At 68.7% G+C, this 109,268-nt stretch carries 120 protein-coding genes, 3 tRNA genes and 1 pseudogene (1 of these 124 running past the window's edge); 86 read left to right on the forward strand and 38 right to left on the reverse strand.

Features of this window, described 5'->3' with window-relative positions; translation table 11 throughout:
- The first annotated feature begins 278 nt into the window (after positions 1-278).
- The 6 genes from DVH23_RS09835 to DVH23_RS09860 are packed head-to-tail and all read left to right on the forward strand — an operon-like array spanning position 279 to position 4,328.
- The gene (locus DVH23_RS09835; protein WP_198667903.1) at positions 279-1,160 is read left to right on the forward strand and encodes a hypothetical protein; all 882 of its coding nucleotides are present in this window, start codon (positions 279-281) and stop codon (positions 1,158-1,160) included.
- Positions 1,157-1,510, forward strand: a complete 354-nt coding sequence (locus DVH23_RS09840; protein WP_114577263.1) for a hypothetical protein — start codon at positions 1,157-1,159, stop codon at positions 1,508-1,510. Before DVH23_RS09835 ends, DVH23_RS09840 begins: the two co-directional genes overlap by 4 nt.
- Before the next feature lie 30 nt (positions 1,511-1,540).
- Complete coding sequence (locus tag DVH23_RS09845) at positions 1,541-2,350, forward strand: hypothetical protein (protein WP_114577264.1); 810 nt, start codon at positions 1,541-1,543, stop codon at positions 2,348-2,350.
- Between the two features lie 48 nt (positions 2,351-2,398).
- Positions 2,399-3,220 carry a hypothetical protein gene (locus DVH23_RS09850; RefSeq protein ID WP_114577265.1) on the forward strand — a complete coding sequence of 274 codons (822 nt, stop codon included), beginning with the start codon at positions 2,399-2,401 and terminating at the stop codon, positions 3,218-3,220.
- A 50-nt stretch (positions 3,221-3,270) separates the two neighbouring features.
- On the forward strand, positions 3,271-4,041 hold the full coding sequence (locus DVH23_RS09855) for an alpha/beta fold hydrolase (protein WP_114577266.1): 771 nt from the start codon (positions 3,271-3,273) through the stop codon (positions 4,039-4,041).
- 53 nt (positions 4,042-4,094) lie between these two features.
- Positions 4,095-4,328, forward strand: a complete 234-nt coding sequence (locus DVH23_RS09860; protein ID WP_114577267.1) for a DUF5822 domain-containing protein — start codon at positions 4,095-4,097, stop codon at positions 4,326-4,328.
- Here the strand turns inward: DVH23_RS09860 and DVH23_RS09865 are convergent.
- From DVH23_RS09865 to DVH23_RS09875, 3 genes are read right to left on the reverse strand one after another with little or no spacing between them, the layout of a single operon-like run.
- Entirely contained in the window at positions 4,325-4,855 is a 531-nt protein-coding gene (locus tag DVH23_RS09865) for an HAD family hydrolase (RefSeq protein ID WP_114577268.1), read from the reverse strand. The two genes, DVH23_RS09860 and DVH23_RS09865, sit on opposite strands and share 4 nt — an antisense overlap.
- A 43-nt stretch (positions 4,856-4,898) precedes the next feature.
- Entirely contained in the window at positions 4,899-6,023 is a 1,125-nt protein-coding gene (locus DVH23_RS09870; protein WP_114577269.1) for an acyl-CoA dehydrogenase family protein, read from the reverse strand.
- 58 nt (positions 6,024-6,081) lie between these two features.
- On the reverse strand, positions 6,082-6,759 hold the full coding sequence (locus tag DVH23_RS09875) for a helix-turn-helix domain-containing protein (protein WP_114577270.1): 678 nt from the start codon (positions 6,757-6,759) through the stop codon (positions 6,082-6,084).
- A gap of 277 nt (positions 6,760-7,036) precedes the next feature.
- Here DVH23_RS09875 and gfcR point away from each other — a divergent pair, with 277 nt between their 5' ends.
- Positions 7,037-7,672, forward strand: a complete 636-nt coding sequence (gene gfcR / locus DVH23_RS09880) for a transcriptional regulator GfcR (protein WP_114577271.1) — start codon at positions 7,037-7,039, stop codon at positions 7,670-7,672.
- Here gfcR and DVH23_RS09885 read toward each other — a convergent pair whose 3' ends face one another.
- Positions 7,673-7,978: an FUN14 domain-containing protein gene (locus DVH23_RS09885; protein WP_114577272.1), complete on the reverse strand. Its 306-nt coding sequence runs from the start codon at positions 7,976-7,978 to the stop codon at positions 7,673-7,675.
- A 191-nt stretch (positions 7,979-8,169) separates the two neighbouring features.
- Here DVH23_RS09885 and hflX point away from each other — a divergent pair, with 191 nt between their 5' ends.
- The gene (gene hflX / locus DVH23_RS09890) at positions 8,170-9,480 is read left to right on the forward strand and encodes a GTPase HflX (protein WP_114577273.1); all 1,311 of its coding nucleotides are present in this window, start codon (positions 8,170-8,172) and stop codon (positions 9,478-9,480) included.
- A 6-nt stretch (positions 9,481-9,486) separates the two neighbouring features.
- Here hflX and DVH23_RS09895 read toward each other — a convergent pair whose 3' ends face one another.
- The gene (locus tag DVH23_RS09895) at positions 9,487-11,982 is read right to left on the reverse strand and encodes a cation-translocating P-type ATPase (RefSeq protein WP_232833738.1); all 2,496 of its coding nucleotides are present in this window, start codon (positions 11,980-11,982) and stop codon (positions 9,487-9,489) included.
- A 146-nt stretch (positions 11,983-12,128) separates the two neighbouring features.
- Here DVH23_RS09895 and DVH23_RS09900 point away from each other — a divergent pair, with 146 nt between their 5' ends.
- The 4 genes from DVH23_RS09900 to DVH23_RS09915 all read left to right on the forward strand — a co-directional run bounded on the left by DVH23_RS09900 (position 12,129) and on the right by DVH23_RS09915 (position 15,183).
- Positions 12,129-13,286 carry a thiolase family protein gene (locus tag DVH23_RS09900; RefSeq protein WP_114577274.1) on the forward strand — a complete coding sequence of 386 codons (1,158 nt, stop codon included), beginning with the start codon at positions 12,129-12,131 and terminating at the stop codon, positions 13,284-13,286.
- Positions 13,287-13,357: 71 nt separating this feature from the next.
- Positions 13,358-13,708, forward strand: a complete 351-nt coding sequence (locus DVH23_RS09905) for an OB-fold domain-containing protein (RefSeq protein ID WP_198667907.1) — start codon at positions 13,358-13,360, stop codon at positions 13,706-13,708.
- Between the two features lie 71 nt (positions 13,709-13,779).
- On the forward strand, positions 13,780-14,529 hold the full coding sequence (psmB, locus tag DVH23_RS09910; protein ID WP_114577276.1) for an archaeal proteasome endopeptidase complex subunit beta: 750 nt from the start codon (positions 13,780-13,782) through the stop codon (positions 14,527-14,529).
- Positions 14,530-14,823: 294 nt separating this feature from the next.
- A complete protein-coding gene (locus DVH23_RS09915; RefSeq protein WP_114577277.1) occupies positions 14,824-15,183 on the forward strand; it encodes a hypothetical protein in 360 nt (119 codons plus the stop codon).
- Positions 15,184-15,196: 13 nt separating this feature from the next.
- Here the strand turns inward: DVH23_RS09915 and DVH23_RS09920 are convergent, their stop codons facing one another.
- Together DVH23_RS09920 and DVH23_RS09925 are read right to left on the reverse strand one after the other, a co-directional pair.
- Positions 15,197-16,318, reverse strand: a complete 1,122-nt coding sequence (locus DVH23_RS09920) for a Gfo/Idh/MocA family protein (RefSeq protein WP_114577278.1) — start codon at positions 16,316-16,318, stop codon at positions 15,197-15,199.
- A gap of 206 nt (positions 16,319-16,524) precedes the next feature.
- Positions 16,525-17,376, reverse strand: a complete 852-nt coding sequence (locus DVH23_RS09925) for a translation initiation factor eIF-2B (RefSeq protein WP_114577279.1) — start codon at positions 17,374-17,376, stop codon at positions 16,525-16,527.
- 74 nt (positions 17,377-17,450) lie between these two features.
- On the opposite strand from DVH23_RS09925, the gene DVH23_RS09930 reads away from it, so the two are divergent.
- From DVH23_RS09930 to DVH23_RS09965, 8 genes are all read left to right on the forward strand, one after another.
- Positions 17,451-17,753 carry a hypothetical protein gene (locus DVH23_RS09930; RefSeq protein ID WP_114577280.1) on the forward strand — a complete coding sequence of 101 codons (303 nt, stop codon included), beginning with the start codon at positions 17,451-17,453 and terminating at the stop codon, positions 17,751-17,753.
- Between the two features lie 43 nt (positions 17,754-17,796).
- Entirely contained in the window at positions 17,797-18,864 is a 1,068-nt protein-coding gene (locus DVH23_RS09935) for an Mrp/NBP35 family ATP-binding protein (RefSeq protein ID WP_114577281.1), read from the forward strand.
- An 83-nt stretch (positions 18,865-18,947) separates the two neighbouring features.
- Positions 18,948-19,610 carry a DUF4129 domain-containing protein gene (locus tag DVH23_RS09940; protein WP_114577282.1) on the forward strand — a complete coding sequence of 221 codons (663 nt, stop codon included), beginning with the start codon at positions 18,948-18,950 and terminating at the stop codon, positions 19,608-19,610.
- A complete protein-coding gene (locus DVH23_RS09945; protein ID WP_114577283.1) occupies positions 19,607-21,517 on the forward strand; it encodes a DUF58 domain-containing protein in 1,911 nt (636 codons plus the stop codon). The genes DVH23_RS09940 and DVH23_RS09945 overlap by 4 nt, the downstream gene beginning before the upstream one ends.
- Positions 21,514-22,002: a hypothetical protein gene (locus tag DVH23_RS09950; RefSeq protein ID WP_157972383.1), complete on the forward strand. Its 489-nt coding sequence runs from the start codon at positions 21,514-21,516 to the stop codon at positions 22,000-22,002. The genes DVH23_RS09945 and DVH23_RS09950 overlap by 4 nt, the downstream gene beginning before the upstream one ends.
- A gap of 37 nt (positions 22,003-22,039) precedes the next feature.
- Complete coding sequence (locus DVH23_RS09955; protein ID WP_114577285.1) at positions 22,040-22,684, forward strand: uracil-DNA glycosylase family protein; 645 nt, start codon at positions 22,040-22,042, stop codon at positions 22,682-22,684.
- Between the two features lie 193 nt (positions 22,685-22,877).
- A complete protein-coding gene (locus DVH23_RS09960) occupies positions 22,878-23,063 on the forward strand; it encodes an HEWD family protein (RefSeq protein WP_114577286.1) in 186 nt (61 codons plus the stop codon).
- A gap of 209 nt (positions 23,064-23,272) precedes the next feature.
- The gene (locus tag DVH23_RS09965; RefSeq protein WP_114577287.1) at positions 23,273-23,749 is read left to right on the forward strand and encodes a 50S ribosomal protein L11; all 477 of its coding nucleotides are present in this window, start codon (positions 23,273-23,275) and stop codon (positions 23,747-23,749) included.
- 61 nt (positions 23,750-23,810) lie between these two features.
- Here DVH23_RS09965 and DVH23_RS09970 read toward each other — a convergent pair whose 3' ends face one another.
- The 3 genes from DVH23_RS09970 to DVH23_RS09980 are packed head-to-tail and all read right to left on the reverse strand — an operon-like array spanning position 23,811 to position 25,119.
- A complete protein-coding gene (locus DVH23_RS09970) occupies positions 23,811-24,392 on the reverse strand; it encodes a DUF655 domain-containing protein (protein WP_114577288.1) in 582 nt (193 codons plus the stop codon).
- Positions 24,393-24,439: 47 nt separating this feature from the next.
- Positions 24,440-24,796, reverse strand: a complete 357-nt coding sequence (locus DVH23_RS09975; protein ID WP_114577289.1) for an RNA polymerase Rpb4 family protein — start codon at positions 24,794-24,796, stop codon at positions 24,440-24,442.
- Entirely contained in the window at positions 24,793-25,119 is a 327-nt protein-coding gene (locus DVH23_RS09980) for a 50S ribosomal protein L21e (protein WP_114577290.1), read from the reverse strand. The genes DVH23_RS09975 and DVH23_RS09980 overlap by 4 nt, the downstream gene beginning before the upstream one ends.
- A gap of 129 nt (positions 25,120-25,248) precedes the next feature.
- Between DVH23_RS09980 and DVH23_RS09985 the strand changes: the two genes are divergently transcribed.
- Together DVH23_RS09985 and DVH23_RS09990 are read left to right on the forward strand one after the other, a co-directional pair.
- A complete protein-coding gene (locus tag DVH23_RS09985) occupies positions 25,249-25,794 on the forward strand; it encodes a GNAT family N-acetyltransferase (RefSeq protein ID WP_114577291.1) in 546 nt (181 codons plus the stop codon).
- Between the two features lie 31 nt (positions 25,795-25,825).
- Positions 25,826-27,022, forward strand: coding sequence for a cystathionine gamma-synthase (locus DVH23_RS09990; RefSeq protein WP_114577292.1), 1,197 nt, complete (start codon positions 25,826-25,828; stop codon positions 27,020-27,022).
- Between the two features lie 332 nt (positions 27,023-27,354).
- On the opposite strand, the gene DVH23_RS09995 is transcribed toward DVH23_RS09990, so the two are convergent.
- Together DVH23_RS09995 and DVH23_RS10000 are read right to left on the reverse strand one after the other, a co-directional pair.
- On the reverse strand, positions 27,355-27,621 hold the full coding sequence (locus DVH23_RS09995; RefSeq protein WP_114577293.1) for an elongation factor 1-beta: 267 nt from the start codon (positions 27,619-27,621) through the stop codon (positions 27,355-27,357).
- A gap of 2 nt (positions 27,622-27,623) precedes the next feature.
- Positions 27,624-27,803 (reverse strand): HVO_2753 family zinc finger protein, encoded by a 180-nt coding sequence (locus DVH23_RS10000; protein ID WP_114577294.1) that lies wholly within the window; start codon positions 27,801-27,803, stop codon positions 27,624-27,626.
- 118 nt (positions 27,804-27,921) lie between these two features.
- Here DVH23_RS10000 and DVH23_RS10005 point away from each other — a divergent pair, with 118 nt between their 5' ends.
- From DVH23_RS10005 to DVH23_RS10040, 8 genes are all read left to right on the forward strand, one after another.
- A complete protein-coding gene (locus DVH23_RS10005; protein WP_114577295.1) occupies positions 27,922-28,359 on the forward strand; it encodes a DUF5788 family protein in 438 nt (145 codons plus the stop codon).
- The gene (gene polX / locus DVH23_RS10010; protein ID WP_114577296.1) at positions 28,359-30,116 is read left to right on the forward strand and encodes a DNA polymerase/3'-5' exonuclease PolX; all 1,758 of its coding nucleotides are present in this window, start codon (positions 28,359-28,361) and stop codon (positions 30,114-30,116) included. The genes DVH23_RS10005 and polX overlap by 1 nt, the downstream gene beginning before the upstream one ends.
- Before the next feature lie 46 nt (positions 30,117-30,162).
- Positions 30,163-30,879, forward strand: a complete 717-nt coding sequence (locus tag DVH23_RS10015) for an SDR family oxidoreductase (protein ID WP_114577297.1) — start codon at positions 30,163-30,165, stop codon at positions 30,877-30,879.
- Positions 30,880-30,954: 75 nt separating this feature from the next.
- Complete coding sequence (locus tag DVH23_RS10020) at positions 30,955-31,143, forward strand: multidrug transporter (RefSeq protein WP_114577298.1); 189 nt, start codon at positions 30,955-30,957, stop codon at positions 31,141-31,143.
- A gap of 139 nt (positions 31,144-31,282) precedes the next feature.
- The gene (locus tag DVH23_RS10025; RefSeq protein WP_114577299.1) at positions 31,283-32,389 is read left to right on the forward strand and encodes a branched-chain amino acid ABC transporter permease; all 1,107 of its coding nucleotides are present in this window, start codon (positions 31,283-31,285) and stop codon (positions 32,387-32,389) included.
- Positions 32,386-33,684, forward strand: coding sequence for a branched-chain amino acid ABC transporter permease (locus DVH23_RS10030; protein WP_114577300.1), 1,299 nt, complete (start codon positions 32,386-32,388; stop codon positions 33,682-33,684). The genes DVH23_RS10025 and DVH23_RS10030 overlap by 4 nt, the downstream gene beginning before the upstream one ends.
- The gene (locus DVH23_RS10035; protein WP_114577301.1) at positions 33,681-34,493 is read left to right on the forward strand and encodes an ABC transporter ATP-binding protein; all 813 of its coding nucleotides are present in this window, start codon (positions 33,681-33,683) and stop codon (positions 34,491-34,493) included. Before DVH23_RS10030 ends, DVH23_RS10035 begins: the two co-directional genes overlap by 4 nt.
- Positions 34,493-35,197 (forward strand): ABC transporter ATP-binding protein, encoded by a 705-nt coding sequence (locus DVH23_RS10040; RefSeq protein WP_114577302.1) that lies wholly within the window; start codon positions 34,493-34,495, stop codon positions 35,195-35,197. Before DVH23_RS10035 ends, DVH23_RS10040 begins: the two co-directional genes overlap by 1 nt.
- 27 nt (positions 35,198-35,224) lie before the next feature.
- Here DVH23_RS10040 and DVH23_RS10045 read toward each other — a convergent pair whose 3' ends face one another.
- On the reverse strand, positions 35,225-36,697 hold the full coding sequence (locus DVH23_RS10045) for an ABC transporter substrate-binding protein (protein WP_114577303.1): 1,473 nt from the start codon (positions 36,695-36,697) through the stop codon (positions 35,225-35,227).
- Positions 36,698-36,861: 164 nt separating this feature from the next.
- Between DVH23_RS10045 and DVH23_RS10050 the strand changes: the two genes are divergently transcribed.
- Positions 36,862-38,406, forward strand: a complete 1,545-nt coding sequence (locus DVH23_RS10050) for an acyl-CoA carboxylase subunit beta (protein ID WP_114577476.1) — start codon at positions 36,862-36,864, stop codon at positions 38,404-38,406.
- Positions 38,403-38,711, forward strand: coding sequence for a hypothetical protein (locus tag DVH23_RS10055; protein ID WP_114577304.1), 309 nt, complete (start codon positions 38,403-38,405; stop codon positions 38,709-38,711). The genes DVH23_RS10050 and DVH23_RS10055 overlap by 4 nt, the downstream gene beginning before the upstream one ends.
- A 98-nt stretch (positions 38,712-38,809) precedes the next feature.
- On the opposite strand, the gene DVH23_RS10060 is transcribed toward DVH23_RS10055, so the two are convergent.
- Positions 38,810-40,120, reverse strand: a complete 1,311-nt coding sequence (locus DVH23_RS10060) for a S8 family serine peptidase (protein ID WP_114577305.1) — start codon at positions 40,118-40,120, stop codon at positions 38,810-38,812.
- Between the two features lie 248 nt (positions 40,121-40,368).
- On the opposite strand from DVH23_RS10060, the gene DVH23_RS10065 reads away from it, so the two are divergent.
- The 5 genes from DVH23_RS10065 (at position 40,369) to DVH23_RS10085 (ending at position 45,405) form a co-directional block, all read left to right on the forward strand.
- Complete coding sequence (locus DVH23_RS10065; protein WP_114577306.1) at positions 40,369-42,204, forward strand: acetyl-CoA carboxylase biotin carboxylase subunit; 1,836 nt, start codon at positions 40,369-40,371, stop codon at positions 42,202-42,204.
- Positions 42,205-42,315: 111 nt separating this feature from the next.
- Entirely contained in the window at positions 42,316-43,128 is an 813-nt protein-coding gene (dacZ, locus tag DVH23_RS10070; RefSeq protein WP_114577307.1) for a diadenylate cyclase DacZ, read from the forward strand.
- A gap of 2 nt (positions 43,129-43,130) precedes the next feature.
- The gene (locus DVH23_RS10075; RefSeq protein ID WP_114577308.1) at positions 43,131-43,895 is read left to right on the forward strand and encodes a mechanosensitive ion channel domain-containing protein; all 765 of its coding nucleotides are present in this window, start codon (positions 43,131-43,133) and stop codon (positions 43,893-43,895) included.
- 37 nt (positions 43,896-43,932) lie between these two features.
- On the forward strand, positions 43,933-45,054 hold the full coding sequence (locus tag DVH23_RS10080) for a pyridoxal phosphate-dependent aminotransferase (protein WP_114577309.1): 1,122 nt from the start codon (positions 43,933-43,935) through the stop codon (positions 45,052-45,054).
- An 87-nt stretch (positions 45,055-45,141) separates the two neighbouring features.
- Positions 45,142-45,405, forward strand: a complete 264-nt coding sequence (locus tag DVH23_RS10085; RefSeq protein ID WP_157972384.1) for a hypothetical protein — start codon at positions 45,142-45,144, stop codon at positions 45,403-45,405.
- A 92-nt stretch (positions 45,406-45,497) separates the two neighbouring features.
- On the opposite strand, the gene DVH23_RS10090 is transcribed toward DVH23_RS10085, so the two are convergent.
- Positions 45,498-45,794 carry a hypothetical protein gene (locus DVH23_RS10090; protein ID WP_114577311.1) on the reverse strand — a complete coding sequence of 99 codons (297 nt, stop codon included), beginning with the start codon at positions 45,792-45,794 and terminating at the stop codon, positions 45,498-45,500.
- A gap of 91 nt (positions 45,795-45,885) precedes the next feature.
- Between DVH23_RS10090 and DVH23_RS10095 the strand changes: the two genes are divergently transcribed.
- From DVH23_RS10095 to DVH23_RS10105, 3 genes are all read left to right on the forward strand, one after another.
- Positions 45,886-46,746 carry a UbiA family prenyltransferase gene (locus tag DVH23_RS10095; RefSeq protein ID WP_114577312.1) on the forward strand — a complete coding sequence of 287 codons (861 nt, stop codon included), beginning with the start codon at positions 45,886-45,888 and terminating at the stop codon, positions 46,744-46,746.
- 54 nt (positions 46,747-46,800) lie between these two features.
- On the forward strand, positions 46,801-47,613 hold the full coding sequence (locus DVH23_RS10100) for a hypothetical protein (protein WP_114577313.1): 813 nt from the start codon (positions 46,801-46,803) through the stop codon (positions 47,611-47,613).
- A 162-nt stretch (positions 47,614-47,775) separates the two neighbouring features.
- Positions 47,776-48,015 (forward strand): DUF2061 domain-containing protein, encoded by a 240-nt coding sequence (locus DVH23_RS10105; RefSeq protein ID WP_114577314.1) that lies wholly within the window; start codon positions 47,776-47,778, stop codon positions 48,013-48,015.
- 75 nt (positions 48,016-48,090) lie between these two features.
- Here the strand turns inward: DVH23_RS10105 and DVH23_RS10110 are convergent, their stop codons facing one another.
- Positions 48,091-49,611: a (R)-citramalate synthase gene (locus DVH23_RS10110; RefSeq protein ID WP_114577315.1), complete on the reverse strand. Its 1,521-nt coding sequence runs from the start codon at positions 49,609-49,611 to the stop codon at positions 48,091-48,093.
- Positions 49,612-49,731: 120 nt separating this feature from the next.
- On the reverse strand, positions 49,732-50,136 hold the full coding sequence (locus tag DVH23_RS10115; RefSeq protein ID WP_114577316.1) for a DUF192 domain-containing protein: 405 nt from the start codon (positions 50,134-50,136) through the stop codon (positions 49,732-49,734).
- A gap of 80 nt (positions 50,137-50,216) precedes the next feature.
- Between DVH23_RS10115 and DVH23_RS10120 the strand changes: the two genes are divergently transcribed.
- Entirely contained in the window at positions 50,217-50,804 is a 588-nt protein-coding gene (locus DVH23_RS10120; RefSeq protein ID WP_114577477.1) for a hypothetical protein, read from the forward strand.
- Here DVH23_RS10120 and DVH23_RS10125 read toward each other — a convergent pair.
- Positions 50,801-50,998: a DUF5800 family protein gene (locus DVH23_RS10125; protein ID WP_114577317.1), complete on the reverse strand. Its 198-nt coding sequence runs from the start codon at positions 50,996-50,998 to the stop codon at positions 50,801-50,803. The two genes, DVH23_RS10120 and DVH23_RS10125, sit on opposite strands and share 4 nt — an antisense overlap.
- 83 nt (positions 50,999-51,081) lie before the next feature.
- On the opposite strand from DVH23_RS10125, the gene DVH23_RS10130 reads away from it, so the two are divergent.
- The 11 genes from DVH23_RS10130 to DVH23_RS10180 all read left to right on the forward strand — a co-directional run bounded on the left by DVH23_RS10130 (position 51,082) and on the right by DVH23_RS10180 (position 61,534).
- The gene (locus DVH23_RS10130; RefSeq protein ID WP_114577318.1) at positions 51,082-51,984 is read left to right on the forward strand and encodes a polymer-forming cytoskeletal protein; all 903 of its coding nucleotides are present in this window, start codon (positions 51,082-51,084) and stop codon (positions 51,982-51,984) included.
- Positions 51,985-52,083: 99 nt separating this feature from the next.
- Positions 52,084-52,950 carry an electron transfer flavoprotein subunit beta/FixA family protein gene (locus tag DVH23_RS10135; protein WP_114577319.1) on the forward strand — a complete coding sequence of 289 codons (867 nt, stop codon included), beginning with the start codon at positions 52,084-52,086 and terminating at the stop codon, positions 52,948-52,950.
- Positions 52,947-54,512 carry an electron transfer flavoprotein subunit alpha/FixB family protein gene (locus DVH23_RS10140; RefSeq protein WP_114577320.1) on the forward strand — a complete coding sequence of 522 codons (1,566 nt, stop codon included), beginning with the start codon at positions 52,947-52,949 and terminating at the stop codon, positions 54,510-54,512. Before DVH23_RS10135 ends, DVH23_RS10140 begins: the two co-directional genes overlap by 4 nt.
- On the forward strand, positions 54,509-56,203 hold the full coding sequence (locus DVH23_RS10145; RefSeq protein ID WP_114577321.1) for an FAD-dependent oxidoreductase: 1,695 nt from the start codon (positions 54,509-54,511) through the stop codon (positions 56,201-56,203). Before DVH23_RS10140 ends, DVH23_RS10145 begins: the two co-directional genes overlap by 4 nt.
- Positions 56,204-56,207: 4 nt before the next feature.
- Positions 56,208-56,573 (forward strand): hypothetical protein, encoded by a 366-nt coding sequence (locus tag DVH23_RS10150; RefSeq protein WP_114577322.1) that lies wholly within the window; start codon positions 56,208-56,210, stop codon positions 56,571-56,573.
- A gap of 36 nt (positions 56,574-56,609) precedes the next feature.
- Positions 56,610-57,341: a GNAT family N-acetyltransferase gene (locus DVH23_RS10155; RefSeq protein WP_114577323.1), complete on the forward strand. Its 732-nt coding sequence runs from the start codon at positions 56,610-56,612 to the stop codon at positions 57,339-57,341.
- Between the two features lie 93 nt (positions 57,342-57,434).
- Positions 57,435-58,613, forward strand: coding sequence for a redox-regulated ATPase YchF (locus DVH23_RS10160; protein WP_114577324.1), 1,179 nt, complete (start codon positions 57,435-57,437; stop codon positions 58,611-58,613).
- A 251-nt stretch (positions 58,614-58,864) separates the two neighbouring features.
- Positions 58,865-59,974: a glutamate-cysteine ligase family protein gene (locus tag DVH23_RS10165; RefSeq protein WP_114577325.1), complete on the forward strand. Its 1,110-nt coding sequence runs from the start codon at positions 58,865-58,867 to the stop codon at positions 59,972-59,974.
- A gap of 2 nt (positions 59,975-59,976) precedes the next feature.
- Positions 59,977-60,225 (forward strand): hypothetical protein, encoded by a 249-nt coding sequence (locus DVH23_RS10170; RefSeq protein WP_114577326.1) that lies wholly within the window; start codon positions 59,977-59,979, stop codon positions 60,223-60,225.
- Positions 60,226-60,276: 51 nt separating this feature from the next.
- Entirely contained in the window at positions 60,277-60,474 is a 198-nt protein-coding gene (locus DVH23_RS10175; protein WP_114577478.1) for a DUF4177 domain-containing protein, read from the forward strand.
- A 61-nt stretch (positions 60,475-60,535) separates the two neighbouring features.
- Entirely contained in the window at positions 60,536-61,534 is a 999-nt protein-coding gene (locus tag DVH23_RS10180; protein WP_114577327.1) for a hypothetical protein, read from the forward strand.
- 159 nt (positions 61,535-61,693) lie between these two features.
- Here the strand turns inward: DVH23_RS10180 and DVH23_RS10185 are convergent.
- Positions 61,694-61,778: transfer RNA gene (locus DVH23_RS10185), tRNA-Ser, on the reverse strand.
- Positions 61,779-61,902: 124 nt separating this feature from the next.
- On the opposite strand from DVH23_RS10185, the gene DVH23_RS10190 reads away from it, so the two are divergent.
- Positions 61,903-62,853: a MoxR family ATPase gene (locus DVH23_RS10190; protein WP_114577328.1), complete on the forward strand. Its 951-nt coding sequence runs from the start codon at positions 61,903-61,905 to the stop codon at positions 62,851-62,853.
- A gap of 7 nt (positions 62,854-62,860) precedes the next feature.
- Here the strand turns inward: DVH23_RS10190 and DVH23_RS10195 are convergent, their stop codons facing one another.
- The gene (locus tag DVH23_RS10195) at positions 62,861-63,052 is read right to left on the reverse strand and encodes a hypothetical protein (RefSeq protein ID WP_114577329.1); all 192 of its coding nucleotides are present in this window, start codon (positions 63,050-63,052) and stop codon (positions 62,861-62,863) included.
- 7 nt (positions 63,053-63,059) lie between these two features.
- On the reverse strand, positions 63,060-65,750 hold the full coding sequence (ppc, locus tag DVH23_RS10200; RefSeq protein ID WP_114577330.1) for a phosphoenolpyruvate carboxylase: 2,691 nt from the start codon (positions 65,748-65,750) through the stop codon (positions 63,060-63,062).
- Between the two features lie 191 nt (positions 65,751-65,941).
- On the opposite strand from ppc, the gene DVH23_RS10205 reads away from it, so the two are divergent.
- Positions 65,942-66,196, forward strand: a complete 255-nt coding sequence (locus DVH23_RS10205; RefSeq protein WP_114577331.1) for an amphi-Trp domain-containing protein — start codon at positions 65,942-65,944, stop codon at positions 66,194-66,196.
- Between the two features lie 9 nt (positions 66,197-66,205).
- Here the strand turns inward: DVH23_RS10205 and DVH23_RS10210 are convergent, their stop codons facing one another.
- The gene (locus tag DVH23_RS10210) at positions 66,206-66,529 is read right to left on the reverse strand and encodes a transcription factor S (protein WP_114577332.1); all 324 of its coding nucleotides are present in this window, start codon (positions 66,527-66,529) and stop codon (positions 66,206-66,208) included.
- A gap of 84 nt (positions 66,530-66,613) precedes the next feature.
- Between DVH23_RS10210 and DVH23_RS10215 the strand changes: the two genes are divergently transcribed.
- On the forward strand, positions 66,614-67,435 hold the full coding sequence (locus DVH23_RS10215) for a histidine kinase (protein ID WP_232833740.1): 822 nt from the start codon (positions 66,614-66,616) through the stop codon (positions 67,433-67,435).
- 1 nt (position 67,436) lies between these two features.
- Here DVH23_RS10215 and DVH23_RS10220 read toward each other — a convergent pair whose 3' ends face one another.
- The gene (locus tag DVH23_RS10220; protein WP_114577333.1) at positions 67,437-68,408 is read right to left on the reverse strand and encodes a beta-ribofuranosylaminobenzene 5'-phosphate synthase family protein; all 972 of its coding nucleotides are present in this window, start codon (positions 68,406-68,408) and stop codon (positions 67,437-67,439) included.
- An 81-nt stretch (positions 68,409-68,489) separates the two neighbouring features.
- Here DVH23_RS10220 and ilvD point away from each other — a divergent pair, with 81 nt between their 5' ends.
- Positions 68,490-70,259, forward strand: coding sequence for a dihydroxy-acid dehydratase (gene ilvD, locus DVH23_RS10225; protein ID WP_198667904.1), 1,770 nt, complete (start codon positions 68,490-68,492; stop codon positions 70,257-70,259).
- Positions 70,260-70,269: 10 nt separating this feature from the next.
- Positions 70,270-71,013 (forward strand): annotated as a pseudogene (gene radB / locus DVH23_RS10230) (DNA repair and recombination protein RadB); the annotation flags it as partial.
- 9 nt (positions 71,014-71,022) lie between these two features.
- Here the strand turns inward: radB and DVH23_RS10235 are convergent.
- Complete coding sequence (locus DVH23_RS10235) at positions 71,023-72,918, reverse strand: formate/nitrite transporter family protein (RefSeq protein WP_114577336.1); 1,896 nt, start codon at positions 72,916-72,918, stop codon at positions 71,023-71,025.
- Positions 72,919-72,969: 51 nt separating this feature from the next.
- On the reverse strand, positions 72,970-74,127 hold the full coding sequence (locus tag DVH23_RS10240; RefSeq protein WP_114577337.1) for a CBS domain-containing protein: 1,158 nt from the start codon (positions 74,125-74,127) through the stop codon (positions 72,970-72,972).
- Between the two features lie 160 nt (positions 74,128-74,287).
- Between DVH23_RS10240 and DVH23_RS10245 the strand changes: the two genes are divergently transcribed.
- The 4 genes from DVH23_RS10245 to DVH23_RS10260 all read left to right on the forward strand — a co-directional run bounded on the left by DVH23_RS10245 (position 74,288) and on the right by DVH23_RS10260 (position 77,389).
- A complete protein-coding gene (locus DVH23_RS10245) occupies positions 74,288-74,611 on the forward strand; it encodes a lycopene cyclase domain-containing protein (RefSeq protein ID WP_114577338.1) in 324 nt (107 codons plus the stop codon).
- 29 nt (positions 74,612-74,640) lie between these two features.
- On the forward strand, positions 74,641-75,369 hold the full coding sequence (locus DVH23_RS10250) for a CAP domain-containing protein (RefSeq protein ID WP_114577339.1): 729 nt from the start codon (positions 74,641-74,643) through the stop codon (positions 75,367-75,369).
- 72 nt (positions 75,370-75,441) lie between these two features.
- Positions 75,442-76,218: a YihY/virulence factor BrkB family protein gene (locus DVH23_RS10255; protein WP_114577340.1), complete on the forward strand. Its 777-nt coding sequence runs from the start codon at positions 75,442-75,444 to the stop codon at positions 76,216-76,218.
- Between the two features lie 52 nt (positions 76,219-76,270).
- Complete coding sequence (locus DVH23_RS10260) at positions 76,271-77,389, forward strand: inorganic phosphate transporter (protein ID WP_114577341.1); 1,119 nt, start codon at positions 76,271-76,273, stop codon at positions 77,387-77,389.
- 167 nt (positions 77,390-77,556) lie between these two features.
- On the opposite strand, the gene DVH23_RS10265 is transcribed toward DVH23_RS10260, so the two are convergent.
- Positions 77,557-77,631 (reverse strand) — tRNA-Val (locus tag DVH23_RS10265).
- Positions 77,632-77,787: 156 nt separating this feature from the next.
- Here DVH23_RS10265 and trpD point away from each other — a divergent pair.
- From trpD to DVH23_RS10320, 13 genes are all read left to right on the forward strand, one after another.
- Positions 77,788-78,786 carry an anthranilate phosphoribosyltransferase gene (trpD, locus tag DVH23_RS10270; RefSeq protein ID WP_114577342.1) on the forward strand — a complete coding sequence of 333 codons (999 nt, stop codon included), beginning with the start codon at positions 77,788-77,790 and terminating at the stop codon, positions 78,784-78,786.
- Positions 78,783-79,457 (forward strand): phosphoribosylanthranilate isomerase, encoded by a 675-nt coding sequence (locus DVH23_RS10275; protein WP_114577343.1) that lies wholly within the window; start codon positions 78,783-78,785, stop codon positions 79,455-79,457. The genes trpD and DVH23_RS10275 overlap by 4 nt, the downstream gene beginning before the upstream one ends.
- The gene (gene trpE / locus DVH23_RS10280) at positions 79,454-81,133 is read left to right on the forward strand and encodes an anthranilate synthase component I (protein WP_114577344.1); all 1,680 of its coding nucleotides are present in this window, start codon (positions 79,454-79,456) and stop codon (positions 81,131-81,133) included. Before DVH23_RS10275 ends, trpE begins: the two co-directional genes overlap by 4 nt.
- Positions 81,130-81,774 carry an anthranilate synthase component II gene (gene trpG, locus DVH23_RS10285; protein ID WP_114577345.1) on the forward strand — a complete coding sequence of 215 codons (645 nt, stop codon included), beginning with the start codon at positions 81,130-81,132 and terminating at the stop codon, positions 81,772-81,774. Before trpE ends, trpG begins: the two co-directional genes overlap by 4 nt.
- A gap of 361 nt (positions 81,775-82,135) precedes the next feature.
- Complete coding sequence (locus DVH23_RS10290; RefSeq protein ID WP_114577346.1) at positions 82,136-85,273, forward strand: adenosylcobalamin-dependent ribonucleoside-diphosphate reductase; 3,138 nt, start codon at positions 82,136-82,138, stop codon at positions 85,271-85,273.
- Between the two features lie 61 nt (positions 85,274-85,334).
- Entirely contained in the window at positions 85,335-85,646 is a 312-nt protein-coding gene (locus DVH23_RS10295; protein WP_114577347.1) for a carboxypeptidase regulatory-like domain-containing protein, read from the forward strand.
- Positions 85,647-85,699: 53 nt separating this feature from the next.
- Positions 85,700-85,873: an HVO_2523 family zinc finger protein gene (locus DVH23_RS24235; RefSeq protein ID WP_198667905.1), complete on the forward strand. Its 174-nt coding sequence runs from the start codon at positions 85,700-85,702 to the stop codon at positions 85,871-85,873.
- Positions 85,874-85,916: 43 nt separating this feature from the next.
- The gene (locus DVH23_RS10300) at positions 85,917-86,276 is read left to right on the forward strand and encodes a DUF5830 family protein (RefSeq protein ID WP_114577348.1); all 360 of its coding nucleotides are present in this window, start codon (positions 85,917-85,919) and stop codon (positions 86,274-86,276) included.
- Between the two features lie 94 nt (positions 86,277-86,370).
- Positions 86,371-86,512, forward strand: a tRNA-Met gene (locus DVH23_RS23545).
- A 107-nt stretch (positions 86,513-86,619) separates the two neighbouring features.
- On the forward strand, positions 86,620-87,546 hold the full coding sequence (locus DVH23_RS10305) for an SDR family NAD(P)-dependent oxidoreductase (RefSeq protein WP_232833741.1): 927 nt from the start codon (positions 86,620-86,622) through the stop codon (positions 87,544-87,546).
- A 118-nt stretch (positions 87,547-87,664) separates the two neighbouring features.
- Positions 87,665-88,105 carry a DUF302 domain-containing protein gene (locus DVH23_RS10310; RefSeq protein ID WP_114577349.1) on the forward strand — a complete coding sequence of 147 codons (441 nt, stop codon included), beginning with the start codon at positions 87,665-87,667 and terminating at the stop codon, positions 88,103-88,105.
- A 2-nt stretch (positions 88,106-88,107) separates the two neighbouring features.
- Positions 88,108-88,668, forward strand: a complete 561-nt coding sequence (locus DVH23_RS10315) for a class I SAM-dependent methyltransferase (protein WP_114577350.1) — start codon at positions 88,108-88,110, stop codon at positions 88,666-88,668.
- 47 nt (positions 88,669-88,715) lie between these two features.
- A complete protein-coding gene (locus DVH23_RS10320) occupies positions 88,716-89,423 on the forward strand; it encodes an HAD family hydrolase (RefSeq protein ID WP_114577481.1) in 708 nt (235 codons plus the stop codon).
- A 39-nt stretch (positions 89,424-89,462) separates the two neighbouring features.
- On the opposite strand, the gene DVH23_RS10325 is transcribed toward DVH23_RS10320, so the two are convergent.
- On the reverse strand, positions 89,463-90,590 hold the full coding sequence (locus tag DVH23_RS10325) for a polysaccharide deacetylase family protein (RefSeq protein ID WP_232833742.1): 1,128 nt from the start codon (positions 90,588-90,590) through the stop codon (positions 89,463-89,465).
- 262 nt (positions 90,591-90,852) lie between these two features.
- On the opposite strand from DVH23_RS10325, the gene DVH23_RS10330 reads away from it, so the two are divergent.
- From DVH23_RS10330 to DVH23_RS10345, 4 genes are all read left to right on the forward strand, one after another.
- The gene (locus DVH23_RS10330) at positions 90,853-91,818 is read left to right on the forward strand and encodes a transcription initiation factor IIB family protein (RefSeq protein ID WP_114577352.1); all 966 of its coding nucleotides are present in this window, start codon (positions 90,853-90,855) and stop codon (positions 91,816-91,818) included.
- Between the two features lie 75 nt (positions 91,819-91,893).
- On the forward strand, positions 91,894-92,277 hold the full coding sequence (locus DVH23_RS10335; protein WP_114577353.1) for a TRAM domain-containing protein: 384 nt from the start codon (positions 91,894-91,896) through the stop codon (positions 92,275-92,277).
- Entirely contained in the window at positions 92,274-92,987 is a 714-nt protein-coding gene (locus DVH23_RS10340) for a DUF1028 domain-containing protein (RefSeq protein ID WP_114577354.1), read from the forward strand. The genes DVH23_RS10335 and DVH23_RS10340 overlap by 4 nt, the downstream gene beginning before the upstream one ends.
- Positions 92,988-93,075: 88 nt before the next feature.
- On the forward strand, positions 93,076-93,342 hold the full coding sequence (locus DVH23_RS10345) for a hypothetical protein (protein WP_157972385.1): 267 nt from the start codon (positions 93,076-93,078) through the stop codon (positions 93,340-93,342).
- A gap of 40 nt (positions 93,343-93,382) precedes the next feature.
- On the opposite strand, the gene DVH23_RS10350 is transcribed toward DVH23_RS10345, so the two are convergent.
- Positions 93,383-94,780, reverse strand: coding sequence for an NCS2 family permease (locus tag DVH23_RS10350; protein WP_114577356.1), 1,398 nt, complete (start codon positions 94,778-94,780; stop codon positions 93,383-93,385).
- 99 nt (positions 94,781-94,879) lie between these two features.
- Here DVH23_RS10350 and DVH23_RS10355 point away from each other — a divergent pair, with 99 nt between their 5' ends.
- Positions 94,880-95,260 carry a Rid family detoxifying hydrolase gene (locus tag DVH23_RS10355; protein WP_114577357.1) on the forward strand — a complete coding sequence of 127 codons (381 nt, stop codon included), beginning with the start codon at positions 94,880-94,882 and terminating at the stop codon, positions 95,258-95,260.
- 8 nt (positions 95,261-95,268) lie between these two features.
- On the opposite strand, the gene npdG is transcribed toward DVH23_RS10355, so the two are convergent.
- The 7 genes from npdG to DVH23_RS10390 form a co-directional block, all read right to left on the reverse strand.
- Entirely contained in the window at positions 95,269-95,937 is a 669-nt protein-coding gene (gene npdG, locus DVH23_RS10360) for an NADPH-dependent F420 reductase (protein WP_114577358.1), read from the reverse strand.
- A 30-nt stretch (positions 95,938-95,967) separates the two neighbouring features.
- Positions 95,968-97,305 carry a 5'-deoxyadenosine deaminase gene (locus tag DVH23_RS10365; protein WP_114577359.1) on the reverse strand — a complete coding sequence of 446 codons (1,338 nt, stop codon included), beginning with the start codon at positions 97,303-97,305 and terminating at the stop codon, positions 95,968-95,970.
- A gap of 40 nt (positions 97,306-97,345) precedes the next feature.
- Complete coding sequence (locus DVH23_RS10370; protein ID WP_114577360.1) at positions 97,346-98,320, reverse strand: Gfo/Idh/MocA family protein; 975 nt, start codon at positions 98,318-98,320, stop codon at positions 97,346-97,348.
- 38 nt (positions 98,321-98,358) lie between these two features.
- Positions 98,359-99,066 carry a class I SAM-dependent methyltransferase gene (locus DVH23_RS10375; protein WP_114577361.1) on the reverse strand — a complete coding sequence of 236 codons (708 nt, stop codon included), beginning with the start codon at positions 99,064-99,066 and terminating at the stop codon, positions 98,359-98,361.
- On the reverse strand, positions 99,067-99,948 hold the full coding sequence (locus DVH23_RS10380) for an aldo/keto reductase (RefSeq protein WP_114577362.1): 882 nt from the start codon (positions 99,946-99,948) through the stop codon (positions 99,067-99,069). It lies immediately after the preceding gene.
- A 105-nt stretch (positions 99,949-100,053) separates the two neighbouring features.
- Positions 100,054-100,284, reverse strand: coding sequence for a SelT/SelW/SelH family protein (locus tag DVH23_RS10385; protein ID WP_114577363.1), 231 nt, complete (start codon positions 100,282-100,284; stop codon positions 100,054-100,056).
- 69 nt (positions 100,285-100,353) lie between these two features.
- Positions 100,354-101,613, reverse strand: a complete 1,260-nt coding sequence (locus tag DVH23_RS10390; RefSeq protein WP_114577364.1) for a sodium:proton antiporter — start codon at positions 101,611-101,613, stop codon at positions 100,354-100,356.
- 78 nt (positions 101,614-101,691) lie between these two features.
- On the opposite strand from DVH23_RS10390, the gene DVH23_RS10395 reads away from it, so the two are divergent.
- From DVH23_RS10395 to DVH23_RS10410, 4 genes are all read left to right on the forward strand, one after another.
- Positions 101,692-102,276: a hypothetical protein gene (locus DVH23_RS10395; RefSeq protein WP_114577365.1), complete on the forward strand. Its 585-nt coding sequence runs from the start codon at positions 101,692-101,694 to the stop codon at positions 102,274-102,276.
- A gap of 78 nt (positions 102,277-102,354) precedes the next feature.
- Positions 102,355-102,708 (forward strand): winged helix-turn-helix transcriptional regulator, encoded by a 354-nt coding sequence (locus tag DVH23_RS10400; protein WP_114577366.1) that lies wholly within the window; start codon positions 102,355-102,357, stop codon positions 102,706-102,708.
- A 159-nt stretch (positions 102,709-102,867) separates the two neighbouring features.
- Entirely contained in the window at positions 102,868-103,905 is a 1,038-nt protein-coding gene (locus DVH23_RS10405; protein WP_114577367.1) for a potassium channel family protein, read from the forward strand.
- A 43-nt stretch (positions 103,906-103,948) separates the two neighbouring features.
- The gene (locus DVH23_RS10410; RefSeq protein ID WP_114577368.1) at positions 103,949-104,380 is read left to right on the forward strand and encodes a hypothetical protein; all 432 of its coding nucleotides are present in this window, start codon (positions 103,949-103,951) and stop codon (positions 104,378-104,380) included.
- 56 nt (positions 104,381-104,436) lie between these two features.
- On the opposite strand, the gene DVH23_RS10415 is transcribed toward DVH23_RS10410, so the two are convergent.
- Positions 104,437-105,129: an O-methyltransferase gene (locus DVH23_RS10415; protein ID WP_114577369.1), complete on the reverse strand. Its 693-nt coding sequence runs from the start codon at positions 105,127-105,129 to the stop codon at positions 104,437-104,439.
- A 102-nt stretch (positions 105,130-105,231) separates the two neighbouring features.
- On the opposite strand from DVH23_RS10415, the gene DVH23_RS10420 reads away from it, so the two are divergent.
- Positions 105,232-105,657, forward strand: a complete 426-nt coding sequence (locus DVH23_RS10420) for a dCTP deaminase (RefSeq protein WP_114577370.1) — start codon at positions 105,232-105,234, stop codon at positions 105,655-105,657.
- On the opposite strand, the gene DVH23_RS10425 is transcribed toward DVH23_RS10420, so the two are convergent.
- A complete protein-coding gene (locus DVH23_RS10425) occupies positions 105,658-106,458 on the reverse strand; it encodes a BtpA/SgcQ family protein (RefSeq protein ID WP_114577371.1) in 801 nt (266 codons plus the stop codon). It lies immediately after the preceding gene.
- Positions 106,459-106,604: 146 nt separating this feature from the next.
- Between DVH23_RS10425 and DVH23_RS10430 the strand changes: the two genes are divergently transcribed.
- The gene (locus tag DVH23_RS10430) at positions 106,605-107,690 is read left to right on the forward strand and encodes an NADH:flavin oxidoreductase/NADH oxidase (RefSeq protein WP_114577372.1); all 1,086 of its coding nucleotides are present in this window, start codon (positions 106,605-106,607) and stop codon (positions 107,688-107,690) included.
- Positions 107,691-107,711: 21 nt separating this feature from the next.
- Here the strand turns inward: DVH23_RS10430 and DVH23_RS10435 are convergent, their stop codons facing one another.
- A complete protein-coding gene (locus DVH23_RS10435; RefSeq protein WP_114577373.1) occupies positions 107,712-108,875 on the reverse strand; it encodes a mechanosensitive ion channel family protein in 1,164 nt (387 codons plus the stop codon).
- A 125-nt stretch (positions 108,876-109,000) separates the two neighbouring features.
- Here DVH23_RS10435 and DVH23_RS10440 point away from each other — a divergent pair, with 125 nt between their 5' ends.
- Positions 109,001-109,268 carry the 5' portion of an Lrp/AsnC family transcriptional regulator gene (locus tag DVH23_RS10440; protein WP_114577374.1) on the forward strand. 218 nt of this gene lie beyond the right edge of the window, so only the first 268 of its 486 coding nucleotides appear in the window; it begins with the start codon at positions 109,001-109,003; the stop codon falls past the right edge of the window.

Consider the following 109,268-nt stretch of genomic DNA (forward strand, 5'->3'; position numbering starts at 1 on the left):
CGCCTCGGGATTAAATGGTGGAGGTTGTAGATGGGTGTTTTCAGAGACACGGAACCCAAAGCCCATCCCGGCAGCACAAATTTCCGAAGAGATCTATGCATGAACAATCTACCTAGCCGACTTCAGGTTCTATGAGGTCGACCGGATCGAGGAGAGCCCGGAGGGGTACCGGGTCCGCCACGAGCCGTTCGAACCGGACGGTATCGCCGGCTCGAGGCCGTAGCGGCGCACATGCAAGCCAAACTACCACCCTTCGTCCGTCCGTCGTTCGAGTGTCTATGGCCGATCGTACGCGATCCAACGAGACCGACGAGGAGAGAGCACGGGACGTCCTCGAGGCGACCGGCGACGACTCCCGGCGACTGATGACCGACGGCGGCGAAGAAGAAGAGGCCGACGAGGAGGGTGAGGGAGAACCCGAAGCCGACGAGGACGAAGAGGAGAGCGAAGAAGCGGACGGAGAGGAGAGCGAAGACGATGAGAGCGAGGAAAACGAGGACGGAGAGGAGAGCGAAGACGATGAGGGCGAGGGAAGCGAGGACGGAGAGGAGAGCGAAGACGATGAGGGCGAGGGAAGCGAGGACGGAGAGGGCGAGGAGGAAGGAGAGGGCGGCCACGACCAGAGCCCCGAGGACGTCTACGAGGACGAGGACGCGACCGGCGTGCTCCACCTCGACCTGGACGGGCTCTACCTCGATCTGCTGGGCCTCGAGGTCAATCTGGGCGACGTGAACCTGGATCTCTCGGCGCGTCCGGGCGACGGCAACCTGCTCGGCAACCTGCTGTCGGCGGTCGCGGGGCTCGGCGACGGCGGCCTCGGTGACCTCCTCGATGGCGGTCTCGGCGACCTGCTCGGTGGCGGCCTCGGCGGCCTGCTGGGCGGTGGCGAGGACGAGGAGGGCGAAGAGGGTGAGGGACCCCTCTCGGGGGCGGCAAGCTCGGCCCGCGAGAGCGCGGCGAACGTCCTGAGCGAGCTCCCGATCGAGGAGTTCGTCGGCCAGCTCGCCCGCGAACTCGTCAACCAGTTGCTCGGCGACGGGAGCTCCGGGTTGTCCGACGCGGGCCCCCTCGGTGACGACGAGGACGAGGAAAGTGAGGAGAGCAACGAGGAGTCCGACGGAAGCGAAGAGGACGAGGGAAACGAGGAGGACGGCGAATGAGCGAGGAATCGATCACCGACCGGATCGACTACGAGCGCCTCGCCGAGTCGATCGACGTCGCGGAGCTTCTCGAGGGCACCCAGTGGGAGGGCGAACTCGACGACGCCGAGAACACCGGCGCGGCGATCGGCCGCCTGATCGGCGAGTCCCTCGGGCGCGTGATCGGCGAGGCGGTCGGGCGGACCGTCGGCGACAGGCTGGTCGAGGAGTTCCTCGCGGACGACGACGGTGACGAGGCGGAGTCCGACGGGAGCGAGGAGAGCGAGGGCAGCGACGGCGAAAGCGAGGACGGCGAGGAATCGGAAAGCGAGGACGACGAGGAGGGAAGCGATGAGGGGGGCGACGAGTAGCCCTCCCGCCTCTCTCGCGAGGTGGGACCAATGAGCGACGACGAGGGCGACGGCGGCTTCGACCTCGCCGGGATCGTCACCGACGAGGTGACCGAGCAACTGGACGCGAGCGAGCTGCTGGGCGGCGGCTCGATCAAGGACCAGGTCGACGCCGGGGCGCTCGGCGCCTCCGTCGGCCGCGAGTTCGGCGCCCGAGCCGGCCGCGAGTTCGGCGAGGCGATCGGCGGGGAGGTCCACGAGACGATCGACTCCGGGTTAGAGCGGGGCGCGGAGTTCGGAGAGATCGCAGGCGAGGTCAAAACCGCGATCCGCGAGGCGATCGTCGGCGTCGTCTCCCGGCTGGCGAGCCGGGAGGCGATCGCCTCCGCGGCCGAGGCGATCGGCAGCGAGGAGCTCGGAGACGGGGTCCGGGCGGCGATCCCCGAGGAGAGTGCCGGAGACGCCGTCGACGGCGCCATCGAGGAAGCGACCGACGAGGTCGAGGAGGCGACGCCGGATATCGCCAACGAGGAGAGCGACGGTGACGAGGAAGCCCGAGAAGACGAAGAGGGCGAGGAGACGGAGGAAGCCGAGGACGGCGACGAGGAGGGCGACGACGAGAGCGGGGGTCTCACCGAGAAAGCCGACGAGGCCACGCCCGACCTCCTCGCCGAGGGCGACGGGACGCCCGCGCCCGAAGACCTCGAGGGACTCAGACGCGAGACCCTGGAGGACTTCCTCGAGGTGATGTCCTACCGGGACCTCCAGTCGGTCGCCAAGGACGTCGACGTGAAGGCGAACCTGAGCCGCAAGGAGATGACCGAGGAGATCATCGAGACGGTAAGCGAAAGCGAGGAGTAGCGCCGGACGAGCGCCAACCTGATACCCCGTCCCACCCAAACGGATCCAATGAGCGACTCGATCGCCGACCGAGCGAACCGGTTGTTAGAGGAGACCGAGGACGCGATCGACGGGCTCGGGGCGCCCGAGGGAAGCGAGGACCTCCCCGGCGAACTCGACGCGAGCGGCCTCGGCGGGATCGCCGAGGAGGCAAACGAGCTGATCGAGGCCGAGGACGCCGACGCCCTCCTCGAGGCGCTCGGGCTCGACGAGCTCGAGGACGGCACCGAACCCGACTCCCTGCTCGAGGCGATCGCCCAGGGACGCGAGGAGCAGGTCGGCGACCTCCGGGTGCTGGTGAAACTCGCGAAGGTCGCCGAGGCCGACGACGAGGAACTCCCCACGGAGGTCGGGGAGCTCCAGGAGGCAGTCGAGGAACGGATCGGGGCCCTCGGGGAGGACGAGACGGACGGCGAGAGCGAGGAGACCGACGGGGAAGACGAAGCCGAGGAGTCGCTCGCGGAGTCGGCGGCCGAGGCGGTCGGGGACGCCGTCGGCGGTGGAGAGGGCGACGAAGAAGGGTTCGTCGAGGAGGAGCTCGAGTCGGCGATGCGCTCGAAGCTCGAGGGGTTCGGCGACGAACTCGACGAGGCACGGGAACGCCTCGACGAACTCAGGGAGGGCGACGAGACGGACGAGGAGGACACCGACGAGGAAGAGGCAGGCGAGGCCGACGACGGGAGCGAGCAAAAGGAGGGTGAGGACACCCCCCTCGGCTCGGACTCACGGCCCCGTTCCCGGGGAACGATGCACTCGACGATGGCGCCCTCGCCGTCGAGGCGGGCGGACATGGGGGCGTCGACGCGACACTCGACGATGCCCGATCGCTGACGCGGGCGCCGGCATTTATGGCGATTCCCGTCCAGTGTTAGCACGACCGCATGAACACCGCCTCGACCGGGAGCCGCCGGATCGCCTACGTTCACGACGAGAGTGAGGACGGAAAAACGGTGCTCTACGTCCACGGCAGCGGCGGGAGCCACGAGCTCTGGTCGGCCCAGCGCCGCCTCGCCGAGCGGCCGACGGCCGCCCTCGACCTCTCGGGCCACGGCGACTCGGAAGATATCGACGCCGAGCCCGGCTACACGACCCTCTCTGCGTACGCCGACGACGCCCTCGCGGTCGCGGAAGCGACCGACGCGGACGTCCTCGTCGGGAGTTCGCTGGGCGGCGCCGTCGCCCTCCACCTCCTGGTCGAGCGCGCGGACTGGTCCCCCGACGCGGTCGTCCTCGCGGGGACCGGCGCGCGGATGGGCGTGCTCTCGGATCTCCTCGACTGGCTCGAGGAGGACTTCGAGCGCGCGCTCGAGTTCCTCCACGGCCCCGACCGGCTCTTTCACGATCCCGACGAGCGGGCCGTCGAGCGCTCGAAAGCGAAGATGCGAGCCTGTGGGCAGAAGGTCGTCCGCCGGGACTTCCTGACCTGCCACCGGTTCGACGTCCGGGATCGCCTCGGGGAGATCGACGTGCCAGTCCTCGCCGTCTACGGCGAACGCGATCAGCTGACGCCGCCGTGGTACCACGAGTACATCGCCGAGGAGGTCCCCGAGGGGAGCCTCGCGGCGGTTCCGGAGGCGGCCCACCTGGCGATGGTCGAGCGGCCGCGGGCGTTCGCCGACCGCGTCGAGGCCTTTCTCGCCGACGTCGAGTAACGACCCGACCGGGCAACGGCGGGCTTAAGGGCGCTGCGCCGAGAGAAACGCCCGTGCCGACACGCGTCGAGCGGACCGACCCCGAGGGAGTCGACTACGGCTGGGTGATGCAGGTGACGTTCGTGACGACGATCCTGCTCGGCGCGCCGACGGTCGCGGTCCTCTCGACGACGGCAACGTTGCCGACCTGGAACGCCCGCGTCGGCTTCGCGGTCCGGGTCGGCGCGGTGATCTGGATCCTGACGGCGCTTTCGGTCTACGTCTACGCGTATCGCCGAAACCGCTAACCGTCGACGTACTCGAACGCGGTCCCCGCCCGTTCGGCAGTGCGTGCGTCGCGCTCGGAGTCGCCGACGAACAGCGTCCGCCCGGGAGTCGCGCCGATGCGGGAAACCGCCTCCAGCAGCGGCTCGGGGTCGGGCTTGCGGCTCCCAACCGTGTCGCGGCCGACGACCGCGTCGACCGCCTCGAGGAGGTCGTGGGAGTCGAGAGCGATCCGGCAGGCCTCCTCGCAGTTCAGCGAACAGATCCCCGCGGGCACCGAACACGCGAGGAGTTCCTCGGCGAGGGGGAGCCGGGCGGCCCTCCGGGCACCCTCGCGTTCGCGGGCCGCGATCGCCGCCTCGACCTCGGGCGCGAGGTCGTGGTCGGCGGCAGCCGCGAGCAACTCCCAGAGATCGCCGGCCGGCACGTCGACCGCCGCGGCGGCGTACACCTCGCGGACATCGACGGCGGTCGCCTCCCAGTCGACGTCGAGGTCGACGAGGGTGCCGTCGAGGTCGTAGACGACGGCGTCGTAGTCGGCTCCGGACATGCGTTTTTGGTCGGACGACGGCGGTATAGCCGCTTCGGTCGTCTCACTCGAGGAGGTGTCTGGCGATGATCGTCTTCTGGATCTGTGTGGTTCCCTCGTAGATCTCGGTGATCTTCGCGTCGCGATAGAGGCGTTCGACCCCGCCCTCCGTGACGTAGCCGTAGCCGCCGTGGAGCTGGACGGCTTCGCCCGCGACCTCGGTCGCGGTTTCGCTCGCGAAGTACTTCGCCATGCTCGCGGCCATCGCGCCCTCGCCGTCCGCCCGCCGGCGGGCGGCGTAGCGGGTCAGCTGCCGGGCGGCCTCGGTTTCCGTCGCCATCTCGGCGAGCGTGTGCTGGACGCTCTGGATGTCGCCGATCGGGCCGCCGAACTGCTCGCGCTCGCCGGCGTACCCGCGGGCTTCCTCCAGGGCGTGGGACGCGACGCCGACGGCCTGGGCCGCGATGGCGATCCGGCCGTCGGTGAGGACGTGAAACGCCGCCGAGAGCCCGTCGCCGACGGGCGTCAGGCGGTACTCCGCGGGGACCCGGACGCCATCGAAGGTGAGCGAGGTCGTGTCGCTCGCGCGGAGCCCGAGTTTCTCCTCGGGGTCGCCGACCGAGAGCCCGTCGACGTCGCCGGGAATCAAGAACTGGGTGACCCCGTCGTCCCCGTCGACCTTCGCGAAACAGACGATCGCCCCTGCCCGATTGCCGTTCGTGATCCACTGTTTCTCGCCGTCGAGAACGTAGGCGTCGCCCTCTTTTCGGGCCTGGGTGGTCATCTCCGCGGGGTTCGAGCCCGCCCCCGGCTCCGAGAGCGCGAACGCGCCGACGGGACGGCCCTCGGCCATCTCCGGAAGCCACTCCTCGCGGACGCCCTCGCCCGCGAACTCGGCGATGCAGGCGGTCGCCAGACAGTGCACCGAGAGGGCGGTCGCGACGGCGAGCATCCCGCCGGCGACCGCCTCGTTGACGACGGCGTAGGTGACCGGATCGGCGTCGTAGCCGCCGTACTCCTCCGGTACGGTCAATCCCGTGAGATCGAGGTCGGCGAGCCCGTCCCAGACCGTCTCGGGAAACGTCTCCTCGCGGTCGGCCTCGGCGGCCAGCGGGCGGATCTCCTCGCGGGCGAACTCGCGGACGACGTCGCCCACGGCGGCCTGCTCGTCCGTCAAGTCGGAATCCATACCCCGTCTGGGGGAGGGGAGGGCAAAAAGGTGGGTCCGGCGCCAGCGGGAGGAGAGATCAGTGAACGATGCCGTCCTGGCCGGGTTCGCCGATCTGCTCGCTCGCCAGGACCTTGTTCGCCCGGCGGAGGCGTTCGGAGAGCGCCTGGTGGGAGATGTCGAGTTCGGTCGCGAGATCCTCGAGCGAGATCCGGCGCGGGACGTCGTAGTAGCCGCGGTCGTAGGCCTCGCTAATCGCCTCCTCCTGGGGCTCGGTGAGCGCCGCGGTCGCCTCCAGGTCGGCGTTGCGGCCGGCCTCGACCATCCGTTTGACGTCGACGGTGATCCCCTGATCCTCGAGTTCGCCCACGGCTTCCGAGAGGAGGTCCCGCTGGGGAAACAGGAGGCGGAACGTCCAGTTGCTGGCCGAACACTGCGCGTCGAGGATCGTCCCGTCGTTCGAGAAGATCGCCGAACACATGTTGCCGACGCCCGCGGCGTACTCGATGCGGTAGAGCCACTCGGAACCCCCGTCGTCCTCGAGGAGGCGGTCGAACTCCGAAACCGAGGAGTCCGCCTCGAGCGCCTCTTCGATCTCCGCCCGGGGCTCGCCGGCGATCCAGACCAGCGGCATCGTCTGGAGGGGGCCTTCGGCGACGACGCTTTTGATCCGGATCTCGAGGTCGGGCAGGGCCTCGAACGTCTCGGCGAGCGCGACGTCCTCGGAGGTAAGCGCGAGTTCGGTGACGGTCGTCACGCCGTCTCACCCTCCGTTCGACCGGATGACCGATGCGCGAGCGACGGACCTCGACTGTCGACTATATCAGTGTGGATCATGGTTGGAACGGATAGGTTGCCGGGCCGACACCGCGTGGCCACCCGGATCGATCCTGTCTTTCGATACACTACCCGCTCGGTTGCCTTGTGGCCCTGACTGTTCCAGCGGTTTATATAGGGTGAGATAGCGCCCGGCGACGACACGGTCGGCGGTCGGTGACGATACGACTATAAAAACGGCCTCCGAACTCGAAGGCATGAAGGACGTCGACGACCTGATCGAGAGCGCGGCCGATCTCGCCGATCGCGGCCTCTCGAAGGGCGAGATCGCGGACGAACTCAACGTCTCCCGGGAGACGGCGAGCTGGCTCGTCGAGCGAAGCGGCGGCGCGCCGACGGCGAACCGGGAGGAGCCGGCGAGCAGTCCGGGGGACATCCACGTCGACTGGTCCGCGGTCGGCCGGGACAGCAAACGGATGAGCGCGATCGCGACCGCGATGGCGGACATGCTCGCCAAACACGGCGAGGGCGTCGATCTCACCATCGGGATCGAGAAGGCGGGGACGCCGATCGCGACGCTGATCGCCCGCGAACTCGAGACCGACCTGGGGAGCTACACGCCCGCGAAACACCAGTGGGAGGAAGGCGACATCGCCGACCTCGGGGGAACCTTCTCCCGGAACTTCGCGGGCATCCGCGACCGGGAGTGTTACATCGTCGACGACACGATCACCAGCGGGACGACGATGCGCGAGACGATCGAGGCCGTTCGCGCGGAGGACGGCGACCCTCTCGCCTGTATCGTGCTCGCGGACAAACAGGGGATCGACGAGCTCGAGGGCGTCCCGGTCTACTCGCTTTTGCAGGTCATCAGCGTCAGGAAAGACGACTGATCATCCACGGCGGAAGCCGAGTACGAACCCGCCCGTGACGCCGGCGCCGATCGAGAGCGTCGAGACGGCGCCCTCGAGGTAGGCCGGATCGGCGTACGCAGAGAGCGCGGCGATCTCCGACCCCAACGCCTCCCAGTCGACCGCGAGGATCCCCTCGCTCTCGAGGTATCGCAGGCCCGCAAGCTGGAGGCCGACGAGCACGGCGACGAGCTTCGTGGCCTTCTTCGCCACGTAACCCCCGATGAATCCGGCAGTGGCCCCGCCACCGAACTCGAGGCCGATGGTGGCCGGGTCGAGATCGAGCATATGGGCCCGTTCTCGCGGGGGAGTATGATCCTTCCGGTCGTCCCACGAGCGCCACTGGATTGAAGATACTGGGGGACCTACCGGCGGCCATGAGCGTCCCACTCGCGCCGGAGGTGACCGGCCGGCGTCCGTAGCGACTCGGCGTTCGGGTGTCGCGGGCCGTCGGGTCGGGCGCTCACCACCCACCTCACATGAGCCCACCACAGCGCGCGATCGTCGCGAAACGGGTCGATTCCGGGACTGCGGACACCGGCGAGATAATCCACCTCGCGGAGTCCGCCGGCTACGACGTCGTCGGCGAACTCACCCAGACCAGGGAGGCCGATCCCGCCCTCCAGATCGGCGAGGGGAAAGCCGGGGAACTCGCCCGGACGGTCGAGTCCGCCGAGGCGTCGGCGGTGATCTTCGACAACCGGCTGGGTCCCTACCAGATGTACAACCTCGGAGGGAAGCTTCCCGAGGACGTCGAGGTCCTCGATCGCTTCACCCTCATCCTCGAGATCTTCGGCCAGCGCGCTCGAACCAGGACCGCCCAGCTCCAGGTCGAACTCGCCGAACTGCGGTACGAACTCCCGCGGGCGGAGGCGAAGACGAGCCTCGCAAAGCGCGGCGAACACCCCGGGTTCATGGGCCTGGGGGAGTACGACGAGAGCCGCGAACGCGACATCAAAGCGCGGATCAGCCGGATCACCGACGAACTCGAGACGATCGAGCGCACCGAAGAGGACCGCCGGGAACGCCGGCGCGATTCGGGGTTCGACCTCGTCGCGCTCGCGGGCTACACCAACGCCGGAAAATCGACCCTGCTCCGGCGGCTCGCGGCCGACCACTCCGTCGACGAAAACGACGAGCGCCACGAGGACTTGGAGACGACTGCCGAGTCCCAGGACCGGCTGTTTACCACCCTCGGGACGACGACCCGGCGGGCCGACATGGAGCCTCGGGACGTGCTCGTCACCGATACGGTGGGGTTCATCTCCGATCTGCCCCACTGGCTCGTCGAGTCGTTCAAGTCGACGCTGGACTCGGTCTACCGGGCCGACCTCGTGCTTCTGGTGGTGGACGTCAGCGAGCCGATCGACGAGATCCACGAGAAGCTCGTCACCTCCCACGACACCCTCTACGAGCGAAACGAGGCGCCGATCGTCACCGTTCTGAACAAGACCGACCGGGTGAGCGAGGCGGAACTCGAGGAGAAAGGCGAGGCGCTGTCGGCGCTCGCGCCGAACCCGGTCGCGGTCAGCGCCCGCGAGGGGACCGGGCTTGAGGCCTTGAGAGAGCGGATCGACGCCGAACTCCCCGACTGGGAGGACGAACGGCTCGTGCTCCCGATGGCCGAGGAGACGATGAGCCTGGTCTCCTGGCTCCACGACAACGCCCGCGTCGAGGACGTCACCTACGGCGACGAGGACGTTCAGGTCTCGTTTTCGGCCCGCCCCGCGGTGATCTCGCAGGCCCGTTCGCGGGCCGGCGAGTTGCCGACGGCCGCCGAGTCCGCCTGACCCGCCCTACTCGTCGGCCAGATCCCGCAGACAGTTCGCCCCGACGAGCGCCCCGCCCACGACTGCCGCGAACATGGCCGTCAGGGGGTTGAAGACGCCGGCCACGGCGGCGGGGATCGCGATCGCGTTGTACCCCAGCGCGAGCCGGTTGTTCTGCCGGACTCGCCGGCGGGCCGCGCTCGCCAGATCGAACGCCATCTCGACCGACCCGATGTCGTCGTCGGCGATCGCGACGTCGGCCGCGTCGGCCGCCAGGTCGGTCCCGCCGCCCAGCGAGAGCCCGAGGTCGGCCGCGGCCAGCGCCGGCGCGTCGTTGGTGCCGTCACCGACCATCGCGACCCGACCCGCGAGGCGCTCGACCGTCGCGGTCTTTCCCTCGGGCGGGACGCCCGCGAACACGTGCGCGACGTCCTCGTGGCGGGCGAAGAACTCCGTGGCCGCCTCGTCGTCGCCGGTCAGGACCACGACCTCGATCCCCCGCTCCCCGAGACCGGCGATCGTCCCCGCCCACCCCTCGCGGGGCTCGTCGCCGACGACGACGAGGCCCTCGGCGGCGCCGTCCCGGCCGACGACGACCGGAAGGCGGCCGAAGCCGCGGGCCTCGGCGACTCGCGACTCGATACCCTCCTCGATTGCCCACCCCCGATCGGCGAAGAGGTCGAGATCGCCGACCAGGACGGGCGTCCCGTCGACGACCCCCTCGACCCCGGTCGCGTGGGTCGCGAACTCGCTCACTCGGTCGGTCGGGTCGTCCCCGCGCTCGTCGCCCACTCCCCCGTCCGTACGGTCGGAATCGCGGCCGAACGCCGCCACGATCGCCGCCGCGGCGGGATGGGACGCCCGCGCCTCGAGCGCCGCGGCGGCGTCCAGCAGGCCCGGGGGCGCGTCGGCCTCGACGACCTCCATCTCCCCGGTCGTGAGCGTCCCCGTCTTGTCGAAGACGACGGTATCGACGCCCCGGAGCCGCTCGAGGACGGTCTCGTCGAAGACGACGATCCCCCGCCGGAGGGCCTCCTCGATGCCGGTCGCGACCGACAGCGGCGTCGCGAACCCGATGAGCCACGGGGACCCCACGAGCAAGACGGTCAGCGAACGAAGGGCGGCGTTCGTGGCCCCCGACCCGCGCGCAGCCGCCACGAGCCCGGCGAGGACGGCCGCGCTGGCGACGACCGCGACGGCACGGGCTGCCAGCCGATCGGCCCGGCGCTGGACGCCGTGATTCCCGCTCTGGAGGCTCCAGAGGGCGGTCGTGATCCGGTCGATGCTGCTCGTCGCCTCCGGTCCGGCCCGGACGACCGCCGCGCCGTCGGTAACGACCGAGCCGCCGACCGCGTCGTCGCCCTCCTCCTTGCCCACCGGGAGGGACTCGCCGGTCACGATCGCCTCGTCGACCGTACACTCGCTCTCGACGACCCCGTCGACCGGAACTCGCTCGCCGGCACGGACGAGCACGCGATCGCCCGCCTCGAGTTCCTCGACCGGGATCTCCGCTGTCGTCCCGTCGGGTTCGTACAGGCGGGCGGCCTCGACCTGCGAGACGGTGAGGTCGGTGAGTTCCTCGAGGGCGCGTTGCTTGACCGAGGACTCGTAGAACGTCGCGGCCGTCACCGCGGCAGCGACCACCACCGCCAGGTCGTAGAAGACGTCGGTTCGGCCCAGCAACGCGGCGGCCGTGCTGTAGACGAAGGCGGCCGTCACCGTCGTCGCGACGAGCAGGTCCGTGTTGGGCCGGCGCATTCGGAGGCCGACGTAGGCCCCGCGCAACACCGGCAACCCGGTAAAGAGGAGGACGATCCCGGCCAGGACGAGCGAGAGCCGCAGAAACATGAGGCCGCCGGCGCCGTTCAGCCGGAAGGACCGCTCGAACCCCGAGAGCAGGGCCAGCTCCGTAACCGAGGCGAGATGGACCGGATAGAGGACGGCGACGTAGGGGAGCAACAGGAATGCGCCGAAGAGGAGGCCGGCGGCGTACCGAAGCTCGAGCAACCGGTCGTCCCGGCGTTTCCGCATGCCCGTCATCTCCCGGGACCGGCGCGTCGCGCCGGCCGACTCCCCCTCCTCGGTCGCCTCCGACCGGAGATACGCCGTGTACCCGAGCGTGCTCGCCGCGTCCCGGAGTTCAGCGTCCGAGACACGGTCGGGGTCGTGCGTGACCCGCATCGTCTCCGTCACGTAGCTCGCCTCGGCGTCGACGACGCCCTCGCAGCCCTCGGCGACCGACTCGAGGAACGCCTCGCAGGTCGCCGAGTGCATGCCGTCGATCCGGAGGAAGGTGCGGGCGAGGTCCTCCCGCGTGCCCTCGTCCCCGTCGGGATCACCGCTATCGTCAGTGTTCGGTTCCCCGGTCGTCGCAGGGGCCCCGAGCGTCGTCGCCACGTCCAGACAGCCGGTCGAACAGAACGTCCTCTCCCCGTCCTCGACCCCGGAGGAGGGGATCGTGCGGCCACACAGATCACACGTGGCGTCCACGGAGGCGTCCGCGTCCCGATCGGGTCCGGACACGTGCTATCCCCTCCGGGAGACGGCGGCAGGATCCCCGGCTCTCCGTTCCATGGGGCGGCGTTGGCCCCGAAGGAATAAGCAGGTTTTCACCGGCGGCGGCCCGCCCGACCCTCACCTATAAATCGCTGACCCGAGTGCCGTCGAGTATGGAACCAGTCGCAGTGATCGGTGCCTCGATGACCCCCTTCGGGAATCGGGAGGGCGAGTGGATCCTCGACTTGCTCGCCGAGGCCGGGGTCGCCTGTCTCGAGGACGCCGGCGTCGAGCCCGGGGAACTCGAGCACCTCTACGTCTCGAACATGGCCAGCGGCGAGTTCGAGGGCCAGGGCGGGACGATGAACGCCCTTGCACACGATCTGGGCGCGATGCCCGCCTACGCCGCCCGAATCGACCAGACCAGTTCCAGCGGGGGCGCGGGGATCCACGCCGCCTGGCAGTCGATCGCCAGCGGGGCAAGCGAGATGACTCTGCTCGTGGGTGGCGAGAAGATGACCCACAAAACGACCGGCGAGAGCACGGACGTCATCGCCTCGATCACCCATCCCTGCGAGTACAAACACGGACTTACCCTCCCGTCGTTCGCGGGAATGACCGCCAGACACTACCTCGAACGGTTCGACGCACCTCGCGAGAGCCTGGGGAAAGTAGCAGTGAAAAATCACAGAAACGGGGTGGACAACCCCAACGCCCAGTTCCGGAAGGAAGTGGATCTGGAGACCGTCCTCGAGAGCCCGATGGTCGCCGATCCCCTCAGACTCTACGACTTCTGTCCGATCACCGACGGCTCGGCCGCCCTCCTCTTGTGCCCGGAATCCGTGGCCCGGGAGTACACGGACGACTACGCCCTGATCTCGGGCATTTCGGGCGCGACCGACACCCACGTCGTCCACGAACGGCCCGACCCGACGGTGATGGGCGGGGTCGTCGAGAGCGGCCGGGAGGCCTACGAAATGAGCGGCTACGGTCCCGAGGAGATCGACGTCGCCGAACTCCACGACATGTTCACCATCCTCGAATTCCTCCAGATGGAGGGGCTGGGCTTCGCAGAGCAGGGCGAGTCCTGGCAACTCGTCGACGAGGGGTACACCGACCGTGACGGCGAGTTCCCGATCAACACCTCCGGCGGGCTCAAATCGAAGGGCCATCCCCTCGGAGCGAGCGGCGTCGCCCAGGCGGTCGAGGTCTACGAGCAACTGGTCGGCGAGGCCGGCCCGCGCCAGGTCGAGGCGGACGTCGGCCTCTGTTGTAACGTCGGCGGCTTCGGCAACTGCGTCATCACGACGATCATGGAGGCGGGCGCATGAGCGGCGCCGGCGAGAGCGGGGAGGCCGCGGGTGCCGACGGGACGGACGATAGCGAGAACGGCGAGCCGCCGATGGCGGCCGCCCGCTACGCCGATGGCTCGCTCGGCTACCCGCCCCACCCGCTGGGGCCCGACGGCGAGGAGCCCGTCGGCACCGTCGATCTGAGCGAGCACACCGCGCGGGTCGTCACCTGGACGACCTCCCACGCGACGCCGCCGGGCGTCCGCGAACCGAACCACGTCGCGATCGTCGAGTTCACTGTAGAGGGCGAGCCGGTCCGCGCGATCGGCCAACTGACCGAACCGGTCGAGAGCGGGACGGAAGTTCGGCCGGTCTACGCCGAGGAACTTCGCGATCCCGGGGCGGGAATCAAGGAACCCGAGAGCCAGGAGTGGGACGGCTACCGGTTCGAGCCGGTTTAAAAGGGCCGGGGTTCCGGCCCGTCGGAACGGAACGCCGATGATTTATATGCGCCCGAGCGTAATGACTGCCAATGCGAACGCCTACCCACGGTTCCGACCCGACCGACCGGATCGGTCAACTCGACGGCGACACCTCCGGCCAGCGGGCGACGAGCCCCTACGAGCCCGAACTGGGGGAGCTGCCCGAAAACGAGTTCAGCCGGGCGGACCTCGACAACGTCAACAAGACCGGGACGACGACGATCGGGCTGACGACCGAGGAGGGCGTCGTCATCGCGACGGACATGCGCGCGAGCCTCGGCGGCCGGTTCGTCTCGAACAAGAACGTCCAGAAGGTCGAGCAGATCCACCCGACCGCGGCGCTCACCCTCGTCGGCAGCGTCGGCGGCGCCCAGTCGTTCATCAAGAGCCTCCGCGCGGAGGTCAACCTCTATGAAGCCCGCAACGGCGAGAACCTGAGCATCGAGGCGCTGGCGACGCTCGCGGGCAACTTCGCCCGCGGCGGCCCGTTCTTCGCGATCCACCCGATCCTGGGCGGCGTCGACGAGGAGGGCAGCCACGTCTTCAGCATCGACCCCGCGGGCGGCGTGATGGAGGACGACTACACCGTCACCGGCAGCGGGATGCAACTCGCCTACGGCCTGCTCGAACAGGAGTACGAGGAGGGACTCTCGAACGAGGAGGCGATGGAGATCGCCGCCCGCGGGATCAAGTCGGCCGTCGAGCGCGACACCGGCAGCGGCAACGGCGTCTTCCTCTGTGAAATCACCGAGGATGGCGTCGACATCCACGGCCACAGCGACTTCGACGACGTCCTGTAGACGGTCCGGCGTCAGTTCCCGCGGGATCTCGGATGGGTTCGTTTTCGAGGACGGCATCGATGGGTCCGGAAAGCGGTAGTGACGACCTCGGAGACGGCGACGGCGACCGCCGAACCATGGCGAGGCCGCTGCGAGTACCTCAGCCACCCCAAAAATGATGGGGACCGTCCGGGACCATCATACGTGCCAAGACGTACCATCCGGGTCTGTCTCTGTCTACTATTGGTAGTCGGAGCCGGATGTATCGGGAGTCCATACGGGTATCCGGATGATCCTCCGGAAGACGAGGACTGCGTGTACCCGGACGGCGTCGATCCGAACGTCCCGAAATGTTACGTCAGCACCCACCCGGCCGATTTAGAGCTGATCAACGACGGGGGTGAGTCTCAGAACCTCTCGATAGAGGTCGTGTTCGAAGACGCCGAGACCGTATACGCGGATGATCTCTCGCTTGCACCACGAGATACGACGGTGGAGGAGGACGTCTTCGATCGCTCCGGGAAGTATACCATACGGGCGACGCTATCCGGTTCGGAGACGATCGTAGAAACGTGGACGCTCCAAGAACGGTACGTGGGAGAGGGTGGCCCGGGGTGGATCATCGGAATCTCCGAGTCAGGGGAGTGGTCCAGCAATAGAGCCGGCCACATGTGATGGGCGACGGCGATCAGGAGGACTCCCGGCGGATCGTCGGCGCGGCCTCGTGTTCGCGGCGTTCGACCTCGACGGCCCGCCCGGTTTCGCTCGAGCGGTAGATGGCGTCGATCACGCGCTGGACGGTCAGAGCCTCCCCGACCGTGTTCGTCGCTGGCTCGTGGCCGGAGGCGACGCAGGCGAGGAACTCGCGGTCCTGTTGTTTATAGCCCGTGATCGAGGCGTCCCCGGTCAGGTCGGTGTCGGCGTAGTGGTCACAGCCGACGGTGCCGGTCTCGAGGATCGAGAGGTCGGTGCCGCCGATCTCCATGCGTGCGCCCGCTTGCGTTCCCCGGACGTGAAGTTCGGAACTGGGCTCGCGGTTGGTCGCCCACGCGGCTTCGAGACTAATCGTCCGGCCGTCCGCACACCGGATGAACGCGGAGACGGAGTCGTCGACGTCGTAGGTTCCGGAGTCGGCCGACCAGTTCTCCCCGAAGCCGTCCGGGTCGGCATAGCTCTCCTCCCCGCCGAACGTCGAACGGGTCGTGGCGCTGACCTCGACGACCTCCGGGAAGCCGAGGACGTACAGCGAGAGGTCCAACGCGTGGACCCCGATGTCGATCAGTGCACCCCCGCCCGCGAGGTCGGCGTTCGTAAACCACGAGCCGGGACCGGGGATTCCCCGGCGGCGGACGTAGTTCGCCTCGACGTGGGTGAGGGGGCCAAAGCGCCCGCGGGCGTGTTGTTCGGTGAGCATCGTCGTTCCGGCCGTGTGGCGGTTGTGGAAACCGACCATGCACTCGGCGTCGGCCTTTCTCGCGGCCGCTGCGATCCGTTCGGCACTTTCTAAGGTGTGTGCGAGGGGTTTCTCGACCAGGACGTCGCGACCGGCCTCCAGGGCCGCGACGGCGATCGGCTCGTGAAACCGGTTCGGGGTCGTCACGACGACGGCGTCGACGTGTTCGTCGGCGACGAGGTCGTCGTGGTCCTCGTAGGTCGGGACCCCGAACTCGCGTCCGAAGCGCTCGCGCTGGGGCGGGGAGACGTCGGCGCCCGCGACGACGCTCGCGCCGAGATCGTGCATGCTGTTGGCGTGGAGTTGCCCCATCCCCCCCAGGCCGACGACCCCGACGCCGATGTTGTCGAATTTCACGACGAAACCTCCGATTTATTCGGTCGACGGGAGAGCGGAGAGCAGCCAATCGTCAGTTGTGCTGTCGTTCGAGAACTGTGCCGACGCTTCATTGGTAGAACTGGAGGATCCGACCGGAATAAGGGTTGTGACTGATCTTCTGTGAAGATCAGTGACTGTTCGGTTACCGATCCGTTCGGCCCGCGAGTAACCAGTGGTTTCGACGGTCAAAACGAGAGGTAACCGTCGTCGGTGACCACGCCCGAGAGCAGGTCGATCGGCGTCGCGTCGTAGTTGGGGTTCTCGATCGAAAACCCCTCCGTGGGCTCTAACATGACCTCGCTCGGGGGGCGAAACTCGTTTTCGAACGCGAAGCCGTCGGTGATGATCTTCGCGGCCGAGCCGAGCACCGTCACCGGCACCTCGAGTTGGTTCGCGGCGGCGGTGATCGGGAAGGTGCCGATCCGGTTGTAGAGGGTCTCGCCGACGATGCAGTCCATTCCGACGACGACCCGGTCACAGTCCTCGAGGAAGTAGCCGCTCGCGCTGTCGGTGATGAGGGTGACGTCGATGCCGTCGATCGCGGAAAGCTTGCGGGCGGTCTTGCGGCCGACGTAGCGCGGGCGGGCCTCGGTGACGTAGACCTCGAAGCTCTTTCCGTCCGCGGTCGCGCCCGCGAGAGCGGCCTCGACCGTCGAGGAGTAGTCGTGGGTCAACAGGGTCGCGCCGTCGGCAAGGAAGTCGGCAGCGTTTTCGGCGGCGCGTTCCTTCCCGTTCTCGACGCGAGTGACGACGGCGTCGATCCGCTCCCGGGTGAGTTCCTTGGCCTCCTCGACGGAGCCACAGTCGGCGTCGGCGACCGTCTCGACGACCTCGCGGACGGCGTTCTGGAGGGAGGCATGCGAGGGGTTCGACCGGCGCAACACCGCGCCGTTTCGCTCCAGGTCCCTGACGTACTCCTCGACGGTGGCGAACTCCCGCTCTAGGAGTTCCTCGAGCGAGCGCGTCGCCTTTACGGCGACGACCGAGGAGCTGTGGGTCTGCATCTCGCGGAGCTCCTCGACCGTTTCGTCGATCATACGAGGGTCTCCGCGGGGCGAGCAAAAGGTGTTCTGGTGCGAGGGCTTAGGGTCCGTCGACGGGTAGGAGGGGTATGGTTTCGGTCAGCTACACCTGTCCTCACTGCGGGGCCGTGATCGATGTCGAGCGCCCGCCCGAGATCGCCGACCGGTCGGTGACGCTTACGGCCCAGCCGGGGTGGGAGTACGCGACCCTCGACGACCCCCCCGAAGCGCGCGAGGCCGCCGACGGGATCGTCTTCGAGTGCGGGGAGCGAGAACGGACGGAGGGCTGTGGCCGCCCGTTTTACCTCAACTTCGTTCGGTTCGAGAGCGGGGTCGAACTCGAGCCCGATCCCGCCGAGTTCGGCGGACCGCGCTTTGACTTCCGGCCCTGACCCACAGCACAACCCTTTTCGACGGCCGTCGCCCATCCCCGCCATGGACGACGACGCCGTTTTCGACCTGCTTCGGACCGTCGAGGACCCCGATCTCGGCGACGACATCGTCTCGCTAGGGCTCGTAAACGAGGTCACCGTCGACGGCGACGACGTGGCGATCGACCTCGCGCTCGGGGCACCGTACTCCCCGACCGAGACGGCGATTGCCGGCGAGGTCCGGGCGGTCCTCGGCGAGGAGGGGATCGATCCCGAGCTCTCGGCGAGCGTCCCCGACCGCGATTCGGGCGGCGAGGAGGCGGTCCTCCCGAACGTCAAGAACGTGATCGCCGTCTCGAGCGGGAAAGGCGGCGTCGGGAAGTCGACGATCGCGGTCAACATCGCGGCGGGGCTTTCGGATCTGGGTGCTCGCGTCGGCCTGTTCGACGCCGACGTCTACGGCCCAAACGTCCCCCGGATGGTCGACGCCGACGAGCCGCCGATGACGACCGAGTCCGATACCCTGGTTCCCCCGGAGAAACACGGCGTGAAGCTGATGAGCATGGCCTTTCTGGTCGGCGAGGACGACCCCGTCATCTGGCGGGGGCCGATGGTCCACAAGGTGATCACTCAACTGACGGAGGACGTCGAGTGGGGTCACCTCGACTACCTCGTCGTGGACCTCCCGCCCGGAACCGGTGACACCCAGCTGACGATGCTCCAGACGATGCCCGTCACCGGGAGCGTGATCGTCACGACGCCCCAGGACGTCGCCCTGGACGACGCCAGGAAGGGGCTCCAGATGTTCGCACGCCACGACACCGTCGTGCTGGGGATCGCCGAGAACATGGCGACGTTCGTCTGTCCGGACTGCGGGAGCGAACACGACATCTTCGGCGAGGGCGGGGGAAGGGAGTTCGCCGACGAGCACGACCTCCCGTTCCTCGGTTCGATCCCGCTCGATCCGGCGATCCGGAAGGGCGGCGACTCGGGCGAACCCTCGGTACTCGCGGAGGGCGAAACGGGCGACGCGCTTCGGAATCTCACCGAGACCGTCGCGAACAACATCGGAATCGTCCACCGGCGGGCCGCGTCGGCGGCCGTCGCCGAGCGGAGCCCGCCGACCGAGTGAGATCGTTCGAAGACCCCGAGCGCGTTCTCCCGGCAAGATACGTATGGATGGTTATTAATACCGTCCGCTGACACGACCACGCCATGGGCCGCGATAACGCGACGGGAGCCGTTATCGCGCTGGTCTCGCTGGTCGTCCTCGCCGTCGTCGCGTCGTCCCTTCCGGCATACGTCCCGGCCGACGGCCCCGACGTGACCGCCGACGGATCGGACGTCCACCCGGAGGACGACGACTCCCGCCAACCCGTCGGGGCCACCGGACTCGTACCCTGGGAACTCCTCCTCCCCATCGCGTTCCTGTTCGCCGGACTCCTCGCCCTGGCGACCGTCTACCGGATGCTCCGCCGGCCGGCCGATCAGGACGTCTCGGTCGAAGGGAGTCCCGACCCCCTCGACGGATCCGAGGAATCCGACGATCCGGACGACGAGGAACCGCTCGAGACCGTCGCGGAGGCCGCCGGAGCCGCCGCCGACCGTCTCGAAGGCGACGCCGTCGAGAACGACGTCCATCGCGCGTGGCGGGAGATGACGCGGGCGCTCTCGGTGTCGAACCGGCGGGCGAGGACCACCGGGGAGTTCGCCCGAGCGGCGGTCCGGGCCGGGATCGACGAGCGGGACGTGGAGATCCTCACGGAACTCTTCGAGGACGTCCGGTACGGCGGCCGGGAGCCGACCGAGGACGACGAGCGCCGGGCGATCAAGGCGCTCCGCCGGATCGAGGGCGCCGACGAGCGTGATCGGTCGTGAGCCCGCGCCGGTTTTCGGTCGCGGTGGGGATCGCCGCCGCGCTCGGCCTCGCCGGACTCCTCGGGCCTCGCTACGTCGATCCGCCGCTCCCGACGGGGACCGTCCTGATCTTTCTCTTCCTCGCGGTCGGCGTCGGGATCCCTCTCCTGTTCGTCCGGCGGATCGGCAGCGAGACCGAGCGGCCGTCGCTCCCGAAGCCCGAACGCCGGGCCCCGGTCGAGACGCCGGGCGAGCGCGTCGACTCGTTGCTCGCGGACGCCGCCATCGAGCGCGGCCGGACCTCCTACGCGCTGAAGCGCCTCCACGGACGGCTGCGGGAGGTCGCGGTCGAGACCCTCGTCGCCCACGGGCGGCTCACGCCGGCCGAAGCCACGGAGCGCCTCGAGAGCAGGTCGTGGACCGACGAACCCGTCGCGGCCGCCTTCCTCGGCCACGCGTCCGACGACCTGGCCGACGCCAGGGCGATCCGCGACGGCGCGAGCGATGTCCGCGAGGCGGTCGAACGGACGATCGACGAACTCGTCCGGGCGACCGGCCGGATACCCTCGCGGGAGCCGGCGGCGGGGATCGGGCGCCGGCTGCTCGACCGGCTCCGACCGCGGGAGCCGGAGCCGGCGGGGTACACCGTCGAGCCGGCGGAAGCGACGGTCAGGGCGACCGACCGATGGCACGGGGTGAGCGCGCTCGCGCTCGTCGGCCTCGGCGGCGGGGTCGCCGTCGGAGAGCCGGCGCTCGCCCTGGTTGCCGCGGCGGGCGTCGGCTACGCGGCCTACGCCCGCAGCGAGCTTGGGGGCGTCCCGCAGCTCTCGGCGACGCGATCGATCGATCCCGAGGAGCCCGCTGCGGGCGAGGAGCTGACGGTCACCCTCACGGTCCGGAACGAGGGCGAGGCCCCCCTCCCCGACGTGCGGCTGATCGACGGCGTCCCCGAGACTCTGGAGGTCGTCGCGGGCTCGCCCCGCCGGGGCACCCCGCTGCCCGCCGGAGGCGAGACGACGCTCGCGTACACGGTGCGGGCCCGGCGCGGGCGCCACGGGTTCGGCCCGGTCCGGGTGCTCGCCCGCGACGCGGCCGAGACGGTCGAACACGACCTGACCGTGCCGGCCGAGACCGAACTCGTCTGCCGGCCGGAGTCCGCGGCGGCGGCGGCCGACCTCTCGCTCCGGCCGGCGGTGACGCGGTTCGTCGGCGCGCTCCCGACGGAGGCGGGCGGCGACGGCATCGAGTTCCACTCGACCAGGGAGTATCGTCGGGGCGACCCGATGGCCAGAATCGACTGGCGGCGCCTCGCTCGGACGCGAGAACTCTCGACGGTCGCGTTCCGCGAGGAGCGCGCGACCACCGTGGTCGCCGTCGTCGACTGCCGGACTCCGGCGTACGCGGCGCCGAAGGGGGGTGAGCCGGCGTGCGATCGGGGCGTGGCCGCGACGGCCCGGCTCCTCGCGGCGCTGCTCGCCGAGGGCCACGCCGTCGGGCTGGCCGGGCTCTCGCCGACGCCCTGCTGGCTCGCGCCGAGCGCCGCGGGCACCACCGGGCCACGGCTCGAGGCGGCGCTTTCGACCCACCCCGCCTTCGGCCAGCGCCCGCCCGAGGACTACTGTGACACCCGCGAGTGGCTCGAGTCGTTTCGAGCCCGGACCCCCGCCGCCCAGGTCCTGTTCGTCTCGCCGCTCCGGGACGCCGAGGCGGCCCGCCTCGCGCGGTCGCTCGACGCCTACGGCTACCCGGTGACGGTGCTCAGTCCGGATTCCACAGGAAGTTCGACCCCCGGCGGACGGGTCGCCGACCTGGAGCGCCGCGTCCGGCTGTACGACCTCCGGCGCGCGGGGGTTCGGGTCGTCGATTGGGGAGCCGACGACCCCCTGGAGACCGCCCTCCGGCGGGCCACGACCCGGTGGTCGGGATGACCGGGCGGCCGACGCGGGCGAGCGCGGCGATCGCGCTCGGCTCGAGCGCCCTCCTCACGGTTCTGGCGACGACCTGGCACCCGGTGGCGTCTCTGGCGGCTCTCCTTGGAACGGCCTGCGTGGCCGCGGGGCTGTACCGGCGCTCGCGGTCGCTCCCGGGCGTCGGGTTCGGGGCGTTCGTGGTCGCGATCGCCGCCGGGGCGATCGCCGGCGCGCCGACCGAGCCCGTCCTCCTGGGGACCCTCTGTGCGGTCCTCGCGTGGGACGCCGGCAGGCGATCGATCACGCTGGGGGTCCAGCTCGGCCGGGAGGCCGACGCGCTCCGGCTCGAACTCCTCCACGCGGCCGCGAGCGGGGCCGTCGGCGCGTTCAGCGTCGGGATCGCCTACGGCCTTTCTCGATCGCTTTCGGTCGCCCTCCCGGCGTTTGCCGTCCTCTTACTCTGTGGCTGCGTTCTCGCCTTGCTGTTCGCCCGGCGGGCGTGAGCGCGCCGTTTTTGTAGCTCTCGCCCGAACCCAGCCCGTGGACGCGAACCAGGAGACCCGGGAGAACCCCTTCGGGATGGACGAGGAGTGTCCGAACTGCCCCGCGCTCGTCGAGAGCCGGAGCCAGGTCGTCCACGGCTACGGCGACGTCGGCGCGGACTTCCTGTTCGTCGGCGAGCGCCCCGGTCCCGGCGCCGACGAGATCGGCGTGCCCTTCGCGGGCGGCGAGGACGGCGACGAGCGGGGCGAGAAGCTCCAGTCGATCCTCCGACGGCTGGGGCTTCTGGTCACCGACTCCGATCCCGAACGCCCCGAGATCGTAAACGCCTTCGTCACGAACCTGACCCGGTGTCGCCACCCCGACCGGGCGCCGACCGACGAGGAGATTTCGACCTGCGAACCCTACCTCAACGCCGAGATCAGGATGATAAACCCCGAGATCCTGGTTCCGATCGGCGAACGCGCCCTGGCGGAACTCGGCGAGGAGTACACGACGACGCCCGTCTCCGACCTCGATATCGTCGCGGATCACGGGCGGGCGATCCGCGGGCGCGGGTTCGAACTGGTTCCAATGGTCGACCCCGCCGACCAAAGCGACGACCGGACCCAGGAGTGGGTCGAGGAGTTTTCGGCGCTGATGGCCGGCGACTACCGCCAGACCAAGGGGCGTCGGAGCCGGTAACGCTGCCGGAATCGTCGGGAACACGGCGGCTATTAGCGGATGCGTTCCTCCGGCGCCCTTCGGATTGTGCATCCTGTGCATCCAACACGACGAGTGGGTCTCCGGCGATCCCGCCACAACGATCGTGAACGATCGTGGCAGAGATTGCCGCACACGGACACCGTTATGAGGGTGGGGCCGCCTACCTCCACCAATGAGCGTGCGCGTAAACCGGCCTACCGCCCGGGAATGCGAACTCTGTGGTCGCCTCGAGCGCTGGGACGGCGACCTCGGGGCCTGGCAGATCGGTCGAGTCGAGGGGGAACGGCGGGCGGGAAACCCACATTGCATCCACGAGTGGGACATCAACGGATCGTTCAACCCGATCTCGGACAGCTAGCCGCGGGTTCGACCCGAGCCGGTAGGGGCTCTCCGTATTCGTCCGGTATCCGAGAGGACGGCGGGGACGTCTCCACGGCGATCGCGGCGTGAGGAGGAACCCGTCGGCGACAGCGGCCGGCGGGTGATCCGTCGGAGTCGCCGCCACACGAGGCCGTCGAACTGCCCGAAAAAGCAACCCTTAACACGCGCGCGGCGGTTCGTTGGGATATGGCTGGAACCATCGAAGTGCTCGTCCCGGGTGGCCAGGCCAACCCTGGCCCGCCGCTCGGCCCCGAGCTCGGACCGACGCCCGTCGACGTCCAGGCGGTCGTCGGCGAGATCAACGACCAGACCGAAGCGTTCGACGGCACCGAGGTGCCCGTCACCGTCACCTACGAGGACGACGGCTCCTTCGAGATCGAGGTCGGCGTCCCGCCGACGGCGGCGCTGATCAAGGACGAAGCCGGCTTCGAGACCGGCAGCGGCGAGCCCCAAACGGAGTTCGTCGCCGACCTCTCGATCGAGCAGGTGAAGACGATCGCCGAGCAGAAACGGCCCGACCTGCTCGCCTACGACACGAAAAACGCCGCCAAGGAGGTCGTCGGCACCTGTGCCTCGCTGGGCGTCACCATCGAGGGCGAGGACGCCCGCGAGTTCAAAGCGAAAGTGGACGCGGGCGAGTACGACGACCGGCTCGCGGCCTGATCGGCTCCCGTTTTTCCCGGACCCGGCCTCGAGAGTAGCCTCACCGACGGCGCCGCGACCCCTATGCCTCCCGACCGACGAACGTCTTGTACTTCAGGTCCTCGTCGCGCAGTTCCTCGAGGATCCGCTCGACTAACACCTCGGCGGGGTCGTGGAGGCCCGAGACCCGCTCCTCTAACTCCTCGAAGCTCTCGAAGGGCTTGCGCTTTCGTTCGTCGAGGATCGAGTTGCGCAGTTTCTTCCCGATCCCCGGGAGGAGGTTGAGCTGGTGGAGCCGGAGCGTGATCGGCTGGGCGTCGTTGTAGAAGCCGACGAACCGCTCTTCTTCCTCCTCGACCAGGTCGGCGACGACGTACTCGAGTTCGGACTCGGCTCCCGAGGTCAGGTCGTCGTACGTGACCTCCCGGAAATCGACGACCACGTCGCGCTCCTCGGCCGGCTCGACGACGACCCGGGTCCCGATCGTGAGCCGCTCGTCCTCGTCGAAGGCGACCTCGTAGAGCCGGAAGTTCTCGAGGCCGAGGGCGTACCCCGCGGGCGACTTCTGGTACTGGGGACGGCCGTCGTCGGAGAGGCCGTGGGGGAGGTAGTCCAACACGACGGCGTGACGTACGGTCGGCTCGTCGCTCTCGGCGTCGGTCATTGCCCGCGGATACGGCGACCGTCTACTTAAAGAGTCTGCCGGCCCGCCTACGCGTACCGGGTGACGACGTTCAGGATCTCGTCCAGTTCGTCACCCGAGAGGGTGTAGCGCTGCTGGGCGTAGACGGATCGGAGCTCGTCGCGGTCGCGTGGAAGCAGGTTCGCGATCTTGTAGGCCGTCGGCTCGTCGACCTTCTCTATGTCGCGAAGCTCGGAGACGAGTTCGCGGGACTCCTCGGGCGAGAGGACCGAAAACCGGTTGGCGTGTTCGATGGCTCGGGCCAGTTCGTAGGGGAGTTCGCGGTCCTCGTCTACGGAGCGTTCGGCCTCGAGGTCGGCGAGCAGTTCCTTGGTCTCGGGGATGGTGAGGTACTCCTCGCTTCTGATCTCCTTGAAGATCGTCATTCCTGGTCCTGGCTCTGGAGGCTCACCGCGTCGGGATCCTGTCCCCGGAGGTGGGCCGCCGAGACGATCAGGGTCTTCTCCTTGCCGCCGTCGGTGATCGAGACCTTGAACGACTTCCCTTGCTTGCCGAGGACCTCGCCGGTCTGGCCGTCGAAGCGGGGGTGGTAGCGGCCGTCGGGGACGCTGGGATCGATCTTGAGGTGGACCTTCTGGCCGACCTCGTACTCCTGGATCGCGCGCTGTGGCGGCGAGGTCCCCCGGTCGCGGGGGTCGTTCGAGAGCGTTTCCCTGGTTCCTTGGCGGGGTCCGTCGGAGTGGGGCATGGTCGTTGGCCCCCTCTTATCCGGTAACGACTATAAAAGACACGTTCCACGGGCGTCGCGGGCGATGGGCGTGCGGGTCCGTCCCTGACCGGGACCACGCTTATCCCCGGGCCCCGAGTCGGTGTCGACATGCCGGGAGCACGCGCCGCCGTCGGCGACCGGGTCACCCTCCGGACGGTCGAACGCGAGGACAGGGACTTCCTCCAGCGCGGGTCCGCAAACCCCGAGATCAGGTACCCGATGGGCGCCCGTCTCCGGAGTCGCGAGGAGATCGAAGCGTCGCTCGAGGACGAGGCCGACCGGTGTCTGGTCTGTCTCGACGACTCCGACGCCGGTCCCGGCCAGCCTGAAGGGGACACCCGGCCGATCGGCGCGGTCACGGTCGAGGACGCCGGCTGGAAGCGCCCCGAACTGACCTACTGGCTCGTCCCGGAGGTCCACGGCGAGGGCTACGGGAAAGAAGCCGTCTCCCTGGCCGTCGGGTACGCCTTCCGAACGTACGACACCCCCGTGGTGAGCGCGCGGGCGTACGCGTCCAACGACGCCTCCCGCGGGCTGCTGGAGTCGCTCGGCTTCACCCAGGAGGGCGTCCTCCGCGGGTTCATGTACGTCGACGGCGCACACGTCGACTGTGCGGTCTACGGGTTGGGCCGCGAGGAGTGGGAGAAGGGGTAAGGATAACCTACCTCCGCTGCCTCGGCCCGGTATGGACGACCACGACGCCGACCCCGAACGCGACGGCCCCACGGAGCGGTTCCGGATCGAGACCCGATCGGTCCACGCCGGTCAGGCCCCCGACCCCGAGACCGGCGCGCTGATGACGCCGATCTTCGCGAACTCGACGTACGAACAGGACGCCCCCGGCGCCCATCGGGGCTACGAATACTCCCGAACGGGGAACCCGACCCGGACGGATCTGGAGGCGAACCTCGCCGACCTGGAGAACGCCGACTTCGGCCGCGCGTTCGCCAGCGGGATGGCCTCGATCAACACCGTCTGTAACCTCCTCGAGGCGGGCGATCACGTCGTCACCGGCAACGACGTCTACGGCGGCACCCACCGCCTCTTTACGCAGGTCTACGAGGAGTACGACCTCGAGTTCTCGTTCGTCGATATGACCGACCTGGAGGCGATCGAAGGCGCGTTCCGCGAGGAGACCGAACTGCTCTGGCTCGAGACGCCCACCAACCCGCTCATGTCGATCGCCGACATCGAGGGCGCCGCGGAGATCGCCCACGCGAACGACGCGCTCTGTGCGATCGACAACACGTTCGCGACCCCCTATCTGCAGCGGCCGCTCGATCTCGGGGCCGATATCGTCTCGCACTCGCTGACGAAGTACCTCGGGGGCCACTCCGACGTCGTCGGCGGCGCGCTCGTAACGAACGACCCCGACCTCGACGAGCGGTTCGGCTTCTACCAGAACTCCGTGGGCGCGACGCCGGGCCCCTTCGAGTCCTTCCTGGTCCTCCGGGGCACCAAGACCCTCCCGGTCCGGATAGACCGCCACTGCGAGAACGCCCACCGGGTCGCCGAATTCCTCGACTCTCACCCCGACGTCGATCGGGTCCACTACCCCGGCCTGGACTCTCACCCGGGCCACGACCTCGCCGCCGAGCAGATGGACGACTTCGGCGGGATGCTCAGCTTCGAACTCGACGCGACCTTGGAAGAGGCGGGCGAGGTCGTCTCCGCGACCGAGGTGTTCACCCTCGCCGAGAGTCTCGGCGGCGTCGAGAGCCTCATCGAACAGCCCGCGCCGATGACCCACGCCGCGATCCCCCGCGAAGAGCGCCTCGCCGCCGGGCTCAGCGACGCCCTCATCCGCGTCTCGGTCGGGATCGAACACGCCGACGATCTGGTCGCCGACCTCGAGGGCGCGATCGAGTCGGGGCTCGAGTAGAGACGGTCCCAACCGTGAACTAAACGACCAGTAGTCTTTTGTTGGTTAAATATGTTTATTTCCCATGGTATTAGAAGCGCTCCTCAGTACGAGTATTTTCCTCGGGGTGTTGTCACTCGTAGGTGTGGTTGTCGCGTCATACGCTGGAACAACGCTGGCATTGAAACGGTTTTTTGGAGACCGACACGGCAGCGCCCACAGCAGGAGTACTGATAGCCGTCTCCCCTCTACGTAACGAGGGTGTTCGATTCGTTCGCAGAAGCCGATAGCCTCCCCAACGGTACAGAGCGCGATTGTTTACAAAACTGATGGGTGTCCGGATCGAGAACGGCTTAGATTCGGCCGACGTTCTCGACTTCGACGCTCTCGACGTCCTCCAGGCCCGCGAACTCCTCCTCGACGGTTTCGGTGCCGCCGGCGTCGTCGGGGACGATCACGGTGGGGTGAAGCGAGACGAGGCCGAAGGCGACCTCCTCGCGTTCGACGCCGTTGATCTTCGCGCCCTCGGGAAGGGAGGTCTCGAGTCGCTCCTGGAGGGCGTCCAGGTCGACCTCGGGGCTGGTCGGCATCACCTTGAGTTTGGCTGCGACCTTCGCCATGGTCAGGGACCCAGGAAGCCGCAGTCGGGACACTCATAGAGGTTGCTCTGCTTTCGGCACTTCGCACAGCGGTAGATGACGGTGCCACAGTCGGGACATTTGAACCGGGCGGCGTTCGTCCCGGCGACGCTGATCCCACAGGAGACACACGAACGCGTGCCTTGCTCGTCGGTCGTGCTCATACCCTTCCGTTCGTCCGTTCGCTTTTAACGGTTGTCTTTCGGCGCGTCCCGGCGGGCCGGCGCCGCGGTCGGCCCCGGGGGGACGTACATTTTTGGCTCCCCGCCACCCAGTTGGGGTGTGCAAGCGTACGAACGCAAACAGCTCCTCGAGCGCGTCGAGCGCGAGGGCGCGACCGTCGGCGCGGAGATCCCCGACCGGATCGAGATCGCCGGCGAGGAGATAGACCTCCAAGAGTTCGTCTTCGAGATCAAACGCCGAGAGACGGTTCCGGAGGGCGAGCGCGAGCGCGTCGAGCACGCAAAGCGCAACCTCCGCCGGGAGCGCCTGCGCCGGGTCGAGCGCATCGAAGAGGACGACATCGACCGCGCCGAGGGCGAGGAACTCGCGGGCTCGATCATCGGCATCGACCGGGCGCTGAACGCCTTAGAGAGCCTGGGACCGACTGACCTCGAGGCCGAGTCGAAGGCCCAGGAGGCAGCCGACAAGAAGCGCTGGACCTCGTTCCTGAAGAAGGCGCTGGGGAGAGACGACGGCCCGAGCCGGCGGGGGCGGTGATGGCCCGCGCCACCAACGCCGAACTCGCCGCCCGCTTCGAGGAGTTCGCCGACCTGCTGGAGGCACAGGACGTCGAGTACAAGCCCCGAGCCTACCGCCGGGCGGCGGAGGCGGTCGCGGCCCATCCCGCACCGATCGCGGACCTGATCGAGTCGGGCAACGAGGAGGCCGTCGAGGGGATCGAGGGCGTCGGCGACGCCATCTCGGCGAAGATCGAGGAGTACGTCGAGACGGGGGAGATCGAGGAACTCGAGGGCCTCCGCGAGGAGTTGCCCGTGGATATGGCCGCCCTGACCCGCGTCGAGGGCGTCGGCCCGAAGACCGTCGGCACGCTCTACGAGGAACTGGGCGTGCGAAATTTAGACGACCTCGAAGCGGCGGCCGAGGCCGGCGAGATCCGGGAGGTGAAGGGGTTCGGCGAGAAAACCGAACGAAACATCGCGGAGGGTATCGAGTTCGCCCGGACGGTGGGGGAACGTCAGTTGCTTGGGGAGGCACGGCCACTGGCCGACGACGTGCTCGCCTTCCTCGAAGGCGTCGACGCCGTCTCTCGGCTCGACGTCGCGGGCTCGATTCGCCGGTGGCGCGAGACGATCGGCGACGTCGACGTCCTTGTCGCCAGTGAGGACGGCGAGGCGGTCGTCGGCGCGTTCGTCGGCTGGGACTCCGTGGACGACGAGATCGAATCCGGTCCCGAGAAGGCCTCCGTCCGGGTGGGCGAGGTCCGTGTCGATCTCCGGGTGGTGGTCCCCAAGGAGTTCGGCTCCGCGCTGCAGTACTTCACGGGGAGCAAGGACCACAACGTCCGACTCCGAAATTACGCGATTGACCGGGGGCTGAAGGTAAACGAGTACGGCACCTTCGACGTCAACGGGGTCGAGGATCCCGATTCCGGACAACGAGTCGGCGAGCGCGTCGCCGGCGAGACCGAAGAGGGCATGTACGAGGCCCTCGACCTCCCGTGGATCCCGCCCGAACTCCGCGAGGATCGGGGAGAGATCGCCGCCGCCGCTGCAGGCCAGCTTCCCGACCTCCTTACTCGCGAGGACGTCCGGGGTGACCTCCACACCCACACCGACTGGTCGGACGGGACCACCCCGATCGAGGAGATGGTCGAGGCTGCCGCCGATCGGGGGTACGACTACTACGCGATCGCCGACCACGCCGAGGGGCCGGGCGTCGTCGCCGACGTCGGCCTCTCGCCAGCGGAGATCGACGACCAGATCGCCGAGATCCGGGCGGTGGACGCAGAGCGGGAGATCACGGTGTTCGCGGGGATCGAGGCGAACGTCGACGCCGAGGGCGAGGTCGACCTTCCCGAAGAGATCGTCGAGAAACTGGACCTCGTCGTTGCCTCCCCCCACAGCGCCCTCGATCAGGACTCGGGGGCGGCGACCGACCGGCTGCTCGCGGCGATCGAGAACCCCGCGGTCGACATTATCGGCCATCCCAGCGGCCGACTCCTGAACCAGCGCGAGGGGCTTTCGTTCGACGCCTCGGTGTTGGGCGAGGCCGCAGCCGACCACGGGACGGCACTGGAGGTAAACGCCAACCCGAGCCGGCTCGACCTCTGGGGAAGCGCCGTCCAGGCGGCGATCGAGGCGGGGGCAAAAATCGCTATCGACACGGACGCCCACCGGCCGGCGACCCAGGAGTACATGCGCTGGGGCGTCCACACCGCCCGGCGCGGGTGGGCTGAACCCGGCGACGTCATCAACTGCTTCGAGGAACAGGAGCTTCGGGCGTTCCTCGAGTGACTGCCGGAGCCCCCGGTTTGATCCCCTCGCGAGTCGAAGCGTCGGTATGGCCCCGACAGCCAGCTTCGACTTCGAGGGATCGGTCGCAGTCGTGACGGGCGCGAGCGGCGCGCTGGGGAGCGCGGTCGCCGAGCGCTTCGACGCGGCGGGCGCGACGGTGTGTGCGATCGACGTCGTCGCCCCCGACGACGAGGACGCCCTCCTGTCCGCGGAGGGAATCGACTTCCGGGAGGCGGACCTCACCGACGAGGGGGAAGTCGAGAGAGTGGTCGAGGAAATCGCAGACGACCACGGCGGGATCGACCACCTGCTCAACATCGCCGGCACCTGGCGCGGCGGCGACCCCGTAGAGGAGACCGCCCTCGAGACGTTCGACCTCCTCGTCGACGTCAACCTCAAAACGGCGTTTCTCGCCTCGAAACACGCCCTCCCCCACCTCCAGGAGCGAGAGGGGTCGATCGTGAGCGTCAGCGCGAAGTCCTCGCCCTCCGGCGGGGAGGGTGACGGACTCTACCGGGCGACGAAGGCCGGAATCCGGCTGCTGACGGAGACGATCGCCGCCGAGAACGTCGGCTCCGTGCGTGCGAACTGCGTCATGCCGAGCGTGATCGACACGCCGGCGAACCGGGAGATGATGCCCGACGCCGACCACGACGAGTGGGTCGATCCGGGCGAGATCGGCGAGACCATGCTCGCGCTCTGTAGCGATGCGACGGCCGTGACCAGCGGGGCGGCGGTGCCGGTGTACGGCGACGCCTACTGAATGGGGTTGGAACCGGGTTTCCGACGGAGAACATCGTCACACACGCTTTTCACGACGGCGCGCCAACACGACGGTATGGCACTCGGGTACCGCGACCGATCGCCGCTGGTCGCCGCGTTCGGACTCGCCGTCGCCGTCGTCGCGATCGTCGGCACGCAGGTTCTGGGTTGGGAATGGGGTTCCGGGCAGCTCGTCCCGACGCTCGTCGGCGTCGTCGTGGCCGGGATCGCCGTCGTGGCCGTTCTCCGCCGGCTGTCGGGCTGAGGGGTCCGGGGGCCGAAGGCGCGCGCCAGCGGACATCCGACGATACCCGTTCTCGCGGGTTCTGATAGACGTATGATCGGTCTTCGGGCCCTGGAGTGCGTGAACTATATGGCGGCTCCGGCTCACACTCCGCACGAGTATGAGTACAGTCGATCTCGGAGGGGGGATCTCGAGGCTGACGTCCGAGCGGACGGTTCGCGCGCTCGTCGTCGTCGCCGCCGTCGTCCTCGCGCTCGATCTCGTCCGTCGCATCTACACCGGCTCGCTGACGCTCGGAACGCTCGGTTTCTACCTCTGGAACGGGATCGTCGACGGCCTCGTCTTCGGGCTGGCGGGGATCGGGCTCTCGATGACCTACAGCATCCTCCGGTTTGCGAACTTCTCGCACGGAGACCTGCTGACGACGGGGGCGTTCTCGGGGTGGACGGTCGCGTACCTGATCGCCGGTGCGGGGATCGCCGACACGAGCAGCCGGCTCCTGCTTCGGGCCGACGGGGGGGCACCGCCGGGCCAACTCGATCTCCAGATCCTCGGCGAGCCGATCGCGATCCTCGCCGGATTGGTCGTCGCCGCCCTCCTCACGGTCCTGATCGCCCTCGCGATCGACCGGGTGGTCTACCGCCCACTGCGTGACGCCGGCGGGATCCCGCTGCTGATCGCGAGCGTCGGGGTCGCCCTCGCCTTGCGATACTTCATCGCGCTGGTCTACACCTCCCAGAACCGAGCGGTCACCGCCTCCTCGCCCGAGTGGAGCTCGCCCGTCTTCTTCTGGACCGAGGGGGTCAACGTCCACGAACTCACGATGGTCGTCTCCGCGACGGTGTTGATGGTCGGGATCCACCTCCTCCTCCAGTACACGAAACTGGGGACCTCGATGCGGGCGATGGCCGACAACAGGGACCTCGCGCTGATCACCGGGATCCCGACCGAGCGCGTCGTCCGTGCGACCTGGATGATCGGCGCCGGCCTCGCCGGCGTCGCAGGCTACCTGATCGTCCTCGATCGGGGAACGATCACGATCAACCTCGGCTGGTTTCTCCTCCTTCTCATCTTCGCCGCGGTCATCCTCGGCGGGATCGGCTCGATCTACGGCGCGATCGTCGGTGCCCTGATCATCGGGCTCACGATCAACGTCTCGCTGGTCTGGATCCCGAGCGACATGAACGAGATCGCGGCGTTCGGGCTGATGATCCTCGTCTTGCTCGTCCGTCCCCAGGGGCTGTTCGGGGGGGTGGAGACGGCATGAGCGAGCACGGCGATTCGCGGCCCCAGTGGGTGACCGACGCGCTCCTGATCGGCGGCGCCCTGCTCGCGACGTACGCCGTCTTCACCGTCTTCGGGCTGGTCCTCGGCCTCGACGTAAACGGGATCGTGAGCACCCTCCAGCGGGTCACCTTCTTCGCGGCGGTCTACGCCCTGCTCGCGCTCGCGCTCAACCTCCACTGGGGGTATACGGGACTGTTCAACATCGGCGTCGCGGGCTTTATGGCCGTCGGCGTCTACGCGATGGGACTTCTCTCCTCGGCCGAACAGGGGTTCGGGCTCCCGCTGTGGATCGGCGTCGTCGGGGGGATGATCGCGGCCGCCCTCGTCGGACTGCTCGCGGCCCTGCCCGCCCTGCGCCTCCGGGCGGACTACTTCGCGATCGTCACCCTCGGGCTCTCGGAAATCATACGGCGGGCACTGCTCTCCTCGTCGCTCCGGGAGTTCGAAATCGGCGGGCAGAGCCTGGGAACGGGCGGCGGCAGCGGGATCGGGTTTCCCGCGACCGAGGGCGTGGTCGACTACGTCCTCTACGCCGGCGCCGAGCGCGGGGGCGACCCCGCCCTGCTCGGCAGCCTGCTCTTCCCGCTCGCCGAAACCGTCGGGATCCAGCCCTCGGTCGTGCGCTCGAGTGTCTACACCGCCCTGCTGGTCGTCTTCGTGATCGCCTTCTACCTGATCCTCTCGCGGATCGGGGCCTCCCCGTTCGGCCGCGTACTAAAGGGGATCCGCGAGGACGAGGTCGCCGCCCGGTCCCTGGGGAAACACACGAACACGGCGAAGATCAAGGTCTTCATGCTCGGCTGTGCGCTGATGGGCCTGGCGGGGATGCTCTGGCAGGGAAGCCGCGGGACGGTGACGCCGAGCCAGTTCATGCCGATCGTCACCTTCTACGTCTTCGTCGCGCTCATCGTCGGCGGCTCGGGCTCGAACGCCGGCAGCATCGTCGGCGGTCTGGTCTTCGCCGCCGCGCTCTGGGAGGGGCCACCGTTCGTCCGCCGGATCATCCGGGCGAACATGGACGTGAGCACCCCGACGACGATCTACGACGCCCTGCTTCCGCTCGCCGATCTGGACGTGCTCCCGCTCGTGGGCTACCTCGTCGGGAGTTTAGACGAGATCCGCTTCATGATCGTCGGGATCGTCCTCGTCGTCCTCATGCTGTGGCGTCCCGACGGCCTGCTCGGCCACCGCAAGGAGATCGCCGCCGCCACCGACCTCTCGCGGCCCTCCCGGCGGGCCGGACGGGAAGGGGTCGAGGAGGGGGGAGACCCATGAGCGAGACGAGCGAGGCCCCGGCCGAGCAGCGAGATGCCGGCGAGGCGCTGCTCGCGGTCGAGAACCTCCGGAAGACCTTCGGCGGGATCGTCGCCGTCGACGACGCCAGCTTCTCGGTCGAGCGGGGGACGATCACCGGGCTGATCGGACCCAACGGCGCGGGGAAGTCGACCACCTTCGACTGCATTACGGGAGTGTACACGCCCGACGCCGGCACCGTCACCTTCGACGGCGAGGAGATCACCGGCCGGTCACCCCCTGCGATCGCCGACCGCGGGCTCGTCCGCACGTTCCAGATCGCCCGGGAGTTCCCCGAGATGACCGTGTTGGAGAACGTGTTGCTCGCGCCCAAAGACCAGCTCGGCGAGTCGCTGTGGCGCTCGGTCGCCCCGATCGCTCGCCGGGAGGTCGTCGAACAGGAGGAGGAACTCGTCGAACAGGCCTGGGAGACCCTCGAGTTCTTCGAGATCGATCACCTCGCCCGCGAGTACGCCGGCACGCTCTCGGGGGGCCAGCGAAAGCTCCTGGAGCTCGCGCGGGCCCTCCAGACGGAGCCCTCGATGCTCCTACTCGACGAGCCGATGGCCGGCGTCAACCCCTCGCTGGAGAAGAAGCTCTTAGAGCGGGTCCACGACCTCCAGGAGCGGGGATACACCTTCCTCATCGTCGAACACGACATGGACGTCATCATGAACCACTGCGAACGAGTGATCGTCATGCACCAGGGCTCGGTCCTCGCCGAGGGCGAACCCGCCGCGATCAAGGAGGACGAACGGGTGATCGAGGCCTACCTCGGGGGTGAGAACTGATGGCCGCCCTCGAGGTCGCCGATCTGGACGCGGGCTACGGCGAGTTACAGGTCCTGGAGGGCGTCGACATGACGGTCGAAGACGGCGAGTACGTCAGCATCGTCGGCCCGAACGGCGCGGGGAAGTCGACGGTGATGAAGTCGGTCTTCGGGCTGACGACGGTGATGGGCGGGCGGATTACGTTCGACGGCGAGGGAATCACCGGCCGCCGCCCCGAGGAGATCATCACGACCGGGATCGGCTACGTCCCCCAGAACGACAACGTCTTCCCGTCGCTTTCGGTCCGGGAGAACCTGGAGATGGGCGCGTACATCCTCGAGGACGTCCCCGAAGACCGGATCCAGCGGGTGTACGACCGGTTTCCCATCCTCGAGGAGCGGGCCGGCCAGAAGGCGGGGTCGCTCTCGGGGGGCCAACGCCAGATGCTCGCGATGGGACGGGCGCTGATGCTCGATCCCGAACTCCTCATGCTCGACGAGCCGAGCGCCGGGCTGGCCCCCGACCTCGTCTCGGAGATGTTCGACCGGATCGACCGGATCAATGCGGACGGGACCGCCGTCTTGCTGGTCGAACAGAACGCCAAGGAGGCCCTCGCTCGCTGTGACCGGGGGTACGTGCTCGTCCAGGGCCAGAACCGCTACGAGGACAGCGGCGACGCCCTCCTCTCCGACGAGCAGGTCCGCCGGGAGTTCCTGGGCGGCTGACCGAATCAAAAAACGAGGATCCGTGAGTCAGGCTTCGTAGTCGATCTCGTCGACCGTCTCGACGCCGTCCATGCTGAACTCGAAGATCTCGTAGGTAACCGCCTGCATGTCGCCGTTGTCGTCGAAGTCGACGCCGCTCGAGGCGCCCTCGTACTGGACTTCCTCGCCGTCGGCAACCATCGAGACCCCCTGGGCCAGGTTCTCCGGGCCGACGACCTCGCCCTCGGGGTTTGCGACCGCCCGGATGTTGTCCCGGACGGCGGTGCCGTCGTTCTCGCCGGCCGCGACGTTCGCGAGGATCAGGACCGCGGTGGCGTCGTAGGCCTGTGCGGTGAAGACGCCGGGCGAGGAGCCGTACTCCTCCTCGTACATCTCGGTGAACGCCTCGACCTGTGGACCCGCGGCCAGCGGTGCCGTCCCGATCACGTTGGCCATCTCGTTGTCGACGTTGCCCGGAAGGCCGTCGTCCCGGAGCCCGTCGGTGACCATGATCGTCGTCTCGCCGTCGTCGAAGTCGGCGTAGTAGTCCCGGAAGATCTGCTGGCCGCTCGCGGGGTAGCCGATGACGATCATCAGGTCGGGATCGTCGGCCAGCGCGGTCTCCAGCACCGAGGAGTAGGAGGGCTGTTCGGCCTCGAAGGCGACGGTCTGGCTGACCTCCCCCCCGAGTTCCTCGAACGCCGAGACGAACGATTCGGAGAGCTGCTGGCCGTAGTCGTTGTTGAGGTGGAAGGAGGCGGCGGTCTCGAACCCCTCCTCGTCGGCGAGTTCGGCCATCACCTCGCCCTGGAGCGCGTCGCTCGGGCAGGTCCGAAACAGGAAGTCGTCGTCCTCCAAGTCCGTGATCCCCGGGGCCGTACTCGCCGGGGAGATGCCGACGACCTGGTTGGGCGCGAGGACGTCCGTCGCGACCGGGATCGTCGTCGAGGACGCCGCAGCGCCCGTGATCCCCGGGTAGCCCGCGTCGACGAGCGCCTGGGCCGCGCTGAGGCCGGCCTCGGTGTCGGTCTGGGTGTCCTCCTCGCGGATGTCGAGTTCCAGGCCGGTGCCCTCGAGCTGGGCGCCCGGCAGGATCGCGCCGTCCCGGATGGGTCCGCCAAGGTCGCCCAGATCGCCGGTCGTCGGCTGGAGGACGCCGACCATGACCTCGCGGCCGATGTCGATCTCGACGTCCTCGGCGGTCTCGTTGCCGCCGGTTTCGTTGCCCTCCGACTCGTTGTCGTCGGTCCCGTTGTCCTCCGTTTCGTTGCCGTCGGTCTCCTCAGTCCCGTTTTCGGTTTCCGCTTCGGTTTCGGTCCCCTCCGTGTCGTTACCGTTGCCGGTGTCCTCGCCGTTGCCGGCGTCGGCGGCCTCCTCGTCCTCGCCGTTGCCGTTTCCGTTGCCATTGCCATTTCCATTGCCGCCTCCGCCGTCGAGGCAGCCGGCGAGCCCGATCGTTCCGGTCACGCCCGCAGCACCGATCCCACGGAGAACGTCACGTCTGTCTATTTTCCGCGCCATACCCGGTACAGAGAGAGGGATAGCATAAATCAGTTGTGGGGAGTTCGAATTCGTGCGAAGCAAGCACCGGTCCCGGCGTCGTCGTGGAGTCCCAGAACGCTTTTTGTGCCCGTGGCCGTTGGCCCGCCAATGACCGCGAGCCGGGAGGGGCGAGTCGCATGACGATGGAAGACCGGATCGAGGAACTCGAGGCGCTCCGCGAGGAGGCGCTCGTCGGCGGCGGCGAGGCCAGGATCGAGCGCCAACACGAGAAGGGGAAGATGACCGCCCGCGAGCGGATCGACTACTTCCTCGACGACGACACCTTCACCGAGTTCGACCAGCTCCGGACCCACCAGGAGAGCAACTTCGGGATGGAAGAACGCAAGATTCTGGGCGACGGCGTCGTCACCGGCTACGGGAAGGTCGACGGGCGCACCGTCTTCGTCTTCGCCCACGACTTCACCGTCTTCGGAGGGTCGCTGGGCGAGGTGTTCGCCGAGAAGATCACGAAGGTGATGGACCAGGCGATGGAGGTCGGCGCGCCGATCGTCGGGCTCAACGACTCCGCGGGCGCGCGCATCCAGGAGGGCGTCAAGAGCCTGGCGGGCTTTACGGAGATCTTCCAGCGCAACCAGCAGGCAAGCGGCGTAATCCCCCAGATCTCGGGAATCATGGGGCCGTGTGCGGGCGGGGCGGTCTACTCCCCCTCGATCACCGACTTCATCTTCATGGTCAAGGACACGAGCCACATGTACATCACCGGCCCCGGGGTCACCGAGACGGTCACCGGCGAGCAGGTGACCCACGAGGAACTCGGCGGCGCGATGACCCACGCCGATCGGACCGGGGTCGCCCAGTTCGCCTGCGAGGACGAGGAGGAGGCCCTCGACGACATCAGACGGCTGCTCTCCTATCTCCCACAGAATAACGTCGAGGACCCCCCGCGCGTCGAGCCCTGGGACGACCCCGACCGCCGGGACGACGCCCTGAAATCGATCGTTCCGAGCAGTCCCCAGAAACCCTACGACATGACGAACGTGATCGATTCGGTCGTGGACGAGGGCTCCTTTTTCGAGGTCGCGGAGAACTTCGCGAAGAACATCGTCGTCGGCTTCGGCCGCCTCGACGGCCGTTCCGTGGGCCTCGTGGCCAACCAGCCCCGAGTCAACGCCGGCACGCTCACCGTCGACGCCTCGATGAAGGGCTCGCGGTTCGTCCGCTTCTGTGATTCCTTTAACATCCCCATCGTCACCTTCGTGGACGTCCCCGGCTACATGCCCGGCACCGACCAGGAGCACCGGGGAATCATCCGCCACGGTGCCAAACTCCTCTACGCGTACGCGGAGGCGACGGTGCCCCTCCTCACCGTGATCACCCGGAAGGCCTACGGCGGCGCCTACTGCGTGATGGCCTCGAAGAACCTGGGTGCGGACATCAACTACGCCTGGCCCACCGCGGAGATCGCCGTCATGGGCCCCCAGGGCGCCGTCAACATCCTCTACCGGGAAGAACTCGCCGAAGCCGACGAGCCCGACCGACTCCGGGACGAACTCATCGAGGAGTACCGCGAGGAGTTCGCCAACCCCTACACGGCGACCGACAAGGGCTTTCTCGACGACGTCATCCAGCCCACCGAGACCCGCCCGCGGCTGATCGACGACCTCGAGATGCTCGAGACGAAACGCGAGGAGAGCCCCGACAAGAAACACGGGAACATCCCGCTGTGACGGGGGACGACGCCGACTCCGGAGTCGAGGGCGAAACCGAGGGAGAGGACCCCAGATACGATCTCGTCATCCCCGACGACGCCGGCGACGACGAGGCTGCCGCCATCGCCGCCGCCGTCGGTGCCCACCTCCGGGATCGGGAGGCCGCGGCAGCGGCGGCCGCCGCCGACACGGAGGAGACGTGGGACGGGAAGCGGTGGGCCTTTTCGGGGCGGATCCGCGCCCAGCAGCGCCGCCATGCCCGCGTGCCCCGGGAGGCGCCGACCGATCCCTGGGCAGCGGCGGGACGGACCGATCGGTTCTGATTGCGGTCGTCCCCAGGAGGGTCGGTGTGTTCGGGGCGATCGACGACGCTCGTCGGCTCGAGTCGTTCCGAGAAAGAAGCCGGGTCCGTCGCGAGCGATTAGCGGCCGTTTCCGTTGCCGCGGCCGTTCCCGTTTCCGCCGTTCCCGCCGACGCGTTCGACCGTATCGAGGACGTTGATGCGGCCGGCACCGAGTTCCGGACTGGAACGACCCTGAACGAGGTCCGCTCCGTGGGCGATGTTGCTCTCGACTCGCTTGACGTTCATATCGGGCCCGAGTTCACGGATGAGGCCGACGAGGCCGGCGACCTGCGGGGCGGCCATCGACGTGCCGGCCTTCCAGCCGTACCCATCGCCGGGCACGCTTGAGTAGACGAGGTTCGTCGGATACGGATACTCGACGTCCGCCTCGGGATCGACCGTCTTCGCCTGGGTCTCGTAGCCGCCGCCGGGAGCGCCGACCTCGATCTCGTTGGTGCCGTAGTTCGAGTAGAACGCCATTTCGTCGTTGGGTCCCGTCGCGGAGACGGTCATCACGCCCTGGACGGTCCCCGGGACGTAGAAGCGTCCGCCCTGCTGGAGGTTGGTCTCGGCGTTGCCCGAGGAAACCGTCAGGACCGTCCCGCGGCGGGCGACGTCCTGCATCACCTTCTGGGTCGCGACGCGCAGGCCGTCGCTGTTGGCCCGTGGCTCGTAGGGCCCCGCGCCGAGGCTGAAGTTCGCGGCGTCGGCACCGATGTCGGCGGCGTACTCCGCGCCCGCGAGGACGTCCGCGAACGAACTGCTGTCCGGGCCGAGCACCCGCACGGAGACGAGTTCGGCGTCGGGGGCGGTGCCGGTGACGCCGACGCCGCCGGTCGCCGCCGCGGTCCCCGCGACGTGGGTCCCGTGGTCGCCGCTGTCGCCGATGTGTGGTCCCTCCTCGCCGCCGTTGACGAACGAGACGCTCAGCTCCTCGTTGAAGTTGCCCGCGAGGTCCTGATGGGTGCCGTCGACGCCGGTGTCGGCGACGACGATCCGCGTTCCCTCGCCGGTCGCGTGGTGGTGGGCCTCGAACGTGTCGGTAATCTCCTTGTCCCACTGGAGGTCGGTAAACGCCGCGTCGTCCGTGTGGTCCTCCGCGATCGGTTCGGCGAAATCGACCTCGAAGTCCTCCGTCACGCCGCTGACGCCGCCGACGGAGTCGAGTTCGCCCTCGGCGTCTTCGGGTCCCGAGACGATGGTCACCGAGCCGCCCGCGAGTTCGCGGGTGACCGAGAAGCCCGCCGACTCGAGTTTCCGGCGCGAGCCCCCGGTGACGACGTAGGTGGTCGCCGATCCCGCGCTCCCGGTCCCGACGAAGCCGACCGTGAGGCCGGAGGCCGCGATTCCCTGGAGTACTCGCCGACGCGTCGATGTGTGGTCTGACATTGCTCCACACCCACTCCGACGATAGGACAGTTAATATTTATGGATTAACCATATTTAGAGAATTAAACCCAATCTGGTAAGTTGTTCGTACGAAAGACGGTCGGAATTGCTGATAAAAATGTCGTACACTCATGTCCATCGGTGTCTATTCGGAACGGTTCCGACGTTCGTCAACCCGAACGCTCTCCGGGATGACGATACGGGTTGCGAAAAAGTAAGGTGGCCGCCTTGCAACGGAACGAACAGTAATGTTCCGGAAGGTTCTGGTAGCCAACCGTGGCGAGATCGCGGTGCGAGTGATGCGGGCCTGCGAGGAGTTGAACGTCGGAACGGTCGCGATCTACTCGGAGGCCGACTCGGAGTCGGGCCACGTCAGGTACGCGGACGAGGCCTACAACGTCGGGCCCGCGCGGGCGGCGGACTCCTATCTCGACCACGAGGCGGTCATCGAGGCCGCCCGGAAGGCCGACGCCGACGCGATCCACCCCGGTTACGGCTTCCTCGCGGAAAACGCCGAGTTCGCACGAAAGGTCGAGGCCGAGGAAGGGATCACCTGGGTCGGACCCACGGGGGAGTCGATGGAGCAGTTGGGCGAGAAGACCAACGCCCGACGGGTGATGGACGCGGCGAACGTCCCCATCGTCCCGGGGACGACCGAACCCGTTACCGACCCCGAAGAGGTCCGGGCGTTCGGCGCCGAACACGGCTACCCCGTCGCGATCAAGGCCGAAGGCGGCGGCGGCGGCCGCGGGATGAAAGTCGTCGAGGGCGAGGAGGAGGTCGAGGAGTCCCTCGAGAGCGCCCGCCGCGAGGGCGAGGCGTACTTCGACAACGACTCGGTCTACCTCGAGCGCTTCCTCGAGAACCCCCGCCACGTCGAGGTCCAGATCGTCGCCGACGAACACGGCAACGTCCGCCATCTCGGGGAGCGCGACTGCTCGCTCCAGCGCCGCCATCAGAAGGTCATCGAGGAGGGGCCCTCGCCCGCCCTCGATGACGCCCTCCGCGAGCGGATCGGCGAGGCGGCCCGTCGCGGGGTCAGGGAATCGGACTACGTCAACGCCGGCACCGTCGAGTTCCTGGTCGAGGAGGACCCCGAGCGGGAGGGTGGGGAGTTGCTCGGTCCCGACACGAACTTCTACTTCCTCGAGGTCAACACCAGGATCCAGGTCGAACACACCGTCACCGAGGAGATCACGGGGATCGACATCGTGAAGTGGCAGCTCCGGGTCGCCGACGGCGAGGAGCTCGGCTTCGCCCAGGACGAGGTGGGGATCGACGGCCACGCGATGGAGTTCCGGATCAACGCCGAGAACGCGGCGGCGGAGTTCCAGCCGGCGACCGGCGGAAAACTCGTCACCTACGACCCGCCGGGCGGGATCGGCGTCCGCCTCGACGACGCCTTGCGCCAGGGCGACTCGATCGTCACCGACTACGACTCGATGATCGCGAAGCTGATCGTCTACGGAAGCGACCGCGAGGAGTGTATCTCGCGGTCGCTGCGGGCGCTCAGAGAGTACGGGATCGAGGGCGTCGAGACGATCGTTCCGTTCCACCGGCTGATGCTGACCGATCAGGCGTTCGTCGACGGGACCCACACCACGAGGTATCTAGACGAGGAACTCGACCCGGCCCGGATCGAGGAGGCCCAGGCACAGTGGGGGACCGAGCCCGCCGACGGGGGAGACGACGAGGAGGTCGTCGAACGCGAGTTCACCGTCGAGGTCAACGGCAAGCGCTTCGAAGTGAACCTAGAAGAGCGGGGCGCGGGACCGATCGCGGTCGGCGGAGCCGACGCGGGCGGTGGCGGCGGCCGTGCCGACCCGCCCGAACGGGCCGACACCGGCGACGACGACGCGATCGAGGGCGACGGCGAACGCGTCGAAGCCGAGATGCAGGGGACCATCCTCTCCGTCGAGGTCGAGGAGGGCGACGAGGTCGAAGCGGGCGACGTGCTGGTCGTCCTGGAGGCGATGAAGATGGAAAACGACGTCGTCGCCTCCCGCGGAGGAACCGTGACACGGATCGCCGTGAGCGAAGACGAGAGCGTCGACATGGGCGATACGCTCGTCGTTCTCGAGTAGCGCCCCCGCGGGGCGGGCTCCGAGAGGACCCGAAAACTACCCGCCGGCGACGGCCGACGCCCGCCGGACGCTCCACAACGCTTATTCGAGCGCGCCGGGCTTGTACTACCAATGGCCCTGGACGACGTTTTCGGCGACATCTACGCGAACGTCGACGCGGTCGCGCTGTTCTCCCCGAGTGGCTCCTACTACGAGCGGCTGATCGGCGCCGACGAGGAGGTCGACGTGATCGTGTTCGCGACCGAGAACGACGTCGGTGCCGACGCCTTCGTCGAACTCCCCATCGAGTTCGACGAGGTCGAAGAGCGGGTCAAGTTCGGCATCGAGGGCGCCCTAGAACAGGAGCTGATCGACGACGGCGACGTGCTCGCGTGTGCGACGGAGGTCTTCGACGGTAGCATCGACACCGTCTCGCGGGTGCGCGCCGACGAGGACGACCGGCTGGGGATCTACGACCTCTTCGCGAAGTCCCGCGCCGAGCCCGAGGTGATCAAGTCGGTCCTCGAGCTCGTGATCGAACTCGGGAAGAAAGGCCAGAAGGGGAAACCGGTGGGGGCGCTGTTCGTCGTCGGCGACGCCGGGAAGGTGATGAACAAGTCCCGGCCGCTTTCCTACAACCCCTTCGAGAAGTCCCACGTCCACGTCGGCGACCCCATCGTCAACGTGATGCTCAAGGAGTTCTCGCGGCTCGACGGCGCGTTCGTCATCAGCGACGCGGGCAAGATCGTCTCGGCCTACCGATATCTCGAACCCTCCGCTGAGGGGGTGGACATCCCGAAGGGGCTCGGCACCCGCCACATGGCCGGTGGCGCGATCACGCGGGACACGAACGCGATCACGATCGTTCTCTCCGAGAGCGACGGGCTGGTGCGGGCGTTCAAGGGAGGGGAGATCATCATGGAGGTCGACCCGGAGGCGTACTGACGATGGAGTTTCAGGTCCTCATCGAGGAACCCGTGGTGGTAGCAGCCGCGGTGTTGATCCTGGGGGTCGCCGTGGGCTACCTCGTCGGCAAGCTGAACAAGGAGCTGTTGACCGCCGCGGGGCTGGGAGAGGCCGTCGAGGGCACTCCCTTCGAGCGATCGGCCCAGAGCCTGGGGACCTCGACGGTCGAACTCGTCGCCAGGGTGAGCTCGTGGTTCATCTACGGCATCGCTGTCCTGACGGCGATCCACATCGCACAGATCCTCGACACCGACGACTTCTGGATCCGTCTGACCCAGTTCGTCCCCCGGCTGTTCGTCGCCGTCATCGTCCTCATCGGTGGGCTCATCGTCGCCGACAAGGCGGAACTCGTCGTCGGCGAACGCCTCCGGAGCGTCAAGCTCCCCGAGGTATCCCTGATCCCACAGGTCGTCAAGTACTCGATCCTCTACGTCGCCGTCGTCATCGCTCTGGGCCAGGTCGGGGTCAACGTCACCGCGCTCCTGATCCTGCTGGCCGTCTACGCCGCCGGGATCATCGTCGTCGGCACCGTCGCGTTCAGACACTTCCTGGTCTCGAGTGCCGTCGGGATCTACCTCCTTCTCAACCAACCGTACGGCATCGGCGACGAGATCAGAATCGGGGATCAGGTGGGGATCGTCCAGGAGGTCGACCTCTTCGTCACCAAGATCGAGAGCGACGCCGAGGAGTACGTCGTCCCCAACCGGAAGGTCTTCGAGGACGGGATGGCCCGCGTCCGGGACTGACCCAAGAGTTATCCCGGCCCGCTTCCCGCCATACCTCATGACCGAGTTCGCCCGGCGAGTCGAGGCGGTGTCGATCAGCGGGATCCGGGAGGTCTTCGAGGCCGCGGGTGCCGACGCGATCAACCTCGGACTGGGCCAGCCCGACTTCCCGACGCCCGACCACGTCCGGGAGGCCGCCGCCGACGCCATCGCCTCGGGCGCGGTCGACGGCTACACCTCGAACAAGGGGACCCGGGAGCTTCGGGAGGCCATCGCCGCGAAGTACGACCGGGACTACTCCCTTTCAGTGGACCCCGGCGACGCCATCGCGACCTCGGGGGGAAGCGAGGCCTTACATCTCGCCTTGCAGGCCCACGTCGACCCCGGTCAGGACGTGATCTTCCCGGACCCGGGCTTCGTCTCCTACGACGCCCTGACCGAGATCGCAGGCGGGAAACCGGTCCCGGTCGAACTCCGCGAGGACCTCACGATGGACCCCGCCGCCGTTGAGGCGGCGATCACCGACGACACCGCGGTCTTCGTCGTCAACAGCCCCGCGAACCCGACGGGCGCGGTCCAGAGCGAGGCGGACATGCGCGAGTTCGCCCGGATCGCGGACGAACACGACGTCCTCTGTATCAGCGACGAGGTGTACGAACACATCGTCTACGAGGGCGCCCACCGGTCGCCGATGGAGTTCGCCGAGACGGACAACGTGGTGGTCGTAAGCGCCTGCTCGAAGACGTACTCGATGACCGGCTGGCGGCTGGGCTGGGTGATCGCCTCGACCCGACGGATCGAACGGATGCTCCGGGTCCACCAGTACGCCCAGGCGTGTGCGTCGGCACCGGCCCAGTACGCCGCCGAGGCCGCCCTCTCCGGCCCGCAAAAGCGGGTCGGGGAGATGGTCGACGCGTTCGAGAACCGCCGGGACCTCGTCGTCGACGGCCTGACCGACGCCGGCCTGGAGGTGCCGACGCCTCAGGGCGCCTTCTACGCGATGCCCCGAGTGCCCGAGGGCTGGTGTTCTGAGGTGGTCGACCGGGGCGTCGTCGTCGTCCCCGGCGAGGCGTTCGGCGCGGCCGGCGAAGGGTACGCCCGCCTCTCCTACGCCGCCGGGACCGAGGAGCTGAAGGAGGCACTCGAGATCATCGACGGCGCGACGCGGGCGGTCCGGTAGTCCGCGGTCGCTCGTGGTCGGCAGGGATCGCCGATCCGTCCGACAACCCCCTGTTGCACAACAGTTATCGCTCCGGGATCACAAATCGTGTCATATCACCGCATGCAACGGAACGGGATTCACGGTCTCAGCCTGAGAGCGACCGATTCGGCCGTCGCGCTGGTATCCGTGGTACTGCTGGTCTACGTCCTGGTCATGCGACAGTTACTTCTCGGGATGATACTCGTCGGTCTCCTCACGACTGTCTATCTCGGATACACGATCGGAGGCGCGAAGTACGCGGCGGGCGTCTTCGTGGTCGACGTGTCGTTCCTCGTTCTTCTGGTCATCCTCGGCGGGATCATCCTCTGAAAACACGCACGTGATCGATGGCCGAGTTCAGTCGTCGCCGTAACAACCGGTCCCTTGATCGGCCGTGAAATCCCAGCAGGTCGCTCGCCGGCTCACGAGTCGAGGATCTCCCCACAGAGCCGCTTCGCCTCCGCGACGCGTTCGCGTGCCCGCTCGGAATCCACCTCGCCGACCTCGGAGAGCAGTCGGTCGACCTCCCCGACCCGCTCGCGGGCGACCGTCGTCTCCAACTCGTTCATCGCGGCGTCGCGGGCGACCGCCTCGGCCTCGCCGAGCCAGCGGTTGGCCTCCCGGTCGATCGGCAGTTCGCTCGTGGCCTCGAGGGCGGCGTACAGTTCGTTGAGCCGGAGCTCTATGGGGTCGCCACCGTCGTCGTGATCGGGGACCATGGTCGGCGTTCGGCGTCAAGACCCGTTACGGTTGGGCCGGAAGGTGCGAAGTAGGCCGCGGTATTATACGCCCGACCGTGGAACGAGGGGTATGGCACTCGCGACCGGCGGGTCCGGGAAGGGGGCGGTCCTGCGGGCGTACGCCTCGCAGGTCCACCCCGTCTTCATGACGCCCCCGATCGCCGCCTCCCTGTTCGGCGCGATCCTCGCCGACGCGATCGATCCCCTCGCGGCGGCCGTCCACGCCGTCGCGATCTTTGCGGCGGTCTACACCGCCCACGTGAAGGACGGCTACGTCGACTTCTACGGCCGCGGCGAGGACGAGAGCCATCCCCTCACCGCACGGGGCTGTCGGGTCGGCCTCGTCGGCTCGACCGTCCTCTTCGGGACCTGCTCGCTGGCGCTGTGGGTCCTCGCGACCCCGCTCGCGGTCGCGCTCACCCTCCCGACGTGGGCGATCGGCTACCTCCACGCGCCCCAACTCGATACGAACCCCCTGACGACGACGACGGGCTACCCCCTCGGGATCGCGCTCTCCGTTCTGGGGGGGTTCGCCACCCAGGCCGGCACCCTCTCTCCGCTCGCCGTCGCCTTCGCCGTCGTCTTCCTCGTGCTCCTCTCGGGGATCAAGGTGGTCGACGACGCCCAGGACTACGACTACGACCGTTCGATCCGGAAACGAACCGTCGCGGTCGCCGTCGGCCCCTCGCGGGCCTATACCGTCGCCTACGGGCTGATGGCCGGGGCGCTGCTCGCCGTCGTCGCGGGCGCCGCACTCGAGGTGTTCCCGCCGACGGCGGCCCTGGCCGCGGCTGCCTTCGGGAGCGTCGCCGCCGTCGCCCGCCGGGCCGACCCCGAGATCGCGACGATGCTGTTGGTGCGGGGGTCGTACGTCTTCCTCGCCGTCCTCGTCGCCGCGGTCCGGTTCGAACCCCTCGCCGCGCTCGGGTGACCGGCGGCGGTCGCGCCGACAGGGTAATACGTCGGGATTGCACAGGGAGGAGCGGTGAGCGATCCCCGCGTCCGACCGTTCCTCCGGGCCCGCCTCCGCCCCGGAGACCTCGCCGTCCACGCCGCCGTCGCCGCCCTTCTGGTCGGGGTCTACCTCGCGCCGGTCCCCTACACCGAGTTCCTGTTCCGGCCCGCCACGAGTGGACCCCGTGAGGCCTACCTCTCCCTGCTGGGCCACGCCAACGCCGTCCACCTCGCGGGCAACGTCGCCGGCTACCTCCTCGTCTCGCTGCTCGCGCTCTGCCTGCTCGCGCCCCGCCGGCGGCTCTACTACGCCTTCGTCGCCGCCCTCTTTCTGATCGTCCCGCCGATCGCGGCGGTCGTCATGGAACCGCTGCTCGCCCGGACCGCCCCGGCAGCGATCGGCAGCTATCGCGGCGCGGGCTTTTCCCTGCTGACCGCCGCGCTCGTGGGGCTGCTCACCGTCGCGGTCGCCGTCCACCAGGCCGACCGTCTGGCGGGACCGCTCCCGCCGGAACTGGCGGCCCCGGCACTGTTCTCCGTCGCGCTCGCGGTTCCCGCACTCCGGTACGACGCCCCACGGATGGCCACCGCTGTCGCCGCCCTCTTTGGCTTGGCGGGACTCGCCTACGGTACGGGGGTCCTCGCCCGGTCGTACCGACGCCGGCCCGTCCTCGAGGTCGCCCTCTCGATGACCGCCCTCGCGACCTTCCTGGGCGCGGCGAGCGACCTCTTCCCGCCACGACCGGGCGTGGTCGGGATCGAACCCCACTTCGTCGGTCTGCTCGCGGGCTTCGCGCTCTCCTGGCTCGTCTGGATCGCCTGGCGGGGGCTGGCCACTCAGTAGCCCTCGAGAACCCCCGGAGCTTCGCCCGCTCGCAGGGAGCTGGGAGCGGTGACAGCCCTCGATCGGAACCCTCACCGTCCGACGTCTCCGGGAGTCCGGATAGTCGTCTCCCCACGAGTGGGGGAATACGTTTACGTTCGTCGCCGAACGTAGCCAGTATCGATGTCGCTTCGAGAGCTCGTCACGTGGCGACCGTTCCAGCGGCGTCGCCGGGCGGTCGTGAAGACCCTCTGTTACCGGCTGTTCATGGTCCTTATCACGGTCGGCGTCGCCTTCTTCGTCACCGGGAACACGGCCGACGCGATCAGCATCGGCCTCGTCACGAACGTCGCCAAGACGTTCACCTACTACGGCTACGAGCGCGTCTGGGACCACATCGCCTGGGGAGTGGCCTCCGACTGAGAGCGGAGTGGCCCCGTGTCATAGGGTCGGAGACGACGATTTACCGTTCGGTCGCGACGACGTACTCCGACCCTATCAGTCGTCGGCGACCGCCGGAGTCTCCCCTTCGGTCTCGAGGAGTCGGTCCAGCGCGTCGACCATCGCGACGACGCTCGCGCGGGTGATGTCGGCCTCGCTTCTGGCGACGCTCACCGAGCGGTCGTCCCGGCCCATGGTGACCTCGACGGTGACGACGGCGTCGGTACCGCCGGTGACGGCGTCGACGTGGTAGGACTCGAGTTCGGCGTCGCCCGCCGGACCCAGCGCCTCCCTGACGGCGGCGACGGCGGCGTCTACGGGGCCCGAGCCGGTGCCGCTTGCGACTCGCTCCTCGCCGGCGACGTCCAGACGGACGCTCGCGGTCGGGACGGGGCCGCCGCTGGTCGCCGAGAGGTCGAGCAGTTCGACGGTGCGCTCGCGGTCGCCGCCGGTGACGTCCTCGGCGACCGCCAGCAGGTCCGCGTCGGTGACCCGCCGGCCACGGTCGCCCAGTTCCGTCACGCGATCGGCGATCTCGCCGACCTCCCCGTCGCTCGCGGCGACGTCGTGTTCGTCTAGCGCCGCCCGAACGCCGGCCCGTCCGGCGTGTTTCCCGAGCGCGAGCCGGCGCTCCCGGCCGACGGTTTCGGGCGGGTAGGGCTCGTACATCGCCTCGTCCTTCAGCGTGCCGTCGGTGTGGATCCCGCTCTCGTGGGTGAAGGCGTTCTCGCCGACGACGGCCTTGTTCGGGGGCAGCGGGACCCCCGTGGTTCGGGAGACCAGCTGTGCGAGGTCGTACAGCCGCTCGAGCTCGACCGTCTCGATCCCGTAGACGTGCGAGAGCGCGATCGCGACCTCCTCCAGGGCGACGTTGCCCGCGCGCTCGCCGACCCCGTTTACGGTGCAGTGGACGAGGTCCGCCCCCGCCGCGATCGCCGCGAGCGCGTTCGTGACCCCCAGCCCGAGGTCGTCGTGGGTGTGGGCACTCACGGGCCCCAACTCCGACAGCCGGGAAACGGCCTCGTGGGTGCGTTCGGGACCGGTGTGGCCGACGGTGTCGGCGAAACAGATCCGGTCGGCGCCCGCCTCGAGCGCGGTCGCCATCAGCTCCTCGAGATAGTCGAGGTCGGCCCGGGAGCCGTCCTCGCCGATGACCTCGACCCAGAGGCCCTCCGCCTTCGCATAGGCGACGAGATCGGCGGTCGTCTCCCGGACGTCCCCGCGGGTGCTTCCGACCTTCCCCTCGACGTGGCGGTCGCTCGCGGGGACGACGAGGTGGATCCCGTCGACGCCACAGTCGACGGCGAGGTCGACGTCGTTCCGGATTCCCCGGCAGAAGCTGGTGACTCGAGCGTCGAGGTCGAGGTCCGTGACCCGTGAGATCGTCCGGCGCTCGCCGGGGCCGGTACAGGCACTGCCGGCCTCGATGACGGGGACGCCCGCCCGGTCGAGTTCGCGCGCGATCTCGGCCTTTTCGTCGGGCGAAAGCGAGATTCCGGGGGCCTGCTCGCCGTCCCGAAGGGTCGTGTCCAGAAGCGATACCTGCCGGTCGTCGTCGATCGCGTGTGCGCCGAACATTGAAGAATCGTCCCTGCTCCTACTGCCCGCGAATTTCGCGGCCAGCCGCCGTGTGGCGACTTCCTCTATCCTCCATGGGCTCTCGTGCCATGTCTACCCTCAACCTGGGTCGGCCCTCGCTTAACCCTGCCGGTTGTCGAAACATCTGCCGGCCCCTGGACCGTCGTCCGCCCGATCCTCGAGGACGAGTCGATCCCCGACCGAGAGCCCGTCGGCGCCGCCAGCGGGGAGTTCGACCACCCTGTCCGCGCGGGCGAACCCGAACCCGCGGAAGGGGCGCATCCGCTCGATGCGCTCGACGCTCCCCGCTACGAGCCAGCAGACGCCGATCGTGTCGGGGACGAAGAGGGTATGGATCCCGCGCCGGCGGACCTCCGGGAAGTCGAAGACCAGCGCGTAGTCGGCGGGGACCGACCGGAACATCAGCCCCCTCGCCCGTTCGAGCGGGGAGTCCGCGAACTCGACGCGGCTCGCGACCACCGTCCGGTCTTCGTTCCCGTTCTCGGGTTCGCGTACGAGTTCCACGAGCGGACCTCCCGGAGTCGGGACAAAAAGCTCTCGGTGGGGCAGAGGATTCAATGTCCGGGACCCCGTTCGAAAACCCGATGGAGAAGACGCCCCGGGGGACCACCGTCGGCGTCGACGACCCCTACGACCACGCCGGGGTCTGTGACCACCTCACGGGCGAGGGCCGGTGTCGGTACGCCATCGAGCACGCCGAGGCCGACCCCGAGTTCGCCCGGGAGCGCGCACGCGAGGGGTACGCCTGCCCGGTCGCCGCCGACGCGGAGGCTGCTGGCGAGGAGCCCCGGTGGGCCGACTGCCCTCACTACCGCTTTCGGGCCGACGACCGGGAGTGTGCTCGGTGTGGCTTGGCGGAGCGGCCGGCCGGGCTCTCCGAGGAGCGGCCGCTGCTGGAAGAACACCACCTCTCATACGCCCGCAGCGGGAGCGGCGGAACCAACGCGGACGCTACGGACGGAAACGGCGACGACGGGACCGACGACCCCTCCCACGAGATCACGGTCTCGCTCTGTCGATGGTGTCACGCGAAGGTCCACGGCTCGTGGGCCCGGATCGACGACGACGCCTCGCCGCCGACCGAGGCCGTCGCCGCCCGGGAGGAGCGCCGGGGAAAGGAGATGGCCGAAGGGGAGTTCTCGACCGCCGCCGAACGCTACGACTTCGACTAATCGAGGATGTCACCGATCCGCCGGGGTTCGCCCTCGAGGTCGGGGTGTTCTGCGACCATCTGGAGGACCTCGTGGTCAGTGACGTCGTAGTAGGACTTCTCTACGGCCTCCTCGATCAGGACCTTCTCGAGGCGGAACTCGGTGCCCTCGTAGACCACGTCGACTCCCTCGTCGTCGAACGCGAGCGTCGTCATGGCACCTCGTAGACCGTGGGTAGCCAAAAGCCCGCGGGATCGGCCTCGCGGGATTTATTAGCCGGGACTGGGTGGATGGGGGTGTGGCGTTCAGCAGGGAGCAGTTAGAAGAATTACGGATTCCCGACGGCACCCGTGCCCGGGAACGAACGCTTTCGACCGACGGCGACGCCATCGTCGGCGCGCGCTCGACGATCGATCTCGGGCTTCGAGCGGGAGACGTCCTCGCCGGCGAGGGAGTCGAGTTCGGCGGCGACCTCGAGGCCGAGGGCGACTGCCGGCTGGACATGTGGTGTGAGGTCGCCGAAAACGTCCTCGTCGGCGGCGACGCCTACGTCGGCGAACGAACCCATATCGAGGGCGAACTCCGTGTCGCGGGCGACCTCGACATCGGCGACGACGTCGACGTCGAGGAGGGGTTCGAGGCCAACGGCTGGATCGTCATCCGGAACCCGATGCCGACGATGGTCTTTCTCTTTGCCTACCTCAAACACCTGTTCGTCGTCGGCGAGGAGGACACGGCGAACACGCTTCTCTCCCGGCTCGCAGGCGGCGAGAGCGCGGCCGACACCGACGCGGGAAACGACGGAGAGGACGGAGGGAAGGCCGACGGCGGAAGCGACCCGCTCGTGGTTCCGGGTGGGGCCTCGATCAGCGACACGGCCTGGCGGGTCTCGGCGCCGGCGACGATCGGCGACGACTGTCGGCTCCACGGCAACGTCCGCGCGGAGTCGATCGCGGTCGGCGAGGGAAACGACGTCTTCGGGAGCCTCCGGGCTCGCGGCGACGTGACGGTCGGCGAAGGAACCACGATCCACGGCGACCTCACGACCAAGGACGGGTCAGTGACGCTCGGTCCCGAGAGCCGCGTCCTCGGCGACGTCTCCTGTACGGACCTCGAACTCGGCCCCGGCGCCGAGGTCGACGGCACGATGCGAGCCGGCGGCGAGATCACGATGGCGACGGGCGATCGGCCCGACGAGTAGCCGCCACTATCCACCCCTATTCTTAAGAGTCAGTGTTACGATGTGCGGGATAGCCATGGGTCGGACAACCATACCACGCCGCGATCGACGGGGGAACCGATGCGATCGATAGTCCTCACGAAGGGGGTCCCCGACTTCAGCGAGGGGGCGGTCTCCTTCGACGAGGACGGCCACCTCGAGCGGGGAAAGACCCCGACGGTGATGAACCCCAACGACGAGAAGGCCCTCCAGGCCGCCCTCCAGACGAAGGTACGCCACGGCGGCCACGTCAGCGGGATGAGCATGGGCCCGCCGGGCTACGGCGAGGTGCTGGGCGAGGCGATGGAGGAGGTGTACGCCGACGACCTCTATCTCCTCTCCGACCGCGAACTCGCGGCCTCGGACACGTGGGCGACGGCGATCACGCTCTGTACGGGCATCGAGAAGTACGCCGACGAGATCGGCGGCGTCGACCTCGTCTTCGCGGGCTTCAAGACCGCCGACGGCGAGACCGGCCAGACCGGACCCCAGACCTGTTGGGGACTCGAGTGGCCGATCGTCACCCACGTTCTCGCACTCGACATCGACCCCGACGAACGGCGCCTGCGGGCCAAGCGGCTCGTCGAGGGCGACAGAGACGAGATCGAGACCGTCGAGGCACCCCTGCCGTGTGTCGTCATCGCGGACCCGGAGTTCTCGCCGACCTACCGGAAGGCGTCCCACCGGCTCACCCACAAACGGCTCCGGGCCGAGACACGGGAACGCGCCGAGGAGTACGAAGAGCACATGACGACCTGGAACCAGCAGGACCTCAACATCGATCCCGACTACATCGGCCTCGACGGCTCGCCGACGATCGTCTCCTCGGTCGATCCGATCCCGAAGGCCCCATCCGAGCGGGAGGCGACGGTGATCGAACCCGGCGGGGAAGGGATGGAGGAACTGTTCGGGGAGATGAACGAGTTCGCGGCCGCGAGGGGTGACTGACCGTGGTCGATCCCGACGAACACACCGTACGCGAACTCGAGGACGAACTCGACACCGTCGAGGACGTCGAGGAGTTGAACGCGGTCCTCGAGGCCGAACGCGCCGGCAAGGATCGCAAAACGGCCCAGGAGGCGATCCGAAAACGGATCGACGTCTTGGATGGCGACGAGAGCGAGGGCCTCGAGGGCGACACCGAGACCGAAGGCGAGTACGAGGACACCGAGGAAACCGTCGGCGAGGAGGCCGAAGCGGGCGACGAGGCGATCGACGCCGACGTAGACGAGGAGGATGCGGATGAGGACGAGGCGGAACCCGAGGAGGAAGACGACGGGCTCTCCCATCCCACGGCCGACAAGCGCCACGTCCGGGCCTTGGAGGACGGCCACTACGAGGACATGTGGGTGTTCTGTGAGACCCAGGGCGGGGAGCTACTCGACGTCTCGAAGGAGATGCTCGGGAAGGCCCGGGAGCTGATGGACGACTACGCCGAGGACTATGAGGAAGAGAACGTCGTCGCCTTCCTGATGGGCGACGACTGCGAGGGGCTGGCCGAGGAGGCCGTCGCCTACGGCGCCGACGTCGCGGTCTACCACGACGACGATAGGCTGGAACGCTTCCTGCACACGCCCTACACGGAGGTCTCCTCGCACATGGCCCGCGGGGAGGGAACCACCGAAAGCACCGACTGGCGCGAGTACGACAAGCCCCGCTACGTCCTCTTTCCGGCGACGAACAACGGGCGGGACCTCTCGGCGCAGGTCCAGGCCGAACTCGATTCGGGGCTGGCGAGCGACTGTTCGGACCTCTACATCGAGGCGACCGAGATCTCGAACCCCGTCAAGACGGGCGAGCCGGGCGTCAAGAAGACGTTCGAGCGCGTGCTCCACATGAAGCGCCCGGACTTCTCCGGGTTCGAGTACTCGACGATCCTCTGTCTGGACAACCCCGGCCGGGAGTTCCACCCGCAGGGCTGTTCGGTCATTCCGGGGAGCTTCGAGCCGATGGAGCCCGATTACGACCGCGAGGGGCTCGTCGTCGAACACGACATGGAACTCGACGAGGAGTGGTTCGACGTCGAGATCACCGAACACGACCGGTTGGATGCGGGCGTCGATCTCACCGGCCACGAGGTCGTCGTCTGTCTCGGCCGGGGGATCGCTGACGACCCCACCCTCGGAATGGAGCTCGGACTCGATCTCGCCGACGCCTTCGAGGACGCCGCCCTGGGGATCACGAGAGGAATCGTCACCTCGTCCTACCAGTTCGAGGGCCACGTCGAGCAGTACTCGAAGGAGGAACGCCAGATCGGCGAGACCGGCCAGGTCGTCGCGCCCGACCTCTACGTCGCGGCGGGCGTCTCGGGGGCGGTCCAGCACAAGGTCGGGATGGACGAGTCCGACGTCGTCGTCGCGATCAACACCGATCCCGACGCCCGCATTCGGGACTTCAGCGACTACTTCGTCGAGGGCGACCTCTTCGACGTCCTCCCCCGGCTGACCGACGCGCTGGAGAGCGGAGAGTTGGACGTCGAGGCCGTCGCCGACGGGGGTGAACACCGATGAGCACCGACCTCGCGTCCGACGACGCCGGCTACGAACACTACGAGGCCGTCGTCGTCGGCTGCGGTCCGGGGGGTGCGGCCGCGGCCTCGCGGCTGGCCGACCACGGCGTCGAGACCCTCGTCCTCGAACGGGGCGTCGAGGCCGGCTCGAAGAACGTTTCGGGAGGATTGATTTACGCCGAGGATTCGGCGCCGTACACGATCGACGATCTCTTTCCGGACTTCCGGCAAGAGGCGTCCGAACGGCCGGTCACGGACTACCGGATCCACAACGTCTCGGGGCGGCAGGTCAAGAGCTACGACCTGACAGGCCTCCACGAACACGACACCGACTGGTGTGACGCCGTCCTCCGGCGCCCGATGGACTCCTGGCTCGAGGATCGAGTCCACGAGATGACCAGCGAGACGGGCGGCGGCGTCCTGTCGGGGGTTCGCGCGAACGGCCTTCTGCGTGAAAACGGCGAGATAATCGGCGTCACCTTCGACGAGATCGATCCGATCACCGCCGACGTGGTCATCGCGGCCGACGGCGTCAACTCCGAACTCGCCCGCGACGCCGGGCTGATGGACTGGGAGGAGCCAGAGGACTGGTTCCAGGGCGTCAAGGCGGTGGTCGACATGGACCCCGAGACGGTCAACGACCGGTTCGATATCTCCGAGGAGGAGGGCGTCGCCCACCTCTTCTCGGGCGATCTCTTCTCCGACGTCCGGGGCGGTGGCTTTCTCTACACCAACGAGGACTCCCTCTCAATTGGAACCGTCTTCCATCTCGATAGCTTGGTCGAGGAAGAGGCCGAGCCCCATGAGTTGCTCGACGCCCTCCTCACGCACCCGCTGCTGGCGAAGTGGCTCGGGGACTCCTACGACGAACGCGAATACTCCGCGAAACTCGTGCCCGACTCGAAGAAGGTCGCCCTCCGGGAGCCCTACCGCGATCGGCTCCTGCTCGTCGGCGACGCCGGCGGCCAGATGCAGGCCCAAGGACCCATCATCAAAGGGATGAACCACGCCGTCACCGCCGGGGCGCTGGCGGCCGACGCCGTCGCGGTCACGCAGGGAGAGAGCGACCCGGAGGCGGCCGGCCAACGGTACGCCTCGATGTTAGAGAAATCCGGGACGATGGAGAAACTCCGGCCCAAACGCTACGAGTACTCGAGCCGGGTCAGCGAGCGTTCGCTGACGACGAAGGCCGTCGAGGGCGTCCTCAACTCTCGAGTGGGATCGGCCGCGGTCGGCAACCGGATCGCGGATCGGCTGCTCCGGCGGGCGTACAACTCCCCGGGGCTGGTCGGGATGCTCCCCGATACGGAGACCGGCTACGTCACCCTCCCCTCGATCATCGGCGCCGAACACGGCCGGACGATCCACTGGGACAACGAGATCGAACCCCCTTCCTTGGCTGATCGGATCGGCGACCTGACCTACGACACCGACGTCGGCAACCCCCACATCCGACTGCGCGACGAGTCCTTCGAGGCGAGCGGCGCGGCGGTGTACGCCTGTCCCGTGAGCGCCGAGGAGTTCGGCGGCGGCTGTTACCGGTCGGAGGTCGTCGAAACCAACGGGAGCGAGGAGCGCCTGGTGAGCCTCGACACCCAGCCCTGCGTCGAGTGTGGCACGTGTGCGGTCGTCGCCGACACCGAGTGGGAACATCCCCGCGGCGGGAAGGGCGTCGAGTTCCGTGAGGGCTGACCCAGTGAGCCGCTACGGCCCCCGGATCGCCGCCCTCGCCCGGCGGGCCGACCGCGAGCGAGCAGCCGTGGAGACCGCGGACGCTACCCCCGACGACGCGATGGAGTACCTCCGGGACGGAGCGGGCCGGGCGATCTGGCTCTACGTCGAGGGTCGCACCGGCGGCCGCCTGGTCCCCTACTCGGAGGCCGAACTCGCGGCGCTTCGAGGGGCGATGAACGACTGGCTCGAGTGTTATGCCGCCTGCTACGGCGTCGACCTCGACGCCGAGTTCACGGTGCGGGAGGCCGCCGAACTCCTCCTCGAGACCCGGAACGTCCGGGATACGGCACAGCTTCTAACGCGGGTCCCATCCCGGAAACCTGCCTGATAAACGATTAAGTAGCGTGGGGTGGTACCCTCTCGCATGACGTTCGCCGAGGAACGGGAGTTCGGCCACGAGGACAGAAAGCGGATCTACGAGCACGTCGAGCGCCACGGGGCGGTCGATCCCGACGAGGCGAGAGACGAACTCCGGATCGATCCGGGGGGGTTTCGCCACCACGTCGCGATCCTCAAACGCGACGGTCGCCTCGAGATGGCCGGGGGAAAGCTCCGGGTCGCCCTCGAGGCGGGCGCCGAGGAGGAGTACCGCGAGGGCGACCTCGAGTTCCACATCCGGCCGGCCCGCCAGGAGGACCTGGCGGGGATCGTCGGCGCGATCCGCCAGGTCGCGGAGGAACGAACGTACATCGTCGCCGAGACCGTCGCCGACGAGGTCGACCACGAGGAGGCCCTGCTTCGCCACAACGAGATCGAGTCCCGGATGTTCTTCGTCGCGACGGTCGGCCGCGAGGTCGTCGGCTGGGTCCACCTCAACGCGCCCGAACTCGAGAAGCTCGCCCACACGGCCGAACTCACCGTCGGCGTCATCGAGGAGTACCGCGGGAACGGGATCGGCTCGCACCTGCTGGCCCGCGGGCTCGAGTGGGCGGGCTCGCGGGGCTACGAGAAGGTCTATCAGTCGGTGCCCTCGACCAACGAGGACGCGATCGGCTTCCTCGAGGGCCAGGGATGGAAGACCGAGGCCGTCCGCGAGGACCACTACAAGCTCAACGGCCACTACGTCGACGAGGTGATGATGGCGGTCGAACTGTAGGTGGAATCGGGACTCTCCCGTCGTCGAACCCAGTGGGCCCGTCGGATGTGGGACGATCGAAAGACAGTTTTCCGCCAGTACGCAACCGACAGTATGCTCTCGATCGCGCTTGCCGGGAAGCCAAACGCCGGCAAGTCCACCTTCTATACCGCGGCGACGATGGCCGAGGTCGACGTCGCCAACTACCCGTTTACGACGATCGACGCCAACCGGGGGGTGAGCTACGTCCGGACGGAGTGTCCCTGCCTCGAGCGCGAGGAGCGCTGTGACGCCGACAACTGCGAGGAGGGCAAACGGTACGTCCCCGTCGAGTTGATCGACGTCGCCGGCCTCGTGCCGGGCGCCCACGAGGGGAAGGGACTGGGCAACCAGTTTCTCGACGCGCTCACGGATGCCGACGTCATCATCAACGTCGTCGACGCCTCGGGGGGGACCACGGAGAAAGGGGAGCCGGTCGACGTCGGGAGCCACGACCCCATGGGGGACATCGACTTCATCGAGGAGGAGATGGACCTCTGGCTCGCGGGGATCGTCGAGCGAAACTGGGAGGGGATCGAACGCCAGTCCCGCTCGCCCGGCTTCGACATCGACGACGCCCTCGCCGACATGCTCTCGGGCTTCGGCGCCTCGCCGACCCAGGTCGCACGCGTCCTCCGGGAGATCGACTACCCCGAGGACCCGATCCAGTGGACCGACGACCACCGCGAGACCCTCGCGCGCGAAGTGCGCGAACGGACGAAGCCGATCGTCGTCGCCGCCAACAAGATCGATATCGCGCCCGAGGGAAACGTCGAGGCCCTGCTCGATCTCGAGAAACCCGTCGTTCCCACAACGGCGGAGGGCGAACTCGCGCTCCGGCGGGCCGCCGAGGGGGGACTCGTCGACTACGACCCCGGCGATTCGGAGGTCGTAATCGGTGACGGCGTCAGCGACTCCCAGCGCGAGGCCTTGGCGGGGCTCGCCGAAACGATGGACCGCTTCGGGGGGACGGGGGTTCAGGCCGCCCTCGACTACGCCGTCTACGACCTCCTCGATCACGTCACCGCCTACCCCGTCCAGGACGTCTCGAAGTGGACCGACGGGACCGGCACCGTCCTCCCCGACGCCCTCTTGCTCCCGCGGGGCTCGACACCGGTCGATCTCGCCTACGCCGTCCACTCCGACATCGGCGAGGGCTACCTCCACGCCGTCGACGCCCGCTCCTCCCGCGAGATCGGCGAGGGGTACGAACTCGAGGAGGGCGACGTGATCAAGATCGTGAGTACGGCCTGAGAGCGCGTTCGTGAGGCGGTTCCGCCGACCGATCCGCTCGCGAGAGACCGGGAACGTCCAGTAGATCGCCGCTGACCCCTCCGAACCCGCCGTAGAATCGATCGGCTTGACTGTTCAAGGCAAGCGTCTTTTCCCGTGGCTCGTGTTGGATCGGGTAGACGAACGACGCACCGACGATTTTCGGGATCGGTCCCGCGTCGGCGACGCATCGAGGCGCAACCGCCCGGCGCGTTTCATACCGACCCACACCAATGCAACTCAGTCTCGAACTCGAGTACTGGACCGTCGACGACACGGGTGCGCTCGCCCCGGCAGCACCGGTCGTAAAGCGCATCGACGACCTCGACGCCGAGAGCGCCGATCCGATGCTCGAGGTCGTCACCGATCCCTGCGATGACGTCGCCGAACTCCGCGGGGAGGTCACCCGCAGGCTCCGGGAGGCGATCCGGGTCGCCCGGGAGGAAGGGCGACGGCTCGTTCCCCTCGCGACGCCGCTCAACACGGGTCCGATCGGGACGGACGACGGCCCCCGGACGCAGGTCCAGCGCCGGGTCCTCGGCGACGACTTCGCGAACGCCACCCGATGTGCGGGCACCCATCTCCACGTAGACCGGATCGACGGCGCCGAGACCGACCAGGTGAACCTGCTGACCGCGCTCGATCCGGCGTTCGCGCTCGTCTCGAGTTCGGCCCACCACCGGGGAGAGAACGTCGCCGCCTGCGCGCGCGCCCACGTTTACCGGCGGGGCTGTTACGGCGACCACCCCGAACTCGGCCGACTCCGGCCCTACGTCGGGAGCGTCGCCGAACACGAGGAGCGAACGGCCGCCTCCTTCGAGGGGTTCCGGGCGACGGCGCTCTCCGAGGGCGTCGATCCGGACGCTTTCGATGCCAACTTCGCGCCCGAGGACTCCACGTGGACGCCGATCCGCGTTCGCGAGGAGTTCGACACGATCGAGTGGCGCGGCCCCGACGTCGCCCTGCCCGGTCAGTTGCTCCGGCTCGTCGCCGACCTCGAGAACGCCCTGGAGGCGACGGTCGACGGCGGCCTCGAGATCGGCGGGGAGCTCGGCATTTCCGCCGACGGCGTGACGGTCCCCGAGTTCGACCGGCTGGACGAGTACGTGGAAGCGGCGATCGACGACGGCCTCGAGTCACCCGCCGTCGAGGGCTATCTGGACGCGATGGGGTTCGATCCCGCGAGCTACCGCCCCCTCTCGATGGATCTCCAGGGCGTCTCCCGGCTGACGACCAATCAGGCCCGGCGGATCCGGCTCCGGTACGCAGACCGTCTCGAAGGGGAAGTCGGCCTTCTCACGACCCCCGCGCCGTCCCGGCCGGCAGTGACCCGGTCCGGGTGACGATGTCGGAGGCGCTCCCCCTGCCCGAGGACGTTCCGGACCCGCTGTCGGCTCTGGCGGAACCGATCGCGGCGACCCGCTACGACGTCCCCCTCGGGGTCATCCTGGCCGCGTTCGTGGCGACGGCGGTCGTCACGTTCGCGATCGGTCTCCGGTCGATCGGGCTGTTGCTGTTTCCGGCGGCCATCGGGATCCTCGTGATCGTCGATACCTGTTATCTCCATCCGCCCATCGACCGGGATCCGGAGTGATCCCGGCTCGAAAGGGATAGAATCACACGCCCGGCCGCCCAACCGATGGGTATGTCCACGGAGGCGCCCCGTCGATGGGAGTATCGCGCGGTCGAGCCGCCGACCGAGCTCACGAAGCGGGAGTCGGCCAACCCCGAGACGCGGATGACCGAACTCGGCCGGGAGGGGTGGCGACTCGTCGAGACGGTCTCCTACGACGGCGGCGGCACCAAGTTCCTGATCTTCGAGCGGCCGCTCGAGGACGAATAATGGTCCTCGATCGGGAAGCGGAAGTCGATCGTCGCCGATCGCTGGAGGGAGGGCGGTCGCCGTGAAGGACATGAGCACCGCGAACACGATGCGCGAACGCGGCGACAGACACCGCTACACCCTCTGGGTGGTGCTCAACGCCGACCGGCGGCTGCTGACGGCGGCCCTGGCTGCCGGCGTCTTCCTCGCGCTGATGATTTGGGGGGTCACGCGGTCGCCCTCGATCCGGGGCCTGATGGCGAGGACGGACGTCGTCGAGACGACTTTCCAGGCCCTGATCGGCGCGCTCATCACGGGAACGACGCTCGTCGTCTCGATCAACCAACTCGTGCTCTCCCAGGAGATCGGCCCGCTGGGCGGGCAACGCGAACGGATGGACCGCGCGATGGACTTCTACCAGAACACCGACGACCTCCTCGACGTCCCCAGCCCCGCGAGCCCCGGGCTGTTCATGAAGGAGATCATCGACGCGACCAGCGACCGCGCCCGGGCCTTCGAGTCCGCGCTCGAGGGAAGCGACGACGAGGAGCTTCGCGAGGGGATCGAGGCCTACGTCTCCGACCTTCTGGAGAACGCAGAGACCGCGACCGAACAGCTAGAGGAAGCCGAGTTCGGGACGTACTCGGTGATGAACGCGGCGTTGAACTACAACTACGACCGGAAACTGTACGACCTGCGCTGGCTGCTCTCGGAGTACGACGAGCGCCTGACCGACGAGCAACGCCGGACGGGCAAGGAGACGATGACCGCCCTCGCGATGTACGGGCCCGCCCGCGAGCACGTCAAGACGCTGTACTTCCAGTGGTCGCTGGTCAAGCTCTCCCAGGGAATCCTCGCGCTGGCGATCCCGGCGATCGTGGTCGCCGGCGGGATGGTCTTTCTCGTCGACACCTCGACGGTCACCGGAACGGTCCTCGGGATCGACGCCCTGCTGTGGCTCGTCTGTCTCGCCTACACCGTCTGTGTCCTCCCCTTTCTCCTCTTTACGAGCTACATCGTCCGGCTCGCGACGATCGCGAAACGAACCGCCGCCATCGGGCCGCTGATCCTGCGGGAGTGACTCGACGGAATCGACCGACGGCTCCCCGAGAGGAAGACTTGAACCACCCCCGAGAACCTGCTCACTCCGTTCGCAGACCCTCGGTTTCGTACAAATCTCGCCGTTCGCGTTTTCACGACGCGGCGGCTCGCTTCGCTCGCCGTGGTGCGTCGTGAAAAGCGCCGAGAGGGAGATTTGAACTCCCGAGTCCGTGAGGACAGTAGATTTCGAATCTACCGCCTTGGCCGGGCTAGGCTATCTCGGCTCACCCGAGGGTAGCCGGGTCGGCTTGTTAGCCGTTTCGGTTCCGGGCAGGCGTGGGAGCCGGCTCCACGGAGAACGTGACAACCGAAGGGAAGACCTATACGCCGTGAGACGGAGACACTCGCATGGACGTCACTCAGGCGAGCGCGGAGTGCGAGACCGTCCTCTCGGAGATCGGCGCCGCGGTGATCGCCGACCGGGAGTTCCTCGAGACGGTCCTCGTCGGCGTCGTCGGCCGCGGCCACGTCCTCCTGGAGGACGTGCCGGGAACCGGAAAGACGCTCACGGCGAACAGCTTCGCGACGGCGCTCGGCCTCTCCTTCTCGCGGATCCAGTTCACGCCCGACCTGTTGCCCGCCGACGTCACCGGCACCCACGTTTTCAACGAGCGCGAACGCGAGTTCGAGTTCAACGAGGGGCCGATCTTCGCGAACGTCGTGCTCGCAGACGAGATCAACCGGGCACCCCCGAAAACCCAGGCCGCGCTGCTCGAGGCGATGGAGGAGGGACAGGTGACCACCGACGGCGAGACCCGCCAGCTCCCCGATCCCTTCTTCGTGATCGCGACCCAGAACCCCGTCGAACAGGAGGGGACGTTCCCGCTTCCCGAAGCGCAGGTCGATCGCTTCCTCGTCAAGACCGCGATGGGCTACCCCGACGAGGCAGGCGAGATCGAGCTCATCGAGCGCCGACGGGGCCGGGACTCGATGAGTCCGACCGTCGAGACCGTCATCGACCCCGAGGACGTCGCCAAACTCCGGCGGGTGCCAGAGACCGTTCGGGTGGACGACGACCTCGTGGAGTACGTCGTCGCAATCGCCCGCGAGACCCGCGCGGACGGCCGCGTCGAGGTCGGCGTCTCCCCGCGGGGCACCCAGCGGCTGTTCGAGGCCGCCCGCGCCTACGCGACGATCGTCGGCCGGGAGTACGTCACCCCCGACGACATCAAGCGCGTCGCCCGCCCCGCGCTCGCCCACCGCCTCGTGCTTACCCCCGACGCGACCGTCAACAACGTCGAGAAAAGCGGGATCATCGACTCCGTCCTCGAGTCGGTGCCGGTGCCGACCGTCGAGTAGGCTCCGACTACCCGTTCTCCATGGCCGCGCCGATCCCCGCTCCGAGAGCGACCCCCAGAGCGAGCCAGAGCCCGAGATCGTCGGTTGCGACGCCGATCGCGGTTCCCAGTGCGATCCCGATACCCATCCCGACCGCAAGCCCGTTCCCGTCGGTGTCGCCGTCCGCGTCGCCGGGTTCGCCGTCAGTGTCGTTCGCCATTCGGTGGTCAGCCCGTGTTCTTCATCCCCGCGGCGATTCCCTTCACGGTCAGGCGCAGAGTCCGTTCCTCGACGTCGGTCAGGTGGGTCCGACCCAGCAGGTGGGTCTGGAGCAGGTTCAGCGGATCCACGTAGGGGTTCCGGCGCTCCAGGTTCTCGCCGAGCCAGTCTCTGGTGTGGAGGTCCTCGCGCCGGCCGATCGTGGTAACGAGGTCGGCAGCGCGTTCGTACTCCTCGGTCAGCCGCGGGAAGAAGCGATCCCGGCGCTCCTCGGTCGCGAGGTCGGCGTACTCCGCGGCGATCTCCAAGTCCGTACGCGACAGCGAGAGCGCGGCGTTGTCCAGCGTCGTCCGGAAGAACGGCCACTCCTCGTACATCTCCTGGAGGGTCTCAATCTCGCCGCCGTCGTCCAAGAACGCATCAATACCGGAGGCGATCGCGTACCAGCCCGGCAGGATGCACCGCGACTGGGTCCACGAGAACACCCAGGGAATCGCCCGGAGGTCCTCGACGCTTCGCTCGCCCGACCGGGAGGCCGGCCGCGAGCCCAGCGCGAGGTCCTCGATGACGGTGATCGGCGTCGCCTCCTCGAAGTAGCTGACGAACCCCTCCGTTTCGAGGAGGTCGCGGTACTCCGTCCTGGCGGCGTCGGCCATCGTGTCCATCGCCTCGATCCACTCCTCGTCGATCTCCTCTTCGGGGTTCTCGATGGCGTCCTTTCGCGCCCGAAGCTGGGCGTTGACCATCTGCTCGATGTTTCGCTCGGCGATCCGTGGATTGCCGTACTTCTCGGCGATGGCCTCCCCCTGCTCGGTGAACTTCACCTGGCCCGTGATCGTGCTGTTGGGCAGCGCGAGCAGGGCCTCGTTCATCGGGCCGCCGCCACGGGAGATCGAGCCGCCGCGGCCGTGGAACAGCCGCATCGTCACGTCGTAATCGTCACAGATCTCCGCGAGGTGGAGCTGGTTCTCGTAGAGCGACCAGTTCGCGGCCAGAAACCCGTTTTCCTTGTTCGAGTCCGAGTACCCCAGCATGATCTCCTGGGTTCGCCCGCGGGCCTCCAGGGCCTGGGTGTAGGCCTCGTTCTCGAACAGCGTCCCCATGATCCGTCGGGCCCCCGAGAGGGCGTACTCGGTCTCGAGCAGGGGGACGACGTCTACCCCGCAGTGCTCCGGAAGAGAAACGATCCCGGCCTGGTCGGCCAGGAAGAGCACCTCGAGGACGTGACTCGGCTCGTCGGTCATCGAGATGGCGTAAGTGTCGATGGCGTGGACGCCGTACTCGGCCTGCCAGCCGGCGAGGCGGTCGAACAGCTCCAGCACCCGGGCGGACTCCTCGGTGAGTCCCTCCCTGTTCTCCAAGTCGATCACCTGCTCGTCCTGGAGGATCGCGTCGGTCAGTAGGTCGACGCGTTCGTCCTCCGAGAGCGCGTCGTAGTCGATCCCGTCGCGTTCGAGGGCTTCGCCGATCGCGTCGGTGTGTTTCTGGCGGTGGTCCCGCAGGTCGAGGCTGGCCAGCGAGAAGCCGAAGGTCGCGACCTGTCGACGAAGCGGATCGACGTGGGCCTCGACGACGGTCTCCGCGCCGTTCTGCCGGAGACTCTTCGCGATGACGTCCAGGTCGTCGTGGAGTTCCTCGCCGTCGGCGTACCCGCCGGGCCGGACGTCCCCGACGCGGCGCAGGCGCTCGCGCATGTGTCTGAGCTTCTGGCGGTAGGGTTCTCCAGGATACCGCTCCTCGGCCGTTCGGGCGGTCCCCGGGAGGTCCTCGCGATCGGCCTCGAGGGAGGCCTCGAAGGTCTCGCCGACGTCGATCCGGCTCCCGTCCTGGCTCAAGACTCCGGAAAGGCGTTTGAGCTGGTCGTGGTAGCGCTCGACGATGACCTCGCGCTGGCGCTCCAGGGTGTTCGCGGTCACCTCGGGGGTCACGAAGGGGTTGCCGTCGCGGTCGCTGCCGGCCCACGACCGGAACTCGAACAGCTTGGGGACGTCCACGGTCGCGTCGAGTTCGGTCTCCAGGGCGTCGGCGAGTTCGTCGTACACCTCGCCGACGACGTCGAACAGCGTGTTCTCGAGGTACCACTGGACGTTTCTGGCCTCGTCTTCGGGTTCGGGCTGGCGCTTGCGGACCTGCGGGGTCTGCCAGAGGCTCGTGACCTCGCCGTCGAGATCGCGCCAGATCTGGCTCGACTCCTTGTCGGTCAGCAGGCGCTCGTCGAGGGTCTCGAGGTGGGTCGCGACCGTCCGGAGTTTGGCCTTGACGGTCTTTCGGCGAGCCTCCGTCGGGTGAGCGGTGAACGTCGGCTCGATGAGGACGTCGTCCAGGATCTCCTCGACGGTCTCGACGTCCTCCTCGGCGAGTTCCTCGGCCGCAGTCTCGAGGCTATCGTCCAGATCGTCCTCCTGGGAGCCCTCCCGGATCGACCGGACGCGCTCGCGTTCCTCGGCCAGGTTGATCAGCTCGAAGTAGGTGGTAAACGCCCGCGCGACGACCCGCTGGTGGTTGGGCGAGAGCCCCTCGAGTTCGGTCGCGAGCGGGCGACGCGAGTCGGCCTCGCCCGAGCGGTAGTCGATCGCCGCCGTCCGGCAGGACTCGACGGTCTCGAACGTCCGCCGGGAGGTCTGATCCTCCAGTACGTCGCCGAGCAGCGCCCCCAGCTCGCGGACGTCCTGGCGTACCTCCCTGTTGTGCAGTTGCATACCGGCACCCTACGCGCCCCGGATCAAAAATACCCCTACCGCGCGAAAGTTTGCCGCCCGGTTTCGGTTCGCTCCGACGCCCTACATCGATTATGTGGAATTCGTCGCGGTCATGGGATCGAACTCTCCCCCTCCGTCGGACGTCGCGAGTAGGCCGGAGATTTATTGGAAAACGCGAGCAAGACGCGGCCATGTCACAGAAGACCGCGGTCCCCGAGGAGATGACCCGCGAGGAGATCGCAAACCGCCTCCACGACCTGGCCGAGGAGTTCGAGTCCGGCGGCGAAGTCGTCGCCCGCACCGGGAACAAAACGGTGGAACTCGAGCCAACCGACGACGTCGGTTACGAACTGACCGTCCGCGAGCGAGGGTCGATCCTCCGCGGAAATCGAGAATCGATCACGATCCGGATGGACTGGAAACCCGACCGGGAGAGGACCGAGTAACGGGCGAGGTCAGTTGTACTCGCGCCACCGCTTCCCACACTCGGTACACTTGAAGAAGCGAGTCGGCGCCTCGTCGGCGGAGGCGGTCTGCTTGATCGTGTACCACGCCTCCTCGTTGCCACAGCCGTCACAGCGGACGTCGGTCGCGCGGGGTTTGCCCTCGAAATCGGCGCCCTCCTCGGACTCGATCACGTCCTCTCCCGTCTGCTCGTCGGTGGTGACGAACTCAGCCTCGCGGTCGGCGTCGCGGGCGCTTTCGGCGCCACAGGAGCCACAGACCATCCGGTCGCCCTCCGCTTTCATCATCGAGCCACAGTCGTCGCAAAACTGCATGGCCGGAGTTGGCGGTCGAAGCCCAAAAGTGCCCTCCCCCGAGAGGGGATGACGGGACGTTTATACGTTTTGGGAGAGGCGTTCGTGTCGAGTGAGATCCGCGTGAGCCTCGAGCAGTTCGTCTCCCGTACCGATCCGCCCGACCGGCGCCTCGTCGTCGTCGGCGCCGACGCCGACGACCCGCTCGCGGCGATGCTCGCCGAGACGTTCGGCTCCTCGATCGACGTCGAGACGGCTCCGGAGACCCACGGGATCGAAACGGCCGACCGGCTCCCCGAGGACGAGCCGACGGTGGTCCTGCTCGAGGGCGACCGGATCGAGGCGACCTCGCCGATGAGTACGGTGTACGACGCCGTGTTGGGGATCAACTCCGACCTGTTCGTGACCGGCGCCCGCGGGATCGAAGACGTCGGCCTGCCGGCGGTGTTCGACGGCCTGGAGGGCCACCGGTTCGGTCTGCGGGGATATCCCCGCGCGGGCAAGGAGAAGCTGTTGTTGATCGTCGTCTCCCGGTGGATCGAGCGCCTGGCCTGGGTACGGGGGAGGGGAACCCTTCGGTCGGCGTTCCAGGAGCTCTCGCGGATCGACGACGAGGTCGGCACCCGGGAGGCCTACGAGACCCTCGCCGGGACCGACCTCGCGGTCCACCTCTACGGCGCGGGCGGGAGCGAGCGCCTCGATCGGCTGGGGAGCGTCCACCGGGGGACGAGCCCGGTCTACCGCCGGTCGTGGTTCGTCGTCTTCCGGCCACCGACGGGGGAGACGGTGGAGGAGTCCGACGGGGAGGTCCCGACGGGAGCCGCGCTGGTCGCCATCGAGGACGGGCCGGGGGTCTGGGAGGGGTTCTGGACGACCGACCCGGAGACGGTTCAGGAGATCGACGACCACATCGCGGGCGAACTGTAGCTCACCCCGACTCGAGCCGGGCACCTCCGTCGGCGACCGCCGAGACGAGCACCCGTCCCGAGAGACCTCGCTCCCCGAGTGCCTCCCGGGCAGCCTCCCGCGCCCGCCCGACTTCCTCCCGGTCGGCGAAGCCATAGACGGCGGGGCCCCACGATGACTGGCCCACGCCGACGAGCGCGGGACAGTCCGCGAGCGCGTCGATCAGTTCGCCCGCGGGCGGGCGGTAGACCCCGCCCTGGGCGTCGGCGTACCAGGCGCCGTTCTTCCGTCCGATCGTGCTCACGGCGTCGCCGAAGGGCTCGAGACGGCCCTCCGCGGCGGCGGGAAGGAGCCGTCGGGTGACGATCCCCGCGATCTCGTCGGCGACGGTCGGGTCGGCGCGCTCGACGACCCGACGCATGCTCGCGTCCTCGCTCTCGCCGCTTCGGCCCGGCTCGGAGTCGGGGATCACGAGGAGTACCCGCCAGCTCTCGGGGAGGTCGTGGCGGGCGACGACCCGGGGGACCGTCCAGTCGCCGTCCTCGGGCGGCTCGCTCGTGAAGCGCTCGGTCGGGTGGCCCGCATCGACGACGAACCCGCCGTCCTCGAAGGTCGCGACGCCGACGCCGCTTCGCCCGCCCCGGCCGAGACTGGGGGCGTGCTCCCGGGGACGGGGTTCGATCCCGTGAGCGTGCGCGATGGCCGCGTAGGTCGCGAGCGCGAGTCGGGTGCCGCTGCCGAGGCCGGCGTGGCGGGCCAGCCCGGCTTCGAGGGAAACCGCCGCGCCCGGGACTCCCAGGAGACCGACGGCACGGCGGGCATAGGGCACGAGGAGGTCGTCGGCCTCGACTCCCTCGGCGGGCTCTGCCCGGACGGTGGCCCGGGGCTCGGCAAGCCCGATCCCGATCCCGCCGTAGAGGCGCGGGCGGGCAAGCGAGAGGTTCTGGAAGCCGACGTGGATCCGCGCGCCCGCCGTGACCGCGACGCTCGTCATTGCCGGTCGTAGGCCCCCCGCTCGCAAGGGGATTTCGCCTCGGGAGGGTGACTTATGTCCCCCGGGACCCACCGGCCGGATATGAGCGAGAGCACGGACGGGGAGGAGGTCGGGCCGCCGGCCGACGAGGAGGAGTTCGACCACAGCAAGCCCGAGGAGCTGCGAAGCCGGGAGGTCACCGAGGGCGCCGAGCGCGCGCCCCACCGCGCGATGTTCCGCGCGATGGGGTTTACCGACGAGGACATGGGCTCGCCGATGATCGGCGTCCCGAACCCCGCGGCCGACGTCACGCCCTGTAACGTTCACCTGGACGACGTCGCCGACGGCGCCATAGAGGGAGTCGACGGCGGCGGGGGGATGCCCATCGAGTTCGGCACGATCACCATTTCGGATGCGATCTCGATGGGCACGGAGGGAATGAAGGCCTCCCTGATCTCCAGGGAGGTGATCGCCGACAGCGTCGAACTCGTCGCCTTCGGCGAGCGCATCGACGGCCTGGTTACCGTCGCGGGCTGTGACAAGAACCTCCCGGGGATGATGATGGCCGCGATCCGAACGGATCTCCCCTCGGTCTTCCTCTACGGCGGTTCGATCATGCCCGGCGAACACGACGGGAGGGAAGTGACGATCCAGAACGTCTTCGAGGGCGTCGGGAGCGTTTCCGACGGCGAGATGAGCCCGGAGGAACTCGACGAACTCGAGCGCCAGGCCTGTCCCGGCGCCGGCTCCTGTGGCGGGATGTTCACCGCGAACACGATGGCCTCGCTCTCGGAGGCGCTCGGTTTCGCGCCTCTCGGCAGCGCGAGCCCGCCCGCCGAGTCCGAAGAACGCGAGGAGGTCGCCCGGGAAGCCGGCGAACTCGCCGTCGAAGCGGTCGAGGCCGATCGGCGGCCCTCGACGTTCCTCTCGAAGGCCTCCTTCGAGAACGCGATCGCCCTCCAGGTCGCGGTCGGGGGGTCGACCAACGGCGTGCTCCACCTGCTTGCCCTCGCCGCCGAGGCGGGCGTCGAGCTCTCGATCGAGGAGTTCGACGAGATCTCCCGACGGACGCCGAAGATCGCCGACCTCCAGCCCGGCGGCGAGCGCGTCATGAACGACCTCCACGAGGTCGGCGGCGTCCCGGTCGTCCTGTCGGCGCTCTACGAGGCCGACCTCCTCGCGGGCGAGGCGATGACGGTCACGGGGAACGCGATCGGCGAGGAACTCGAGGCGCTCGATCCGCCCGCCATCTCGGATCTCGACGCCGACTACCTGTATCCCGTCTCCGACCCGAAGGACGAGCAGGGAGCGATCCGGATCCTCACGGGCAACCTCGCGCCCGACGGCGCGGTGATCAAGGTCACGGGCGAGGAGGACCCGGTCCACGAGGGACCGGTGCGAGTGTTCGAGGCGGAGGAACCCGCGATGAAGTACGTCCAGGAGGGGAAAGTGGAGTCCGGCGACGTCCTCTGTATCCGCAACGAGGGACCCCGCGGCGGCCCCGGAATGCGCGAGATGCTCGGGGTCACGAGCGCGGTGGCGGGCCAGGGCCACGCCGACGACGTCGCGCTCTTTACGGACGGGCGCTTCTCGGGTGCCACCCGCGGCTTCTCGATCGGCCACGTCGCCCCCGAGGCCGCGGTCGGCGGTCCCATCGGGCTCCTGGAGGACGGCGACGTCGTCCGGATCGACGTCGAACAACGGGTGCTCGAGGTCGATGCGAGCGACGACGAACTCGCCCGCCGGCAAGCGGAGTGGGAGCCGCCCGAGCCCGCCTACGCGGGCGGCGTGCTCGCGAAGTACGGCCGGGACTTCGGCTCGGCGGCCGACGGTGCGGTGACCAACCCCGGCTTGGTTCGCGAACGGGAATAGCTACTCCCGGTTCCGGGGTCTTTTTCCCCGGTCCGGCGAAAGGACGGGCGTGAACGACGAGGCGATCCCGACCGGCTGCGAGTCGATCGATGCGCTGCTGGGCGGCGGGTTCGAGCGCGGGACCGTCACCCAGCTCTACGGCCCGCCCGCGGCGGGCAAGACCAACCTCGCGCTCGCCGCCGCAGTCGAGACGGCCGTCGCCGGCGGGCTCGCGGTGTTCGTCGACACCGAGGGCGTCTCGGGGGATCGCTTTGAACAGCTTCTGGCTGCGCGAACGGACGACGTCTCCGACGCCGCGTCCCGGATCGTCATCGAGGAGGCCCACGACTTCGCCGAGCAGGAGGAGGCCGTCCGGGACAGCGAGGCGTTCGCCGACCGGGCGGACCTGATCGTCGTCGACAGCGCGACCGGCTTCTACCGCCTCGAGCGCGATAGCGAGGACGGCGGGGGGGCGCTCCGGGCGGTCGCCCGCCAGGTCACCCACCTGCTCTCGCTGGCGCGCAAACACGACCTCGCGGTCATCCTCACCAACCAGGTGTTCGCCGACCCCGACTCCGAGAGCGACCGGACCCGGGCACTCGGGGGCAACACCTTGGAGCACTGGACCGGCACGATCCTCCGGATCGAGCGCTTTCGGGGCGGGAACCGCCGGGCGACGCTGGAAAAACACCGTTCGAAGCCGGCCGGCGAGAGCGCCCGGTTCCGGATCACCGACGCGGGCCTCGAGGGGAGCGACGACGCCGCCGAGGCGTAACTCCCCTCGCTACCGCCGGCCGAACAGCCGCGCGAACAGGCCCCGGTTCCCGGGCCGTTCGGCGAGCAACACCGAACAGTCGACGCCGCTGACGACCGCCGGGTGGACCGACTCCGAGACGAGCCGCGCGAGAAAGCCCCGCTCGGTCGCCCCCAGGAGGACGAGCGTGTGGGCTTCGGCCTCGCGGGCGATCGCGCGCTCGACGTCCCCGGAGTCGTCGACGACGATCTCGGCGTCGGCCAGATCGTGGTCGTCGGCCCACTCCTCGAGGAACGCCTCGCCGGCCTCGCGTTCGCCCTCCTCTGCGACGTACAGCAGGGTGACCGCCGATCCCGCCGCGGATCGGAGCGTCCGGGCGACCTCGGCGCTTAACTCCGAGTCGGGACCGCCGGCGGTCGGCAGCAGGATCCGCGAGGTGTCGAGTTCGGATCCCTCGAGCACGAGGAAGTCACAGGGGAGCCGACTGGTAAGTTCCTCGACGACGCCCTCGGCGCGGGGGCTGCCCCAGAGCTGGTCGTCCCGGCCCCATCCCATCACGACGAGGTCGGCGTCCTCGCGGTCGGCCGCCTCGAAGACCTCCTCGACCGACCGGTGGGAGACGACCGTCGACGTCTCGACGTCGACCTCGCGGTCCTCGACCGGCCCGGTGACCTCCGAGAGGAGGCGCTCGGACTCGGCGACGATCCGGTCGCGCTGGCCGGTGCCGTACTTCACGTCGGGCACCTGGACGACGTGGGCGACGTGGACGACTGCGGGGCCGTGCTGGGCGGCGACGGCGGCGGCGAGTTCGACGAGCCCCGCCTCGGTTCGGGGGTTCGAGATCGGGACCAGCACCCGGTATCGGCCGTCGGGGACCGACGTCTCGCCGGTGTCGATCAGGGGGACGTACGACCGGCCGGCGGCGCTTCCCATGACCCACTCCTGGACGGAAAGCCGGCGATCTACCCCCTCGAAGCGCGCCGACGCGAGGCGGTGTTCGCTCGTCTGGTAGTAGTTGACGACGGTGACCAGCAGGATCCCGCCGATCGTGTTCCCCAGGAGGACCGGCAGGACGAACTCGGTCAGTCCGACCAGCGGCGAGAGCGCCCCCGCGAAGACGAGATAGAGCATCTCGGTGAAAGAGACCACGACGTGAAACAGGTTCCCGACCGGGATCGCGAGAAAGGCCATGTAGACGACCACGATCCGCGAGATCGTATCGCGGGAGGCGTACACCATCCAGACGACGCCCGCGACGATCAGCCCGGCGAAGGCGGCCTTGAAAAAGAGGCTCCACCACGCCGTCTCGATGCCGTGTTCGGCGATCGACGTCGCCGCCGCCGCCGTCGGCTCGTCGAAGACCCCGCCCCAGGTCAACACGGCCGCGCCGACGGCTCCGCCCGCGAAGTTGCCCGCGAGCACGATCAGCCAGTGGCGAAGGAGGGCGGGAACGCTCGCGAGCCGTTCGAGGGTCAGGGCGACCGGCGGCAGCGTGTTCTCGGTGTAGAGCTGGTAGCCCCCGATGATGATGTAGACGAATCCCAGAGGGTAGAGGAGGGCGCTCAGGATCGGGTGGCCGTCTGTCGACGCGTACAGCGAGACGTACAGTAGGAACGTAATCGAGATGGCGAAGCCGGCGGCGAGCCCGCTGAAAAAGAGCTCCCGGCCACCGGAGGTGATCTCCTCGTCGGCGACGGCGACGATGCGCTGGAAGACCTCGTCGGAGGAAAAGCGGTCCCGGACGACCGCACCCACTGCCGGCGCGCCGCTTCTGGAGCGTTCGACGGCGTCCCGGACCGTCCCCTCCTCGCTCGAACGGGCCCGCTCCGGGTCGGGGCGTGGGGATGGCTCGGAGGAATCGGAGCCGCCGGCCGCATCGGGCGGACCCGACCGGTCAGGCTCCTCGACGGGATCGGAGTCGCTCATTGAGCGGGTCGAGTCACCGGACCGACTAATCGTTTGTCGTTTGGGCGGCCCTTACAGCTCGTTTAACTTCCGGAGGAGCTGGCCGCGGTACTCCTCGTCGCTCTGGACGCCCTTCTTCTCCAAGACGTTGCGCTCTAGCTTGTCGATGGCGACCCGGAACGCGTTGGCGGCACCGTAGCCCTCGCCGCTGCCCGCGATCTGGCCCTTGTTCGTCCGGAGGCGGATCTGACACTGGATCAGCGGGGTGCCCCGGAGCTTCTCCTTGTGTTCGTGAAAGCGGACGTGGGCGTGCATCACCTGCATCTCGGCGTACTTGTCGGCGACCTCCTCGATCGCCTCGACGATCCCCTCTCGGGTGACCGTATCGAGCAGGGAGACGTTCGTGATCTGGACGTCCATGTGTTCCTCCTCGGTGAAGGTGAGCGCCCGCAGGACGTCGGTCTTCGTGACGACGCCGGAGACGACCCGGTCGTCCTCGGCGGGCGTGACCACGAGCCCGCCGTAGTCGTTTTCGAGCATTCGCTCGACGGCCTCCCGACCGGAGGTCTCGACGGTCGTCGTCTCGACGGGGCTCGCCATGATGTCGTAGAGGGGAACGTCGAGCAGTCGGTCGGTGTCGCCGACCCGGTCGCCGGTCGTCGTCTTGTGGTTCTCCCGGATGACGAAGTCGGCGATGTCGTGGGTCGTGACGACTCCCGTGAGGTAGCCGTTCTCGTTCAGCACGGGGATCCGGGAGATGTTGTGCTCGCGGAGCCGGTTGATCGCCTTCCCGATGCCGTCGTCCTCCCGGAGGGTGTAGGGTTCGTCGGTGTAGATGTCGGCGACCGTGAGCGCATCCAGGTTCTCGAGGACCGCCTCGAGGATGGCGTCCTCGGTGACGACGCCCCAGAGCTCGTCGTTCTCGAAGACGGGCGCGACCTTGGTGTTTCCCTCGACTAACATCCGGGCGACCTCGCGGACGTCCTCGTAGCGGTCGACCTTCGGCGCGGGGTCGTTCCGGCTGGGTTTGGTGAGCGCCGAGACCTTCGCGTCGTCCTCGACGTGGGACTGGAGGACCTCCCGTTCGCCGATGACGCCCTCGTAGGCGCCGTCGTCGGTGACGATGATCCCCTTCGGGTTGCCGTTCTCGAAGGTCGAGCGGACCTTCCCCATCCGCGTCCCGACGTCGACTTCGATGTACTCCGTCGTCGCGATATCAGAGATATTCATCGATCTGGCTCGACGTACTCCCGCGACGATATTTAAGATACCGCCATTGGGTCGACGGGAGAGCCAGCCACGCCGCCGGCCGACCCCGGACGGGCCGACCCCCGTTCGCCCCCACACCCGCGACGCACACGCTTTTTCGTCCCCGGAACGAACGCCGACCATGCGACCCGACATCAGCGTTCTCGGCCGGTACACCTACCTCGCCACCGAACTCTTCTGGGGAGCCGTCGCCTTCTCGCTCCTCCGTCGGGCGGGGGCGCTCGGGCGGGCCGCCGTCACGATCGGCGCGCTGTACCCGATCGCCTACGTCTGGGACCGGTACACCCTGGCCGTCGGCGTCTTCAGCATCGACCTCCGGACGGGGGTCGAGATCGCCGGCATCCCCCTGGAAGAACACCTCTTCATGGCCGTCGTTCCCGGGCTGGTGCTCGGCTTTCACGAGACGCTGTTTTCGGTCGCGGGAGACGAAGCGGACCACGACTGACTTATTCGACGGGCACCAACTGGGAACGAATGGACCGTCCTCGCCGACCGACGGCCGACGCCCCCGATCGAGGTCTGCTCGGCGTCCTCGGCCTCCTCCGAACCCTCCTCTCGCTGCTCGTCCTCTGTGCACTGATCGGGGCCGCCGCCCTCGCGATCCTCGCCGGCCCGACGCTGGTCGCGGAACTCGACGCCTACGCCAACCCGATCAGCACCGCCGATCCGCCGCCCGCGGGCGAGCGCAACCCGGAGACGACCGACCCCGGCGACCCGAACGCCTCGGCCTACGAGGGCACCCAGGCCACCTTCGACTCCGCGGACGTCGAGGACTTCGTCCACCACGCTGTCAACGACCGCCGGGCCGAACACGATCTGGAGCCCCTCAAGTGGGACGGGACGATCGCCTCGGTCTCGCGGGCCCACAGCGCCGACATGCATGAGCGCGAGTACTTCGCCCACGAGAACCCCGACGGCGAGAGCCCGTTCGACCGCTTCGGCGAGGTCGGCGACTACTGTCGGGCCTACGGCGAGAACATCGCGATGACCGTCGCCGACCGGCGCGTCCGCGAGCCAGAGGGTGGCGTCGTCCGCTATCGCTCGCCCGAGGAGCTCGCGGAGGGCCTCGTTGAACAGTGGATGAACTCCCCACCCCACCGCGAGGCGATCCTCTCCGATCGCTGGGACCGGGGCGGCGTCGGCGTCTACCTCTCGGCGGAGGGCGAAGTGTACGCGACACACAACTTCTGTACCGTACGGTAAGGACTGCCCACCGTGGGCCATCGGGGGGATGCAGGTCCAACACTCATCACGAGGGGGGGCGTAGGCGTCGGCATGAGGGAGACGCTGACGTCGATCTACGCGACGGCACAGGACCGCGACATCACCTTTCTGGCCGCCGGCTTCGCCTACTACGCGTTCGTCTCGCTCATTCCGCTGGTCATCCTCGCGATCGTCGCCGGCTCGATCGTCGGCGGCGAGGACCTGGCCGAACGGCTGGTCACGTCGGCAGGCGACCTCATGCCCGCGGCCGGCGACGAACTCCTGACCGACGTCCTGACCACCGAGTCCGGCCGGGCGGAGGCAACCGTCGTCGCGCTCGCGGTCGCCGCCTGGGGTGCGATCAAGGTGTTCCGGGGGTTGAGCACGGCGTTCGACACCGTCTATGCGAGCGCGGCCGACGACTCGATCGTCGAACAGGTCGTAGACGGCCTCATCGCCGTCCTCGCGGTCGCCGCCGCGCTCGCGCTCATGATCGCGCTGGGTGTCGCCATTGGTTTCGTACGGATCCCCTTCGCCGGCCTGCTGAGCTGGGCCGTCTTACTCGTCGGGCTCTTCTTCGCCTTCCTTCCGATCTACTACCGGCTCCCCCCGGTCCCGGTCACCGTCCGCGAGGCCCTCCCCGGTGCTGCACTCGCGGCGGTCGGCTGGGTCGTCCTCCAGGTCGGGTTCCAGATCTACGCCGCCAACGCCGGCCAGTACGAGGCCTACGGCGCCGTCGGCGCGGTCCTCGTCCTCGTCACCTGGCTCTACTTCGCCGGCATCCTGATCACGCTCGGTGCCGTCGTCAACGTCGTCCTCTCGGATCGGGCGACCAACGCGACGGCGTAGCCGGCTCTTGCAGGTACGAACCCTTATTTGCACCCGCTATCGAAAGCAATCAATGAGCGAACTCCTCCTGCTCGCGATCGCCCTCCTCGCGGCCGCCTTCGTCGGGTTCAACATCGGCGGCGCGACGACGGCACCCGCCTTCGGGCCAGCCGTCGGGGCCTCGCTCGTCTCGAAGGGGCTCGCGGGTGGGCTGATGGCGGCGTTTTTCGGGGTCGGCGCCTGGACGATCGGCCGTCGCGTGGTCGATACGCTCGGGAACAGCCTGGTCGGGGGCGCGGACGTGTTCACCGTCCGGGCCAGCGTCGTCGTCCTCGGCTTTATCGGCCTCGCGCTGTTCGTCGGCAACCGCTTCGAGGTCCCCGCCTCGACGTCGATGACGACCGTCGGGGCCATCGCCGGCCTCGGGATGGCCTCCGGCGACCTCGACTGGACGGTGCTCGGCGAGATCGTCGTCTGGTGGGTCGTCGCCCCGCTCGTGGGCTTCGGCGTCGCCGTGGCGATCGGCCGCTACTACTACCCCCGCGTCGAGGAGTGGATGGACGTCCACGAGGCCGACGGCCACCTCCTCACGGTCGACCGGTCGGGGACCGTCCCCTCGATCCGGCTCTCGGCGAGCCACAGCGACGAACTCGTCGGCGGGGGGATCGTCCTCGGAGTCGGCTGTCTGATGGCCTTCTCCTCGGGGTCGTCGAACATCGCGAACGTGATCGCGCCGCTGGTCGGCAGCGGCTCCGTCGAGATCAACCCCGGGATCGTCCTCGGTTCGATCGCCGTCGCCGCCGGGGCGCTGACGATCGCCCGCCGGACCCTGGAGACGCTCGGCAACGAGATCACCGAACTCCCCCTGCCGGCGGCGGTCGTCGTCGCGCCCGTCAGTGCGCTCCTCGTGGTGATCCTTTCGATGCTCGGCATCCCCGCGAGCTTCGTCATCATCGCGACGCTCTCGATCGCCGGCATCGGGTTCGGGCGCTCGCTTCGAAACGGGTCGGACGTCGCCTCGATGATCGGCGGCGGCCACCGGACCGACGGAAGCGGCCCGAACCCGGGCGAGGACGACGCGGAGATCGACTTCGACCCGGGGACGACCGCACGCGTCGTCGCCCTCCAGCACACCATCCCCGCGTTCGCGACGTTCGGCGCCTACGTGACGTCGGTTATCTTCCTGGTCTGAACGCGTCACCGTCCCGGAATCGGCGGCTTCCGTGAGCCTCGAGTCATCGCCCGGAAACCGGTTGGGGCAGAATCGAACCACGGTCGTTTCGCTCCGCTTCACTCCCTGGTTCAATTCGCCCAAACGTAACGGATTTGCGCCTCACGAGTCGTTCGGCGCAAAATCAGTGGGTTGGGGCAGAATTGAACTGCCGATCTCCTCCATGTCAAGGAGGTGTCATAACCGGACTAGACCACCAACCCGCCGCCCGGTATCGTTCTTCGCATCCCTCGATTCGCCGCCGCCGTAATTGAAGGTTTCGAATCGGACGCCCGCGAGGCGGCCCCGCGGTACGACACGCTTAATACGATGTACTTATTTGGGCACTACAAGACAACAACGTACATTGGTGTCCCACTATGCAGGATCACGTCAAACACGTCACCGACGGCAACGACCTCACACAGACGGAGGCTCGGGCCGCCTCCCGGGCGGTCTTCGAGGGCGCGACCGAGTCACAGATCGGTGCCCTGCTCGCTGCGCTGCGGGCGAAAGGCGAGACCGAGGCCGAGATCGCCGGCTTCGCCGAGGGGATGCGCGAGGCCGCCCGGACGATCGACCCCGACCGCGAGCCCCTGGTCGATACCTGTGGCACCGGCGGCGACGACCACGACACGATCAACGTCTCGACGACGAGCGCCATCGTCGTCGCGGGCGCGGGCGTCCCGGTCGCCAAACACGGCAACTACTCGGTGTCGTCCTCGTCGGGTAGTTCGGACGTTCTCGAGGAACTCGGCGTCGATCTCGAGGCCGATCCCGAGTCGGTCGAGCGCGCCATCGAGGAGCGCGGGATCGGCTACATGCACGCGCCCGCCTTCCACCCCGCGATGAAGGCCGTCATCGGTCCCCGCCGCGAGCTGGGGATGCGGACGATCTTCAACCTGCTCGGCCCCCTCACGAATCCCGCGGGCGCCGACGCCCAGGTCGTCGGCGTCTACGACCCCGACCTCGTCCCCGTGCTCGCCCGGGCGCTCGCGCGGATGGACGTGGAGCGAGCCCTGGTCGTCCACGGCTCGGGCACCGACGAGATCGCGATCCACGGCGAGAGTAGCGTCGCCGAACTCGACGGCGAGGACGTCGAGGAGTACACCGTCGAGCCGGCGGATCTCGGTCTCGAGACCCACCTGATCGAGGCGATCGGCGGAGGCACTCCCGAAGAGAACGCCGCCGACTTGGAGGGGATCGTCACGGGCGAACTCGGGGGCGCCAAACGAGACGTGATCCTCGCGAACGCGGGCGCGGCGATCTACGTCGCCGGCGAAGCGGGGAGCCTCCGGGAGGGCGTCGAGGCCGCCCGCGAGGCGATCGACTCCGGCGGGGCGGGAGCCGTCCTCGACCGACTGGGAGCCGACACATGAACGGGGAGGGCACGCGGACCCGGGTGAAGATCTGCGGGCTCACCCACCCGGAGGACGTCGCGGGCGCGGTCCGGGCCGGCGCCGACGCGGTCGGCGTCATCACGGAGGTTCCCGTAGACACGCCCCGCGAGATCGACCCCGAACTGGCGGCGGACCTCCTCGCGGACGTCCCTCCGTTCGTAGCTGCGACTCTCGTGACGATGACCGACGATCCGGAGGACGCGATCGATCTCGTCGAGCGGATCGGCCCCGACGCGATCCAGATTCACGGCCGGCCCGACCCCGCCGCCTGCGAGGCGATCCGGGCGGCGGGCGCCGACCTCCTGCTTTCGGTGGGCACGGACGACCTCGAGGGAATCGGGCGCTACGAGGGGCGAGTCGACGCCCTGATCGTCGACTCGACCGACGAGGAGGGCGCCGGCGGCACCGGCGAGACCCACGACTGGGAGCGCACGCGGGCGGCGACCGCGGGTCTGGAGGCCCCTGTCGTGCTCGCGGGCGGGCTCACGCCCCACAACGTCACGGACGCGGTTCGAACGGTCGAGCCGTTCGCCGTCGACGTCGCCAGCGGCGTCGAGAGCGAGCCGGGACGCAAGGACCCCGCCGCCGTCGAGGCGTTCGTCGAGCGCGCGACCGGCGCGGAGGGCGCCCCCGGGGAGGGTCAGCGATGACTCCTGCCCTGGATCTCGACCGGGCGACGTTTCTCGACCACGCGGACGGCGAGCGCCCCGCCGTCGTCCGGGTCGTCGCCGACCTCGCGAGCGAGACGACCCCTCTGGCAGCGTACGCCGCCCTGACCGGCCGCGACGGGGGCGGCGAGGAGCCCTCGGAGTACGCCTTCCTCTTAGAGAGCGCCGAGAAGACGGCCTCGAGCGACCCCGACGGCGCGTTCCGGCCGAACGCGGCCTCGCCCGACCGCCACGCTCGCTTTTCGTACGTCGGCTACGACCCCGAGGCCGTGATCACGGTCGGTCCCGAGGGAACCGAGGTCGAGGCTCTGAACGAGGACGCGCCGGTCGGGATCCTGGGGGACGGGGAGGGCGACGTCGTCGACTCCCTGCGGGCGACCCTCCCCGACGTCCGGCGAGCGAACTTCCCGGCCGGCGACGACCGCCAGCATCTCGAGGGTGGGCTGGTCGGCTTCCTGGCCTACGATGCGGTCTACGACCTCTGGCTCTCCGAGGTCGGCAAAGAGCGTCCAGACTCGCGCTTCCCGGACGCCCAGTTCGTCCTCACCACCCGAACGCTGGCGTTCGACGAGCGCGCGGGCACCGTCTCGCTCGTCTTCACGCCCATCCTCACCCCGAAATCGGACCCCGAGAGCGTCTACGACGACCTCGAACGGGAGGCCGAACGGGTAGCGGGGGTACTCGCCGACGCCGCCGAACCCGAGACGGGCGGATTCGCCCGGTCGGGAGAACGGGCGGGCCCTCGAGAGGCCTACGAGGAGAGCGTCCGCCGGGCGAAAGAACACGTCCTCGACGGCGACATCTACCAGGGGGTGATCTCCCGGACTCGAGAGTTGTACGGCGACGTCGACACCCTGGGGTTCTACCGGGCGCTCCGGGAGGTCAATCCCTCGCCGTACATGTATCTCCTCGAGCACGACGACCTCGCGGTCGTCGGCGCCAGTCCCGAGACGCTCGTCTCGGTCCGGGGGGAGACGGTCGTCTCGAACCCGATCGCGGGCACCTGTGATCGGGGCGCCAGCCCCGTCGAGGACCGCCGGCTGGCCGGCGAGATGCTCGCCGACGCGAAGGAACGTGCCGAACACACGATGCTGGTCGATCTGGCCCGAAACGACGTCCGCCGCGTCGGGGAGGCGGGGTCGGTCCGCGTCGAGGAGTTCATGAACGTCCTCAAATATAGCCACGTCCAGCACATCGAATCGACCGTCACGGGGACCCTTGCGGCGGATGCCGACGCATTCGACGCGACCCGGGCGGCCTTCCCCGCGGGCACGCTCTCGGGGGCCCCGAAGGTGCGTGCGATGGAGATCATCGACGACCTCGAAAGCGAACCTCGTGGACTGTACGGCGGCGGCGTCGGCTACTACTCCTGGACCGGCGACGCCGACTTCGCCATCGTGATCCGGACGGCGACGGTCGAACGCGGAGCGGTCGCCGGCCCGGAGGGGGAAAGCGAGGACCGGATCACCGTCCGCGCGGGCGCGGGCCTGGTCGCCGACAGCGACCCCGAGGCCGAGTACGAAGAGACCGAACAGAAGATGGGCGGGACGCTCGCGGCCATAGAACGGATCGAGGACGGCGAGGGCGGGTCCGAGACGGAGTTCGAACCCGCGGGGTCCGACCGGGAGACCGAAGCCGAACCCGAGGTGGGAAGATGAGCGCCGCGCCCCACGAACTCGAGGACGTGGCGGGAGGCGACGCCGGCGGCGAGGATCGTCGGACCGTCCTCTTCGTCGACAACTTCGACTCGTTTACGTACAACCTGGTGGAGTACGTCAGCGCCTACGCCGAGACGGAAGTGCTGAAGAACACCGGGTCGCTGGAAGCGGTTCGGGAAATCGATCCCGACGCCGTCGTCATCAGTCCGGGTCCGGGCCACCCGAAGAACGACCGGGACGTCGGCCTCACGATGGAGGTCCTGCGGGAAGTGAGTCCGGAGGTGCCGACGCTCGGGGTCTGTCTCGGCTTGGAGGCCGCGGTCTACGAGTACGGTGGTGCCGTCGGACGGGCGCCCGAACCGATTCACGGGAAGGCCTCCGCGGTCGACCACGACGGCGAAGGGGTCTTCGCGGGACTCGAGCAGGGCTTTCGCGCGGGCCGGTACCACTCGCTGATCGCGACCGCGGTGCCGGAGTGCTTTACGGTGACGGCGACGGCCGACCACGACGGCACCGAACTCGTGATGGGCGTGCGCCACCGCGAGTACCCACTCGAATGCGTCCAGTTTCACCCCGAGAGCGTGCTCACGGCGGTCGGCCACGACGTGATCGAGAACTTCCTCGCCGGGCTCGAGGGGTAGGTCGGACCCGTTCGCGGATGGCCGGTGGGGTTCACTTTCGTCCCCGTGACAGTCAGGTTACGACGGGAACCGTGAACCACAGGTGTGTTGGCGGCCAATACGTACCTACTACACTTTCACCGCGAAAGGTAAGATATTATGAGACCCGCCGGAATAGTACCCCACGGGAAAACCGGGATCATCGAACCCGATGGGACGTCACCGACCAGTCGTGACTAAATCAAACTGACTTTGAATAGAGAAAGTAAAAGTTATCTGGCTCCCATCGGATGGAACCCTCGTCACAAATGAGCCGAACGAACCATCACACCAAGGGAAGCATAGTCCGACGAACAACGGTTGTCGGACGGAGAGACGACGAATGAACGACGCCGACCCCGGCGCGGGCGAACTCACCCTGCCGGTGAAACGCACCGAGGGGGACACGCTGGAAGAGCGGATGACCGACAACGCCTACCACAACGTCCTGCCCGCGCGCTACCTCCGGAAGGACAGCGACGGTGAACTCGTCGAGAGCCAGGAGGAACTGTTCACCCGCGTCGGGCGCAACGTCGCGCTCGCCGAAGCCGTCTACGAGGCGGATCGCCAGGGCGTCGAAGTCAGCGTCACGCCCGACCAGCTCAAACCCGACCATCCGCGCCGGGACGAGTTGGCCGAGGAGGTCTTCGGTGAGGGCGTCACCGCCGAGGACACGGACGTCGAGACGGCGCTCACCGAGGAGAACGTCAACAAATTCGCCTACGAGACGATCGTTCCCGAACTCCCCGCGGAGGTACGGGAACACGTCGAGGGCGTCGCCGACACGTTCGTCGATGGCATGGAGCACCTCTCCTTTATGCCGAACTCGCCGACGCTGATGAACGCGGGCGACGAGCTCCAGCAGCTCTCGGCGTGTTTCGTGATGAGCCCCGACGACGACTTAGCGGACATCCACGAGACCGCAAAGAAGGCCGCCGAGGTGTTCCAGTCGGGCGGCGGCGTCGGTTACGGCTTCTGGCAGCTTCGCCCCTACGGCGACAGCGTCGGCTCGACGGGCGGCATCGCGTCGGGCCCGATCACGTTCATGCGGACGTACGACCAGCTCTGTGAGACCATCGCCCAGGGGGGCACCCGCCGGGGCGCCCAGATGGGGATCATGCGGGTCTCCCACCCCGACGTCATCGAGTTCATCCACGCCAAGAACAAGGACGTCTCGCTTGCCCACTCGCTGCGGCTCAACGACCCCGACGACTACACCTACACGACGTTCGGGGAGGCTCTGGAGGAGGCCCGCGAACTGATCGACGACGACGGGAAGGTCCCCAAACACCTCCGGAACGCCGTCGAGGGCCACCTCTCGAACTTCAACATCTCCGTGGGGGTCACCGACGGCTTCATGGAGGCCCTTCGGAACGGCGAGGAGTACACGTTCACCAACCCCCGTACCGAGGAGCCCCACGTCGCGACCGCCGAAACCAAGGAGATGTACGAGCGCTACGACCTCGGCGAGCACGTCGAGGTCGGCGAACCCCTCTCGGTCCCCGCCGAACTCGTCTGGGAGCGCATCGTTTCGGGCGCCCACGAGAACGGCGAACCGGGCGTGATCTACTTAGAGCGGGTCAACGAGGAACACTCCTTCGACGTCGAGGCGGAGCCGGATCACCGGATTCTGGCGACGAACCCCTGCGGCGAGCAGCCCCTGGAGGAGTACGAGGCCTGCAACCTCGGCCACATCAACCTCTCGACGCTCGCGGCAACGGAGTCGCCCGACTGGCGGGTCTGGCAGGCCGAACACGGCGACGAGTACGACAGCCACGAGGCCGCGATCGAGGCCTTCCTCTCGGAGGCCATCGACTGGGCGGAGTTCGACGAGCGCATCTCCTATGGAACGCGCTTCCTGGAGAACGTCGTCACCATGTCCGATTTCCCGGTCGAGGAGATCGAAGAGACCGTCCGGGACATGCGCAAGATCGGGCTGGGGATCATGGGTCTCGCCCAACTTTACATCCAGCTAGGCATCGAGTACGGCAGCGACGAGGGCAACGAGGTCGCCCGCCAGCTGATGACCCACATCAACCACGGCGCGAAGGCAAAGAGCCACGAACTCGCCGAGGAGCGTGGTTCCTTCGCCGACTGGGGCGAGTCGAAATACGCGAACCCCACGGAGTACCGCGAGTGGTTCGAGCGCCAGACCGGCGAGGACGCCGACGACTGGGCCGAGGGCTTCCCGATCCGGAACCACAACGTGACGACCATCGCCCCCACCGGAACGACCTCGATGGTCGGCAACACCACCGGCGGCTGTGAGCCCATCTACAACGTCGCCTACTACAAGAACGTCACCGACGACGTCCAGGGCGACGAGATGCTCGTGGAGTTCGACGACTATTTCCTCAGAGTACTCGAGGAGAACGGCATCGACATCGAGAGCGTCAAAGAGGAGGCCCAAGAACAGATGAGCACCAACGAGTTCGACGGCGTCGAAGGCCTCCAGACCGTGCCGGACGCCATCGGCGAACTGTTCGTCATCACGGGAGACCTCACCGCGAAACAACACGCCGCGGTCCAGTGTGCCTGCCAGGAGGGCGTCGATAGCGCGATCTCGAAGACCGTCAACGCGCCCAACGACTCCAGTCTGGAGGACGCAAAGGACGTCTTCGAGTGGGTCTACGACCACGGCGGGAAGGGAGTCACCTACTACCGCGACGGCACGCGGACCAAACAGGTGCTGACGACCCGGGCGGACAACGCCGACTTCGCCGACGAGGGCGAGGCCGCCGAAGCGATCGTTACCCAGATCGAGGAGGTCTTCGGCGACATAGAGACGTTCCTCGAGAGCGAGGACGTCCGCGAGCTCGCCGACGTATCCGCCGAGGCGCTGATCGGCGAGGACGTCGAGTACGCAGAAAAGCGGGCGCGCCCCGACACCCTCCGAGGGGTCAGCCAGCGCATCGAGACCGGCTACGGCAAGGTCTACATCACGATCAACGAGGACCCCGAGACCGGCCAGCCGTTCGAGCTGTTCGCGAACACGGGCAACAGCGGCGGCTTCACCGGCTCCTTTACGGAGGCGCTGGCGAAGACGATCTCGGTCGCGCTCCGCTCGGGCGTCGATCCCTACGAGATCGTAGACAAGTTAGAGGGGATTCGGTCGCCGAAGGTCGCCTGGGACAAGGGCGAGCAGATCCAGTCGATCCCCGACGCCTTCGGGACCGCCCTCCGGCGGTATCTCGACGGCGAACTCGACAAAACCTACCCCACCCAGCAGACCCTAGAGGAGTCGGCAGGCGCCGACGAGGTGGCACCGGACGGGATCGAGGGACCCGAGACCGACGGCGGCGCAGTGACCGACACCGCTGCACCCGACGCTCCCGGGTCCGAGGAGCACGAAGCCGGAGACGCGACCCAGGACCTCATCGACGCCGGCGAGAGCCCCGAGTGTCCCGAGTGTGGCTCGATGACACTTTACTTCTCGGAAGGCTGTAAGACCTGCGAGTCGTGTGGCTGGAGCGAGTGCTGACGGGGTAACGGCTTTCGAGTTCGGGTGACGGGTTTTTGCTCGTCGGGCGCCAACTAGTCGCATGATCGATCGTCGCCCGCTCGTCCTCGAGACCGCAGGCGAGGTCGTCGTCGGCGATCCGGTCGCGTTCCGGGTCAGAGACTGGCACAAACCCGTCGAGGGCGTCAGGGTCGTCAGCCATACTGACACGGCGGTCACCGACCGGACGGGTCGATGCGAGTTGACCTTTCGAGCGCCGGGCTTCTGGAAGGTCGCCGCGTTCAAGCCCGCGGACGACTACGTCGCCTACGAGCCGGCGACGGCGCTCGTCCACGCGGTCACCGAAGCCGCCTCGAGGGGACGGCTCCCCGGAATCGCGACCGACGTCCGGTAGCGCCGTCGCCCCCGACCCGCATCCCTTAGCATGCTCCCGACGAAAAACCGGGTATGACCGACGGGAGTAGTGATCGGGGTGCGGACGGCGATACGAGAGGAAGCACGGATCGGACGGGCAGCCCGCCGGCGTGTCCCCACTGCGGGCGAGCGATGTACGCACGCCACTGCAAGTACGTCTGTCCGAACCACGGGGTCGTAATCGACTGCAGCGACCCCTTCCGGTAGCGGGAGACAACGTTTATCTCCCCGTGAACGCCACCCCCGAACGATGGCGACCGACGACCGCGTCGAACTGGGGCTCGCACTCCTCGCGCACGCAGAGGACGAGTGCCTCCCGCTTCCCGAGGCCGTCGACCGGCTCGAGAGCGTGACGAACGATCCGACGGTGACGCGGACGATCCTGGACGAGGCCGAACTCCGGGGGCTCGTCGAGCGCGAGGACGGAATCATCCGTCCAGGGAGCCGCCGGCGCGTCGATTTCGGGAGCCAGGTCGTCCGCAGGGAGGGCGAGTTCGAGTGTCGACGCTGTGGCGCGGGCCTCTCGACGGGCCACTTCGTCGACCTCGAGACCGACGAACTCGGACCGTTCGGCCCGACCTGTCTCCGGAAGGTCCTCGGCCGGGAGTGATCGGTTCGATGGCAGCCACGAGCGGGTGTCGCTCCGTTTCACCCCGCGGGCGAATACAAAGCTTAAAGAAAGCGACCGCACTACCCGAAACCGAGCCCGGGTGGCTTAGCTGGACATAGCGCCGCACTCATAGGGTTCAGAGATTCGGTGCGGTTGCCGCCCCGTGTCCCTCGAGGACCGCCGAGCCTCGAACCTGGGACATGCGGAGATCGAGGGTTCGGAGCCCTCCCCGGGCACTACTCAAACGACGATCGAGCGACGCGTCCACGAAACGCACCGAGCGGGGCGAGAAAAACGGCCTCACCGCCGGGAAACGAACCGGTCGGGGCCCGGAGAAAGAGATATGACGAGCGAGGCGCTCGCTCGAGCCATGGGATCGGCGGACGACACCGGCCTCGGCCGGACGGTAGAGAGGACGCCGACCGCCCTCCTCACCGGTTCGACCGACGGGATCGGGGCCGCCGCTGCGGTCGAACTCGGGGCCCGCGGCTGGAAGGTCTACGTCCACGGCCGCGACCGGCGCCGTGGCGAGTCGGTTGCCGACCGCATCCGGGCGGCCGCCGGAGAGGCCGAGTTCCTCCGGGCGGACCTCGCCTCGCCCGCCGCCGTCCGCGACCTCGCAGCGACCGTCCGCGACCGAACCGATCGGCTCGACACGCTCGTTCTCAACGCTGCCCTCGCTCGGGAGGAGTGTCGGCTCGCGTGGGACGGCGTCGAGGAGACCTTCGCGGTCAACCAGCTCGCGCCTTACCTGCTCGCCCACGAGCTGGCCAGCCTCCTGCGGGCGTCGGCGCCCGCCCGCGTGGTCGTCACCTCCTCGGCCGTCCACTCGCGGGGCGACCTCGATCTCGAGGAGGGGATCGACTGTACCGGCGACTACGACGCTCTCGACGCCTACGCACGGTCGAAGCTCGCCAACCTCCTCTTTGCGGTCGAACTCGCCGACCGCTTCGGGGACGTCGGCGTCTCCGTCAACGCCTTCCACCCCGGATTCGTGCCCGGAAGCGGACTCTACCGCCACGTCGGTCCGCTGTTCCGAGTGGTCGTCACCGCCGCCCGCGTGCTCCCGTTCGTCGCGACGAGCGTCGCCGAGGGCGCGGAGGGGATCGTTCACCTGAGCGACAGTACGGCAGTCGAGGACGTGACGGGCGCCTACTTCCACGGGACCGAACGGACGGAACCCGATCCGCGGGTGGGTGACCCCGAACTCCGGGCTCGGCTCTGGTCGACGTGTGCGACCCTGGCCGGCGTCGATCCCGACTGGCCGTAGCCTCGGTCGGGGACCCGTGGTCCGGCCCTCGCTCGGCCGTGATCGACGGTAGCCCTCCACCGGAGAGGAGCGGCGGATCCGGAAGAGGTTTTCGTGACGCACCCACAACTGTCCACGAATGACGCTCCCAATCGACCCCGCACGGCTGGATCCCGAGGACATCGGCGAGAAGGAGGCCGTCCTCTCCATGGGCCACGAGGAGGCGATCGAACACGTCCGCGAGGTGTTCACCGACGCCGGCTTCGGCGTTCCCGTCGAGTTCTCTCCCTCGGACCTGCTCAACGAGAAAGTCGATGCCGACCGCGACCCCTACTACGTCCTCGGCGCGTGCAATCCCGCCGTCGCCGACCGCGCCCTCGACGCCAGCGACGGTCAACTCGGCGCGCTGTTCCCGTGTAACGTCGTCGTCTGGGAGGAAGAACCCGGCCGACAGCGCGTCTACCACGTCTCGATCATGCGGATCGCGCGGCTGGTCGGGATGGCGCCCGACGACGAGGAGATGGCCGACATCGTCGCCGAGACCGGCGAACTCGTCGACGCGGCGTTCGAGGAGCTGTAACGGTGGGCCACCACACGTTCGACGTCTCGAGGGCGGACAGACTGGAGGATGCCGGACGGCGATACCGCTTTCTCTCGGCCGAGGAACTGCTGTGGGCGCTCTCGCCCACACCGGAGGACGTCGTCGCCGACCTCGGCAGCGGGACCGGCTTCTTCACCGACGACGTTGCCCCACACGTCGACACGGTCCACACGGTCGACGTTCAGGCGGCGATGCACGACTACTACCGGGAGAAGGGCGTCCCCGAGAACGTCTCGCTCGTCACGAGCGACGTGGGCGACCTGCCCCTCGCGAACGGCGCCGTCGACGCCGCGTTCTCGACGATGACCTACCACGAGTTCGCCGGCGACGCGGCGCTCGCGGAGATCCGGCGGGTCCTCGCCCCCGACGGCCGCCTCGTCGTCGCCGACTGGGCGGCAAGCGGTACCGGCGAGTACGGCCCGCCCGTAGAGGAACGGTACGGCGCCGACGAGGCCGCGAGCGCGCTCGACGAGACCGGGTTCGCCGTCCGCCACGAGGCCGTCCGGCCCGAGACGTTCCTGCTGATCGCGACCCTCGAGTAGCCCCCGGTAGCTTGATGGCCGTCGACGGACGAACCGACGACATCGAGATGGGAGTCGAGAGAACGGGCGGAATCGAGGCGGTCACGTTCGACCTCGACCGAACGCTCCTCCGGTACGAGCGCTCGCCCGGAACGGTCCTCGAGGCGGCCTTCGAGAGCGTCGGTGTCGAGCCCCTCTTCGCCGTCGAGGAGTACTACGCGCGCTACGACGAGTTCGCCGAGCGCTCGGGCTCGATGGCCGAACTCCGGTCGGCCTGCTTCGCGGCGCTGGCCGCCGACAACGGCCACCCGAAGCGCCTCGGACGCGAGGTCGCGGCGGCGTTCGCCGACGAGCGCGACCAGTCGAACGTCGAACTACTGCCGGGAGCCGCCCGCGTGCTCGAGGAACTGGGCCGGGAGCACCGGCTGGGCGTCGTCACCAACGGCGCGCGGGACGCCCAGCGGACGAAGATGGAGGCCGTCGGCCTCGAACGCTGGATCGACGCGGTCGTCGTCGCGGGCGCGGAGACGCCGCCGAAGCCGGACCCGCGGCCGTTCGAGCGCGCGCTCGGTGCCCTCGGCGCGGCGTCTGCGACCGCGGTCCACGTCGGCGACTCCCTCGAGACCGACGTCGCCGGCGCGGCCGCCGCCGGCCTCGACTCCGTCTGGGTGTCTGCGGATCCCGACGCCCGGGGCCAGGATCCGACCTACCGGGTCGACTCGGTCGCCGACCTGTCTCCACCCCCGTGGATCGAGGACGCCGCGTCGAGGACGTGATCCGGGCTGGCGAGAGAGACGCGGTGGCCGCTCCGCCGATCACCGGCCGTCGGCGTACGTCTCGCAGGCCTCTCGCATGGTGAGCACCTCGATGTCGCGCTCGTCGATCCAGCCCAGCGTCTCCCGGATCCGTTCGGTGGTGACCTCGGGTTTGAACGTGTGGGCGCCGATCACGCCGAGGGCGCCCCGGTCGGCGACCTCGTCGAGCCGTCCCCTGACGGCCTCGGGCGTGGTGTACTCGATGAAGTAGTCCCGGCGGGTCCGGAGGGGATCGAACCCCTCGGGGTCGTTGATCGGCGACCCCGGACGGGCGTTGACGACGCCGCCGTAGCGCTCGGCGACGAAGGGCCGCGAGTAGTCGTCGAACACGTCGTAAGGTGCCAGGAAGGTCTCGACGTCGAACCCGAGGGCCTCGAGTTCGCCCTTCGATTCCGCAACGGTCATTCGCACCTGCTCGGGGGGGTATCTGAGGGCGCTTCCGGCCGGGAACGCCTCGCCGAGGGTCCCCTCGAGTTCGACGTACGCTCCGTCGCCGTCGGAGCCGTGGCCGGCGACGCTCTCGCGGACGATCCGGTCGCCGTCGGCGACCTCGACCGTCAGCCCGCCGTGGAAGCCGTGGCGGACGTGGTCGGGGTAGAGCCGCGCGTCGCCGGGGGCCGCGTCGGCCCTGAGCGCGGCCGTGCCGACCGCGGTGTGGTCGGTCGTGTGGGAGGCGATCTCCCAGCCGGCGTCGGCGAGTTCCTCGAGCTGGGAGAGGGTCATCCAGTCGGTGCCGAGGTGGTCCTCGCGGCCGATCCACTCGGTGACGACTCCGGAGACGGCGGGGACGTCGAACTCGCGGTGGGCCGGGAGCGCCTGCGTGTAGTCCTCGATCGGTCCGTCGTCGTAGACGATCACCACCGCCCCGTTTTCGGGTCGGGCGGATCGTCGGGAGCCGTCGGCGTCGTTCCAGTCGGGCTCTCCCGACCCTCCCGAACCGGACGCCTCCGTTCCGGACTCCGCCGGGCCCGATCCCGACGACGGGGCGGTCGCCTGCTCGGCGGGCCCGCCGTCGACTCTGTCCTGCCAGCCGTCGCCGCCGGAGCCGCCGGGCGGGAGTTCGGCGGTCGCCGGCGCGGCGTGTCCCCGGCCGCTCGCGACGTCGCTCCCCTCGAGGGAGCCGACCACTCCGGCCAGTGTGCCGCCGCACGCACTCAGTACCGCTCGACGTGACAGTCCGTTCGCCATGGTTGTCGTCCGCGGAATCGGCGAATAGTTAACGAGAGGCTGGCCGGAAGCGACGGCGTATAACCGCGGCCTACTCCCGCAAGCGGGGAGGATTCGGGACGCGTCGGCTCCGGCGGGCTCACGAAACACCCCCCGTTTTCGGGAAACCTGTCCGGTCAGCGGTAGGAGGTCTTAAGTCCCTCTGACCGATACCACTCCTATCATGGAACGTCCCACCCGCCAACGCGAACGTGACTCGGAAGGAACCACGACGAAGGCGGAGGACACGGACGAACGGACCTGCGAGGAGTGTGGCTCGACCGACCTCGTCACCAGCGGGGACCAGGGCGAACTCGTCTGTGAGGACTGCGGGCTGGTCGTCGAGGAGCGAAACATCGACCGGGGCCCCGAGTGGCGCGCGTTCAACGCGACCGAGCGCGACAACAAGTCCCGCGTGGGCGCGCCGACGACCCAGACGATGCACGACAAGGGGCTGACGACCACCATCGACTGGAAGGACAAGGACGCCTACGGCCGGTCGATCTCCTCGGAGAAACGCTCCCAGATGAACCGCTTGCGAAAGTGGCAGGAACGCATCCGGACGAAGGACGCGGGCGAGCGCAACCTCCAGTTCGCGCTCAGCGAGATCGACCGGATGGCGTCGGCACTGGGCGTCCCCCGATCGGTCCGGGAGGTCGCGAGCGTGATCTACCGGCGCGCGCTCTCGGAGGACCTGATCCGCGGGCGCTCGATCGAGGGCGTCGCGACCAGCTGTCTGTACGCCGCCTGTCGCCAGGAGGGGATTCCGCGAAGTTTGGACGAGGTCGCAGACGTCTCCCGGGTCGAACAGAAGGAGATCGGCCGAACGTATCGCTACGTCGCCCAGGAGCTCTCCCTCGAGATGAAGCCGGTCGATCCGACCGACTACGTCCCCCGGTTCTGTTCGGGACTGGGGGTAAGCGAGGAGGTCGAGGCGAAGGCAAACGAGATCATCGAGACCACCGCCGAGGAAGGGTTGCTCTCGGGCAAGTCCCCGACGGGGTACGCCGCCGCGGCGATCTACGCCGCCGCCCTGCTCTGTAACGAGAAGAAGACCCAGCGCGAGGTCGCAGACGTCGCGCAGGTGACCGAAGTGACGATCCGAAACCGGTATCAAGAACAGATCGAGGCCGTCGGGCTCTCGACGTAACCGGGGGCGACCGCCGGCGGCGGGACCGATAGACTCAAGGCGCCATCATTAGTTAGTGGGTGACACGTTCCCATCATGGAAATCTCGGAGCAGCTCAGTTGTCTGTATACTGCCGAAATCGACGCCAAGGGCGACTCGTACGTGATCGAGGTTCCGGCCCACGAGATCGAACTCGGCGACGTCGAGCCGGGGAAGGTCTACCGCGTCGGGCTGTTCACCCCCGAGCGGGCGGAGTCGACCGTCGAGACGGCGGGTGACGACCGCCCGCGGTCGGGTCCGCCCGTCGAGACCGGCGAGCAACGCACCGTCGAGATCGAGACGATCGGCGACCAGGGCGACGGGATCGCCCGCGTCGAGCGCGGCTACGTGGTCATCGTCCCCGAGGGCGAGGAGGGAGACCGGGTGGAGATCGAGATCGAACAGGTCCGGGAGAACGTCGCCTTCGCCCGGATCGTATGACCTTTAGCATCTGCGTCCGCGAGGAGTACGTCGAGGACGGCGACGAGCACCTGCGATTCGGCGTCGCGGTGACGACCCGACTGGCCGGCGTCGGCCGGCTCTGTCCGTTCGCGAGCGAGGACGGCGCGGTGGCGACCCAGAGCCTGGTCAACGTCGACCTCGGCCGGCGGGGACTCGAGTACCTCGCCGACGGGGTGGCCGTCGAGGACGCCCTCGAGGCGCTGCTCGCGGCCGACGACGGCCGGGAGAACCGACAGCTCCACGGCGTCGACCGCGAGGGGACCTATGCCTTCTCCGGCGAGGAGTGCAAGCCGTGGTACGGCCACCGCGTCGGCGAGAACTACACCGTCGCGGGGAACCTCCTGACCGGCGAGGCCGTCGTCGACGCGACCGCCGAGGCGTACGAGGCCGATCGGGAGGGCGACCGGCACTTGGCCGAGCGGCTGATCGACGCGCTCGCCGCGGGCCACGCCGAGGGCGGGGACAAACGCGAGGAGCTTTCGGTCCAGAGCGCCGCCCTCCGCGTCGCCACGACCGAGGGCGACGACGGGGCGACCGAGCCGGCGTACAACGACCTCCGGGTGGACGCGACCGAGTCCCCGATCGAGGAGCTCCAGGAGACGTACGAACTGGCGGTCCGGGGCCACGAGGACGCGATGGAACGCTACGAGGAGGCCTACGAGGACGACGAGATGGCCGAGTCGGGCTAACCGGGCGAATCGTGTTCTATCCCACGAAGCGTGTTCCGAGCCTGAAAATCGGGCAAAGATACAGGTCACGTCCCACGAAAGACCAGGTATGGGTGTAGGTGTGGACGCCGACGGTACCGTCGGGAGGCGCGAGCGACCCGGCGACGCCGACGAGGAGAACCACGTCCTCCTCAAGTGGCCGGTGTGGGACCGGGAGGACGAACGGGCAGCGAGGCGGGTTCGGGTCGGCCGGTACGACGGCTTCGAGGGCGAGTGGCGGATCGTCCTCGAGGTCCGCGTCCGGGATCACTGGGAGGAGCGGGCGACGCTCGGCTACGCCGACGACCTGGACGGGGTCGAGATCGGGGAACCGTGATCGCACGCCGGGATCGCCCCCCGATGGGAACGCGGACGGGTCAGCTTCCGCCGATCACGCCGCCCGCGGAGACGTAGTAGTAGACGACGAAGGCGGCGGCCAGCGCCCACTGCCCGGGGTGGACGTCGTCGGCCTCGCCGGTCGCGGCCTTGATGACCGGGTAGGTGATGATCCCGGCGGCGAGGCCGTCGGCGATCGAGGCCGTGAGGGGCATGACGGTGATCGTGAGCCCGCCCGAAATGAGCCAGGCGGGGTGGTCCCAGTCGATGTCGCGGACCCCCTGGAGCATGATGATGCCGACGACGACGAGCGCGAGGTAGGAGGCGTAGTTCGGGATCGCGGCGATCAGCGGCACCGCCGCGAGCGAGAGCGCGAAGCAGGCGGCGACCGTCAGCGCGGTCATCCCCGTGCGCCCGCCCTCCTCGATCCCCGTCGAGGACTCGATGTAGGTCGTCACCGTCGAGGTGCCGACCATCGCGCCGACGGTCGTCCCGACGGCGTCGGCCATCAGGGGTTTCTCCATCTCGGGGAGGTTCCCCTCCTCGTCGAGAAAGCCCCCGAACTGCGAGACGCCGACGAGGGTGCCCGCGGTGTCGAAGAAGTCCACGAAGAAGAACGTGAAGACGACCAGGAGGAAGGTCGCGGGCTCGATCCCCGAGAACCCATCGAGGAAGGCGCCCGCCAGGGGCGTGATGTCGTACTGGGCCCCGGAGATATCGGTGGGCGCGAGGACGCCCCGATCGACGACGCCGGCGAACGTGAGCGCCCAGCCCGCGAGCGCCGTCGTGAGGATGCCGACGACGATGGCGCCGGTGGTGCCGCGGGCGTAGAGGACGAAGGTGAGCATCAGCCCAGACAGCGCGAGGAGGGCGACGGGGTCGGCCGCGACGTCGTTCAACTGCACGAGCGTCGACTCGGAGGCGGCGACGACGTTCATCTCCGTCAGTCCCAGGAGGAGCAAGAAGAGGCCGATCCCGGCGCCGACGGCGAACTTGACGGGTTCGGGGAAGAGCTCGATGACGTACCGGCGCGCGCCGACCGCCGTCAGCACCATGAAGAGGATCCCCTCGACGAAGACCGCGGCGAGCGCCGTCTGCCAGGGCACCCCGAGGACGATCACGACCGTGAACGCGAAGTAGGCGTTGAGCCCCATCCCCGGCGCCAGCCCGAACGGGCGGTTCGCGTACAGGGCCATCACGAGGATCGCGGCGACCGACGAGACGATCGTCGCGATCGCGATCATCTGTTCGATCTCCCCCTGAGAGTAGCCCTCGATGGCGATCGCCTCCGCGAGGATCGTCGGGTTGACGACGATGATGTAGGACATCGTCAGGAACGTCGTCACGCCCGCGATCAGTTCGGTCCGAAGGTCCGTCTCGTGTTCGTCGAACCCGAAGTACTCCCCCAACCGGGACCGCCCGCCGCTCGAGCCTGCCATAGGCGAGGCTATCAGATCGGGCCGTTATATAGCTGCGCCATCGGCGTCGTATCGGTCGCCACCGTGGCGTTTAAGCGCCCGACCCGGGATGGACGGGGCATGAAACGGATCATCAGCACCGACGACGCGCCCGCCGCGGTCGGCGCCTACAGCCAGGCGACGGCGACCGACGACCTCGTCTTTACCGCCGGACAGATCCCGATGACGCCGGAGGGCGACCTCCTCGACGACGCGCCGATCGCCGACCAGACCGAGCAAGCGCTTACGAACGTCGAGTCCGTCCTCACCGAGGCCGGCTGCGGGATGGGCGACGTCCTCAAGGTCACCGTCTTCCTCGACGACATCGACGACTTCGAGGCGATGAACGAGACGTACGCCGACTTCTTCGAGGCGGAACCGCCCGCCAGAAGCGCCCTCGAGGTCGCGAACCTCCCCAAGGGCGTCGGCGTCGAGATCGAGGCGGTGGCGACGACCGACTGAGACGGACGCTACTGGAAGCGGACGCCGAGGTCGTGCATTCCGTCGTTGTTGACCGCGAGGTTGACCAGCAGCGGCGTCAGACTCTCGACGACCGCGGTCGCGGCCAGCGGACCGCCGTCTAACGCGCGGATCCCCTCGATCTCGGCGGCCAACTCCCGCACGAGGTCCTTGGCCTCTGCGTCGTCGCCGGTGACGACGACGTCTGCAGTGAGGTCGTTGTCGAGATCCGAGAGCGCGCCCGCAGCGAGGTTCTGGAACGCCCCGACGACGGGGACGTCCTCCGGAGTCGCCGCCGCGATCGCCTCGGCGATCGACCCGGTTCCCGGCGGGTCGTACTGGAACCCGCCAGCGGTGCGGTCCATCGGCACGACGGGACTGACAAGAGTCGTCCCCGGCTCGAGTCGGTCGGCGACAGCCTCGACCGTCGACCTCGCGTACTCCGGCGGGACACTCAGAACGACGACGTCCGCGCCCGCGGCCGCCTCCCCGTTCCCGACGCCCGTGATCTCCGGGTCCCGACCCCGGTCGGCCAGCAGCGTCGCGTACCGATCCGCCTGCTCGGCCGCCTTCTCGGGCTCTCGCGAGCCGACGACGATCGAGTGGTCGGTGTCAAGCGCCCACCGCAGGGCGAGTCCCTTCCCGATGTCCCCGGTGCCCCCGAGGAGTGCGATTTCCATGGCGAGTGGAGCCGGGCCACCGTAATAGAACTACCCGTCGAGGGAAACGTCGCTCCTATCCGGGCCGTCGGCCGCGTCGAGCCCGCGGGCGACCTCCCGTGCCCGTCGGCGGATCGCTTCGGGATCGACGGTCCGGGCCTCGCCGTCCTCGACGACGACCTCGCCGTCGACCATCGTGAAGACGACGTCGTCGCCGTGGGCCGCAAAGACGAGATGCGAGAGCGGGTCGTAGACCGGCGTCGCCCGCGTCACGTCGGTCGTGAGCCCGATCACGTCCGCGCGCCACTCCTCACGGAGCGCGCCGACGTCCTCGAACCCCGCCGCACGAGCGCCGTTTACCGTCGCCATCTCGAACAGCGTCTCGGCGGGGGCGGCGACCGGGTCCAGACGGTCTACCTTCTGGAGGAGGCTCCCCTGGCGCATCTCGGTGAACGGGTCGAGGGTGTTGTTACACGGCGGCCCGTCGTTGCCCAGCGCGACGTTGATCCCCCGCTCCCGGTAGTCGCCGATCGGTGCGATCCCGCTCGCGAGTTTCATGTTCGAGGACGGGCAGTGGGTGACGTGAGTCCCGGTTTCGGCCAGGATCTCGCGTTCGGCCTCGTCGGTGTGGACGCAGTGTGCGAGGACCGTGTCCTCGCCCGTGAGTCCGACCTCGTCGAGCCAGCGGACGTTTCGCATCCCCGTGTCGGCCTCGACGGTCTCGATCTCCCGGCGGTTCTCGCTCGCGTGGGTGTGGATTCGGACCCCGTCGTACCGGTCTGCGAGGGAGCGAGCGCCCCGAAGACACTCCTCGCTACAGGAGACCGCAAAGCGGGGCGTCACCGCGTACCGGATGCGGTCGTCGAACGCGCCGTGGTACTCCTCGATGAGCCGCTCGCTCTCCGCCAAGGCCTCGTCGGTGTCCTCGCACAGACCCTCCGGCGACCGTCGGTCCATCAGCACCTTCCCGAGCAGTCCCCGGATCCCGACCTCGCCTGCGGCCTCGAACGCCCGGTCGGCGTGGTTGACCGAGAGGTGATCGATGGCCGTCGTCGTCCCGCTCTCGACCATCTCGAGGTAGCCCAGTGTCGCCGCGACCTCCATCTCCGCCGCCGACAGGGAGGCCTCCATCGGGAGAACGTGGTCGAACAGCCACTCGAGCAGTTCCGAATCGTCGGCGATCCCCCGCCCGAGGCTCTGGACGGAGTGGACGTGGGCACCGACCATCCCCGGCGCGAGCAGGTCGAACGAGCGCTCCTCGTGGTCGGGGTAGCGATCCCGAAGCTCAGCGCGGGGGCCGACGGCCTCGATCCGGGAGCCGGAGACGACGACCCCACCCTCGTCGATCACCGTCTCCGAATCGGCGATCACCGTACCCGAAAGCAGCATACCCGAAAACGGGCGTCGGAGCCCAAACGGCTGTCGATCCCTACTCGTCGACGGGGACCCGCTCGCCGCGGTCGGCGCTTCCGTAGATGGCGTCGATGACCCGCATGTTCGCGAGCGTCTCCTCGCGGCCGATCGGCGGCTCGTCGCCGGACTCGACCGCGTCGGCGAACGCCTCGACCTCGAGACGGTAGGCGTCCACGCCCTCGAACTCCTCCGTGCGCTCCTCGCCCTCGACGCTGTAGGTGATCGAGACGTCGGCGCCGCTGGGATTGTAGACGTTCTCGGCTGCGAGCCAGCCGTTCTCGGCGTCCACCCGGTAGCACTGGCGGTGCCGGGTGTCGAACCCACACCTGAGCTGTGCGTGGGCCTCGTCGTACTCAAGGCGGGCAGCCAGTTCGGTGTCGACGCCACAGTCGCGGGTGTCCAGCGCGTGGGCGCTCGCGCGCTCCGGCTCGCCGAGGAAGCCCCGCGCGGCGCTGACAGGATAGCAGCCGACGTCCATCAGGCTCCCGCCGGCGAGCTCCGGGGAAAGCCGGATGTCATCGGGGTCACCCCGAAGCGAGAAGGTGAACGTCGAGGCAACGTTTCGGACCGTTTCGAGCTCCTCGCGGACGATCTCGCGGGCCCGCTCGGTTCGGGGATGGAACTGGTACATGAACGCCTCCATCAGCGCGACGCCCTCGTCGGCACAGTGGTCGAACAGCGCCTCGGCCTCCTCGGTATCGACGGCGAGAGGTTTCTCACAGAGGACGTCGAGGCCGGCGTCGGCGGCCCGCCGGCTCCACTGGGCGTGGAGGGCGTTGGGAAGCGGGTTGTAGACCGCGTCGATATCGGCGTCGAACAGCGCCTCGTAGCTCCCGTACGTTTCAGGAGCGGCGTCGATCCCGTCGGCGGCCTCCCGGGCGCGTTCCTCGTCGCGGGAGGCGATGGCGGCGACCGTGTGGGGCGAGTCCTCGATCGCGGGGATCATCGAGCCGGTGGCGATGTCGGCCGTGCTCAGGATTCCGAATCGCATACCTCACTCCCCTCTGGCGGGCCCAAAGAACCCATCGTTCAGTACCGCATCGCGAGCCCGTACATCTCGCCGACGGACTCCGGCTCGATGTCGTCGAGAACCCCCTCGAGTTCGGCGAGCAGCGCCTCCCGCGATGTCGGGGAAAGCGAGGCGGCCGCAGACCGGACGGCCTCGGCGTGGGCTTCGATATGGCTCGCCGTCCAGGGAACCGGATCCAGCAGGGTCAGCTCCCGGTCGACGGTCCAGCCGTGGGCCGAAAACGCCGCCCGCAGGACCGACGACGGGTAGAAGGTGAGCGCCGGGCGGCCGGTCGCCAGCGAGGCGGCCGCGTTCTCTACGGCGAACAGCCGCCCGACGGCGGCGTCCTCGGGCGGCGGCGCGTAGTCGTCGACCAGGAGGTGGGCGCCGGGGGCCGCGACCCGCGTCAACTCGGCGGCGACGGCCTCGAGTGCAACGGGTTCGAGGAGGTTACAGAGCGCGTGGGCCGTGATCAGTTCGACGGAATCGTCGGCGAGCGGGCACTCCCGGAGGTCGGCCTCGACGGACGCGAGGCGGTCCCCGGCGTCGGCGAACCGGTCGGCGACCAGTCGCGCGTGCTCGGGGTCGTCCGTGAGCGCGTACACCCGGTCGGCGCCGGCCGCGAGCAGTCCAGCGGTCGTGTTGCCGGTTCCGGCGCCCGCCTCGAGACAGACCGTCCCCGCGACCGGCCGGTCGGCGAGGGCGGTCGAGACGGTCGTGGGGACCATCTAGTGGTGGAGCTGTTCGGGAACCGGGCTCTCGGCGTGGCGCAGGCGCTCGATCAGCGAGCGCTGGGCGGGGTCGTCCATCTCCCCTTTGAACCGCTCGGCGGCGTCCAGCGCCATCGCGACCAGCTTCGGGTCGCCCGCGTTGATGACGCTCGAGAGGCCCTGGGAAAGCGCGAAGTCGAACCGTTCTCTCGTCTCCTCGGGGGTGTCGACGGGTTCGTACCAGTTGGCGTACGGCCGTTCGTCCTCGGAAAGGTCCTCGGGCCAGGGCCCCTTCGCGAACGCCTTGATCCCCAGCGTTCCGATCCCCTCCTCGCTCGCGCGCTCGAGCACCGCGGCGTAGTCGTGGTCGGGACCCTCTTTCCCCGCGACGACGGGGTTCATCGGGAACATCAGCGTCTCCAGATCGTCGATCCGGTCGATCGCGTCGAGAATGAGCTGGGGATTGCCGTGGCTGGTGAGCCCGATGTGGTCGACCAGCCCCTCGTCTTTCGCGTCGCGAAAGGCGGCGAGCGCGCCCCCTTCCCTGGTGATCTCGTCGAGTTCGGACTCGTATTCGAGGCCGTGGACCTGGTAGAGGTCGATGTGGTCGACCTCGAGACGGTCGAGCGAGGCCTCGAGCTTCTCGCGCGCCCCGTCGTAGTCCCGTTCCTGGGTCTTACAGCCCAGAAAGATCTCCTCGCGGTACTCGCCGAGTTTCGGCGCGAGTTTGAGTTCGGCGTCGCCGTACGTCGGGGCGACGTCGAAATGGTTGATCCCCCGATCGAGAACGAGTTCGACCATCTGGTCGGCGCCCTCCTGTTCGAGCCAGTTGAGCGCGATGGCGCCGAAGGTCATGACGGTGCTCTCCTGGCCTGTCTCTCCCAGCGGACGCGTTCGCATACCACGAGCGTCGGGGTCCGAACATAAAGCTGTCTCGGGGGCCCGTCCGGAGTCGCCAGCGTCGACACCGGCCGCGGGCGACCGGCGCTCGCCCGGCCACCCCGCCTACAGCCGATCGCGGACCCGGTCGACGATCGCGTCGGCGTCGTAGGCCTCCTCGTCGACGTCGAAGACCGACTCGCCGTCGACGTGGACCCGGAACGTTCCCCCGTCCTCGGTCACGAGCGCGACCGACTCGAGATCCCGACCGAACGTCGTCAACAGCTCCTCCTGGAGGTCCTGAGCCCGGTCGAGGTGGCCACACGGGACGCAGTATTCGATCTCGACGGTTGTCATACGTTCCCGATGGTCGCCCGTCCGGGTAGTCGTTCGGGTTCCGGAACCCGGTCGCGGGTCCCGGCGGAGTCAGCGTCCGTCGAGCCGATCGACGACCGGCGTCGCCGTGATCCCGTGGACGACGACCGAGAGCAGGACGACCGCGCCGACGAGCGCCCACAGCAGGTCCGCGTCGGCAAAGGCGGCCTCGGTGAGCGCGTGGGCGAGGTAGTAAAACGAGCCGATGCCGCGAATCCCGAAGAACGCGATGGTCCCCCGCTCGAGGAGGTCCCGATCGAACCCGATCAGTCCGACCAGTCCCGCCAGCGGGCGGACGACGAAGACGATGGCGACGGCCGCGAGCGCGGCCTCGACGGTCAGGGGCGCCAGCAGCCCGCCGACGATCGCGCCGCCGAAAAAGAGCATGAGCAGCCCCATCGCGACCTGTTCGGCCAGCTCGCTCACCTCGTGGAGGGCCTCGTTGTAGTCGTGGGAGCGCTCGTAGCTCCGGAGCGAGAGGGCGGCGACGAAGACGGCGATGAACCCGTAGCCGCCGACGAGTTCGGTGGCTCCGTAGACGAGGAGCGTGCCGGCGACCGCCTCCAGACCCTGGACGGACTCGGCGATCCGGGTCTCTGGCGAGGCCCCGAAGACCACGCGCGCGATCAGCCAGCCCAGGCCGGCCCCGAGGACGACCCCGACGAAGATCCGGTAGAAGACCTCGACGAGGAGCCACTCGCCGAGCCAGTTGCCCGGGGCGGCGCCGACGAGCGCGACCGCGATCGCCAGGTTCGTAAACGGGAAGGCCAGCCCGTCGTTGAGCCCGGCCTCCGAGGAGAGCGCGAACCGGACCTCGTCCCCGCGCTCCTCGGCCGGCACGTCGGCGCCTTCCTCCTCGCCCTCGCCGGGCTCTTCGACCTGGACCTCCGAGGCCAACACGGGGTCGGTCGGCGCGATGACCGCCCCCAGCAGGATCGCCGAGGGGACGACGAGGCCGACGAGCCACCGGCCCAGGACGGCCGCACCGGCGATCGACAGCGGCATCGTGATCGCGAGCAGCCGCCATGTCGAGGCCCACTCCCGGAGCCCGGGCGGGCGGTCGATCTTCAGCCCGATCGCCATCAGCGCGACGACGACGACGAACTCCGCGAGCCGCTCGGTCGTCTCGCCCTGTTCCAGGGGATCGGGCGCCGGGAGTCCGATCGGAAGCGCGAAGACGACCATCCCGAACCCGACGAAGAAAAGCGGCAGCGAGATCGCTCGTTGGGTGACGTACCGCGGGAGCACCGCGACGCCGAAGAGGAGAGCGCCGACGACGACCAGGCCGACCTCGTACAGCTCGAGGACCATACCCCCGGTAGCGGGGCGGCCCCCAAAAGGGTGGGCCGTGCAGGGACAGTCCCAAGGCCGGCCGGACGAAGGGGTGGTATGGACGGATTCGACCGCTCCTCGTCGCGTCGGCGGCTGCTCGCTCTCGCCGGCGCGGCGGCGAGTACGGCGCTCGCAGGGTGTACCGCGGACGTCGGCGAGGAGTTCCCGCCGAACACGAAGACGCCCGTCTCGGCGTGGCTTCCCGACCTCCCCGTCACGAAACCGACGGACGTCGTCGCCGACGGGATCGAGGCGACCGCCGACCGGGAGATCGTCGACGAGGACGACCTCGCCGCCGTCCTCGAGGCCCGGGACCTCGAGATCCACACGATCGAGCGGACGGCCGACGTGCTGACGGTCGAGTACGTCTCCGGGGAGCTCTACGAGGAGGGGATCCTCCACGGCATCGGCCCGATCGCGGGCGCCTACGCGGCGCTCGTCGGCGCGGGCGAGGACAGCGAGTTCCTCGAAATCACGATCCTCGATACGGCGCCCGAATCGTTCGGGACCGCGGAGGTAGAGGCGGCGTGGGCCGAACGCTTCGACCGGGGGACCTACTCCGTCGACGAGTACGCCGAACTGGTGGTCGCGGGGATCGAGTCGAGACGTCACCCGCCGGAGGTCGGCGCCTCCACGGAGTGACCGCCTGCCGATAACCGGTGGCGGTACCCGACGTGGATAGCCGGAAGACCTATTCGATCAGAACGCCTGTTTTCGGCCATGAAACTCCGACGACCCACGGACTTCCTGATCCTGGCGGCCTTAGAGGAGACGGGACGCAACGTCGCGACGAACCTCCAGGCCCACACGGACAAGAGCCGCAAGAACATCAACACCCGCCTGCCCGTCCTCGAGGACTACGGACTGGTCAGAAAGATCGGCCCCGCCGAACGCTCGGGCCTCTACGAGATCACTCAAACGGGGAAAGCCGCGCTGGTCTACCGGGACCAGTACGACGAGGTCGACGACTTCGCGACCCTCCTCGAAGGCCCCACCGCCGACGCCGGCCAGGAAAGCGCCGAGGCCGCCTTCGTCCGCGGCGAACCCGAACCCGAAGACGAAACCGACGAGTAGTTGCTCGGCGGTTTCGAACGGACGGCCACAGCCGGCGAGAGCCGGAACCAGCCACGGGCCGCGCGACGTTTTCGAGTGGATCGCTCTCCGGCGGTGCCTAAAAATCCGTGTCAGTACCCGGGTGAGGGTTGAGGGGGCCAGGAGCGGTAGCCGGTCCGCATGGACTCGCTCTACCTCGCGGTCGGCACGGTCGTCCTCCTCGCCGTGGTCGTAGACGTCATCTGGACGACGCTGTGGGTCGATGGAGGATCGGGTCCCCTCTCGGCCCGGCTGACGACCTGGACCTGGTACGGGCTCCGGCGGGCGAGCGACGACCGGGGGCTGCTCGGGGTGGCCGGTCCGCTCGTCCTCTCGCTTACGCTCGCGATGTGGATCGGACTCCTCTGGCTCGGCTGGACGCTGCTTTTCGCCGGCGGGAGCCCGGCACTCCTCAGCACCCAGACTGGCGAGCCAGCCTCCTGGACCGGCCGGATCTACTACGTCGCCTACACCATGTTCACGAACGGGAACGGCGACTACACGCCCGCCGGGGGCGTCTGGGAGATTGCGAGTTCGTTCACGACGGCAACGGGAATGGCGTTCGTCACGCTCGGGATCTCCTACGTCGTCACCGTCCTCGGTGCGGTCTCGGAGAAACGATCGTTCGCGAGCGACGTCACCGGTCTCGGGGACCGTCCCGAGTCGTTCGTCCGGACGGGCTGGGACGAAACCGAAGGCGAGTTCGGCGAACTCGGGCTTCCTCTCGAGTCGCTGGCCAACGACCTCAGCCTGCTCGCGGACAAGCACAAGGCGTACCCGGTCCTCCACTACTACCACAGCGACCAGCCCTCGCGGGCCTCCGCAGTGGCGGTCCCGATCCTCGACGAGGCGCTGACCGTTCTCGAAAGCGGCGTCGAGCCCGCGGACCGGCCGGACCCGGTGCTCCTTGCGAGCGCACGCTCGAGCGTCGATACCTATCTCGACACGCTCGAAACAGCCTTCATCGACCCCGCCGACGAGGTGCCTCCCGCCCCCGACCTCAACCGACTCCGCGAGGACTCCATCGGGACCGTCGAGGATCGGACGCTCGAGAGGGCCGTCTCGGAGATCGAGGACCGCCGGCGCAGGCTCCTGGGGATCGCCCGGGCCGACGCCTGGGAATGGCCGCCCGTCGGGGAAGACGAGTCGCGTGCCACCACACACCAACCGGACCCGTAGCCAACAGCTATATGTACGGGCACGGACTCCTGGCGCCAACACGGTGTCCGACGTGGTTTCGCCACTTTCCCACTCCGCCCGATCACTGCTCGCCGCCCTCGCTTGCTTCGCGCTCGCGGGCCTCGCCGACGCCCCGCTCTCGGCCACCCCGAGGGTCGTTCTCGCGCTTTCCGCGACCGTCGCTGGCGTCTACGCGACGGCCCGGTACGCCTGCTCGGCCGACCGCGTCCGGCTCGCCCGAACCGCCATCGCGCTCTGGGTCGCGGTCGTCGCTCTCGCGGCGGTCGCCGCCGCGGGCGAGGCGGGAGGATACGGGCCGTTGTCGGCCGGCGGCGACGCCGCCGTGCGGACGGCGACCTGGACCGCCCTGCTCGTCGCTGGCGCCACGACCGCCTTCCTGGGTTTCCGGGAGTACGGCAGCCGAGCCGGCGAGCCCGCGACCGTCGAGAGCGAGATCGAATACAGCAACAACTGAACCCGGCTGAACGCGATCGCTCGGACGGGAGATCAAGCGGACAGGACCTCCGGTGGCTACTCCCGAACCCGGTAGCTCAGCGCGATCCCCTCCCCGAGTGGGAGGACGACCGTCTCGAAATCGGGGTCCCGGCGTACGGTTCGGAGGTACTCCGCGACCCCGCGGGTCATCTCGTTCGCCTCCGAGAGGAGTTCCGTGCGCTCGCTGTCGTCCCCGCTTTCGAGCACCGCCAGGAGGGTCTCGAACTCGAGGGGGCCGGCCCGCATCGCGTTGTCGGCGACGACGGCACCACCGACGGGCACCTTCGGCTTGATCGCCTCGAACGCCTCGGGGTAGCGTTCCTTCTGGTGATCGATCAGGACGACGTCGAAGGGGCCGTCGTAGCGTTCGACCGTCTCCAGGGCGTCACCGAGTTCGTAGCGGGCGACGCCGTCGTGGCCGCCCTCGGCCATGTAGTCGCGGGCCATCTCGAGTTCCCCTTCGTCTACCTCCGTGAGGACGACCTCGCCGTCGTCGGGAAGGGCCTGGGCGAACCAGTAGGCCGAATAACCGTAGCCGGAGCCGAATTCGAAGACCCGCTCGGCATCGGTCATCCGGGCGACCAGCCGAAGGAACGAGCCGACGTCGGGGCCGACGTTGGGAAATCCCTCCCGTTCGGCGAACTCGTGCATTTCCACGAGGGTGTCGTCGGGGTCGGGACCCGCCGCGCGGACGAACCGTGCCACCTCCTCGGAGAGCACCGATGACATACCGGACGGTCCCGCCGGGAGCCGATAGTTCTACCGGCGCCGGCGACCGCTCGGTCGGAGCCGTCGGCACGTTTTTTGGCCCGCGAGCCCGTCGGCTCCCGTATGGCCCCGAACGACGTCCGCGAGCGCGTCGAGAACCTGGTGTACGAACCGGTCCAGGTCGGAGAGGAGGGGATCGACCTCACGGTCAGCGCGATTTACGAGGTCGAGAAGCCCGGCAGCATCGACTTCGGCGGCGACGAACTCGCCGACGCCGACCTGGCGCCCGTCGGAACCGAGAAGCGAGATCCGGACGACGACTACGAGTGGTGGCATCTCGAGGCCGGTCAGTACGTCCTCCAGCACAACGAGTTCCTCGCGGGCGAGGGGCCGCTGTGGCTCCAGCCCCGCAACGAACTGCTCGCCCGCGGCGCGAGCCATCCGACCGTCCGGGTCACCGAACACCTCCCGCTTCTCCCGCTCGCGGTCGGCGGCGCCGGCCTCGATCTCAAGGAGAACGCCCGCGTCTCGACGCTCCTTCCCGAGTGATCAGGGTCGCGCGGCGACGACCTCCCGGACCCGCGACTCCTCGACCGGGTTTCCGGCCTCGCCGTCGCGTTCGAGCGCCGAGCCGACGATGGCGCCGTCGGCGCCCGCCTCGAGGACCTCTCCGACGGTCTCGGGAGTGACGCCGCTGCCGACGAAGAGGGGAGCGTCGAGATCCGAGAGGGCGTCGGCGACCCGCTCGACGTCCTCGACTCCCGCCTCCTCGCCCGTGCCGGGTCCCGAAACGACGATCCCGTCGGCGAGCCCGCGCTCTGCGGTCTCTCGGGCCGCGCGCTCGATCCCCCGATCGCCGACCGGCGAGGCGTGTTTGACGTGGACGTCCGCGAGGATCGCGACGTCGGGAGCGACCCGCTCGCGCAGGCGGACCGTCTCGTGGGCCCTGCCTTCGAGAACGCCCTGGTCGGTCGCGGCGGTCCCGACGTGGACGTTCACCCGGACGAAACCAGCGCCGACCGCGCCCGCGACCGCGAGGGCCGCCTCGGCGTCGTTTCTGAGGACGTTGATTCCCACCGGAACCTCGACCGCCTCCCGCAGTTCGCCCGCGACGGCGGTCATCTCGCTTACGACGTGGGCCGGGACCCCCTCCGGGTAGAACGGTGCGTCGCCGAAGTTCTCGACGATCAGGCCGTCTACCCCGCCCGCCTCGAGCGCCCGGGCGTCGGCGAGCGCGCGCTCGCGGATGGCTCCCCGACCGCCGTCGAATCCGGGTGCGCCCGGCAACGGTTGGAGGTGGACCATCCCGACGATCGGTCGCTCGGCGTCGAACGGATCGATTGCTGGCATCGACCCTCGTTGGAGGGGGACGGCTAAATCGGCGGCGACCCGCGCCGACGGGGGACCGGTCGGCGCGACCGCCCCCGCACGGCGGTCACCGGCAAGGCCGTCGCCCTCCGGGGCGGTTTTCGGCGCGCGGGGCCGAGGGTCGCCCGATGACCGACCTGCTCTCGCCGCTTTCCCTCCGCGACCGCGAGATCGAAAACCGGATCGCCGTCTCGCCGATGTGTCAGTACTCCTGTGATCGCGACGGGGTCGCCAAAGAGTGGCACCGCGTCCACCTCGGCAGCCGCGCCGTCGGCGGGGCGGGAATCGTGCTGACCGAAGCGACGGCCGTCTCCGCCCGCGGGCGGATCACGCCCCACGACCTCGGGATCTGGACCGACGAGCAGGCCCGATCCCTGAAACCGATCGCCGAGTTCGTCCGCGAGCAGGGCTCCGTCCCGGGAATCCAGCTCGCCCACGCGGGCCACAAGGCGAGCAAGCGCCGCCCCTGGGAGGGAAACGACCCCCTCTCGCCCGAGGAGGGCTGGGAGACGCTGTCGCCCTCGCCGGAGGCCTATCCTTACGAGGAGGGACCCGAAATCCGGGAGATGGATAGCGAGGACATCGAGGAGGTCGTCGGCGCCTTCCGGTCGGCCGCCGAACGCTCGCTTTCGGCCGGCTTCGAGATCGCGGAAGTCCACGCGGCCCACGGCTACCTCCTCCACGAGTTCCTCTCGCCCGTGACAAACCGACGGGAGGACGAGTACGGAGGAAGCTTCGAGAACCGGACCCGACTCGTTCGCGAGGTCACCGAAGCGGTCCGGGACGTGTGGCCCGACGACCGCCCGGTGTTCGTGCGGATCTCGGGGACCGACTGGCTCGAGGGAGTCGAGGAGTCGTGGACGATAGAGCAGTCGGTGCGGCTGTCGGAAGCGCTCGCCGACCTGGGCGCGGACCTGATCGACGTCAGCTCCGGCGGGCTTCACCCCGACCAGCAGCCACCGGAGGGTCCGAACGGCCAGGTTCCCCTCGCGGAAGCGGTTCGCGAGGGCAGCCCCCTCGCGGTGGGCGCCGTTGGCGGGATCACCGAGCCCGAGCAGGCCGACGCGCTCGTGCGAAACGGCCGGGCCGACCTCGTGCTCGTCGGCCGGGAGTTCCTCCGGGACCCTTACTTCGGGCTTCGGGCGGCGGGGGCCCTGCGGGGCGAGGGGGCAAGCGAGGAGTGGCCGGTCCAGTACCGGCGCGGCGTCCGGTGATCTCGGGTCTTGCAGACCCTATCAGTCGTCGGTCGAGGGCGTCGCCTCCTCTGCGTACCGGTTCTCGAAGGCGAACTCCGTGTCCTCGCGGGCGGAGTGGACCCGCTGGGGGAACGGGATCGTGATCCCCTCCCGGTCGAACGCCGCCGTGATCGCCTCGATGACGGCCGTCCGGGCATCCAGGGCCCGCCGCATCGTCGGGTTCTCGATCCAGACGTGGACCTCGAGGAGGATCGCCGAGTCGCCGAAGCGTCTGGTGACGGCCTGGGGCTCCGGGCGGGGCTTGATCTCGGCGAGATCCTCGACGGCCTCGATCGCGACCGACCGGGCGCGTTCGGGGTCGGTGTCGTAGTCGATGCCGACCTCGATCTCGAGGCGGAGCTGGTCGTTCCGGGCGTAGTTCGTGAGCGTCGAACTCGTGATCCGGTCGTTGGGAATCAGTACCTGCTTGTCGTCGAACGTCTGGAGTTCGGTGTGAAAGATCGTGATGTCGGTGACGATCCCGCTCGTCCCGTCCTCGTCGTCGCCGTCGTCGACCTGGATCCACTCGCCGACCCGGAACGGGCGCGAGAAGAGGAGGATGAAGCCGGCGAGCACCGACGTCAGCGTCTCCCTGGCCGTGAGTGCGACGACGGCGGTGATCGCGCCCGCGCCGATGAAGATGTTGGTGAGGTCGATCCGCCAGATCGTCAGCAAGAGGAGGACGGCGACGCCAGCGATGGCGACGTCGGAGACGTGGTAGGCGACCTCGCTCTGGTGGGTCGTGATCGAGTTCCGCGACGCGAGCTTGTCGATCGAGCGGTTGACGAAACGGATCGCGAAGTAGGTGACGGCGACGGTTCCGACCGAAAGGAGGAGCTGGCCGGTGAGCTGGGCCGTTATCGACACGGAGCCGAGCTCCTCTCCGAGGACGCCGGTCACCTTCCAGACGACCGCAAGCGAGTAGACACCCAGGACGACGAGGACGGCGAGCACCGCGAGCGCGGCCACCTCCGCGAGGACGGTCCCGTAGCGCCCCCGGAGGCGCGACTCGAGCCGGCGGACGGCGACGACCGCCCCGATCCCGACGGCGACGACCAGAACCGTCGCGAGAAGCTGGCTCCACACCGAGGCGAGATACTGGCCCTGGAGCTCGCCGACCGGGTCGGGCGTAAGCGAGACGGAAAGCGGGAGCGCCGGCGACATGTCGCCTCTGATCTCCGAACGGACGGCGACCCCATAAGGGTCCCGAAACGACCGCTCCAGCCCGAATGCGACCGGCTCCCACGAGACGGCAACGTTTTTGCCGGCGCCCCACGCTGGGGTAGCGTATGAGCGAACGCGAGGTCCTCGCGGCGCTGCGCGAGAACGCCCGCTACTCGACCGCCGACGTCGCCCGGATGACCGGCCTGAGTGAGAGCGAGGTCGAGGCGGCGATCGAGGATCTTGAGGCCGAAGGGGTAATCCGGGGCTACCGGCCCGTCGTGGACTGGGACCGCCTGGCGGACGAGCGGGTCCGCGCGGAGGTCGAACTCAACGTCGTTCTCGATCGCGAGACGGGGTACGCCGACATCGCGGAGCGCCTCGCGAGCTTTCCGC

The organism is Saliphagus sp. LR7 (assembly GCF_003344565.1).
Classification (GTDB): domain Archaea; phylum Halobacteriota; class Halobacteria; order Halobacteriales; family Natrialbaceae; genus Saliphagus; species Saliphagus infecundisoli.

What these genes read in the sequence shown, in the direction of transcription:
- DVH23_RS10400 (WP_114577366.1), top strand. Translation starts at nt 102,355, where the DNA reads ATGAAACTCCGACGACCCACGGACTTCCTGATCCTGGCGGCCTTAGAG.
- DVH23_RS10210 (WP_114577332.1), bottom strand. Translation starts at nt 66,529, where the DNA reads ATGCAGTTTTGCGACGACTGTGGCTCGATGATGAAAGCGGAGGGCGAC.
- DVH23_RS10340 (WP_114577354.1), top strand. Translation starts at nt 92,274, where the DNA reads ATGACCTTTAGCATCTGCGTCCGCGAGGAGTACGTCGAGGACGGCGAC.
- DVH23_RS09970 (WP_114577288.1), bottom strand. Translation starts at nt 24,392, where the DNA reads ATGACCGACGCCGAGAGCGACGAGCCGACCGTACGTCACGCCGTCGTG.
- DVH23_RS10080 (WP_114577309.1), top strand. Translation starts at nt 43,933, where the DNA reads ATGACCGAGTTCGCCCGGCGAGTCGAGGCGGTGTCGATCAGCGGGATC.
- DVH23_RS10335 (WP_114577353.1), top strand. Translation starts at nt 91,894, where the DNA reads ATGGAAATCTCGGAGCAGCTCAGTTGTCTGTATACTGCCGAAATCGAC.
- DVH23_RS10385 (WP_114577363.1), bottom strand. Translation starts at nt 100,284, where the DNA reads ATGACAACCGTCGAGATCGAATACTGCGTCCCGTGTGGCCACCTCGAC.
- DVH23_RS10430 (WP_114577372.1), top strand. Translation starts at nt 106,605, where the DNA reads ATGACCGACCTGCTCTCGCCGCTTTCCCTCCGCGACCGCGAGATCGAA.
- DVH23_RS10040 (WP_114577302.1), top strand. Translation starts at nt 34,493, where the DNA reads ATGGCCGCCCTCGAGGTCGCCGATCTGGACGCGGGCTACGGCGAGTTA.
- DVH23_RS09885 (WP_114577272.1), bottom strand. Translation starts at nt 7,978, where the DNA reads ATGCTCGATCTCGACCCGGCCACCATCGGCCTCGAGTTCGGTGGCGGG.
- DVH23_RS09870 (WP_114577269.1), bottom strand. Translation starts at nt 6,023, where the DNA reads ATGGATTCCGACTTGACGGACGAGCAGGCCGCCGTGGGCGACGTCGTC.
- DVH23_RS09835 (WP_198667903.1), top strand. Translation starts at nt 279, where the DNA reads ATGGCCGATCGTACGCGATCCAACGAGACCGACGAGGAGAGAGCACGG.
- DVH23_RS09975 (WP_114577289.1), bottom strand. Translation starts at nt 24,796, where the DNA reads ATGACGATCTTCAAGGAGATCAGAAGCGAGGAGTACCTCACCATCCCC.
- DVH23_RS10390 (WP_114577364.1), bottom strand. Translation starts at nt 101,613, where the DNA reads ATGGTCCTCGAGCTGTACGAGGTCGGCCTGGTCGTCGTCGGCGCTCTC.
- DVH23_RS10345 (WP_157972385.1), top strand. Translation starts at nt 93,076, where the DNA reads ATGGGTGTAGGTGTGGACGCCGACGGTACCGTCGGGAGGCGCGAGCGA.
- DVH23_RS10060 (WP_114577305.1), bottom strand. Translation starts at nt 40,120, where the DNA reads ATGTCAGACCACACATCGACGCGTCGGCGAGTACTCCAGGGAATCGCG.
- DVH23_RS09995 (WP_114577293.1), bottom strand. Translation starts at nt 27,621, where the DNA reads ATGGCGAAGGTCGCAGCCAAACTCAAGGTGATGCCGACCAGCCCCGAG.
- DVH23_RS09855 (WP_114577266.1), top strand. Translation starts at nt 3,271, where the DNA reads ATGAACACCGCCTCGACCGGGAGCCGCCGGATCGCCTACGTTCACGAC.
- DVH23_RS10035 (WP_114577301.1), top strand. Translation starts at nt 33,681, where the DNA reads ATGAGCGAGACGAGCGAGGCCCCGGCCGAGCAGCGAGATGCCGGCGAG.
- DVH23_RS10420 (WP_114577370.1), top strand. Translation starts at nt 105,232, where the DNA reads ATGGCCCCGAACGACGTCCGCGAGCGCGTCGAGAACCTGGTGTACGAA.
- DVH23_RS10190 (WP_114577328.1), top strand. Translation starts at nt 61,903, where the DNA reads ATGGACGTCACTCAGGCGAGCGCGGAGTGCGAGACCGTCCTCTCGGAG.
- DVH23_RS09965 (WP_114577287.1), top strand. Translation starts at nt 23,273, where the DNA reads ATGGCTGGAACCATCGAAGTGCTCGTCCCGGGTGGCCAGGCCAACCCT.
- DVH23_RS10120 (WP_114577477.1), top strand. Translation starts at nt 50,217, where the DNA reads ATGGAGAAGACGCCCCGGGGGACCACCGTCGGCGTCGACGACCCCTAC.
- DVH23_RS10110 (WP_114577315.1), bottom strand. Translation starts at nt 49,611, where the DNA reads ATGTTCGGCGCACACGCGATCGACGACGACCGGCAGGTATCGCTTCTG.
- DVH23_RS10025 (WP_114577299.1), top strand. Translation starts at nt 31,283, where the DNA reads ATGAGTACAGTCGATCTCGGAGGGGGGATCTCGAGGCTGACGTCCGAG.
- DVH23_RS10260 (WP_114577341.1), top strand. Translation starts at nt 76,271, where the DNA reads ATGAGCGAACTCCTCCTGCTCGCGATCGCCCTCCTCGCGGCCGCCTTC.
- DVH23_RS10195 (WP_114577329.1), bottom strand. Translation starts at nt 63,052, where the DNA reads ATGGCGAACGACACTGACGGCGAACCCGGCGACGCGGACGGCGACACC.
- DVH23_RS10125 (WP_114577317.1), bottom strand. Translation starts at nt 50,998, where the DNA reads ATGACGACGCTCGCGTTCGACGACGAGGGAGTCGACGTGGTCTACGAG.
- DVH23_RS10235 (WP_114577336.1), bottom strand. Translation starts at nt 72,918, where the DNA reads ATGAGCGACTCCGATCCCGTCGAGGAGCCTGACCGGTCGGGTCCGCCC.
- DVH23_RS10020 (WP_114577298.1), top strand. Translation starts at nt 30,955, where the DNA reads ATGGCACTCGGGTACCGCGACCGATCGCCGCTGGTCGCCGCGTTCGGA.
- DVH23_RS10050 (WP_114577476.1), top strand. Translation starts at nt 36,862, where the DNA reads ATGGAAGACCGGATCGAGGAACTCGAGGCGCTCCGCGAGGAGGCGCTC.
- DVH23_RS10135 (WP_114577319.1), top strand. Translation starts at nt 52,084, where the DNA reads ATGCGATCGATAGTCCTCACGAAGGGGGTCCCCGACTTCAGCGAGGGG.
- DVH23_RS09865 (WP_114577268.1), bottom strand. Translation starts at nt 4,855, where the DNA reads ATGTCCGGAGCCGACTACGACGCCGTCGTCTACGACCTCGACGGCACC.
- DVH23_RS09960 (WP_114577286.1), top strand. Translation starts at nt 22,878, where the DNA reads ATGAGCGTGCGCGTAAACCGGCCTACCGCCCGGGAATGCGAACTCTGT.
- DVH23_RS10355 (WP_114577357.1), top strand. Translation starts at nt 94,880, where the DNA reads ATGAAACGGATCATCAGCACCGACGACGCGCCCGCCGCGGTCGGCGCC.
- DVH23_RS10300 (WP_114577348.1), top strand. Translation starts at nt 85,917, where the DNA reads ATGGCGACCGACGACCGCGTCGAACTGGGGCTCGCACTCCTCGCGCAC.
- DVH23_RS10145 (WP_114577321.1), top strand. Translation starts at nt 54,509, where the DNA reads ATGAGCACCGACCTCGCGTCCGACGACGCCGGCTACGAACACTACGAG.
- DVH23_RS10030 (WP_114577300.1), top strand. Translation starts at nt 32,386, where the DNA reads ATGAGCGAGCACGGCGATTCGCGGCCCCAGTGGGTGACCGACGCGCTC.
- DVH23_RS10370 (WP_114577360.1), bottom strand. Translation starts at nt 98,320, where the DNA reads ATGCGATTCGGAATCCTGAGCACGGCCGACATCGCCACCGGCTCGATG.
- DVH23_RS10220 (WP_114577333.1), bottom strand. Translation starts at nt 68,408, where the DNA reads ATGACGAGCGTCGCGGTCACGGCGGGCGCGCGGATCCACGTCGGCTTC.
- DVH23_RS10165 (WP_114577325.1), top strand. Translation starts at nt 58,865, where the DNA reads ATGCAACTCAGTCTCGAACTCGAGTACTGGACCGTCGACGACACGGGT.
- DVH23_RS10290 (WP_114577346.1), top strand. Translation starts at nt 82,136, where the DNA reads ATGAACGACGCCGACCCCGGCGCGGGCGAACTCACCCTGCCGGTGAAA.
- DVH23_RS10160 (WP_114577324.1), top strand. Translation starts at nt 57,435, where the DNA reads ATGCTCTCGATCGCGCTTGCCGGGAAGCCAAACGCCGGCAAGTCCACC.
- DVH23_RS10305 (WP_232833741.1), top strand. Translation starts at nt 86,620, where the DNA reads ATGACGAGCGAGGCGCTCGCTCGAGCCATGGGATCGGCGGACGACACC.
- DVH23_RS09840 (WP_114577263.1), top strand. Translation starts at nt 1,157, where the DNA reads ATGAGCGAGGAATCGATCACCGACCGGATCGACTACGAGCGCCTCGCC.
- psmB (WP_114577276.1), top strand. Translation starts at nt 13,780, where the DNA reads ATGCGAACGCCTACCCACGGTTCCGACCCGACCGACCGGATCGGTCAA.
- DVH23_RS09950 (WP_157972383.1), top strand. Translation starts at nt 21,514, where the DNA reads ATGACCGGGCGGCCGACGCGGGCGAGCGCGGCGATCGCGCTCGGCTCG.
- DVH23_RS10350 (WP_114577356.1), bottom strand. Translation starts at nt 94,780, where the DNA reads ATGGCAGGCTCGAGCGGCGGGCGGTCCCGGTTGGGGGAGTACTTCGGG.
- DVH23_RS09900 (WP_114577274.1), top strand. Translation starts at nt 12,129, where the DNA reads ATGGAACCAGTCGCAGTGATCGGTGCCTCGATGACCCCCTTCGGGAAT.
- DVH23_RS10435 (WP_114577373.1), bottom strand. Translation starts at nt 108,875, where the DNA reads ATGTCGCCGGCGCTCCCGCTTTCCGTCTCGCTTACGCCCGACCCGGTC.
- polX (WP_114577296.1), top strand. Translation starts at nt 28,359, where the DNA reads ATGGCCCGCGCCACCAACGCCGAACTCGCCGCCCGCTTCGAGGAGTTC.
- ilvD (WP_198667904.1), top strand. Translation starts at nt 68,490, where the DNA reads ATGAGCGAGAGCACGGACGGGGAGGAGGTCGGGCCGCCGGCCGACGAG.
- DVH23_RS10000 (WP_114577294.1), bottom strand. Translation starts at nt 27,803, where the DNA reads ATGAGCACGACCGACGAGCAAGGCACGCGTTCGTGTGTCTCCTGTGGG.
- trpD (WP_114577342.1), top strand. Translation starts at nt 77,788, where the DNA reads ATGCAGGATCACGTCAAACACGTCACCGACGGCAACGACCTCACACAG.
- DVH23_RS10375 (WP_114577361.1), bottom strand. Translation starts at nt 99,066, where the DNA reads ATGGTCCCCACGACCGTCTCGACCGCCCTCGCCGACCGGCCGGTCGCG.
- dacZ (WP_114577307.1), top strand. Translation starts at nt 42,316, where the DNA reads ATGGCCCTGGACGACGTTTTCGGCGACATCTACGCGAACGTCGACGCG.
- DVH23_RS10105 (WP_114577314.1), top strand. Translation starts at nt 47,776, where the DNA reads ATGTCGCTTCGAGAGCTCGTCACGTGGCGACCGTTCCAGCGGCGTCGC.
- DVH23_RS09925 (WP_114577279.1), bottom strand. Translation starts at nt 17,376, where the DNA reads ATGATCGACGAAACGGTCGAGGAGCTCCGCGAGATGCAGACCCACAGC.
- DVH23_RS10320 (WP_114577481.1), top strand. Translation starts at nt 88,716, where the DNA reads ATGGGAGTCGAGAGAACGGGCGGAATCGAGGCGGTCACGTTCGACCTC.
- DVH23_RS10065 (WP_114577306.1), top strand. Translation starts at nt 40,369, where the DNA reads ATGTTCCGGAAGGTTCTGGTAGCCAACCGTGGCGAGATCGCGGTGCGA.
- DVH23_RS24235 (WP_198667905.1), top strand. Translation starts at nt 85,700, where the DNA reads ATGACCGACGGGAGTAGTGATCGGGGTGCGGACGGCGATACGAGAGGA.
- DVH23_RS09845 (WP_114577264.1), top strand. Translation starts at nt 1,541, where the DNA reads ATGAGCGACGACGAGGGCGACGGCGGCTTCGACCTCGCCGGGATCGTC.
- DVH23_RS10330 (WP_114577352.1), top strand. Translation starts at nt 90,853, where the DNA reads ATGGAACGTCCCACCCGCCAACGCGAACGTGACTCGGAAGGAACCACG.
- DVH23_RS09980 (WP_114577290.1), bottom strand. Translation starts at nt 25,119, where the DNA reads ATGCCCCACTCCGACGGACCCCGCCAAGGAACCAGGGAAACGCTCTCG.
- DVH23_RS09850 (WP_114577265.1), top strand. Translation starts at nt 2,399, where the DNA reads ATGAGCGACTCGATCGCCGACCGAGCGAACCGGTTGTTAGAGGAGACC.
- DVH23_RS09990 (WP_114577292.1), top strand. Translation starts at nt 25,826, where the DNA reads ATGGACGACCACGACGCCGACCCCGAACGCGACGGCCCCACGGAGCGG.
- DVH23_RS10405 (WP_114577367.1), top strand. Translation starts at nt 102,868, where the DNA reads ATGGACTCGCTCTACCTCGCGGTCGGCACGGTCGTCCTCCTCGCCGTG.
- DVH23_RS09935 (WP_114577281.1), top strand. Translation starts at nt 17,797, where the DNA reads ATGGACGACGACGCCGTTTTCGACCTGCTTCGGACCGTCGAGGACCCC.
- DVH23_RS10415 (WP_114577369.1), bottom strand. Translation starts at nt 105,129, where the DNA reads ATGTCATCGGTGCTCTCCGAGGAGGTGGCACGGTTCGTCCGCGCGGCG.
- DVH23_RS10245 (WP_114577338.1), top strand. Translation starts at nt 74,288, where the DNA reads ATGCGACCCGACATCAGCGTTCTCGGCCGGTACACCTACCTCGCCACC.
- DVH23_RS09985 (WP_114577291.1), top strand. Translation starts at nt 25,249, where the DNA reads ATGCCGGGAGCACGCGCCGCCGTCGGCGACCGGGTCACCCTCCGGACG.
- DVH23_RS10295 (WP_114577347.1), top strand. Translation starts at nt 85,335, where the DNA reads ATGATCGATCGTCGCCCGCTCGTCCTCGAGACCGCAGGCGAGGTCGTC.
- trpG (WP_114577345.1), top strand. Translation starts at nt 81,130, where the DNA reads ATGAGCGCCGCGCCCCACGAACTCGAGGACGTGGCGGGAGGCGACGCC.
- DVH23_RS10240 (WP_114577337.1), bottom strand. Translation starts at nt 74,127, where the DNA reads ATGAATATCTCTGATATCGCGACGACGGAGTACATCGAAGTCGACGTC.
- DVH23_RS10155 (WP_114577323.1), top strand. Translation starts at nt 56,610, where the DNA reads ATGACGTTCGCCGAGGAACGGGAGTTCGGCCACGAGGACAGAAAGCGG.
- DVH23_RS10365 (WP_114577359.1), bottom strand. Translation starts at nt 97,305, where the DNA reads ATGCTGCTTTCGGGTACGGTGATCGCCGATTCGGAGACGGTGATCGAC.
- DVH23_RS10395 (WP_114577365.1), top strand. Translation starts at nt 101,692, where the DNA reads ATGGACGGATTCGACCGCTCCTCGTCGCGTCGGCGGCTGCTCGCTCTC.
- hflX (WP_114577273.1), top strand. Translation starts at nt 8,170, where the DNA reads ATGAGCCCACCACAGCGCGCGATCGTCGCGAAACGGGTCGATTCCGGG.
- ppc (WP_114577330.1), bottom strand. Translation starts at nt 65,750, where the DNA reads ATGCAACTGCACAACAGGGAGGTACGCCAGGACGTCCGCGAGCTGGGG.
- DVH23_RS10255 (WP_114577340.1), top strand. Translation starts at nt 75,442, where the DNA reads ATGAGGGAGACGCTGACGTCGATCTACGCGACGGCACAGGACCGCGAC.
- gfcR (WP_114577271.1), top strand. Translation starts at nt 7,037, where the DNA reads ATGAAGGACGTCGACGACCTGATCGAGAGCGCGGCCGATCTCGCCGAT.
- DVH23_RS10250 (WP_114577339.1), top strand. Translation starts at nt 74,641, where the DNA reads ATGGACCGTCCTCGCCGACCGACGGCCGACGCCCCCGATCGAGGTCTG.
- DVH23_RS10380 (WP_114577362.1), bottom strand. Translation starts at nt 99,948, where the DNA reads ATGCGAACGCGTCCGCTGGGAGAGACAGGCCAGGAGAGCACCGTCATG.
- DVH23_RS10205 (WP_114577331.1), top strand. Translation starts at nt 65,942, where the DNA reads ATGTCACAGAAGACCGCGGTCCCCGAGGAGATGACCCGCGAGGAGATC.
- DVH23_RS10425 (WP_114577371.1), bottom strand. Translation starts at nt 106,458, where the DNA reads ATGCCAGCAATCGATCCGTTCGACGCCGAGCGACCGATCGTCGGGATG.
- DVH23_RS09905 (WP_198667907.1), top strand. Translation starts at nt 13,358, where the DNA reads ATGGCGGCCGCCCGCTACGCCGATGGCTCGCTCGGCTACCCGCCCCAC.
- DVH23_RS10095 (WP_114577312.1), top strand. Translation starts at nt 45,886, where the DNA reads ATGGCACTCGCGACCGGCGGGTCCGGGAAGGGGGCGGTCCTGCGGGCG.
- DVH23_RS10175 (WP_114577478.1), top strand. Translation starts at nt 60,277, where the DNA reads ATGTCCACGGAGGCGCCCCGTCGATGGGAGTATCGCGCGGTCGAGCCG.
- DVH23_RS10170 (WP_114577326.1), top strand. Translation starts at nt 59,977, where the DNA reads ATGTCGGAGGCGCTCCCCCTGCCCGAGGACGTTCCGGACCCGCTGTCG.
- DVH23_RS10015 (WP_114577297.1), top strand. Translation starts at nt 30,163, where the DNA reads ATGGCCCCGACAGCCAGCTTCGACTTCGAGGGATCGGTCGCAGTCGTG.
- DVH23_RS09940 (WP_114577282.1), top strand. Translation starts at nt 18,948, where the DNA reads ATGGGCCGCGATAACGCGACGGGAGCCGTTATCGCGCTGGTCTCGCTG.
- DVH23_RS09930 (WP_114577280.1), top strand. Translation starts at nt 17,451, where the DNA reads ATGGTTTCGGTCAGCTACACCTGTCCTCACTGCGGGGCCGTGATCGAT.
- DVH23_RS10075 (WP_114577308.1), top strand. Translation starts at nt 43,131, where the DNA reads ATGGAGTTTCAGGTCCTCATCGAGGAACCCGTGGTGGTAGCAGCCGCG.
- DVH23_RS10090 (WP_114577311.1), bottom strand. Translation starts at nt 45,794, where the DNA reads ATGGTCCCCGATCACGACGACGGTGGCGACCCCATAGAGCTCCGGCTC.
- DVH23_RS10310 (WP_114577349.1), top strand. Translation starts at nt 87,665, where the DNA reads ATGACGCTCCCAATCGACCCCGCACGGCTGGATCCCGAGGACATCGGC.
- trpE (WP_114577344.1), top strand. Translation starts at nt 79,454, where the DNA reads ATGACTCCTGCCCTGGATCTCGACCGGGCGACGTTTCTCGACCACGCG.
- npdG (WP_114577358.1), bottom strand. Translation starts at nt 95,937, where the DNA reads ATGGAAATCGCACTCCTCGGGGGCACCGGGGACATCGGGAAGGGACTC.
- DVH23_RS10275 (WP_114577343.1), top strand. Translation starts at nt 78,783, where the DNA reads ATGAACGGGGAGGGCACGCGGACCCGGGTGAAGATCTGCGGGCTCACC.
- DVH23_RS10045 (WP_114577303.1), bottom strand. Translation starts at nt 36,697, where the DNA reads ATGGCGCGGAAAATAGACAGACGTGACGTTCTCCGTGGGATCGGTGCT.